At 58.3% G+C, this 114112-nt stretch carries 106 protein-coding genes, 3 tRNA genes and 1 pseudogene (2 of these 110 only partly in view); 59 read left to right on the top strand and 51 right to left on the bottom strand.

Going from position 1 to position 114112, the window contains the following annotated elements; all coding sequences use genetic code 11:
• From AB5Y83_RS19580 to AB5Y83_RS19545, 8 genes are all read left to right on the top strand, one after another.
• Positions 1-420, top strand: the 3' portion of a protein-coding gene (locus AB5Y83_RS19580; protein ID WP_005337386.1) for a TMEM165/GDT1 family protein. The gene continues 138 nt to the left of window position 1, outside the view; the window shows 420 of its 558 coding nt (coding positions 139-558); its start codon lies beyond the left edge, outside the window; the stop codon is at positions 418-420.
• Positions 421-584: 164 nt separating this feature from the next.
• A complete protein-coding gene (locus tag AB5Y83_RS19575; RefSeq protein ID WP_368175805.1) occupies positions 585-1523 on the top strand; it encodes a DUF2157 domain-containing protein in 939 nt (312 codons plus the stop codon).
• Positions 1516-2520, top strand: a complete 1005-nt coding sequence (locus tag AB5Y83_RS19570) for a DUF4401 domain-containing protein (RefSeq protein ID WP_368175804.1) — start codon at positions 1516-1518, stop codon at positions 2518-2520. Before AB5Y83_RS19575 ends, AB5Y83_RS19570 begins: the two co-directional genes overlap by 8 nt.
• Entirely contained in the window at positions 2517-3035 is a 519-nt protein-coding gene (locus AB5Y83_RS19565; RefSeq protein WP_368175803.1) for a GDYXXLXY domain-containing protein, read from the top strand. The genes AB5Y83_RS19570 and AB5Y83_RS19565 overlap by 4 nt, the downstream gene beginning before the upstream one ends.
• Before the next feature lie 71 nt (positions 3036-3106).
• Positions 3107-3853 (top strand): substrate-binding periplasmic protein, encoded by a 747-nt coding sequence (locus AB5Y83_RS19560; RefSeq protein ID WP_368175802.1) that lies wholly within the window; start codon positions 3107-3109, stop codon positions 3851-3853.
• A 130-nt stretch (positions 3854-3983) separates the two neighbouring features.
• Positions 3984-4730: a substrate-binding periplasmic protein gene (locus AB5Y83_RS19555; RefSeq protein ID WP_368175801.1), complete on the top strand. Its 747-nt coding sequence runs from the start codon at positions 3984-3986 to the stop codon at positions 4728-4730.
• Between the two features lie 139 nt (positions 4731-4869).
• Complete coding sequence (locus AB5Y83_RS19550) at positions 4870-5625, top strand: substrate-binding periplasmic protein (RefSeq protein ID WP_368175800.1); 756 nt, start codon at positions 4870-4872, stop codon at positions 5623-5625.
• Between the two features lie 1206 nt (positions 5626-6831).
• The gene (locus AB5Y83_RS19545) at positions 6832-9924 is read left to right on the top strand and encodes an SIR2 family protein (protein WP_236269337.1); all 3093 of its coding nucleotides are present in this window, start codon (positions 6832-6834) and stop codon (positions 9922-9924) included.
• A 723-nt stretch (positions 9925-10647) separates the two neighbouring features.
• Here AB5Y83_RS19545 and cysS read toward each other — a convergent pair.
• A complete protein-coding gene (gene cysS, locus AB5Y83_RS19540; RefSeq protein ID WP_019445081.1) occupies positions 10648-12024 on the bottom strand; it encodes a cysteine--tRNA ligase in 1377 nt (458 codons plus the stop codon).
• Positions 12025-12236: 212 nt separating this feature from the next.
• Between cysS and AB5Y83_RS19535 the strand changes: the two genes are divergently transcribed.
• The 4 genes and pseudogenes from AB5Y83_RS19535 (at position 12237) to AB5Y83_RS19520 (ending at position 14719) form a co-directional block, all read left to right on the top strand.
• Positions 12237-12734, top strand: a complete 498-nt coding sequence (locus AB5Y83_RS19535) for a peptidylprolyl isomerase (RefSeq protein WP_005337417.1) — start codon at positions 12237-12239, stop codon at positions 12732-12734.
• Positions 12724-13516: pseudogene (locus AB5Y83_RS19530) on the top strand (DUF4269 domain-containing protein). The gene AB5Y83_RS19535 and the pseudogene AB5Y83_RS19530 overlap by 11 nt, the downstream one beginning before the upstream one ends.
• Positions 13513-14247: a UDP-2,3-diacylglucosamine diphosphatase gene (gene lpxH, locus AB5Y83_RS19525; protein WP_368175799.1), complete on the top strand. Its 735-nt coding sequence runs from the start codon at positions 13513-13515 to the stop codon at positions 14245-14247. The pseudogene AB5Y83_RS19530 and the gene lpxH overlap by 4 nt, the downstream one beginning before the upstream one ends.
• A gap of 223 nt (positions 14248-14470) precedes the next feature.
• On the top strand, positions 14471-14719 hold the full coding sequence (locus AB5Y83_RS19520; protein ID WP_005350930.1) for a GlsB/YeaQ/YmgE family stress response membrane protein: 249 nt from the start codon (positions 14471-14473) through the stop codon (positions 14717-14719).
• A 66-nt stretch (positions 14720-14785) separates the two neighbouring features.
• Here AB5Y83_RS19520 and AB5Y83_RS19515 read toward each other — a convergent pair whose 3' ends face one another.
• Positions 14786-16141, bottom strand: coding sequence for a sensor histidine kinase (locus tag AB5Y83_RS19515; RefSeq protein ID WP_368175798.1), 1356 nt, complete (start codon positions 16139-16141; stop codon positions 14786-14788).
• A 43-nt stretch (positions 16142-16184) separates the two neighbouring features.
• Positions 16185-16859, bottom strand: a complete 675-nt coding sequence (tctD, locus tag AB5Y83_RS19510) for a transcriptional regulator TctD (RefSeq protein ID WP_005350926.1) — start codon at positions 16857-16859, stop codon at positions 16185-16187.
• 222 nt (positions 16860-17081) lie between these two features.
• Here tctD and AB5Y83_RS19505 point away from each other — a divergent pair, with 222 nt between their 5' ends.
• From AB5Y83_RS19505 to AB5Y83_RS19495, 3 genes are read left to right on the top strand one after another with little or no spacing between them, the layout of a single operon-like run.
• Positions 17082-18068, top strand: coding sequence for a Bug family tripartite tricarboxylate transporter substrate binding protein (locus AB5Y83_RS19505; protein ID WP_368175797.1), 987 nt, complete (start codon positions 17082-17084; stop codon positions 18066-18068).
• Between the two features lie 11 nt (positions 18069-18079).
• Positions 18080-18511 (top strand): tripartite tricarboxylate transporter TctB family protein, encoded by a 432-nt coding sequence (locus tag AB5Y83_RS19500; protein WP_042082375.1) that lies wholly within the window; start codon positions 18080-18082, stop codon positions 18509-18511.
• A gap of 9 nt (positions 18512-18520) precedes the next feature.
• Positions 18521-20053: a tripartite tricarboxylate transporter permease gene (locus AB5Y83_RS19495; protein WP_368175796.1), complete on the top strand. Its 1533-nt coding sequence runs from the start codon at positions 18521-18523 to the stop codon at positions 20051-20053.
• 414 nt (positions 20054-20467) lie between these two features.
• On the opposite strand, the gene AB5Y83_RS19490 is transcribed toward AB5Y83_RS19495, so the two are convergent.
• The 11 genes from AB5Y83_RS19490 to AB5Y83_RS19440 form a co-directional block, all read right to left on the bottom strand.
• Positions 20468-20554: transfer RNA gene (locus tag AB5Y83_RS19490), tRNA-Leu, on the bottom strand.
• Positions 20555-20595: 41 nt separating this feature from the next.
• Positions 20596-20669 (bottom strand) — tRNA-Cys (locus AB5Y83_RS19485).
• A gap of 35 nt (positions 20670-20704) precedes the next feature.
• Positions 20705-20780: transfer RNA gene (locus tag AB5Y83_RS19480), tRNA-Gly, on the bottom strand.
• A 180-nt stretch (positions 20781-20960) separates the two neighbouring features.
• On the bottom strand, positions 20961-21515 hold the full coding sequence (pgsA, locus tag AB5Y83_RS19475) for a CDP-diacylglycerol--glycerol-3-phosphate 3-phosphatidyltransferase (RefSeq protein ID WP_031227442.1): 555 nt from the start codon (positions 21513-21515) through the stop codon (positions 20961-20963).
• Between the two features lie 199 nt (positions 21516-21714).
• On the bottom strand, positions 21715-23568 hold the full coding sequence (gene uvrC, locus AB5Y83_RS19470) for an excinuclease ABC subunit UvrC (RefSeq protein WP_128835466.1): 1854 nt from the start codon (positions 23566-23568) through the stop codon (positions 21715-21717).
• Between the two features lie 127 nt (positions 23569-23695).
• Positions 23696-24340, bottom strand: coding sequence for a UvrY/SirA/GacA family response regulator transcription factor (uvrY, locus tag AB5Y83_RS19465; protein ID WP_005337448.1), 645 nt, complete (start codon positions 24338-24340; stop codon positions 23696-23698).
• 211 nt (positions 24341-24551) lie between these two features.
• Positions 24552-25301 (bottom strand): 3-deoxy-manno-octulosonate cytidylyltransferase, encoded by a 750-nt coding sequence (gene kdsB, locus AB5Y83_RS19460; protein WP_368175795.1) that lies wholly within the window; start codon positions 25299-25301, stop codon positions 24552-24554.
• Positions 25298-25486, bottom strand: coding sequence for a Trm112 family protein (locus tag AB5Y83_RS19455; RefSeq protein WP_005347033.1), 189 nt, complete (start codon positions 25484-25486; stop codon positions 25298-25300). The genes kdsB and AB5Y83_RS19455 overlap by 4 nt, the downstream gene beginning before the upstream one ends.
• A gap of 121 nt (positions 25487-25607) precedes the next feature.
• A complete protein-coding gene (gene lpxK / locus AB5Y83_RS19450) occupies positions 25608-26603 on the bottom strand; it encodes a tetraacyldisaccharide 4'-kinase (protein ID WP_368175794.1) in 996 nt (331 codons plus the stop codon).
• Positions 26603-28366: a lipid A ABC transporter ATP-binding protein/permease MsbA gene (gene msbA / locus AB5Y83_RS19445; protein ID WP_368175793.1), complete on the bottom strand. Its 1764-nt coding sequence runs from the start codon at positions 28364-28366 to the stop codon at positions 26603-26605. Before msbA ends, lpxK begins: the two co-directional genes overlap by 1 nt.
• Positions 28367-28470: 104 nt before the next feature.
• Positions 28471-30672 (bottom strand): DNA internalization-related competence protein ComEC/Rec2, encoded by a 2202-nt coding sequence (locus AB5Y83_RS19440; RefSeq protein WP_368175792.1) that lies wholly within the window; start codon positions 30670-30672, stop codon positions 28471-28473.
• Between the two features lie 27 nt (positions 30673-30699).
• On the opposite strand from AB5Y83_RS19440, the gene AB5Y83_RS19435 reads away from it, so the two are divergent.
• Both AB5Y83_RS19435 and AB5Y83_RS19430 read left to right on the top strand, forming a co-directional pair.
• Positions 30700-31218 carry a DUF2062 domain-containing protein gene (locus AB5Y83_RS19435; protein ID WP_103251047.1) on the top strand — a complete coding sequence of 173 codons (519 nt, stop codon included), beginning with the start codon at positions 30700-30702 and terminating at the stop codon, positions 31216-31218.
• Entirely contained in the window at positions 31212-31715 is a 504-nt protein-coding gene (locus AB5Y83_RS19430; RefSeq protein ID WP_368175842.1) for a DUF2062 domain-containing protein, read from the top strand. The genes AB5Y83_RS19435 and AB5Y83_RS19430 overlap by 7 nt, the downstream gene beginning before the upstream one ends.
• Positions 31716-31831: 116 nt before the next feature.
• On the opposite strand, the gene AB5Y83_RS19425 is transcribed toward AB5Y83_RS19430, so the two are convergent.
• The 9 genes from AB5Y83_RS19425 to glpT form a co-directional block, all read right to left on the bottom strand.
• Positions 31832-33022, bottom strand: a complete 1191-nt coding sequence (locus AB5Y83_RS19425) for an amino acid aminotransferase (protein ID WP_123173299.1) — start codon at positions 33020-33022, stop codon at positions 31832-31834.
• Positions 33023-33167: 145 nt separating this feature from the next.
• Positions 33168-34109 carry a hypothetical protein gene (locus AB5Y83_RS19420; protein ID WP_368175791.1) on the bottom strand — a complete coding sequence of 314 codons (942 nt, stop codon included), beginning with the start codon at positions 34107-34109 and terminating at the stop codon, positions 33168-33170.
• 171 nt (positions 34110-34280) lie between these two features.
• Entirely contained in the window at positions 34281-35153 is an 873-nt protein-coding gene (hdfR, locus tag AB5Y83_RS19415; RefSeq protein ID WP_005337525.1) for an HTH-type transcriptional regulator HdfR, read from the bottom strand.
• Positions 35153-35524 (bottom strand): DUF413 domain-containing protein, encoded by a 372-nt coding sequence (maoP, locus tag AB5Y83_RS19410; protein WP_005337527.1) that lies wholly within the window; start codon positions 35522-35524, stop codon positions 35153-35155. The genes hdfR and maoP overlap by 1 nt, the downstream gene beginning before the upstream one ends.
• Positions 35525-35822: 298 nt before the next feature.
• On the bottom strand, positions 35823-36305 hold the full coding sequence (gene eco, locus AB5Y83_RS19405; protein ID WP_005337529.1) for a serine protease inhibitor ecotin: 483 nt from the start codon (positions 36303-36305) through the stop codon (positions 35823-35825).
• A gap of 218 nt (positions 36306-36523) precedes the next feature.
• Positions 36524-37612, bottom strand: coding sequence for a glycerophosphodiester phosphodiesterase (glpQ, locus tag AB5Y83_RS19400; protein WP_005337531.1), 1089 nt, complete (start codon positions 37610-37612; stop codon positions 36524-36526).
• Positions 37613-37718: 106 nt separating this feature from the next.
• On the bottom strand, positions 37719-39206 hold the full coding sequence (gene glpD, locus AB5Y83_RS19395) for a glycerol-3-phosphate dehydrogenase (protein ID WP_368175790.1): 1488 nt from the start codon (positions 39204-39206) through the stop codon (positions 37719-37721).
• 317 nt (positions 39207-39523) lie between these two features.
• A complete protein-coding gene (locus AB5Y83_RS19390) occupies positions 39524-40282 on the bottom strand; it encodes a DeoR/GlpR family transcriptional regulator (protein ID WP_005347045.1) in 759 nt (252 codons plus the stop codon).
• A 102-nt stretch (positions 40283-40384) separates the two neighbouring features.
• Positions 40385-41743, bottom strand: coding sequence for a glycerol-3-phosphate transporter (gene glpT, locus AB5Y83_RS19385; protein WP_005337540.1), 1359 nt, complete (start codon positions 41741-41743; stop codon positions 40385-40387).
• Positions 41744-42232: 489 nt separating this feature from the next.
• On the opposite strand from glpT, the gene AB5Y83_RS19380 reads away from it, so the two are divergent.
• From AB5Y83_RS19380 to AB5Y83_RS19365, 4 genes are all read left to right on the top strand, one after another.
• Entirely contained in the window at positions 42233-43081 is an 849-nt protein-coding gene (locus tag AB5Y83_RS19380; RefSeq protein ID WP_005350866.1) for an MIP/aquaporin family protein, read from the top strand.
• Positions 43082-43135: 54 nt separating this feature from the next.
• Positions 43136-44638: a glycerol kinase GlpK gene (gene glpK, locus AB5Y83_RS19375; RefSeq protein WP_005337546.1), complete on the top strand. Its 1503-nt coding sequence runs from the start codon at positions 43136-43138 to the stop codon at positions 44636-44638.
• 224 nt (positions 44639-44862) lie between these two features.
• Positions 44863-46839 (top strand): methyl-accepting chemotaxis protein, encoded by a 1977-nt coding sequence (locus tag AB5Y83_RS19370; protein WP_320545143.1) that lies wholly within the window; start codon positions 44863-44865, stop codon positions 46837-46839.
• A 194-nt stretch (positions 46840-47033) separates the two neighbouring features.
• On the top strand, positions 47034-47267 hold the full coding sequence (locus tag AB5Y83_RS19365) for a hypothetical protein (protein ID WP_019446771.1): 234 nt from the start codon (positions 47034-47036) through the stop codon (positions 47265-47267).
• Positions 47268-47438: 171 nt separating this feature from the next.
• Here the strand turns inward: AB5Y83_RS19365 and AB5Y83_RS19360 are convergent, their stop codons facing one another.
• Complete coding sequence (locus AB5Y83_RS19360) at positions 47439-48341, bottom strand: LysR substrate-binding domain-containing protein (protein WP_042081961.1); 903 nt, start codon at positions 48339-48341, stop codon at positions 47439-47441.
• 195 nt (positions 48342-48536) lie between these two features.
• Here AB5Y83_RS19360 and AB5Y83_RS19355 point away from each other — a divergent pair, with 195 nt between their 5' ends.
• The 5 genes from AB5Y83_RS19355 (at position 48537) to dkgB (ending at position 52204) form a co-directional block, all read left to right on the top strand.
• Positions 48537-48935: a DUF6404 family protein gene (locus tag AB5Y83_RS19355; protein ID WP_206901596.1), complete on the top strand. Its 399-nt coding sequence runs from the start codon at positions 48537-48539 to the stop codon at positions 48933-48935.
• A complete protein-coding gene (locus AB5Y83_RS19350; protein ID WP_368175789.1) occupies positions 48922-49284 on the top strand; it encodes a VOC family protein in 363 nt (120 codons plus the stop codon). Before AB5Y83_RS19355 ends, AB5Y83_RS19350 begins: the two co-directional genes overlap by 14 nt.
• A gap of 259 nt (positions 49285-49543) precedes the next feature.
• Positions 49544-50875, top strand: coding sequence for a DUF4062 domain-containing protein (locus tag AB5Y83_RS19345; protein ID WP_368175788.1), 1332 nt, complete (start codon positions 49544-49546; stop codon positions 50873-50875).
• Between the two features lie 163 nt (positions 50876-51038).
• Positions 51039-51335 carry a putative quinol monooxygenase gene (locus AB5Y83_RS19340; RefSeq protein WP_368175787.1) on the top strand — a complete coding sequence of 99 codons (297 nt, stop codon included), beginning with the start codon at positions 51039-51041 and terminating at the stop codon, positions 51333-51335.
• 65 nt (positions 51336-51400) lie between these two features.
• A complete protein-coding gene (gene dkgB / locus AB5Y83_RS19335) occupies positions 51401-52204 on the top strand; it encodes a 2,5-didehydrogluconate reductase DkgB (protein WP_368175786.1) in 804 nt (267 codons plus the stop codon).
• Positions 52205-52366: 162 nt separating this feature from the next.
• Here dkgB and AB5Y83_RS19330 read toward each other — a convergent pair whose 3' ends face one another.
• On the bottom strand, positions 52367-53377 hold the full coding sequence (locus AB5Y83_RS19330) for an HAD family hydrolase (RefSeq protein ID WP_368175785.1): 1011 nt from the start codon (positions 53375-53377) through the stop codon (positions 52367-52369).
• Positions 53378-53728: 351 nt separating this feature from the next.
• On the opposite strand from AB5Y83_RS19330, the gene AB5Y83_RS19325 reads away from it, so the two are divergent.
• Positions 53729-54907, top strand: coding sequence for an MFS transporter (locus AB5Y83_RS19325; RefSeq protein WP_368175784.1), 1179 nt, complete (start codon positions 53729-53731; stop codon positions 54905-54907).
• Positions 54908-55050: 143 nt separating this feature from the next.
• Positions 55051-55722, top strand: a complete 672-nt coding sequence (locus AB5Y83_RS19320) for an NAD(P)H-dependent oxidoreductase (protein ID WP_005359664.1) — start codon at positions 55051-55053, stop codon at positions 55720-55722.
• Between the two features lie 113 nt (positions 55723-55835).
• On the opposite strand, the gene AB5Y83_RS19315 is transcribed toward AB5Y83_RS19320, so the two are convergent.
• From AB5Y83_RS19315 to AB5Y83_RS19280, 8 genes are all read right to left on the bottom strand, one after another.
• Positions 55836-56444 carry a DoxX family protein gene (locus tag AB5Y83_RS19315; protein WP_005337566.1) on the bottom strand — a complete coding sequence of 203 codons (609 nt, stop codon included), beginning with the start codon at positions 56442-56444 and terminating at the stop codon, positions 55836-55838.
• A gap of 38 nt (positions 56445-56482) precedes the next feature.
• Entirely contained in the window at positions 56483-57247 is a 765-nt protein-coding gene (locus AB5Y83_RS19310; RefSeq protein WP_368175783.1) for a putative DNA-binding domain-containing protein, read from the bottom strand.
• Positions 57240-58097 (bottom strand): DUF692 domain-containing protein, encoded by an 858-nt coding sequence (locus AB5Y83_RS19305; RefSeq protein WP_368175782.1) that lies wholly within the window; start codon positions 58095-58097, stop codon positions 57240-57242. The genes AB5Y83_RS19310 and AB5Y83_RS19305 overlap by 8 nt, the downstream gene beginning before the upstream one ends.
• Positions 58085-58411, bottom strand: a complete 327-nt coding sequence (locus AB5Y83_RS19300) for a hypothetical protein (RefSeq protein WP_158113910.1) — start codon at positions 58409-58411, stop codon at positions 58085-58087. Before AB5Y83_RS19300 ends, AB5Y83_RS19305 begins: the two co-directional genes overlap by 13 nt.
• On the bottom strand, positions 58404-59363 hold the full coding sequence (locus AB5Y83_RS19295) for an MBL fold metallo-hydrolase (RefSeq protein ID WP_042081514.1): 960 nt from the start codon (positions 59361-59363) through the stop codon (positions 58404-58406). Before AB5Y83_RS19295 ends, AB5Y83_RS19300 begins: the two co-directional genes overlap by 8 nt.
• A 151-nt stretch (positions 59364-59514) precedes the next feature.
• The gene (cydX, locus tag AB5Y83_RS19290) at positions 59515-59625 is read right to left on the bottom strand and encodes a cytochrome bd-I oxidase subunit CydX (RefSeq protein WP_005337572.1); all 111 of its coding nucleotides are present in this window, start codon (positions 59623-59625) and stop codon (positions 59515-59517) included.
• 16 nt (positions 59626-59641) lie between these two features.
• A complete protein-coding gene (gene cydB / locus AB5Y83_RS19285; RefSeq protein ID WP_106843987.1) occupies positions 59642-60781 on the bottom strand; it encodes a cytochrome d ubiquinol oxidase subunit II in 1140 nt (379 codons plus the stop codon).
• Positions 60781-62352 (bottom strand): cytochrome ubiquinol oxidase subunit I, encoded by a 1572-nt coding sequence (locus AB5Y83_RS19280; RefSeq protein ID WP_368175781.1) that lies wholly within the window; start codon positions 62350-62352, stop codon positions 60781-60783. Before AB5Y83_RS19280 ends, cydB begins: the two co-directional genes overlap by 1 nt.
• A gap of 122 nt (positions 62353-62474) precedes the next feature.
• Between AB5Y83_RS19280 and AB5Y83_RS19275 the strand changes: the two genes are divergently transcribed.
• Entirely contained in the window at positions 62475-63890 is a 1416-nt protein-coding gene (locus AB5Y83_RS19275) for a PLP-dependent aminotransferase family protein (protein ID WP_368175780.1), read from the top strand.
• 93 nt (positions 63891-63983) lie between these two features.
• Here AB5Y83_RS19275 and AB5Y83_RS19270 read toward each other — a convergent pair whose 3' ends face one another.
• Entirely contained in the window at positions 63984-64442 is a 459-nt protein-coding gene (locus AB5Y83_RS19270; RefSeq protein WP_201973071.1) for a GNAT family N-acetyltransferase, read from the bottom strand.
• Between the two features lie 154 nt (positions 64443-64596).
• Positions 64597-65235 carry a tellurite resistance TerB family protein gene (locus AB5Y83_RS19265; RefSeq protein WP_252413371.1) on the bottom strand — a complete coding sequence of 213 codons (639 nt, stop codon included), beginning with the start codon at positions 65233-65235 and terminating at the stop codon, positions 64597-64599.
• A gap of 138 nt (positions 65236-65373) precedes the next feature.
• Here AB5Y83_RS19265 and AB5Y83_RS19260 point away from each other — a divergent pair, with 138 nt between their 5' ends.
• Complete coding sequence (locus tag AB5Y83_RS19260; RefSeq protein WP_368175779.1) at positions 65374-65841, top strand: acyl-CoA thioesterase; 468 nt, start codon at positions 65374-65376, stop codon at positions 65839-65841.
• Between the two features lie 95 nt (positions 65842-65936).
• Positions 65937-66092, top strand: a complete 156-nt coding sequence (gene rsmS / locus AB5Y83_RS19255; protein WP_074042636.1) for a pleiotropic regulatory protein RsmS — start codon at positions 65937-65939, stop codon at positions 66090-66092.
• 45 nt (positions 66093-66137) lie between these two features.
• Here the strand turns inward: rsmS and AB5Y83_RS19250 are convergent, their stop codons facing one another.
• On the bottom strand, positions 66138-66980 hold the full coding sequence (locus tag AB5Y83_RS19250; RefSeq protein WP_368175778.1) for a LysR family transcriptional regulator: 843 nt from the start codon (positions 66978-66980) through the stop codon (positions 66138-66140).
• 176 nt (positions 66981-67156) lie between these two features.
• Here AB5Y83_RS19250 and AB5Y83_RS19245 point away from each other — a divergent pair, with 176 nt between their 5' ends.
• Complete coding sequence (locus AB5Y83_RS19245) at positions 67157-68419, top strand: cyanate transporter (protein ID WP_368175777.1); 1263 nt, start codon at positions 67157-67159, stop codon at positions 68417-68419.
• 68 nt (positions 68420-68487) lie between these two features.
• Here AB5Y83_RS19245 and rluF read toward each other — a convergent pair whose 3' ends face one another.
• Together rluF and AB5Y83_RS19235 are read right to left on the bottom strand one after the other, a co-directional pair.
• Positions 68488-69504, bottom strand: a complete 1017-nt coding sequence (gene rluF / locus AB5Y83_RS19240) for a 23S rRNA pseudouridine(2604) synthase RluF (protein WP_368175776.1) — start codon at positions 69502-69504, stop codon at positions 68488-68490.
• Positions 69494-69616: a hypothetical protein gene (locus AB5Y83_RS19235; protein WP_257700452.1), complete on the bottom strand. Its 123-nt coding sequence runs from the start codon at positions 69614-69616 to the stop codon at positions 69494-69496. Before AB5Y83_RS19235 ends, rluF begins: the two co-directional genes overlap by 11 nt.
• 345 nt (positions 69617-69961) lie before the next feature.
• Here AB5Y83_RS19235 and AB5Y83_RS19230 point away from each other — a divergent pair, with 345 nt between their 5' ends.
• Positions 69962-71542 carry an alpha/beta hydrolase gene (locus tag AB5Y83_RS19230; RefSeq protein ID WP_368175775.1) on the top strand — a complete coding sequence of 527 codons (1581 nt, stop codon included), beginning with the start codon at positions 69962-69964 and terminating at the stop codon, positions 71540-71542.
• A gap of 220 nt (positions 71543-71762) precedes the next feature.
• Here the strand turns inward: AB5Y83_RS19230 and AB5Y83_RS19225 are convergent, their stop codons facing one another.
• The 3 genes from AB5Y83_RS19225 to AB5Y83_RS19215 all read right to left on the bottom strand — a co-directional run bounded on the left by AB5Y83_RS19225 (position 71763) and on the right by AB5Y83_RS19215 (position 73424).
• On the bottom strand, positions 71763-72131 hold the full coding sequence (locus AB5Y83_RS19225; protein ID WP_100653477.1) for a VOC family protein: 369 nt from the start codon (positions 72129-72131) through the stop codon (positions 71763-71765).
• A 163-nt stretch (positions 72132-72294) separates the two neighbouring features.
• Entirely contained in the window at positions 72295-72777 is a 483-nt protein-coding gene (locus AB5Y83_RS19220) for a hypothetical protein (protein ID WP_368175841.1), read from the bottom strand.
• Between the two features lie 152 nt (positions 72778-72929).
• The gene (locus AB5Y83_RS19215; RefSeq protein ID WP_368175774.1) at positions 72930-73424 is read right to left on the bottom strand and encodes a very short patch repair endonuclease; all 495 of its coding nucleotides are present in this window, start codon (positions 73422-73424) and stop codon (positions 72930-72932) included.
• A 271-nt stretch (positions 73425-73695) separates the two neighbouring features.
• On the opposite strand from AB5Y83_RS19215, the gene AB5Y83_RS19210 reads away from it, so the two are divergent.
• From AB5Y83_RS19210 to gloA, 11 genes are all read left to right on the top strand, one after another.
• The gene (locus tag AB5Y83_RS19210) at positions 73696-74949 is read left to right on the top strand and encodes a DNA cytosine methyltransferase (protein ID WP_252413366.1); all 1254 of its coding nucleotides are present in this window, start codon (positions 73696-73698) and stop codon (positions 74947-74949) included.
• 15 nt (positions 74950-74964) lie between these two features.
• Complete coding sequence (locus AB5Y83_RS19205) at positions 74965-76725, top strand: McrB family protein (protein ID WP_368175773.1); 1761 nt, start codon at positions 74965-74967, stop codon at positions 76723-76725.
• Positions 76726-76735: 10 nt separating this feature from the next.
• The gene (locus tag AB5Y83_RS19200) at positions 76736-79150 is read left to right on the top strand and encodes a DUF2357 domain-containing protein (RefSeq protein ID WP_368175772.1); all 2415 of its coding nucleotides are present in this window, start codon (positions 76736-76738) and stop codon (positions 79148-79150) included.
• A gap of 203 nt (positions 79151-79353) precedes the next feature.
• Entirely contained in the window at positions 79354-79935 is a 582-nt protein-coding gene (gene rsxA, locus AB5Y83_RS19195) for an electron transport complex subunit RsxA (RefSeq protein ID WP_005337600.1), read from the top strand.
• A 2-nt stretch (positions 79936-79937) separates the two neighbouring features.
• The gene (rsxB, locus tag AB5Y83_RS19190; RefSeq protein WP_005350799.1) at positions 79938-80516 is read left to right on the top strand and encodes an electron transport complex subunit RsxB; all 579 of its coding nucleotides are present in this window, start codon (positions 79938-79940) and stop codon (positions 80514-80516) included.
• Positions 80517-80530: 14 nt separating this feature from the next.
• Positions 80531-83284: an electron transport complex subunit RsxC gene (gene rsxC, locus AB5Y83_RS19185; protein ID WP_368175771.1), complete on the top strand. Its 2754-nt coding sequence runs from the start codon at positions 80531-80533 to the stop codon at positions 83282-83284.
• An 11-nt stretch (positions 83285-83295) separates the two neighbouring features.
• On the top strand, positions 83296-84348 hold the full coding sequence (gene rsxD, locus AB5Y83_RS19180; RefSeq protein WP_368175770.1) for an electron transport complex subunit RsxD: 1053 nt from the start codon (positions 83296-83298) through the stop codon (positions 84346-84348).
• Positions 84349-84391: 43 nt separating this feature from the next.
• Positions 84392-85024: an electron transport complex subunit RsxG gene (gene rsxG, locus AB5Y83_RS19175; protein ID WP_368175769.1), complete on the top strand. Its 633-nt coding sequence runs from the start codon at positions 84392-84394 to the stop codon at positions 85022-85024.
• A 24-nt stretch (positions 85025-85048) separates the two neighbouring features.
• On the top strand, positions 85049-85801 hold the full coding sequence (locus tag AB5Y83_RS19170) for an electron transport complex subunit E (RefSeq protein ID WP_040067956.1): 753 nt from the start codon (positions 85049-85051) through the stop codon (positions 85799-85801).
• A gap of 13 nt (positions 85802-85814) precedes the next feature.
• Positions 85815-86456 (top strand): endonuclease III, encoded by a 642-nt coding sequence (gene nth, locus AB5Y83_RS19165; protein ID WP_005337609.1) that lies wholly within the window; start codon positions 85815-85817, stop codon positions 86454-86456.
• 171 nt (positions 86457-86627) lie between these two features.
• Positions 86628-87041 (top strand): lactoylglutathione lyase, encoded by a 414-nt coding sequence (gene gloA, locus AB5Y83_RS19160; RefSeq protein ID WP_005347113.1) that lies wholly within the window; start codon positions 86628-86630, stop codon positions 87039-87041.
• Positions 87042-87126: 85 nt separating this feature from the next.
• Here gloA and AB5Y83_RS19155 read toward each other — a convergent pair whose 3' ends face one another.
• On the bottom strand, positions 87127-88002 hold the full coding sequence (locus AB5Y83_RS19155; protein ID WP_005337611.1) for an OmpA family protein: 876 nt from the start codon (positions 88000-88002) through the stop codon (positions 87127-87129).
• A gap of 223 nt (positions 88003-88225) precedes the next feature.
• Here AB5Y83_RS19155 and AB5Y83_RS19150 point away from each other — a divergent pair, with 223 nt between their 5' ends.
• The 5 genes from AB5Y83_RS19150 (at position 88226) to AB5Y83_RS19130 (ending at position 93612) form a co-directional block, all read left to right on the top strand.
• On the top strand, positions 88226-89191 hold the full coding sequence (locus tag AB5Y83_RS19150) for an autotransporter domain-containing protein (protein ID WP_100646196.1): 966 nt from the start codon (positions 88226-88228) through the stop codon (positions 89189-89191).
• 624 nt (positions 89192-89815) lie between these two features.
• Entirely contained in the window at positions 89816-90355 is a 540-nt protein-coding gene (locus tag AB5Y83_RS19145) for a hypothetical protein (protein ID WP_042057730.1), read from the top strand.
• 87 nt (positions 90356-90442) lie between these two features.
• Positions 90443-90826 carry a hypothetical protein gene (locus AB5Y83_RS19140; RefSeq protein ID WP_236297735.1) on the top strand — a complete coding sequence of 128 codons (384 nt, stop codon included), beginning with the start codon at positions 90443-90445 and terminating at the stop codon, positions 90824-90826.
• A gap of 200 nt (positions 90827-91026) precedes the next feature.
• Positions 91027-91890, top strand: coding sequence for a nuclease-related domain-containing protein (locus AB5Y83_RS19135; RefSeq protein WP_042057734.1), 864 nt, complete (start codon positions 91027-91029; stop codon positions 91888-91890).
• A 42-nt stretch (positions 91891-91932) separates the two neighbouring features.
• On the top strand, positions 91933-93612 hold the full coding sequence (locus AB5Y83_RS19130; RefSeq protein ID WP_042057736.1) for a DNA repair protein: 1680 nt from the start codon (positions 91933-91935) through the stop codon (positions 93610-93612).
• A gap of 99 nt (positions 93613-93711) precedes the next feature.
• Here the strand turns inward: AB5Y83_RS19130 and AB5Y83_RS19125 are convergent, their stop codons facing one another.
• The 3 genes from AB5Y83_RS19125 to carA form a co-directional block, all read right to left on the bottom strand.
• A complete protein-coding gene (locus AB5Y83_RS19125) occupies positions 93712-94863 on the bottom strand; it encodes a DUF1615 domain-containing protein (protein WP_368175768.1) in 1152 nt (383 codons plus the stop codon).
• A gap of 301 nt (positions 94864-95164) precedes the next feature.
• Positions 95165-98389: a carbamoyl-phosphate synthase large subunit gene (gene carB, locus AB5Y83_RS19120; RefSeq protein ID WP_368175767.1), complete on the bottom strand. Its 3225-nt coding sequence runs from the start codon at positions 98387-98389 to the stop codon at positions 95165-95167.
• A gap of 20 nt (positions 98390-98409) precedes the next feature.
• Entirely contained in the window at positions 98410-99546 is a 1137-nt protein-coding gene (gene carA / locus AB5Y83_RS19115) for a glutamine-hydrolyzing carbamoyl-phosphate synthase small subunit (RefSeq protein ID WP_005337628.1), read from the bottom strand.
• Here carA and AB5Y83_RS19110 point away from each other — a divergent pair.
• Positions 99538-99891, top strand: a complete 354-nt coding sequence (locus AB5Y83_RS19110; protein WP_368175766.1) for a hypothetical protein — start codon at positions 99538-99540, stop codon at positions 99889-99891. The genes carA and AB5Y83_RS19110 overlap by 9 nt on opposite strands.
• A 325-nt stretch (positions 99892-100216) precedes the next feature.
• Here AB5Y83_RS19110 and dapB read toward each other — a convergent pair whose 3' ends face one another.
• A complete protein-coding gene (gene dapB / locus AB5Y83_RS19105) occupies positions 100217-101029 on the bottom strand; it encodes a 4-hydroxy-tetrahydrodipicolinate reductase (RefSeq protein ID WP_005347132.1) in 813 nt (270 codons plus the stop codon).
• Positions 101030-101302: 273 nt separating this feature from the next.
• On the opposite strand from dapB, the gene AB5Y83_RS19100 reads away from it, so the two are divergent.
• From AB5Y83_RS19100 to serA, 5 genes are all read left to right on the top strand, one after another.
• Entirely contained in the window at positions 101303-102283 is a 981-nt protein-coding gene (locus tag AB5Y83_RS19100; RefSeq protein ID WP_368175765.1) for an alpha/beta hydrolase, read from the top strand.
• 428 nt (positions 102284-102711) lie between these two features.
• Positions 102712-104046: a Na+/H+ antiporter NhaC family protein gene (locus tag AB5Y83_RS19095; protein WP_042083870.1), complete on the top strand. Its 1335-nt coding sequence runs from the start codon at positions 102712-102714 to the stop codon at positions 104044-104046.
• A gap of 211 nt (positions 104047-104257) precedes the next feature.
• Positions 104258-104854, top strand: coding sequence for a 5-formyltetrahydrofolate cyclo-ligase (locus AB5Y83_RS19090; protein ID WP_005337635.1), 597 nt, complete (start codon positions 104258-104260; stop codon positions 104852-104854).
• 161 nt (positions 104855-105015) lie between these two features.
• Entirely contained in the window at positions 105016-105669 is a 654-nt protein-coding gene (rpiA, locus tag AB5Y83_RS19085) for a ribose-5-phosphate isomerase RpiA (RefSeq protein ID WP_005353106.1), read from the top strand.
• 324 nt (positions 105670-105993) lie between these two features.
• On the top strand, positions 105994-107226 hold the full coding sequence (serA, locus tag AB5Y83_RS19080) for a phosphoglycerate dehydrogenase (protein WP_005337639.1): 1233 nt from the start codon (positions 105994-105996) through the stop codon (positions 107224-107226).
• Positions 107227-107307: 81 nt separating this feature from the next.
• Here the strand turns inward: serA and AB5Y83_RS19075 are convergent, their stop codons facing one another.
• On the bottom strand, positions 107308-107688 hold the full coding sequence (locus AB5Y83_RS19075; protein WP_005337641.1) for a diacylglycerol kinase: 381 nt from the start codon (positions 107686-107688) through the stop codon (positions 107308-107310).
• Between the two features lie 144 nt (positions 107689-107832).
• Between AB5Y83_RS19075 and AB5Y83_RS19070 the strand changes: the two genes are divergently transcribed.
• Positions 107833-108894 (top strand): 3-deoxy-7-phosphoheptulonate synthase, encoded by a 1062-nt coding sequence (locus tag AB5Y83_RS19070; RefSeq protein ID WP_064336455.1) that lies wholly within the window; start codon positions 107833-107835, stop codon positions 108892-108894.
• Positions 108895-109010: 116 nt separating this feature from the next.
• On the opposite strand, the gene AB5Y83_RS19065 is transcribed toward AB5Y83_RS19070, so the two are convergent.
• The 3 genes from AB5Y83_RS19065 to AB5Y83_RS19055 form a co-directional block, all read right to left on the bottom strand.
• On the bottom strand, positions 109011-109799 hold the full coding sequence (locus AB5Y83_RS19065) for an ATP-binding cassette domain-containing protein (RefSeq protein ID WP_368175840.1): 789 nt from the start codon (positions 109797-109799) through the stop codon (positions 109011-109013).
• Between the two features lie 65 nt (positions 109800-109864).
• Positions 109865-110872, bottom strand: a complete 1008-nt coding sequence (gene btuC, locus AB5Y83_RS19060) for a vitamin B12 ABC transporter permease BtuC (protein WP_158109343.1) — start codon at positions 110870-110872, stop codon at positions 109865-109867.
• A gap of 97 nt (positions 110873-110969) precedes the next feature.
• Positions 110970-111701: an ABC transporter substrate-binding protein gene (locus AB5Y83_RS19055; protein ID WP_041235089.1), complete on the bottom strand. Its 732-nt coding sequence runs from the start codon at positions 111699-111701 to the stop codon at positions 110970-110972.
• 112 nt (positions 111702-111813) lie between these two features.
• Here AB5Y83_RS19055 and AB5Y83_RS19050 point away from each other — a divergent pair, with 112 nt between their 5' ends.
• Positions 111814-112170, top strand: a complete 357-nt coding sequence (locus AB5Y83_RS19050; protein WP_005337656.1) for a DMT family protein — start codon at positions 111814-111816, stop codon at positions 112168-112170.
• Positions 112171-112228: 58 nt separating this feature from the next.
• Positions 112229-113368, top strand: coding sequence for a type IVa pilus ATPase TapW (gene tapW / locus AB5Y83_RS19045; protein ID WP_005361600.1), 1140 nt, complete (start codon positions 112229-112231; stop codon positions 113366-113368).
• Between the two features lie 94 nt (positions 113369-113462).
• Here the strand turns inward: tapW and AB5Y83_RS19040 are convergent, their stop codons facing one another.
• Complete coding sequence (locus tag AB5Y83_RS19040) at positions 113463-113912, bottom strand: isoprenylcysteine carboxylmethyltransferase family protein (RefSeq protein ID WP_257701299.1); 450 nt, start codon at positions 113910-113912, stop codon at positions 113463-113465.
• A 173-nt stretch (positions 113913-114085) separates the two neighbouring features.
• On the opposite strand from AB5Y83_RS19040, the gene alr reads away from it, so the two are divergent.
• Positions 114086-114112, top strand: partial view of an alanine racemase gene (gene alr / locus AB5Y83_RS19035; RefSeq protein WP_368175764.1) — the 5' end (the start) only. It continues 1200 nt past the right edge of the window; only the first 27 of its 1227 coding nucleotides appear in the window; it begins with the start codon at positions 114086-114088; its stop codon lies beyond the right edge, outside the window.

Below are 114112 nucleotides of genomic sequence, written 5' to 3'. Positions count from 1 at the left end.
CTCAACCATGCGGGCGCTGCCTGGATTGGCGAGTTCATCAGCCGCTGGCTCGATCCCAAGATAATGACCTGGCTGGTCGCCATCGCCTTTATCGCCATGGCTATCTGGATTTTGGTGCCGGACAAGATGGATGACGAGGAGAGCTCGCTGGATAAATACGGCCCCTTTATGGCCACCTTCGTGCTCTTCTTCATCGCCGAGATTGGTGACAAGACCCAGATCGCCACCGTATTGCTGGCCGCCAAGTATGACTCGCTGGTGCAGGTCATTACCGGGACCACCCTCGGCATGATGCTGGCCAACGTGCCTGTGGTGCTGATCGGCAAGCTGGGGGCGGACAAGCTGCCGCTCAAGGGGATCCGCATCGCCTGCGCCATCCTCTTTGTCGGCCTCGGGGTGAGCACCCTGATCTTTGCCTGATCGCCTTTTCCGCTGACCAAGCCCTCCCCTGTGGAGGGCTTTTTTGTTTGCTGCTGTGTCTATTGCGTAATCCGCTGTCGCAACCACCTGCCTTACAGCCAAGGGGCAGTGCACGGTTGCGGGTGCCTCATGCCATAATGGGGCAAACCTCGTGGAGTCCCCCCATGCACAACGTATCAAGAGAGACGCTTCTCGAATGGGTCAAACAGGGACGGCTGGCGCCAGAGAAGCTGGCGGACGCCCTGACCCTCACCGATCTTCCCCCCCATCCGGCGCGCTGGCAGTGGCTGTTTGACCGGCTGCTGCTCTGGCTCGGTGCCCTCTGCATCGGGGCTGGCCTCATCTTCTTCGTCGCCTTCAACTGGCAAGAGCTGGGCCGGGTCTCCCGCCTCGCCCTGCTGGAGGCGCCGCTGCTCGCCATGCTGCTTCTGCTGTGGCGAAAGCCCCTTGGGGATACCCCCCGTCAGGCGCTGCTGCTCGCCATCGCCCTCAATATCGGCGCCCTGCTGGCGCTGGTGGGTCAGACCTACCAGACCGGCGCTGATCCCTGGCAGCTGTTCGCCACCTGGGCGCTGATGCTGGTGCCGCTGGCGGCATTTGGCCAAAGTCCCCTGCTCTGGACCTTAAGCTGGCTGCTCGGCCAGCTGGCGCTGGTGCTCTACTGGCGGCTCGGTTTGTTCACCTTCTTCTTTACCTTCGATGAAGAGGGATTGGGCTGGTGCCTTACCCTGCTCAACGCCGCCCTCTGGGGTCTGCTTCTGCTGGCGCCAAACCGCTGGCGCCTGATGCCAAGCTGGCTGGCGGGCCTTGCTGCCGGTCTGGGGGCCACCCTGCTCACCCTGCTGGCGCTGTTTGATGCCGCCTCCCCGCTGGTGTGGCCGCTCTGGCTTGGCTGGCTCGCCACCGCCTATGCCCTGTGGCACCACAGATTTATCGCCGGACTCGCCATGGGGTGCCTCAGCCTGATTGCCGTCATCCTCGCGGCGCTGGGCAAGTGGATGGAGCCCGACATCAACGGCTTTTTGCTGCTGAGCCTGATCGCCATCGGCCTTTCGGTCACCGCCGCCCGCTGGCTGCAACAACAACGGAGGTCTCATGAGTGATCTGACCCTTTGGCAAACGCTGCAACAGGCCAATCTGGTGGAAGGGGAGATGCCCCGTGATACCCAACCCCACTGGTCGAGCCGCTTTCTGCTGGGATTGGTGGGCTGGATTGCCGCCCTGTTCCTGCTCTTTTTCCTGTTTCTCACCTTCGAGCAGCTGACCCGCGAGGCCAACAGCGCCCTGCTGCTCGGGGCCGTGCTGCTGGCGGGGGCCTACGCCCTCAATCGCAGCCAAAGCGGCGATCTCTGGGATCAGTTCGTGCTGGCCCTCACCCTGGCGGCCGATGCCTGGCTGCTCTATGGCCTGCTCGATCAGCTGGACCTTCATCACGCCCTGCTCTGGTTTGGGTTGTGCCTGCTGTCCCTTGCCATCGCCGTGCTGTTCGAGCACTGGCTGGTGCGGCTGTTTCACAGCGTGGCGGCGGCCTTGCTGCTCACCCTTGGCCTCGCCTGCCTCGGGCTGCAACTGCTGGCCCTGCCGCTGGTGATGGCGGCCATCACCTTCTGCTGGCTGCGGGCAGATAGGGATCCAGAGCGCCACCAGCTCTACCACTCCATCACGTTGGGGCTCGCCCTCTCCCTGCTGGTGCTGGGCCGTCTGCACCACCCGCTCTGGGATGGTGGCAGCAGCATGCTGGACGAGCTGGGGCTGTCCCGCCTGCCGCTCTGGCTCAATCCCCTGCTCTGCGCCGCCCTGCTGCTGGCGGTGATGGTGAAACTGAGGCTCCCTCTGCTGTTTGGCCTGCCACTGGTGCTGATCAGTGCCATCATCCCCGGCATGGGGGCAGGCGCACTGGTGCTGATCCTCGGGTTTTATGCCGGCAGTCTGGGGCTGATGACCCTCTCGGCCCTGCTGCTGCTCGGCTATGGCTCGCTCTATTACTACGATCTGGGGCTCACCCTGATGACCAAATCCTGGCTGCTGCTTGGCTCCGGCATCCTGCTGCTGGTGGCCCGCCAGTTGCTCACCACCTTTGCGGCAAGGAGCGACTCATGAAACCCGTCACCCGACAGCTCGCCCTGCTGCTGAGCGGCCTCGCCATTCTGGCAGGCATCAATGCCACCGTCTGGCGCTATGAGCACGCCATGAGCAGCGGCGAAGTGGTGCTGCTGCGACTCGCCCCGGTCGATCCCCGCTCTCTGATGCAGGGGGATTACATGCGGCTCAACTATGAAATTGCCCGCGAGCTGACCAGCCGCGACGCCCGTGCGACTCAAGACAAGGGCAGCGACACCCTGGTGATCCGCCTCGATGCCCATCAGGTGGCCACTCTGGTGGCCGATGGCAAACCGGATCGGCTCGCCAGCGATGAGCGGCTATTGCAGGTGCACCAGAGCGAACGGCAGTGGCAAATTGGCCCCGATGCCTACTTCTTTGAAGAGGGCTCGGGGGAGCAGTACGAAACGGCCCGCTACGGCGAGTTCCGGCTGCAAGCGGATGGCAAGACCCTGCTGGTAGGGCTGCGGGATGAGGCCTACCAACCCATCGGGCAGACCCGCACCCGCTGGTAACGGCAGTGAGTGGCTATTTACTCTGTTCATGGTCACACTCAAGGGAAGGTTGATCGCTAAGGATGTTCCCTATGAGGATATGGCTGATCTGTCATCTGTTGCTGCTCTGCTGGGCCTCGACGGCCCGGGCTGATCTGGGCAAGCTCGAGTACCTCACCGAAGAGTACCCCCCCTACAACTACAGCGATCCGCATGGCCAGCCCACCGGCCTTGCGGTCGATCTGCTGCAGATGATCTGGCAACACAGCGGCGTGCCCCCCCAGCCGGTGCGCATCCTGCCCTGGGCGCGAGGTTATTACTTGCTAACCCAGAAGCCCAACGTGGTGCTCTTCTCCACCGCCCGCACCCAGGCGCGGGAGGATCTCTTCAAGTGGGTATGCCCCATCGGCTACTCGGAGTACATACTGCTGGGCCGCAAAGCGCAGAACATCACCCTGACCGCCTTCGAACAGATGAGCCAGTACAAGATCAGCGCGGTGCGCTCGGATGCCGCCGAGCAGCTGCTGCTCAACAACGGCATGGATGACAACAACATCATCCCGGCCAACCGCCTGTCGCAGGGGTTGAAGATGCTGCTCTCCGGCCGCGCCGACCTGCTCGCCACCAGCAAGCTGGCGGGATATGACGCCATCCGCGAACTGAAGCTGAGCAGCGACGACTTCAACGTGGCCATGGTGCTGAGCGCCGAGCAGCTCTGCTACGCTTTCAGCCGTCAGGTGCCCGACAGCGAGATCACCCTCTTTCAGCAGGGCCTGACCCGCGCCCTCGCCTCGGAGGAGTTTCGCAAATTGCAGGCCAAATACCTGCCGGTGCGCTGAGCACTCACTCACCCGATGGGCAGCAGTTCGCTGCCCATTTTATTGATGAAAGATGCAATAGAGGTGGCTAGCTATTCCCGCCGCAAGCAGTCAAACTGGGCTACATAGTTGATTGCGAAGGATCTTTCCCGTGCGGACATGGCACCTACCTCATCTGCTACTGCTCTTGTGGGCCACCTTCGCGCAGGCCGATCCGGGCAAACTCGAGTATCTGAGCGAAATCTCTCCCCCGTTTAATTTCAGCGACCAGCAAGGGATGCCGACCGGATTGTCGGTGGAGCTGATGCAGCTTATCTGGAAAGCGCGGGGCTTGTCGCCCCAGCCAATCCGCATTCTGCCCTGGGCCCGGGGCTACAACCTGTTGCAACAAAAACCCAATGTGGTGCTGTTTGCCACCGCACGCACCCCGCAGCGGGAGGCGCTTTTCAAGTGGGCCTGCCCCATCGATCACTCTGAGTTTGTGCTGCTGGGGCGCAAGGCGGACAACATCACCCTCGGCTCGGAGGCCGAGATCAGCCGCTACAAGGTCGGCGTGGTGCGCTCCACCGTCTCCAAACAGCTGCTGCTCGAACGCGGTATCGATGAGCACCAGCTGATGCTGGCCAACCGCCTCACCCAGGCGGCCAAAATGCTCACCTCAGGTCGCGCCGATCTGTTTGCGACCAACAAGCTGGCGGGCTATCAAACCCTGCAGCAACTGGGCTTCAAGCCGGATGACTTTCATGTCGCCTTCGTGCTGGATGCCAGACCGCTCTGCTACGCCTTCAGCCGTCAGGTGCCCGACAGTGAGGTCGCCCTCTTTCAGCAGGCGCTGACCCACGTTGTCGCCTCGGCGGATTTCTCGGCCCTGCAAGCCAAATACCTGCCGCAGCGCTAACGCCCCGATCGCCGACGACATTGGGCGCAAGATGGCGGCATGCGCCCGCGCTTTTTTGCCAAACATGCTCCGTCGCCTTGGCGAAATCGGCCAGCTTGGTCACACTTGAGCAGATATTCCCTTGATCAGGATGGCAAAAATGAAACCATGGATTGGATTGGCCGGGGCGCTGCTGGCCACCCTCGCACAGGCGAGTCCTGAGCTTGGCAAACTGCACTACATCACCGAAGAGTACAAACCCTACAACTACGCCGATGCCAGCGGCGCCCCCACCGGCCTCGCGGTCGAACTGCTGCAACTGGTATGGAAAAAGACCAATACACCGGCGCAGCCCATCACCATCATGCCGTGGGCGCGCGGTTACTACCTGCTGACCCAAAAGCCCAATGCGGTGCTCTTCTCCACCGCCCGCACCCAGGCACGGGATCCTCTGTTCAAGTGGGCCTGCCCCATCGGGTATGCCGAGATCGTGCTGGTGGGGCTGGCCGATCGCAATATCACCATCACCAAGCTCGACGATGCCAAGACGTTCAATATCGGGGCGGTACGAGCCGATGTGGGGGAGCAACTGCTGCTCAACAACGGCTTTGACGAGAGCAAACTGATGGCCGCCAACCGGCTGGCACAGGCGCTGAAGATGCTCACCTCAGGCCGGGTCGATCTGGTCTCCACCAACAAGACCACCATGGAGCAGCTGATCGTCGAACAAAAACTCGATCCCGCCCGCTTCAAGGAGCAGTGGGTACTGAGCTCGGAGCAGTTCTGCTTCGCCTTCAGCCATCCGGTGAGCGACGAACTGGTCAAGGAGTTCCAGACCGGCTTGACCCAGGTACTGGCGAGCAGCGAATACCCGCTGCTGCACAGCAAATACTTCCCTGCCCCCGCCACCAAATAGCGGCGTCGAGCGCCAACAACAAGGGGCCCACTGCGGGCCCCTTCGCTTTTCTCCGTTTGCGCGCCCCTCCTTTACCGTTTGCGTCCCCCTCGCGGCGTCACCCCACCGCCCTGCCAGCTCCAAGCCCCGACAACCAACAACTAATCACCAATTAATAAAAGTTTGTGCCAGCGCAAAAAATCACTCTTTTCTGATAGTTAGCTCATCAAAACCATAGATAAGACCACTCTGGCTCCGTAATATGGCGACGGGCGTCTGTTGACCCCTTTTCCGAGATCAATGGTCAACGGCGCAATCTGGTAGCGACAGTCAGGGGCGGTAGCAACTTTAGCGTAGGGTCGATTAGCGAAGCGTAATCGTCCGCGGTAACCGTCCCCTCTCCCCTTGCGGGAGAGGGCTAGGGTGAGGGGTCGGTAACGTCTTTGCCCTGCAACAGGGTATTGGCACGGCTTCGCCAGTAGGGTCGATTAGCGAAGCGTAATCGTCCACGGTCGCTGTTCCCTCTCCCCGTGCGGGAGAGGGTTAGGGTGAGGGGGTCGGTAACGTCTTTGCCCTGCAACAAGGTATTGGCATGGCTTCGCCATGCAGGACGCGAGGACTCCGTCCTCGATGGGGTTTCGCCGCCGCTACGCGGCTTGGCGAGTGACTTTTCTTTGCGTGGCCAAAGAAAAGTCACCAAAAGAAAGGCCACCCCCACTTGTTCGCCCTCCTGCGTCGGGTTCCCTCGGTTCAGGCAAAAGGTCTGGCGGAACGACGCAGACGGTACATCCCTGTACCGCCTGCGTCTGCGCCGTCGTCCATGACGGCGCTCCTGACCTTGTGCCCTCAACTCGGCGAACAACAGGGGGCAACTCCCAACCCGCAGCATCGAGGTTGGTTAACAGCATCCGGTGTATTCGAGACTGTGATCGGGAGAGACGTTATCTCTGATCCGCCCCTCGCCCACTCTATTACGAGATTAGATTGTCGCACTTATGCAACAGGTGTTATCGACATGGTTGCATAGGTGAAAAAATCATGGTGGGTATAACGGCAAGCGGCAGATATCCCAATTGGGAAACGGCTTTATATTGAAGGCTCGGCAGTGAGTATTTCACCGTAATAACACCATATTTCTCGAACGTCCGATTACGCTTCACTAATTGAACCTACGGGCTAATTAATATTCCACTCATACGCCATCAAAAAATTAATGGACTTCATATAATGAATATATCAAGTTATGAACGTTTAGTTACATCATTAATTAACGATATTAAGAAAAAAAGAAAAATTACATTTCTTTTCGGTTCAGCAATAAGTGTATCAAAAGATGGTAGTGGCGTACCAGGGGTAAACTCGATCATTGAAATTATAAGAGAGTACCTGGAAGAGTCTGAAATGCTGGAGGACTATTGTGCAGTACAAAAACATCTTTCTGGTTCAGAAGGCTATCAAGAAATATTTGATTATTTGCTTTCTGTAGGAGAGCAATCTGATCTACAAACCATCATGAACAGAGTCATGGATAGAGCAAAATGTGGCGATGAATGGCAAATAACAAAAACCATACAAGATCTAACAAAACTTATAAAACTTGGTTTCTTCAATATAAGCCATATATTTACAACCAACTTTGACCCCTTGCTAGAAGAGTCTCTTGACAAAAATGACATTCATGTAAATAAGATTGTACTAGATTGTGATTCAAATATCATTAGTTTTGACTCATATAACAAGAGTGCTATTAACGTTATACATCTCCATGGGTTCTACACTGGAGATACTATGCATACACCGAATCAGTTATTAGCTACCAGGGTGCAGTTAAAGGAATCTTTGAAAGAAATTCTTTCTGAATGCAAGCTATATGTTATTGGATATGGTGGTTGGGATGATATATTTAACGTCACATTGACTGAAATTGTAAACACACCCAAAAGCAAATATGAAGTTAGGTGGGCATTCTTTAATGAAAACGAATCGGAAATTAGAGAACATAATGCAAAATTAATTTCAACACTTCAACCAGCAATACTAAAAGGAAGATTTAATATTTATAAGGGTGTTAATTGCGATATATTATTTGAAGATATATACAATAAAATAAATAGAATTGAAATAACTGACTCGAAAAAATCAGACGACGGAAGAGTTGAGGAAAAAAATAAAATAATCCCACTTTCTGATCTATATTCTCCACCTAGCAAAAAAAGAAATGATTTTTATATAAAACCATTTCCTAACCCTCCTGATCCATCACATGAAACAATCAGATTATCAGAGCAAGGCGATGCTTTTGATATATTACAAAAAGATGGTAGTCTCACTTTAATTTGTGGGTGGGGATATGGAAAACTTGGTTTTATATCATCCCTTTTTTCAGACAACTTATCAGGATATACACAATTAAGAACTGATTTATCTACTGCAGAAAATAAAGAGCAAATTGAAATTAAAATCAGAGAAGATGTTGGCGTTGATTTCACTATGCTGGCAGCAGGTGGAATAGAATCGAGTCGATTAGTTATTATTTTTGACAATATAATACATACAAACAATGATGTTATCAGTTACCTCAATGGCATAATAGATATTATTAGAGATTACGGGAATATAATAAAGGGTATATTTATTGTCAGTAAAGATTGTAATCTTTCAAATGAAAAGATTCGATTAAAGAATCTTGATATCGTTGATGTAAAAGAATACATCCGCATTATTCCAGAATCAAGAAACATGAGTATCTCGTCACTTGAACGTCTGTGTCATAAATCATCAGGTTTACCAGCCAAGCTAGATTTAATAAAGAACTTTCTAGAATTTACCTCACTAGAACATGTATTAGAGGATGCTCATGGAGAACTTGATCTGATACCAAATGACTCATCAGATAGCATCCCTAAATATCTGTTGGATAAGATTTCAACACTTTCAAGAGCAGAGAAGGATGAGAATGCCAGACTATATGAACTATTAAAAATATTGAGTATTATTGAGTATGGCGAACAAGCTAGAAATATAATGCGACATTACTATTCATATAGGTTCACATTATCTGACTTTGCTATTTTGATAGATATGGATCTAATTTACCCAATTGATATAGAGGATTTTCAAGGGGTAAAAATAAATAGAGTTAACTCTCTAGTTAAAGATTATGTCATTTCATTAATGGATCCCGAGGAACTTCATAGTCAACGCCACAATGCTATGTCATTAATTCTAGGGGAATGTTGGAAGCAAGGGCGAACAGATCTTATATCTACATCAAAGATGGTTTTTAACTATATGGATTTTTCCCCTGGGAATGCCCATGTCCTTTTAATCTCAGAACTAAAACATGCTAAAAAACATTCACAAGACACCGACACAATTATTAAAGCAATGGTTGCATACTGCACCCTGTTAAAGGATAAGAGCAGGTTTAAAGAGGTTACTGCCTTTGCACAGGAAATAATTAATTTAAATATAGCAAAAAATACAATTGATGCATTATGGATTAATTATTTCCTTGCAGAAGGAATGCGCATGCTTGGGCAAGAGGATGCTGCCATCTCAATTTTAGAACCTATATTTGAAGATATAGATAGAAACAAAAAATTATATAATAAAGATTTATATGAAAGAATCATGCATACTTTAGCTTTATCATACTCTCATTCAAATAATGAAAAAGCCTATATTTTTGCTAAAAAATTACGCTCTGAATCACCGAAAAAATCTTATGGTAGATTCTTAGGGGAAAAAATATTCACAACTAAACTTCCAAAGGAAGAACGAATTGTCAGACTAAAGAAAATAGAGAAGTTAGCCCGAAGCAGCGGGATTGTTAATATAGCGAACAACATTAGTTTAGAACTTGCCAGATTATTAAAAGACCAAGAAATGGAATATGTAAACAAAGTAATGTCATCGGAGGATAGCATTTATACTAAAATACGTGCAATGCTAATAAAATTTGATGAAATAATTAGATCAAAACCCAGCATTTCACTTAATGCCAAAGATAGAATGAGCTTGTTAAGTGCTTATAGTTACTTGTTTATGCAACGACTAGACAAGCTTTTCAACCGATGTCACGAGATCTTATGGAAAGTACTAGAAAATGATAATGATGTAGAGCAACTCTATAAATTATTTATGACCAGCGCTTTAGTTTGGCGCGTTAATGGTAATCACTTCGATGAGCTGAAATATGCAAAACTAATGCAGTCGATACTTGAATTAGCTAATGGGAACGATGATACAAGGATAAAAAGCATTCAACAACGATGCCTGCTTATCCAAAAATCTAACATACCAGAACTGGAATTCTAAACTATACAAACCTCAGCCTGGAGCTACGTTTTTATTTCGATTCCCTAAGCTGTCTTTCACTACGACTGCAGCCTATTAAGTCAATTCCTCGCACGGTTGATCGCCTGAGATGGAATCTGCGTTCAACATGCACGCTAAAGTCACGGGCGGGCACGGTATTGGTTCCCCCTGTAAACCGCCGAGTCGAGTTCAACGGGTCAGGAGCGCCATCAGGGATGATGGCGCAGCCGCAGCCGGCACAGGGATGTGCCGTCTGCGGCGCTCCGTCCGACCCGTTGGACGAGACGAGGGAACCCGCGAAGCGGGCGGTTTGCCGGGGGAAAAGACTTTTGGTGACTTTTGGTCTTTCAAAAGTCACTCGCCAAGCCGCGCAGCGGCGGCGAAACCCCGTCGAGGGCAGTGCCCTCGCGTCCTGCATGGCGAAGCCATGCCATTCAAGCGCTGGATGGCATTCAGCCGAGGAATGACGTTAGCCCCCCTCTCCCGCAAGGGGAGAGGGGGGGCTGATCCTGCATGGCGAAGCCATGCCATTAAGGCGTTGGACGGCATTCAGCCGAGGAATGACGTTAGTCCCCTCACCCTAACCCTCTCCCCCAAGGGGCGAGGGGATCAGACCGCAGGATGCCGAGACTTCGGCAGACCACAAAAAAACCGCAGCCCAAGGGCTGCGGTTTTTTATTGGCTTAACCTGTTGGCACCAGACGCCAACAAGGCCCACCGCCCTTAGGCACGGCGCCAGCTGGTCTTGCCGGCGCTGTCTTCCAGCACGATGCCCATCTCGGTGAGACGGTTGCGGGCGGCATCGGCAGCAGCCCAGTTCTTGTCGGCACGGGCCTGATTGCGCTCGGCGATCAGGCGCTCGATTTCGGCAACCTCTTCGTCCGCTTCGTCACCTTTGAGGAAAGCCTCGGGGTCTTGCTGCAGGATGCCGAGCACGGCGCCCAGCTCGCGCAGACGGGCGCCCAGCGCGGCGGCTACGGCCATATCTTCACCCTTCTGGCGGTTGATCTCGCGCACCAGATCGAACAGGGCGGAGTAGGCTTCCGGGGTGTTGAAGTCGTCGTCCATCGCTTCCTTGAAGCGCGCTACCTGCTCGTCGCCACCGGCAGCAGCGGCCACCGGCAGATCGCGCAGGGCGGTGTACATGCGCTCCAGCGCGGCGCGGGCTTGCTTCAGGTTATCTTCCGAGTAGTTGAGCTGGCTGCGGTAGTGGCCAGACATCAGGAAGTAACGGACGGTTTCGGCGTCGTAGTGGGCCAAAACGTCGCGGATAGTGAAGAAGTTGCCAAGGGATTTGGACATCTTCTCTTTATCCACCATCACCATGCCGCTGTGCATCCAGGTGTTGACGTAGTCGCCACCGTGGGCGCAGCAGGACTGGGCAATTTCGTTCTCGTGGTGCGGGAACTGCAGATCGGAGCCGCCGCCGTGGATGTCGAAGTGGTTGCCAAGGTGCTTGGAGTTCATGGCGGAGCATTCGATGTGCCAGCCAGGACGGCCTGGGCCCCAGGGGCTTTCCCAGGTCGGCTCGCCGGGCTTGGACATCTTCCACAGCACGAAGTCGAGCGGGTTGCGCTTGGCATCGACCACGTCAACGCGGGCACCGGCTTGCAGTTGCTCCAGATCCTGACCGGAGAGCTTGCCGTAGTCGGCATAGGATTCGACGATAAACATCACATCGCCGTTGTCCGCCACGTAGGCGTGCTCTTTTTCCAGCAGGGATTGCACCAGCTCGATGATCTCTTCGATGTGCTGGGTGGCACGCGGTTCGATATCCGGGCGCACCATGCCGAGGGCGTCGAAGTCGGCGTGCATGTCGCCAATCAGACGCTCGGTCAGCTCGTCGCAGGTGACGCGGGTTTCAGCGGCGCGCTTGATGATCTTGTCATCCACGTCGGTGATGTTGCGCACATAGGTCAAGTCGTAACCGGCGTAACGCAGGTAGCGAGCCACCACATCAAAGGCGACGAAGGTGCGGCCGTGGCCGATATGACAGTGATCGTAGATGGTGACACCACACACATACATGCCCACCTTGCCCGGGTGGATAGGTTTGAATTCTTCTTTTTGACGAGTGAGTGTGTTGTATATCTTCAGCATCTTCTAACCACTGCCTGTGAGTAAAATGGTTGGTCATAATACCCCGTTCGGGGGCAGAAAACGAGGCAGAAAAGCGGGCCAATCCCGCCTGCCAGCACTGTTACGGCGCCTGAGAGACTATGCCGCCAGCCCCTGATGGGCTAGAATTGCCACCACTTTATGCCATACACCTGCGGGCACTTCGTCGCCCGCATCAAATGAAAGGACATATCATGGTCACTCTGCACACCAATCACGGCGACATCACCCTCACCCTGAATGCTGAAAAAGCCCCGGAAACCGTGGCCAACTTCCTGCAATACTGCCGTGACGGTCACTACGACAACACCATTTTCCACCGCGTCATCGACGGCTTCATGATCCAGGGCGGCGGCTATGCCCCGGGCTTTGAAGAGAAAGACACTCGCGCCCCCATCAAGAACGAAGCGGCTAACGGTCTCTCCAACAAGATCGGCACCATCGCCATGGCCCGCACCATGGAGCCGCACTCTGCCAGCGCCCAGTTCTTCATCAACGTGAACAACAACGACTTCCTCGACTTCAAATCCGCTACCACCCAGGGCTTCGGCTACTGCGTATTCGGTGAAGTGACCGCCGGTATGGACGTGGTCAACAAGATCAAGGGCGTCAAGACCGGTAACTACGGCCGCATCCACCAGGACGTGCCGGTAGAAGACGTAGTGATCACCAAGGTGACCCTTGCTGACTGATCTCTGCCGACTCGGCACTGACAAAACTGCGGCCCCGGCCGCAGTTTTTCCATCTGCCTCCCCCACTGCCAGTCCGAACTGGCGCCGCCTCGACTATCTGGCCCACGGCAACCCGCGCCAGCGCTCGGCCCATGCCCTGCTCACCGCCGGTGTGTGGGATGAGCTTGCAGCGCAGTGCGCCGATATGGCACTGGTGAGCACGCTCGCCATCGGCCTCGATCGGCCGGGCAGCGATCTCGATATTCTCTGCCAGCATCCTGATCCGGCGGCATTTGCCGCTACTTTTGCAGCTCAAGGCTGGCAGGCGAGCCCCAAGGGCGACAATGTCTGGCTGCTGGAGCGCACCTTTTCCTGCCTTGACCAGCACAGTGCCGATTGCGATCACAGCGAAGCCAGCTGGCCGCTGGAGCTCTATGTCACCCCCGCCCCCATCGAAACGCTGAATGGCTGGCGCCACCTCACCCTGATGGCCGCGTTGCTCGAGCGGTTTGGTGATGCCTTCTACCGCGAAGTGCTGCGCCTGCGCCTTGAAGAGGGATTGAAAGGGGAAGCGGCCATGTGCCGGTTGCTGGGTCTGGCGGGCGATCCTTACGCCGCGCTGCTGACGCTGGAGGGACGCAATCTGGCCGAGCTGTCATGGCAGCCGCCATCCCGTGACGATATCCATACCTTAACTGGCGCGATGGCGCCCGCAGCGCACTATTCGTCCCCAATTGTTTCTACTATCTCTGCCACCCCCCGTTTGCCCTGTTTCGACCGAGAGCCCGACCCCCACATCATGAGCACCCTCTTTATCAGTGACATTCACCTCTCTGCCCAGCGGCCCGATATGACCGCGGCACTGGTGCGCTTTCTCGAGCACGACGCCCCCGGCGCCGATGCCCTCTATGTGCTAGGGGATCTCTTCGAATTCTGGATTGGCGATGATGACCCCAATCCGCTCCATCAGCAGATGGCCGATGCCTTCTTGGCCCTGAGCCAGCAGAACGTGCCCATCTACTTTATCCACGGCAACCGTGACTTTCTGCTGGGACAGCAGTTCGCCAAGCGCGCGGGGATGACATTGCTGGGTGACCCTTGCGTTATCGACCTCTATGGGGAGCGGGTAGTGCTGAGCCACGGCGATCTGCTCTGCACCCTGGATGAGGGGTATCAGAAGTTTCGCCGCATCACCCAACTCAAGTGGCTGCGCTGGCTCTTTTTGCGACTGCCGCTCGCCCGCCGTCAGGCCATCGCCTGCAAGATGCGCGGCCAAAGCCAGATGGAAAATGCCCACAAGAGCCAGATCATCATGGATGTAACGCCCGCAGCGGTGGACGACACCCTGCGTGCCCACGACTGCCGGATGATGATCCACGGCCACACCCACAGACCCGCCATCCACGACTTCACCCTCGATGGCCAGCCCGCCCGCCGCATCGTGCTGGGAGACTGGTTCGAGCAAGGCTCGGTGCTGATCTGCCGCCCTGGCGAGCAGCGGCTGGAAATGCGGGCGCTGGCAGCCGCACGCTGACAGCAGGTTCACAAGGCATCAATAAAGAGAGGGGCGCGTCAGCAGTGACGCGCCCCTTGTTCATGGGCAAAACAGGCGCGTGGCTCAAAGAGGCGCGGCCGTCACCGCATCCCCTGCGTCATAACAAGTCCGACAGCTTGTGACCGGCCAGCACCATCCGGCCCTTCGCATCCCGGCATCCCTGCCTATAATGCGGGCTCAAACACACAGAGAGGATTAATCCATGGGCTTTATCAGCTGGATCGTATTGGGACTGTTGGTGGGTATTCTGGCGAAGTGGATCATGCCAGGCCGCGACGGTGGTGGTTTCTTCATGACCGCCCTGCTGGGGATTGTCGGCGCCATGGTTGGTGGCTATGTGGGTACCCTGCTGGGGCTGGGCTCAGTGACCGGTTTCAATATCCCGAGCATCGCGCTGGCGACCGTGGGCGCCCTTATCGTCCTGTTTGTCTTCAACAAGATCCGCAGCTGACCCCCACCGCCATCTATGTGTAGATAAACAGGGCACCGCGAGGTGCCCTCTCTTTTTTTATCGCCCTCACGATGTTGCCAGCGGCAAGATCAACCTCACCAGCAAGCCCCCCAGCTGGGTGCTCGGCAGCAACACCACTTCGCCGTGGTGGTAGTGGGCGATATCGCGCACCAGCGCCAGACCCAGCCCCGCTCCCGGCTGTTCACTCCCCTGCTCGAGGCGCTGGAACGGCTGCCAGACCCGTTCCGCCTGTTCGGGGGCGATGCCGGGGCCGCTATCCTCCACCTCCAGCCAGATCTGCCCGTTGCTTCGCACCACCCGCGCCGTCACGGTGCCGTGGGGTGGGGTGTATTTGATGGCGTTGTCGAGCAGGTTGGCGCAAAGCTCCCCGAGCAGCAGCGGCTCCCCCGCCACCATGATGGCGGACTCCTCCCCTTCGTAACCGAGATCGATCCCCTTGCTGCGGGCCTGCGCCAGCCGTGACAAACAGGCCTGCTGCACCAGCGCCGTCAACTCCATGGGCTCACGCTGGCGCAGCCCGGAGCACTCGTCCGATTTGAGCCGGGCCAGCAACAGTAACCGTTCGGTCAGGGCGATGGTGTGATCAAGCCGCACGGCCATGGCATCGAGACTTTCGCTCATCAGGGCCGGATCGCCACTGCCGCGCGCCACCTCAACTTGGGTTTTCAAAATGGTGAGCGGGGTGCGCAGCTGATGGGCGGCATCGGCGCTAAAGCGCTCCTGCCGGGCCACCAGCTGGCGCAATCGGGCCAGCTGGCGGTTGAACGCCTGCACCAGCGGCCGGGTCTCCTGCCAGGGGAGCAGGTCGGGTAATGCGGCAAGATTGGCGGCATCGCGGCGCAGGATCTCCCGCGACAGGCGCCGCATCGGGGTGAGCAGCCGTTTGAGCAACAGATAGGCGAGCAACAGGGTGAGCACCACCAGCGCCCCCTGGGTCAGCAGGGCCGACCAAAGCAACTGCTCCGCCAGCTGCTGGCGACCGAGCAGGGTTTCCGCCACCGTGATGCGGGCCATGCCGTTGACGCCCCCCTCACCCACCGGTTGCAGCAGCATCACGGCACGGATCGGCGCCTCCTGATAGAGCCCGTCGTAGAAGTAGGCGAGCGCCGGATAGCGATCGGTCAGGGGCGTACCGTCCGGCATGGGGGGCAGGTCATCAAAGCCGGAGATGACCCTATCGTCGATGCCGCGCACCTGATAGAAGAGGCGATCGCGCATGTTGCGCTCGAAGCTGTCGAGCACCACGTAAGGCACATCCACCCTGAGGCTGCCTTCGGCTGCCGTCAACCGCTCGGCGACGGTGCGGGCCGAAGCAAGCAGGGTGCGATCATAGGCCGAGGTAGCCGCCGCCAGCGCGCCGTAGTAGCTGTACCAGGCCGAGGCGGCCCAGAGGATCAGCAAGGGGCCCCCCAGAAACAGCAGCAGTTGATGGAGCAGGGAGCGACTAATGGGAAGCCTCCGGCGCCGCTTCCAGCAGATAGCCGAGACCGCGCAGGGTGGTGATCACCACCCCGCTGCCCACCAGCTTTTTGCGCAGCCGGTGGATATAGAGATCGATGCTGTCGAGCCCTACCTCGTCATCGAGGTTGAACACCTGCTCGAACAACTGCCCTTTGGCGACGGGCCGCCCATGGCGGTACATCAGCGCTGTCAGCAGCGCCAGTTCGCGCGGAGTCAGGGCAAGGCGGGCATCGGCCAGCAGAAAATAGCCATCGGGATGCAGGGTCAGACGACCCAGCCGCAACTCGGCACCGCCACTTTCGCTGCGCCGCAGCAGGGCTCGCAGCCGGGCATCCAGCTCCCCCAGATCGAACGGCTTGGCCAGATAGTCATCGGCACCGGCATTGAGGCCGCAGATCCGCTCCTCCACCGCGCCGCGGGCGGTGAGCAGCAGCACCGGCACCCCCTGCCCCCGACTGCGCAACCGGCCGAGTACCGCCAGCCCGTCGAGCTTGGGCATCTCGATATCGAGCACCGCCAGCGCGTACTGTTCGTGGCGCAGCAGGTGGTCAGCCTGAGCCCCGTCAGCCACCCAATCCACCGCGAAACCGGCGCTGGTGAGTGCCCGCGACAGCCAGTGGGCCAGTTCGTGATTATCTTCTGCCAACAGCAAGCGCATCCCTCTCCCCTTGTTCCTAACCACGGCATTCAGCCGCACTGCTTCAACTGCATCCCTTCGTCACTGCCATTGCGGGAGAAGGTGCGATCAGGGTCACACTCCCGGCTCTTGGTCAGCGATTGAAAGGTGAATGAAAGGTTGTTGTTTTAACAATTTCGCATCACTTCGTCTATCGACGGAGTCACACCCAGGAAAAACAACGACAAGATGGAGCACACAACCATGAAGCAACGCACACGTCATGCCCTCGCCCTGCTGACCCTGCTCGGTGCCCTGCCACTGCAGGCGGCCGAAAGTGCCACGACCCCGAGCCGTACCGAATGTATCGCACCGGCCAAACCGGGCGGTGGTTTCGATCTCACCTGCAAGCTGCTGCAGGTGAGCCTGCAGGAGACCGGCACCATCGACAAGCCGATGCGGGTCACCTATATGCCGGGCGGGGTCGGCGCCGTGGCCTACAACGCCATCGTGGCCCAGCGCCCTGCCGAGGCGGGGACCGTGGTCGCCTTCTCCGGTGGCTCCCTGCTCAACCTCTCACAGGGGAAATTTGGCCGTTACGGGGTGGACGATGTGCGCTGGCTGGCGGCGGTGGGCACCGATTACGGCATGATTGCGGTGCGCCACGATGCTCCCTATCAGAACCTCAAGGAGCTGGTGAGCGCCATGGAACGCGATCCCAACAGCGTGGTGATCGGCGCGGGTGCCTCCATCGGCAGTCAGGACTGGATGAAGACGGCGCTGCTGGCCAAACAGGCCGGGGTTGACCCCCACAAGATGCGCTACGTCGCCTTTGAAGGGGGTGGCGAGCCGGCCACCGCGCTGCTGGGCAACCATGTGCAGGCGGTCTCCGGCGATCTGAGCGAGATGGTGCCCTATATCGGCGGCGACAAACTGCGGGTGCTGGCGGTGTTCTCTGCCGAGCGGCTGCCCGGCAAGCTGGCCACCATCCCCACCGCCAAGGAACAGGGTTATGACCTGGTGTGGCCGGTGATCCGCGGCTTCTATGTCGGCCCCAAAGTGAGCGACAGCGAATACCAGTGGTGGAAGCAGACCTTCGATCAGCTGGTGAAGACCGATACCTTCAAGGCGCAGCGGGATCTGCGCGGCCTGTTCGAGTTTGACCTCACCGGCGAGGCGCTCGACAGCTACGTCAAGGAGCAGGTGGCGCAATATCGCGAGCAGGCCAAAGCCTTCGGTCTGGCCAAATAGGAGCCGCAGCCATGAGCGATCGCATCTTCGCCGCCATCTGGCTGTTGCTCTGTCTGGCAGGCGCCGCCATCGCCTGGCAGATCCAGAGCGAATACAGCTATGAGCCGCTGGGGCCGCGCCCCTTCCCGCTCGGCATCATCGGCCTGATGGCGCTCTGCGCCCTGTTGCTGCTGCGCCGCCAGCCGGACACCGTTACCTGGCCGCCGCTGCGTACCCTGCGCCACCTCGCCATCATGGTGGTGGCGCTGGCCGGGTACGGTGCCAGCTTCGAGTGGCTGGGCTTTCCGCTGGCCACCACCCTGCTCACCTTTGTTCTGGGGCGCCTGTTTGGCGCCTCTGCCAAAGCTGCCCTGCTCTCCGGCGTCGTCGGCGGTCTGGTGCTCTATCTCGCCTTCGACCGGCTGCTGGATGTCACCCTGCCCCTCGGCGTCTGGTTCTCTTAAGGAGTCAATATGGATACCTGGATGTACCTCTCCCAGGGCTTTGCGGTGGCACTCACCCCGGAGAATCTGGTGATCGCCCTGATCGGCTGCTTTGTCGGCACCGTGGTCGGCCTGCTGCCGGGCCTTGGTCCCATCAACGGGGTCGCCATCCTGTTGCCGCTGGCTTTTGCCCTGAAACTGCCCCCCGAATCGGCGCTCATTCTGCTCGCCACCGTCTATATCGGTTGCGAGTATGGCGGGCGAATCTCCTCGATCCTGCTCAACGTGCCGGGAGATGCCGCCGCCATCATGACCGCGCTGGATGGCTACCCCATGGCCCAGCAGGGCAAGGCGGGAGTGGCCCTCTCCATCTCGGCGGTCAGCTCCTTTGTCGGCTCCATGCTCGCCATCGGCGGCATCATACTGTTCGCCCCGGCGCTGGCGCGCTGGTCACTGGCCTTCGGCCCGGCGGAGTATTTCGCCCTGATGGTGTTCGCCATCGCCTGCCTTGGCAGCATGATGAGCCAGAACCCGCTCAAGTCCTTTATGGCGGCGCTGATTGGGCTCGGGCTCGCCACCGTCGGGGTTGATGCCAACACCGGCGTCTATCGCTTCACCTTCGACAGCGTTCACCTCTCGGACGGGGTGCAGTTTATCGTGGTGGTGATTGGCCTCTTCTCGGTGAGCGAGATCCTGCTGATGCTGGAACACACCAGTGGCGGCGGCAAGCTGGTGCGCACCACCGGACGGATGCTGTTCAACTTCAAGGAGCTGGTCCATTGCACCGGCACCATGTTGCGATCCTCCACCATCGGCTTCTTCGTCGGCATTCTGCCCGGCGCCGGTGCCACCATCGCCAGTGCCATCACCTACATGACCGAGAAGCGACTGGCAGGGCCCAATGCCAAATTCGGCGAAGGGGACATTCGCGGCGTGGCCGCACCGGAGGCGGCCAACAACGCCTCAGCCTGCGGCTCCTTTATCCCAATGCTGACCCTAGGGGTGCCGGGTTCGGGCACCACAGCGGTGATGATGGGGGCGCTGACCCTCTATAACATCACCCCCGGCCCCACCATGTTCACCGAACAGCCCGATGTGGTGTGGGGACTGATCGCCGCCCTCTTGCTGGCCAACGTCATGCTGCTGGTGATGAACATCCCCATGGTGGGGCTCTTTACCCGCATGCTCTCCATCCCGCTCTGGTTTCTGGTGCCCGCCATCGCCAGCGTCTCGGCAGTGGGAGTCTATGCGGTGCACAGCACCACCTTCGACCTGTTGCTGATGGTGGCCCTCGGGGTCTTTGGCTACCTGCTGCGCAAGATGCACTTCCCCATGTCACCGCTCATTCTGGGCTTCGTGCTGGGTGAAATGCTGGAGCAGAACCTGCGCCGCGCCCTCTCCATCAGCAATGGCGACACCTCCATCCTGTGGAGCAGCGGCATCAGCCAGACCCTGCTGGTACTGGCCATTGCAGTGATCACCCTGCCCCCGCTGGTACGCCTGCTGCGCCGCCGCAAAGCCGATCCGCTGATCCCGGACGCCCGCCCGGAGCAGGGTGCCTGACCCGATAAGAAAGATGACGTGACATATTGATATAAAAGGGCGAGATCTGAACGATCTCGCCCTTTTTAACAGACCGCATCCATCTGTCACTAACGTTATAAAAACACCCAATATATCAACGCTAATCGCCCCGCGTTCTCTGGCACTTCAAGAGCCTCAAATTGACGTCATTCAGCAGGTCTTATGAGCAAGCCGCTACGTGACAAGGAAATATTCAGACTGGCCGCTGTATCCCTTTTTCTCGATCTGTATTCCCCACCAAGTCAGTGGGTGGCAAGCCTTATAGTGAGCTTGAGCTGGCAATTAAACGCCGGAGGCTCTACCGGACAACACCTGTTTGGATCAAATGTGGATTCGGAGGAAAAAGAAAAAGGCCACTATTTCTAGTGGCCTTCTGTAACTCTTTGATTTTAATGGTGCCCGAGGCCGGAATCGAACCGGCACGACGCGAACGTCGAGGGATTTTAAATCCCTTGTGTCTACCGATTTCACCACTCGGGCACCGTAATCGGTATCAAGCTCGCGTGGCGGGCTTGTCAATATGGAGGCACGTTCCGGAGTCGAACCGGACTAAACGGATTTGCAATCCGCTGCATAACCGCTTTGCTAACGCGCCATGCAAAAGAGAGTTGGCTCTCTATTGTCTGAATTTGGAGCGGGAAACGAGACTCGAACTCGCGACCCCGACCTTGGCAAGGTCGTGCTCTACCAACTGAGCTATTCCCGCATTGGTCTGGCTGACTGCCTGACTACGAGGACGCATTCTAGCGATGTTCCTCGCCCAGTCAACCAGAAATATTTAATTACCTGATCGTTCGGGCATTTTTTGCCCTTTTTGAACAGTTTTAGCGCCTTTGGCCGTTTCCTACCTAAAATCAGCGGAAACCTCACCTTGCAGCACGGCTGGTCACAAGTTGGCGTGATGGGTCAGATCGCCCCAAGCGGCCTTCATGTACTGGAACATCGACCAGAAGGTGAGCACGGTGGCGACATAAAGCATCACGTAGGCGAGCCATACCATCCAGACGTTGTATTGCCAAATCAGACCGGTGAGCGACACCATCTGGATCATGGTCTTCCACTTGCCAATCCAGCTGACCGCCACCGAGGAGCGTTTGCCGAGCTCGGCCATCCATTCGCGCAGGGCGGAGATGATGATCTCGCGGCCAATCATGGTCATGGCGGGGATGGTCACCCAGATGGTGTTATAGTGTTCGACGATAACCACCAGTGCGGCGGCAACCATGATCTTGTCGGCAACCGGGTCAAGGAAGGCGCCAAAGGCAGTGGACTGATTGAGCTTGCGGGCCAGATAGCCATCAAACCAGTCGGTGGCAGCGGCCAGAATAAAGATGATGGCGGCAGCCAGATAGGACCATTGATAAGGCAGATAGAACAGGATGACGAAGACGGGAATGAGCAAAATCCGGAAAAACGTCAACAGGTTAGGTATGTTTGTCATTATTTTCAGCCACTTCTTGTACGTCGCTACATAGTGCGCCAAAGCCGATTTGCGATGCAACCGCACTGGCGCCCGTCTTGGTCTTTTTAATCCATCAGTCTTCTCAAAATGCGAGGGCCATTATGGCATTTACGGCCCCCCCGCGTCACGGCTCTTGTGCATCAAGGAGTTAGCGATTTTGCCATGCCGCAAACCCTGCTCAGGCGCTGTGCAAGCCATCGTGGATGGTCTGGGCCAGCTCCTGACTGATGCCGGGTACCTTGGCCAGTTCATCCACGCTCGCCTTTTTGACCTCCTGCAGGCCGCCCAGATATTTGAGCAGCGCCTGCCGCCGCTTTGGCCCCACCCCCGGAATATCCTCCAGACTGCTGCTGGTGCGGGCCTTGGCCCGTCTGGCCCGGTGGCCAGTAATGGCAAAACGGTGAGATTCATCGCGAATATGCTGAATAAGGTGCAAAGCGGGCATATCTGCCGGTAAATGCAGCTCTTCGTGGCTCTCCCCCATGATGAGCGTTTCCAACCCCGCCTTGCGGGTGACCCCCTTGGCAATCCCCACCAGCAGCGGATATTTGCCGCCGAGGAACTCCAGCTGACGGGCCAGGATCTCTTCGGCGCGGCGCAACTGGCCGAGGCCACCGTCGATAAACAGCACGTCCGGCACCTTGTCCGGCTCCTGCTGCTTGCCAAAGCGGCGCTCCAGCGCCTGCTCCATCGCCGCGTAGTCATCACCGCCAGTGATACCGTCGATGTTGAAACGACGATATTCCGATGAGAGCGGCCCCTCCCGGTTGAACACCACGCAAGAGGCCACGGTGCGCTCCCCCATGGTGTGGGAAATATCGAAACACTCCATGCGAGCAATGGGGCGCTCCAGCTCCAGCAGCTCTTCCAGCTGGTCATAGCGGGCGGTGATGGTGCTCTTGTGAGCCAGCCGCGAGCGCAGCGCCGTCTCGGCGTTGATGGAGGCGAGCTTGATAAAGCGGGCCCGTTCGGCGCGGGTACGGCTCACCACCCGCACCTTGTAGCCAGCTGTCTGGCTCAGGGTTTCGGCGATGACGCTTTCATCCTCAAGGGCCACATCAAGCAGCACCTCGCTCGGGATCTGCCGTCCCCCCTGCCCCGACAGATAGAACTGCAGCAGGAAGGATTGCACCACCTCGTCAAGCTGGGTATCGGCCGGCACTTTCGGGAAGTAGCTGCGCGAGCCGAGCACCTTGCCCTGACGAATAAACAGCACGTGGATACAGGCCGCCCCCTGTTCGAAGGCGACCCCCACCACGTCGAGCTCGTCCAGTACGTTGCCACTCACCGACTGCTGTTCGGTGACCCGGCGCAGCGCCAGGATCTGATCCCGGTAGCGGGCCGCCTCTTCAAAGCGCAGATCACCGCTGGCGGACTCCATCTTGCCCACCAGCTCGCCAATCACCTGCTGGTTCTTGCCCGCCAGAAACAGTTTGGCAAGCTCCACCTGCTGGGCATATTCGGCCTCGCTCACCAACCCGGGTACGCAAGGGCCGGCGCAGCGCTTGAGCTGATAGAGCAGGCAGGGACGGGTGCGGTTGGCATAGACCGCATCCTCGCACTGGCGCACCGGGAAAATTTTCTGCATCAGATGCAAACTCTCACGCACCGCGCCGCCCGAAGGGTACGGGCCGAAGTACTCACCCTTCACCTTGCGGGCACCGCGATGCACGCCGATGCGCGGATGCTGGTGCGCGGTGATGATGATCCAGGGGTAGGATTTGTCGTCCCGCAGCAGCACGTTGTAACGGGGCTGGTACTGCTTGATGAGATTGTGCTCGAGGATCAGCGCCTCGGTTTCGGTGTGGGTAACGGTGACCTGGATATCGGCGATCTGGCGCACCAGGGTGCGGGTCTTGATGCTGTCGACGTTGGTGCGAAAGTAGGAAGCGAGCCGCTTTTTCAGATCCTTGGCCTTGCCCACGTAGATCACGGTGCCACCGCTGTCATACATGCGGTAGACGCCACTTTGATGGGTGACGGCGCTCAGAAACGCCTTGCTGTCGAAGAGAGGTTCGGGAGAGAGGGTCATCAGCTACTCGGCTCACACAAAGGCAAAAATTGACGGGCAGAGCATACTGCCCCCGCCGCCTGAAAAGCAAAGGGGCAGAAAAGCAAAAAGGCGGCACACGCCGCCTTTGTGACCACACGCCACCCGATTAGAGGGTATCGGCATCCAGCATGCCATAGCGAATGGCCAGATGGGTCAGTTCCACGTCACCGTTGATCCCCAGCTTGCTGAACAGGCGATAGCGGTAGCTGTTGACCGTCTTCGGGCTCAGGTTGAGCTGCTCGGAGATATCAGTCACCTTTTGCCCCTTGGTGATCATCATCATGATCTGCAGCTCGCGCTCGGAAAGGGACTTGAAGGGATTCTCGTCAGCGGAGGCAAATTGGCTGAGGGCCATCTGCTGGGCAATCTCCGGGGAGATGTAGCGCTGACCGGAGTGCACCAACCGGATCGCCTGGATCATCTCGTCAGGAGCTGCCCCCTTGGTCAGGTAACCGGCGGCGCCTGCCTGCATCACCTTGGTGGGGAACGGATTTTCTGAATGAATGGTCAGCACTATGATGCGCACATCGGGGCGGATCCGCAGAATTTTGCGGGTCGCTTCCAGACCACCAATACCCGGCATGTTCATGTCCATCAGGATCACGTCCGGATGGTGTTGGCGACAGAACGTAACTGCGGTCTCGCCGCTCTGTGCCTCGCCCACCACCTTGATCCCGCGCACATCTTCAAGAATGCGTCTTATCCCTGTACGCACCAGCTCATGATCATCGACCAGGAATACATTTATCACCCAAACACCCCGTTTTATCTCGTTTTAGCCGCCCGGTTAGGGTTAACAGGGCGTCTTGCATCATAACCAAACTCGTCGCTTTGGCAAACCATGCACGCCAAAAGTTTGAGAAAACCCATGTTTAGCGTTTAAAATCAAATAATTATATAAATCTTCAAAACAAAAACGGTGCCTTGCGACACCGTTTTTCATGACGTTAGTGCTGTGGCCATCACTTGGCCAAAAAGGTGCGCACCTTCTCCAGATCGGCCTGGGTATCCACCCCGACCGGCGGCGCTTCAAGGGCCTGGGCGACGTGGATCTTCTCCCCGTACCAGAGCACCCGCAGCTGCTCCAGCGCCTCGACCTGCTCCAGCACGCTCGGTGCCCAGTCTACGTAACGCTGGATAAAGCCGGCGCGATAGGCGTAGATACCGATATGACGCTGGTAGTGGTCACCAATCTGCTCGTGACTGTTGGCAAAGCGATCCCGATCCCAGGGAATGCTGGCGCGACTGAAGTAGAGGGCGTAGCCATCCTTGTCAGTCACCACTTTCACTGCGTTCGGGTTGAACGCCTCTTCGGCATCCTTGATCGGCACCGACAAGGTCGCCATCGGCGCCGTGGCGGCGGCCAGATTATCCGCTACCTGACGAATGATGGCGGGCGGAATGAGCGGCTCATCCCCCTGCACATTGACGATGATGGTATCGGCGGCAAAGCCGTAGTGACGGCACACCTCGGCCAGACGCTCGGTGCCGGACTGGTGATCCGGTGAGGTCATGCACACCTCTACGCCGGTGCTCTGCAGTGCCTGCTGTACTCGGGCATCGTCAGTGGCGACGATCACCCGATCGGCACCGGATTGCAGCGCTTTCTCCACCACGTGCTGCACCATGGGCTTGCCATGGATGTCGGCCAGCGGCTTGCCCGGCAGACGGGTGGAGGCGTAGCGGGCCGGAATGACGACGACGAAACTCATGACGGCAGCTCGTCGCTATTGAGCGGACGGGCACGGTTCTCCAGCAGCACCGGGATCCCCTCCTCCAGCGGATAGGCCAGCTTGTCAAAGCGGCAGACCAGCTCATGAACTGCTTTGTTGTAGTGCAGCTTACCCTTGCAGACCGGGCAGGCGATGATGTCGAGCAACTTGATGTCCAAAGCCAAAACGATACTCCTTCAACGATGTCGCGCTGGCGGATTTATCACGCCAGCGATGGATGTCGAGCAACCAGATATTCCGTACGGGGCATATCAAGCCCCTGCTCCCTCGCCGAGGCAAGAGAGATTAATCTTGCGTCCTGGTCGAGCCCTGTGCCTTCGTCCCCAGCTTGTGCAACAAGGTATCGAGCAAGGAGGCGGGCAACTCGGCGCTGACCGGCAGATACCACCAGTTATCGAGGGCAAACGGGCGGCACTTGACCGCATCCTTCTCGGTCATCAGCAGCGGCTTGCTGGCAAAGCGCCCCACCAGCTCATCCCGATCGAAGGGATGATGATCGCCGTAGGCGGCCTGCTGATCCAGCTGATAGCCGAGCCCTTCGAGGGTGGCAAAGAAGCGGGGCGGATGACCAATCCCCGCCAACGCATCGACCGGCCCCGACAAGGGGGCGGCAAGCGGTGCATCATCGCGCACCCGGCGCGGGGTGTCGGCGACCAGTTGCATGGGGTACTCCCCCTTGCCCGGCTCACCGCCGTTGCAGATGATGGCGTCCACCCGTTTGAGACGAGTGACCGGCTCGCGCAGCGGCCCCATGGGCAGCAGGCAGGCATTGCCGAAACGGCGCGCTCCGTCCACCACCACCAGCTCGATGTCGCGGGCCAGCCCGTAGTGCTGCAGACCATCGTCGGTGATGATGATATCCACCTCACCGCTCTGCTCCAGCAGTCGTACCGCATCGGCCCGTTTCGGGGCAACCACCACGGGGCAGCCGCAGCGCCGGGCAATCAGCACCGGCTCATCTCCGGCCTGCGCCGTGGTGCTGGTCTCATCCAGCCGATAGGGGTAATGGGGCGCCTTGCCACCATAACCACGGCTCACCACCCCTGGTCGATAGCCGCGGGCCTGCAACTGCTCCACCAGCCAGACCACCACCGGGGTCTTGCCGTTGCCCCCCACCGAAATATTGCCCACCACAATGACCGGCAAGGAGGAGCGATACCCCTTGCGCCAGCCGTGACGATAGGCGTAGCGGCGGGTGCCGCTGATGATGGCAAACAGCAGGGCAAAGGGGGCCAGCAACCAGCGCCAGCCACTTTTGCGATACCAGAGCCGTTCCAGCATCAGGCCTTGCTTCCCGCGTTGCCAAACTGAATAGCGCGCAGCTGGGCATAGGTGCCGCGCTGCTCCATCAATGCTTCGTGGTTCCCGCGCTCGACGATATGGCCTTCGTCGATCACCAGGATCTCGTCCGCCTTCTCGATGGTGGAGAGACGGTGAGCGATCACCAGCGAGGTACGCGCTTTGCAAAGCTCGTCGATAGCCGCCTGAATGTGGCGCTCGGATTCGGTATCGAGGGCCGAGGTGGCCTCATCCAGCAGCAGAACCGGCGCATCGCGCAGCAAAGCGCGCGCAATGGCAACACGCTGGCGCTGACCACCGGAGAGGGATGCACCGTTCTCGCCAACCACAGTGTCATACCCGTTGCTCATCTTGCTGACGAACTCGTCGGCATGGGCAATACGAGCAGCCTGCACGATCTGGTCGCGGCTGTATTTGTCTTCCGCCGCGTAAGCGATGTTGTTGGCCACCGAGTCATTGAACAGGTGAACATGCTGGGAGACCAGCGCGTACTGCTTGCGCAACTCGCTCAACTTGTATTCGCGGATGTTGATGCCGTCCAGCAGGATCTCCCCCTGATCGATGTCGTAGAAGCGGGTCAGCAGGCTGGCGATGGTACTCTTGCCAGAGCCGGAACGGCCCACCAGCGCCACCGACTTACCCGCCTCCACCTTGAAGCTGACGTTGTGCAGCGCCGGGGTGTCCTTGGTCGGGTAGGTAAAGGTGACGTTGCGAAACTCGATCTCGCCGCGGGCACGCTCCAGAGTACGGGTGCCGGTATCCTGCTCCGGCTCGGTGTCGAGCAGGCCAAACAGGCTGTGGCAGGCGGTGATGGCCCGCTGGAACTGGTTGTTAACGTCGGTCAGGTTTTTCAGCGGCTTGAGCAGCATCATCATGGAGGTGATCATGACGGTAAACGTACCGGCAGTCAGGGTTGATTTGACGCTGTCAATGGTCGCGACGTAGAGGAAGGCCGCCAGCGCGATGGAGGCCACCATCTGCACCACAGGGCTGCCGATGGCATCGGCAGCGACCATCTTCATGGTCTGCTGGCGCATGTTGTTGCTGACCTGGAAGAAGCGCTTCTCTTCCACCTTCTGGCCACCAAACATCAGCACCTCTTTGTGCCCTTTGAGCATCTGCTCGGTGGAGGTGGTGATATCCCCTACCGCCTGCTGGATGTGACGGCTTATCTGGCGGAAACGGCGGCTGATAAGGCCGATGATGACCCCCACCAGCGGGCCAACCACCAGGAAAATCACCGACAGCTGCCAGGAGTGCCAGAACATCAGGCCGAGCAGACCGACCACGGTCGCCCCTTCCCGCACCAGGGTCACCAGCGTGGTGCTCGCCGCCGAGGAGACCTGACTGGCGTCATAGGTCACCTTGGAGAGCAAATGACCGGTGTTCTGGCGGTCGAAGAAGCTCATCGGCATCGCCACCATGTGATTGAACACCTGCTGTTGCAGACGCATCACAACGTGGTTGCCGACCCAGGCCATGCAGTAGTTGGAGAGAAAGTTGGCGACACCGCGCAGGGCCACGATGCCGAGGACGAAGAAGGGCATCCATTTCAAAACGGTGCTGTCGTTGCCATTGATGCCCTGATCGATCAGCGGCTTGATGGAGTAGACAAAGGTGGTATCCACGGCGGCGTAGCCCAGCATCCCGATGATGCCACCGACCAGGCCCAGCTTGCGATCACGGACATAACCGAGCAGGCGTTTGAATACTGGCCAGCTCTCTTGTGAGGTTTCTTGTTGCATGAATAGCCGTTAGTAATGGAAATGACGGGCTATTCTAGCCAAAGCGCAGGCTTACACCAAGCGCCGCCACCTATATCGCATTCCTACACGGCAGAAATGGCCGATTATTGCTCAAACCAGACTCGCGGTCGCCACCACTCGCCACTGCGTCGGTACCAGGGCCCCACATCTCGCTCGGCAGTGACGCTCAAGCCCGCTGCGGTGGGTTCGACCAGCATCGCCCCTTGCTGACCGGTGATCCACTGGCGGGCATCCCGATAGCGGGCCACCACATCGGGACGGGGAAAGCCCCACTGATTCATAAAACCGGCACTGTGGATCACCTCCTTTGCCGCTACCGCCGCAACAAACGGGGGCGTGGAGGAGGTGCGACTGCCATGATGGGGGCTCACCAGCAAGGTGCTGGCCAACCCCTCCCCCTCCAGCGCCACCAGCCGCTGCTCGGCCTGCCGCTCGATATCGGCACTGAGCAGCACGCTGCGCTGCCCATCGCTGATACGCACCACGCAGCCATCGTTATTGCGCCCGCCACCGGGGCGCTCGGGCCAGAGCACTGCAAACGAGAGCCCCTGCCAGCGCCACTGTTGCCCACGCTGGCAGAGCGTTGTTCCCTCACTGAAGGGGTAAGAGGAAAGCTCGTGACGCACCGGCATGGCGCTGAGCAGTCGCTTGCGATTGCCGGCATGGTCCCGATCCTTATGACTGATGATGAGGCGATCGATGACCCGGATCCCCAGATGGCTCAGCTGGGGCAGGATCACCGCGTCCGCCATGTTGTAGCCTCCGGGATAACGATCGCCGGTGTCATAGAGGATGGCACGCTCCCCCTTGCTGATCAGCACCGCCAGCCCCTGCCCCACATCCAGCACCCGCAGTTGCCAGCGGGCAGGTGTTGGCCAGAGCGCCAACAACAGCGCACACAGACCCGGTAGCAACAGCCAGCGTGCCGGGCGCCACTTTGCGGCGAACCAGATCAGCAACAGCAGGGTGCAAAGCGGCAGCCACCAGCCGGGCAGTGGCCACCACAGTTGCAGTTGATCGGCTAGCCAGTTCAGGATCGTCAGCACCCACCCCAGCCCCAGATCCGCCAGCCAGAACAGACCGTAGGCGAGCGAGGTGAAGAGCGGCGCAAGCAGCACACCGATCAGGGCCAGCGGAATGATAGCGATACAAAAGAGCGGCACCGCCAACAGGTTGATCACCATGGCAAGGGGCGCTATCCCCTCGAACAACGCCAGCTGCAGCGGCAGTAGACCGAGCAGCAGCCAGAGCTGGATCTGCCACAGTCCCGGCTTGTCGTGGAGATATCCCACCAGCAGCAAGATGGCCACCGCCAGAAACGAGAGCCAGAAGCCGGCCGAATAGAGTGCGAAGGGATCCCAGAGGGTCAGCACAACAAAGGCCCACAGCCAGATGCGCCAGGCCGGCCACTCTCGCCGACTCCAGCGCAACACACTCCACACCAGCACCATGATCAGGGCCCGCTCGGTGGCTACCGCAAACCCTGCCAACGCGCTGTAGACGGCGGCAAACAGCAGGGAGGTGATGATGGCGCCGCGCAGGCCAAACAACCTGCCCAACCACCACCCGAGCACTGCCACCAGCGCGATGTGTTGCCCTGAAATGGCGATGATATGGGTCAAACCACTGCCACGAAACAGCTCCCACTGGGCATCCGTGATGCCGCTCTGCTCGCCAAAAGTGAGCGCAGCCAGCAAGGGAGCATGGTCAAGCGGACGCCAACTCTCGGTCGCCGCGCCCAACCAGCGTTCGCGCCACCCCACAGGTGCTTGTTGAATGTCGATCACCCGGCGCAAATTGCCGGTGGCGGTGATCCCTTTGCCCAGCAGCAGACGCCGCCCATCCAGCCCCGCCTCGTTGGCCAGACCGTGAGCCGGTTTCAACGAGGTCACCAGGGTGATTCGGCTGCCCACTGTCATGGCGGGTAATGCCTGATAGGCATTGACCCGGATCAGGGGCTCAGGTGTCACCGGTTGAGCGTCGAGGGTGTTCACCCGCAGCTGCAGCCGGACAAATTTATCCCCCTCGGGCTCTGCACTTTGCAGCTGTGCGGTTATCATGTGGCTCGTCTGATCGCCCAACCGCTCCAGCCAGGCCAGCCGATAGGCAAGATTGGCCTGCATCCAGAGGATGCCGAGCAGGAGAAACAGCCACCGCCAGGCACGGCAATATGCAAGGGGGATCAGCAGGGACAGCAACAGGCCCCCCCATGCGAGTGAAGGTAACCATGGCCAGAGCAGTGAGGAGCTTGCCCCCAGGGCAAACGACAACAGACGCAGATCCATGGAGCAAGTATTTAGCAAGGTTTCAATATGCCCAAACGACTCATTAAACGCTGGATGCCCGATCAGCAAACCCTGAAAGAACACAAGCACCTGCGGCTGTTCGGCAAACTGCTGCTCGATGCCAACCTCTGGCACCTCAACCGCCGCTCGGCTGCCGGGGCATTTGCGGTGGGCCTCTTCATGGCCTGGGTGCCGCTCCCCTGCCAGATGCTGCTGGCTGCCGGTGGCGCCATCCTGTGCCGGGTCAATCTGCCGCTCTCGGTGGCGCTGGTCTGGCTCTCCAACCCCTTTACCATGCCGCCCCTGCTCTATGGTGCCTATCTGGTGGGTTGCCAGTTGCTGGGACATTCGGCGCAGCAGATAGAGATTGAATTCACCTGGGACTGGCTGGTCTCGGTATTGGGCACAGTGGCACCGCCGCTGTTGCTGGGCTCGCTGATCCTGGCCCTGCTCAGTTCCCTTATCGGCTACACCCTGATCCGCACCTTCTGGCGGATCAGCACGGTGCGCCAGTGGCAAAAACGCAAGATGGCCCGCCCATGCTGAGTCGCTGGTTTGCCTGCTTCAAGCTCGATCCCGATACCCTGCGCCAGCAGAAGTGGTTTGCCCTGTTTGGTGAGCGACTGCTTGCCCCAGCCCTCTGGCAAGGGGGCACCCGCGCCCTGAGTGGCGCGGTGGCGGCCGGGATCTTCGCCTGCTGGTTCCCCATCCCGATGCACTCGCTCATTGCAGTCGCTCTGGCGCTGGCCTTTAGCCTCAACCTGCCGCTGGCGCTGCTGGCGGTCTGGTTCAACAATCCGCTGACTTTGCCGTTCATGTACCTCTACGCCTATCGCACCGGTTGTCTGGTACTGCACCAGACACCGGAGCCCTTCCACCTCAGCTGGACCCTGCACTGGCTGGAGCAGGAGGCGGCCACTCTGGTGCCTCCCTTCCTGCTCGGCAGCCTGCTGCTGGCGGTACTCACCGCCATGAGCGGCGGCGCCCTGACCGCGCTGCTGCTGCAACTGCGCAAACTGTGGCAAGGTGCCCGCCACCACTGAGCCGCCCTTACCCTTGTTTGGCGATCAGCCGTTGACGATCAAAAAAGCCCGTCACCAAGGTGACGGGCTTTTTCATGGCATAGTGCTGCATAGTGCCAGAGCATCAGGCGATGCGATTACAGCACCTTGGCAATGGCCTCGCACAGGGGATCGATATTGGCGCGGGTAATACCGGCTACGCTGATCCGGCCTGAGCCGACAATGTAGATGGCAAATTCGCTCTTGAGGCGTTCAACCTGATCCTTGGAGAGACCGGAGAAGGAGAACATGCCGTTCTGCTCGCGGATAAAGCTGAAATCCTGGCTCACGCCGAGGGCAGCCAGCTTCTCAACCAGCAGCTCGCGCATCTCGCGAATACGCACCCGCATGGCGGCCACTTCTTCGACCCACTCGGCATAGAGAGCCGGATCGCTCACCACGGCTGTGACCACAGCGGCGCCGTGTGACGGCGGGTTGGAGTAGTTGGCACGGATCACGGTCTTGACCTGAGTGAAGGCCACATCGGCGATCTCTTTGGTTGCGCTGACCAGCGTGAAGGCACCGACCCGCTCGTTGTAGAGGCCGAAGTTCTTGGAGAAAGAGCTCGCCACCAGCAGCTCGTCATGGCATTCGGCGAAGATACGCAGGCCTTCGGCATCCTCTTCGATACCACGGGCAAAACCCTGATAGGCAAAGTCAAACAGCGGCAACCAGCCGGCGGCAGCACTTTGTTTGGCCAGCGCGCGCCACTGTTCTGCAGTGGGATCGATACCGGTCGGGTTGTGACAGCAACCGTGCAGCAGCACCAGCTCACCCGGCTGCACTTCGGCCAGCGAAGCCTGCATGGCGGCAAAGTCGAGCCCCTTGGTGGCGGCGTCGTAGTACTTGTACCACTTGACGGTCAGGCCCGCGGCCTGGAATACGCTGACGTGGTTGGCCCAGGTGGGATCGGAGATCCAGATGGTCTTGGCCAGACCATTGCGCACCACAAATTCGCCCGCGATACGCAGGGCACCGGTACCGCCCGGCGCTTGGGCGGTCTTGGCGCGGCCGCTGGCAACCAGCGCAGAATGCTGCCCGAACAGCAGTTGCTGCACGATGCGGCCATATTCGATATTGCCTTCAATACCGAGGTAGTTCTTGGTCTTCTCGTCGGTCAGCAGCTTCTGCTCGGCTTTCTTGACGCAGTGAAGAATGGGGGTGGCACCGGACTCGTCCTTGTAGATCCCTACGCCCAGATTGATCTTGTGGCTGCGAGAGTCAGCGCGGAAGGCTTCGGTCAGGCCCAGGATAGGATCCGCTGGGGCGGCAACAACCTTTTCAAACATGGTATTCCCTGTATTCCGTTGAGTTCGTTGGGTGGCAAAGCGGCTTGATAAACAAAAGCGCTCATCTGGCGAGCGCTTCGTCAACTCTTTATATCACCGCGTTCAATGGGGGAAAACCGCTTTTTGGCTCGCTTTCGGGCCAATTTCAACCAACGGCATGCCACGCTGGTGCCAGCGCGCACACCTCGGCAGACAAGCCACCACTGGACTCAACCAAACCGCTACAAGCTGCTAACAATGACTTGGGAATCCGGCTCGGCTCCCAGTGCCGAGCCTCAGTCAAAGGCTGGGCATATGCGCTGAGGATGGGGGCCAGATCTCGAGGCAGCCACCAGCTGGCCGGACGACCCAAGCGCTGGGCCAGCGCCTGCAGCCGATCCACCCCGGCAGGGTCGAGGGCGGTGAGATGACTCCACAGCACATTGGGAGGCAAGGCGGCCACCACCTGCTGCAAGGCAAGAGGAGCCGATGGGGGGGCCCACACCAGCAAGGTGCCGGGTTCAAGAGGCAGCTCGGCAAAGGCGCCGACGCTGTCTGTGGTGATCACCCGCTCGATACTCCCCTCCCCCCACAGGATCTTGCCAAGACCCGCCAGGGTGCGCTCGGGCAGGGCCACCTCCCCCAGCGCCTGCAACCAGGGGGCTGCGTCGATCAAGGTACCGCCGCTAAAAAAGAGGCTGAACGGCTGGGCGGCACGCAAGCGCAACAGCTGATCGGCGCAGAGCCGGATCCCCTTGTCCTCAAAATCGATCTGCTCGTTGGGGGTGAAGTTCACCTCGGACTTGCGATAGAGCGCCGCCAGCACCCGTTCGTTGACCTGCTCCCCCAACTGCCAGCCCTGAGCGTGCAACCACTCCTCGGGCGCAGGTGGCGCGGTAGCGATCTCGGCCAGCATCAGCTCACGGGTGAGATAGCGCCGTCCGGCCGGGGTGAGCTCATAGCTGTGGCTGCCATGGGCGAGCAGCAGCTGGTTATCCTTGAGCAGACCCACCAGCGGTTGCCACTGGCGGCCACGGATCACAACAGGTGAGTGGCTCAGCAACTGCTGCGCCAGTGCCCGCCATTCGGGGTGACTAAAGTCGATCAATTACAATCCATCCCTGTCAGTGCTCAATCGGATAAACAGCCTGAAAAGGTACCGTTACAGGCCGATGACGCCAAGCATCCCGCGCCAATTACGTGACTTCGCTCCCTGCAATTTTCCCCAAACAGAAGAGCCCACCGTGGGGTGGGCTCTTCCTTGGATAACACTCGACGCTTATTCGACGTTGAGGCGCAGTTCGGCGTCGTGCCAACCCAGTGGCAGGGTCAACAGCTGATCGATCAGCTCCCGGCGATCGGATTTCTCCAGATAGGCGAGATAGAGCGGACGGCTCAGCGGTTGGCCCCCCTCCACCAGATGGAGCGCCCCCTTCTCGAGGAAGGGGCTGACCATCCGCCGTGGCAGGTAGGCAGCACCACCGTTGGCCAGCACGAACTGCAACGCCATGCTGGCGGAGCTGGAGTGCAGCACCGGGGTCTTTTGCAGGCTCTGCAACCGGCTGGGTTGCGGCTCGAAGCTGGTGCCCCAGTCGAGGTGGATGTGCGGCATCTGCATCAGGTTGTCGGCATTGGCGGCCGGATCCCGGCTCACCAGCTCGAACACCAGCTCACCGATGGGATGCAGGGCAATCTCGTCGATCTTGGTGGGCTCGGAGAGCAGGGCCAGATCGAGGGAGCGCTCCAGCAACTGGCGGCAAAGATGCTCGCGGGAGGCTGTTTCCAGCCGCACCGCCAAACCGGGCGCCAGCGCATAGATGTGATTGAGCCAGTCGTTGAAATCGAGCTCCCAGAACACCGCGGGCGCGCCGATGGCCAACTGCTGGCTGAATCCTGGCGAGAGCGCAACATCCTGCTTGGCACGACCAAGGGTGTGCAAGATGGCGTCTGCGTAGGGCAGCAGACGCTCACCGGAGGCGGTCAGGCGGATGTTGTTGCGATGACGGGCAAACAGACTGACACCCAGTTGCTGCTCTAGCTGGCGGATCCGGAAACTCACCGCCGACTGGGTCAGGTAGAGATTTTCAGCAGCCCGGCCAAAATGCCGGGTCTTGCTCACCTCGATAAAGGTCCGAAGCAGCTCGGTATCCATTAATCGATGGACTCGTCACTGCCACCACCGCTGCCACCACCGACATCAAAGCTGCCGCCACCGCTGCTCTCTTCGCTGGCGCCGCCAACGACGGTGCAGAGGCGATGAACGCGCTTGGGACCGATCACCTTGAGGTATTTGAACCACACCTTGGCATGGGGGTTGGCACCGGCTGCGCCGGATTTGACCTGCTCGACGAAGGCGGACTCGACATCGTCACGGGGTGCAAGGTTGCCCTGGTAGAGTGCCAGCATGGCGGTACCATACTTTTCCAGACTGTCCGCTTCGGCCACAGTGAATTCGCCACTGCGACGCAGGCCACGGGGAAAATGTTTGAAGTCGTTGAAACGCTTGTCTGATTCGAAGCTCATAGTGCTCTTTTTTCTGGTTAGTTTGACCTTTGCGGGCAAGTATCATCAGGCCATCGCCGAGTGCAAAATCAATTTTCTCACTATGTTAATAAATATCTTTTATCGAAGTCACTTTGCCCCATCGTTGACGCCGATTTTGTGGCATAACACACAAAAAACGTTGATAAATAATAAACTTATGTAAACGTGCAGCCAATTTACACGTCACTTTCTGGACTGTGCAGGCAAAAATAAAGCGCCATACGGCGCTTTATTTGTCACATCGGGTGAACCAGCTGAACCTTTGGTTCAAACATGCTTACTCAATCATGGCCGGTTGGGCCAGGTTGTCGGCACGCCACAGACGGTAGCGCACTTCATACTCCTGCGGCACGTAGATCACGAACGGCAGTTTTGAGTTGTAGTTCACGAAGAAGCCCTGACCATAGATCTGGACGAAGGTCTCTTTCTGCTGGTTATCCGGGCACATCATCAGGGTGCTGATGGGGTCGGAGACTTTGCCCAGTTTCAGGTAGTTGTAGCCCCAGCCTTTGACGCTGTGCTGTTCCAGGTTGCCTGCAAAACGCGGTACGTTGCAATCAACCATCATCTTTTTGCCGACCTGCAGCTCGACCATCATGTCGGCTTCTTTCTCGACTTCAGGCAGGCGGATCACCACACGTTCCTGATTCACGTCAGCGGCTGGGAACATGCTGATATCAAATTTTTTCGGCTCGGCGGCGAAGGCATGGCCACCCAGCAACAAGGCGCCCAGCAGGCTAAAACGCAATACGGTTTTCATCTGTACCTCATGGGGTTGGTTCAACGCCGCTAGACTAACCGCTATGCCGATTTCATGCCAGCGATCTGCTACGTAAAAACTGCGTAAAATGATGCAGATCCGGCACACCATGACGTGAACTGGCTATTTTCTGACAGGGCGCACACTCCCGTTGCAAGAGCCTGAAACAAAAAGCGAGGCCAATTGGCCTCGCTTTGCATTCAAATGGCGCCAGAGTGCTATTTGGCCGCCTCTTGATGGGCCTTGATGACGGCGACCGCCTTGTCGGGGAAGTCACTGAACACCCCATCCACATCGGCCTGATAGAGGAAGATGTTAAGGAGATCGGTGAAGTCCTTGGCATAGGCCGGGATCTGCCCCTCATCCTGACGGAAGGTATAGGGGTGAACTTTCAGGCCCGCCGCGTGGGCTTCTTTTACCATGCCGGTGAAGACCGGCTTGCCCAAAGTGCCCGGCTCGGTGACGATCATCGGCTTCCACGGGCCAATCCCTTCGGCATAGCTGGCGATGGTTTTCATCGCCCCCGGCTTGAACATCCAGTCATAGTTGTAGGGGGTCGCCTTGCCCTTGGCGTCGTAGACCATGGTCTCGTTCCAGTCGGTCTCGGCCATCAGTTGCACCAGTTTCAGATCCATACCCATGGCGGGCATCAGTTCGCTGTTGATGCGCTTGAGTTCATCGGCATCGAAGCACTGCAGATAGACCTTGTCATCCTTCCCGGTGTAGCCGTACTCCTTGAGCACCTTCAGCACCGCCTTGGAGATATCCTTGCCTTCGTGACGGAACAACCAGGGCGCCTTGATCTCCGGGTAGATGCCGATGTTCTTGCCGGTGCTCTTGTTGAGCCCCTGGATCATCTCGATCTCCTCCTGGAAGGTGTGGATCTTGAAGTCTGACTTCCAGAGCGGGAAGCGGGCCGGATAGACCGGTACCTGCTTGCCATCCACCAGCTGGAACGGCTCGGTCATACGCAGGGAGCGCACCTCGTCCAGGGTGAAATCCACTACATAATAACGACCGTCCGGACGGGCACGACCGGGGAAGCGCGCCGCCACATCGGTGATACCATCGAGGAAGTGATCGTGCATCACCACCAGCTGGTCATCCTTGGTCATCACCAGATCCTGCTCCAGATAGTCAGCCCCCATCCCATAGGCCAGCGCCTTGGACTCCAGGGTATGCTCGGGCAGGTAGCCGGAAGCGCCACGGTGGGCGATCACCACCTTGCCTTCATCGGCAGCCAACACGGGTAATGAGAGGGAGGCCCCAAGGCTCAAGGCGATGAGGGAAACGGCGAGTTTTTTCATATGTGATGCTCTTTATTATTGTGTGTAGGTAATTGTTCTATCAGAGGTTTGTTGCATATTTACGGTGGAAAGCGGTGGGCAGCAGCGCACTGCCCACCGTCACTCATCAGCTCGCCTTGCGCAGAGCCTGATGGTATTGGTCGAGCCAGATCTGCAGCATCTGCTGCTCTGAGTCGTTCAGGCGCAGCCCCAGCTTGCTGCGGCGCCAGAGGATATCGTCCAGTGAACAGGCCCACTCCCGTTCGATGAGATAGCGCACTTCCGACTCGTAGAGGCCGCCACCGAAGTGAATGCCGCGCTCCTCTTTCAGCCAGAGACGGGCATGGGCGCCATAAGCTTCGGCAATGCGCAGGGCGCTGCGATCGTCGAGCCAGTCAAACTCCAGCGCAAAGGCGCGGGCCAGCTCGCGCACCGAGCAGTCAAACTCGCCGCCGGGCAGACGGCTGGTCGCCGTCCAGTCATCCCCCATCTGGCTGAACCAGGGCTTGAGCTTGTTGCAGGCGGCCTGCGCCAGCTTGCGATAGGTGGTGAGCTTGCCGCCAAACACCGACAAGAGCGGCGCACCGTCAGACTCGCCAGAGAGTTCGAGGGTGTAGTCGCGGGTCACCGCCTGCGGCGAGTCTGACTCGTCATCACAGAGCGGGCGCACCCCGGCGTAAGTCCAGATCACATCTTTCGGCGCAATTTGGCGAGTGAAGTGGGCGTTGACCACCTTGCACAGGTAGGTAATTTCGGCCTCGCTGATCTTCGCTTCCCGCGGGCTGCCGTGGTGCTCCACATCCGTGGTGCCGATGAGGGAGTAGTCCTGCTGATACGGGATGACGAAGACGATGCGATTGTCTTCGTTTTGCAGGATATAAGCCTCTTCGCGCTCATGGATGCGCGGCACTATCATGTGGCTGCCTTTAATAAGGCGAATGCCGCGGGGAGATTTCTCGTGCAGGCTCTCGTCATAGAAGGTCTTGACCCAGGGGCCCGCCGCATTGACCAGACCACGGCAGGTGACGGTGAACTGCTCGCCCCCTTCCCGCTCCAAAGTGAGCGTCCAGTGTTTGGATCCGCGCACCGCCTTGATGCAACGGGTGCGGGTCTGCACGTCGGCCCCCTTGTCACGGGCCATCATGGCGTTGAGTACCACCAGCCGGGCGTCGTCGACCCAGGCATCCGAGTATTCAAATCCCTTGTTGATCCCCGCGCTCAAGCCATCTTGCGGCAGGAAGCGCACACCACAGCTCCCCTTGAGCTTGTCGCGCTTGGCAAGATTGTCATAGAGGAACAGACCGGCGCGGATCATCCAGGCCGGACGCAGGTGCGGGCGGTGCGGCAGGCGAAAACGCATGGGACGGGCGATGTGAGGCGCCATACCGAGCAGCACCTCACGCTCCGCCAACGCCTCTTTCACCAGCCGGAATTCGTAATGTTCGAGATAGCGCAAACCGCCGTGGATCAGCTTGCTGGAGTTGGACGAGGTGGCAGAGGCGAGATCTTGCGCCTCAAACAGGGCAACCTTCAGACCCCGTCCTGCCGCATCGGCTGCGATGCCGACCCCGTTGATGCCGCCACCGACGACGACCAGATCATAATGTTCGCTCATGTTCACCTACTTTCATTTTTATGATTGCTATAACAGCAATGTTTGATTTCGCTCATTTTAGAACATGAAAATACAACAAACGAACATTTTATAGTGAAAGTGTGATCGCCACAGCCCGCCAGAGGTGGCAAAGAGGACAGGTCAGCTGAGCAAATGGCGTCGGGCCGAAATCAGCGGGTTACTAGCCAAAAAAACCAGATTGAATAGAGGTTTTGGCAATACCTATAAAGGGGTGAGATGGGTGCAGGGATGGGAGACAAAAAAAGAAAGGAGGCCGCCCTGACGGGCGACCGGCACAGCCTTGGCGTGTTTCGCCGTCAGCAGATGTGGCAGGCGATCTGGTGTTGCGCCATCAATCGCGTCAGCTTTTCCGGTGGCTCCTGATCGGTAAAGAGGGCGTGGATCTGGCTGAGATTGCCCAGATTGACCATGGCGTTGCGACCAAACTTGGTGTGGTCGGCGGCCAGGAACACCTGACGGGAGTGGGCGATGATGGCCTGGGCAATCTTCACCTCGTGATAGTCGAAATCGAGCAGGGAGCCGTCGTTGTCGATCCCCGAAATCCCGATGACACCATAGTCCATGCGAAACTGACCGATAAAGTCGCGGGTCGCCTCCCCCACGATGCCGCCATCGCGGTTGCGGATCTCGCCGCCGGCAATGATGACGGTGAAGTCATCCTTGGCCGTCAGAATGCTGGCCACGTTGAGGTTGTTGGTGACGATGCGCAGCTCGCGGTGATCGAGCAGGGCGCGGGCAATGGCTTCGGTGGTGGTGCCTATGTCGATAAAGAGCGATGAGCCGTCGGGAATATTGGCCGCGACCTCGCGGGCGATGCGCTCTTTCTCCTTGAGTTGCATCACTTTACGGGCGCTGTAGGCGGTATTGACGGTACTCGAATGCAGGGAGGCACCGCCATGATGGCGCCGGATCTTGTTCTGTTCGGCGAGATCGTTCAGATCCCGGCGAATGGTCTGGGGGCTGACGTCAAAGTGGGTCACCAGATCGTCGGTCGAGACAAATCCCTGCCGCGTCAGGACGTCCAGGATCTCCAGATGTCGTTGGGTTTGCTTCACGCTTGCACTCCGATGATGAGACAAAAAAAGGCCCCGGCAGATGCGGGGCCTTTTGGCAGTTTACCTGATCCCCTTTGGGATCAATAAGCTGAGGATCACGTTTTATGCCTTATGGGCAGCCGCTTTCTTGGCCGCAACGGCAATGTTCTCATGCTTGAGGGTCATAGCCAGCAGGATGATGGAGAGCACGCAGGAGACGGTCAGCACCATGAAGCCGCCATCCCAACCGAAGTGGTCAACGGTATAACCCAGCATGGCGTTGGCTGCCACGGCGCCGCCCAGATAACCGAACAGACCGGTGAAACCTGCCGCAGTACCGGCTGCTTTCTTCGGTGCCAGCTCAAGAGCATAGAGGCCGATCAGCATGACAGGACCGTAGATCAGGAAGCCGATTGCCACCAGCGCCATCATGTCGATGGTCGGGTTGCCGGCCGGGTTGAACCAGTAAACCAGTACAGCCAGGGTCACCAACACCATGAACAGGATACCGGCCGGTGCACGGCGGCCCTGGAACATCTTGTCAGAGATCCAGCCACACAGCAGGGTGCCCGGAATACCGGCCCACTCGTAGAGGAAGTAAGCCCAGGAGGAGTTGTCAACGGTGAAGTGCTTGGCCTCTTTCAGGTAGGTTGGCGCCCAGTCCAGCACACCGTAACGAATGAGGTAAACGAAAGCGTTGGCGATCGCGATGTACCACAGCAGTTTGTTGTGCAGCACGTACTTGACGAAGATCTCCTTGGCGGAGAACTCCTGCTCGTGGCTCTCGTTGTAATCCTTCGGATAGTCGTTCTTGTACTCCTCGATGGGAGGCAGACCGACCGATTGCGGGGTATCACGCATCACGAAGAAGGCGATCACCGCGATGGCGGCCGCCGCTGCCGCAGGCACATAGAAGGCGCTGCGCCAGTCGTTGAACCAGCCCATCCCGAGGATAAACAGCGGGCCAATCATGCCGCCACCCACGTTGTGCGCCACGTTCCAGACCGCAACCACTTCGCCGCGCTCTTTCTGTGACCACCAGTGCACCATGGTACGACCGCAGGGCGGCCAGCCCATGCCCTGTGCCCAACCGTTCAGGAACAACAGCACAAACATGATGGCAATGCTGGAGGTGGCCCAGTGCATGGTACCCATCATGAACATGATGGCAGCCGAGAGCAGCAGACCGGCGGAGAGGAAGTAACGGGCGTTGGAACGGTCAGAGACGTTCCCCATCAGGAACTTGGACAAACCGTAAGCGATGGAGACCCCGGAGAGCGCGAAACCGAGATCACCACGGGAGAAGCCCTGCTCGATCAGATAGGGCATCGCCAGACTGAAGTTTTTCCGTACCAGGTAGTAGCCGGCGTAACCGAAGAAGATCCCGAAAAACACCTGCCAACGCATGCGTTTGTAGAAGGGGTCGACCTTGTCAGCCGGGAGCCTGTCGATGTGCGCCGCAGGCCTGAAGAGACTAAGCATGTTCTGCTTCCTTATTGTTGTTATGGGCGGTTGAGGATGCCCTGACCATTCCAACGAATCATGTGAGTCCGCTGATTCGTAAGCGAGCCTATTGTGCTCATATGCGCTCATTTAATCTGTGATGCATGCTCAAATATTGCAGTTTTATTACAAATAAAAGCTCCAAATGATAAATCACTCAGCAAGCGCCAGCCCTTGTGTAGCAAGGGTTGCAAGCTACCTCCTAAGTGGTAACCAGCGGTTATCAAGATGCTTTACGTCACATTTTCTTAGCAATGAGTGGGATCTTGTCCACATTTCCTATGGAGGGGGGATGGTGAAATTATTGGGAAGGGTTATTTTCTGTCACGACCGATAACGAGCGCAAACGAGCATAACGTTTGCGCAAGACGCAAAAACAACAAGGAAACGTTTTCGGCGGCAACGGATAGACACAAAAAGATAAAACGGAACATCAAACCTCTACGGGTGGATATAAGGAACAAAAGTATGAGCATACAAAGACCCAATACCCTGCTTGGCGAGTGCATCGCCGAGTTTATCGGAACCGGCCTGCTGATATTTTTCGGCGTCGGATGTGTGGCGGCACTGGTGCTGGCAGGCGCCAACTTCGGGCAGTGGGAAATCTCCATTACCTGGGGTCTGGGTGTGGCCATCGCCATCTATGTGACCGGCGGCATTTCAGGTGCTCACCTGAACCCTGCTGTAACCCTGGCGCTGATGACCTTCTGCGGGTTCGACAAGCGCAAGGTGGTACCCTACATCATCGCCCAGATGGCCGGTGCCTTCTGCTTCGCGGCCCTTGTCTATTTCCTTTATGGTAACCTTTTCACCCAGTGGGAAGTGACCCATAACGTGGTGCGCGGCAGCGTCGAGAGCCTCGGCACCGCCGGGATCTTCTCCACCTACCCCAATGCCCTGCTGACCAACATGCAAGCCTTCGCCGTCGAGCTGGTGATCACCGCCGTCCTGATGCTGGGCATCATGGCGCTGGGTGACAACAACAATGGCGCCCCCAAAGGTTTCGCCGCCGCCCTGCTGATCGGTATCCTGATCGCGGTGATCGGTGCCTCCCTTGGCCCGTTAACCGGTTTTGCCATGAACCCGGCCCGTGACTTTGGTCCGAAACTGTTCGCGTTCTTTGCTGGCTGGGGTGATGTTGCCCTGACCGGTGGTCGTGACAACCCCTACTTCTGGGTTCCGATCCTTGGCCCCATCGTTGGCGCCCAGATTGGTACCGCTCTGTATGTCAAAGTGCTGGCTCCCTGCGTCCCGGGCAACCGTGTCGTCACCACCGAGCAAGCGACCCAAACCGCCAAAGAAGAGGCTGCCGCATAAGAGCGGCCCCCTCCAACGTATAAAAACGTGGAAAATAGAAACGTGGAGAACATCATGTCTGCTGAAAAGAAATATGTCGTCGCTCTGGACCAGGGAACCACCTCTTCCCGCGCCATCGTGTTTGATCAGGATGCCAACATTGTCGGTACCTCCCAGCGCGAATTCACCCAGCACTACCCGAAAGCGGGCTGGGTAGAGCACGACCCGATGGAGATCTGGGCAACCCAATCCTCCGTCTTTACCGAAGTGCTGGCCAAGACCGGCCTGCGCAGCGAAGAGATCGCCGCCATCGGTATCACCAACCAGCGTGAAACCACAGTGGTATGGGAAAAGGCCACCGGCAAGCCCATCTACAACGCCATCGTCTGGCAGTGCCGCCGCACCGCCGCCATCTGCGAAGAGCTCAAAGCTCGCGGTCTGGAAGAGTACGTTCGCGAGAACACCGGTCTGGTGCTGGATGCCTACTTCTCCGGTACCAAGGTGAAGTGGATCCTCGACAACGTGGAAGGTGCCCGCGAGAAGGCGATGAACGGCGAACTGCTGTTCGGCACCATCGATACCTGGCTGGTCTGGAAGATGACCAATGGCGAAGTGCACGTCACCGACCCGACCAACGCCTCCCGTACCATGCTCTACAACATCCGTGAGCTGAAGTGGGACGAGAAGATGCTGGACGAGCTGGGAATCCCCATGTCCATGCTGCCGGAAGTGAAACCCTCTTCCGAAGTGTACGGCTACACCACCCGTGGCGGCGGCTCCCGCATCCCCATCGCCGGTATCGCCGGTGACCAGCAGTCTGCCCTGTTCGGCCAGCTCTGCTTTGAAAAAGGGATGGCCAAGAACACCTACGGCACCGGCTGCTTCATGCTGATGAACACCGGCACCGAGCCGGTTCGCTCCAGCAACGGCCTGCTGACTACCGTCGCCATCGGCCCGAAAGGGGAAGTGAACTACGCGCTGGAAGGTGCGGTATTCATGGGCGGCGCCACCATCCAGTGGCTGCGTGACGAGCTGAAGATCATCCACGATGCCCGCGATACTGACTACTTCGCCTCCAAGGTGGGTGACACCAACGGCGTCTATCTGGTACCGGCCTTCGTCGGTCTGGGCGCGCCCTACTGGGATCCGTATGCTCGCGGCACCATGGTCGGCCTGACCCGTGGCGCCAACCGCAACCACATCATCCGCGCCGCGCTGGAATCCATCGCCTATCAGAGCCGCGACGTGCTGGATGCCATGCAGCAGGACTCCGGCATCAAGCTGGCAGCTCTCAAGGTAGACGGCGGCGCCGTAGCCAACGACTTCCTGATGCAGTTCCAGGCTGACATGATGCACACCCCGGTGGTTCGTCCGACCCGCATCGAGACCACCGCCATGGGCGCCGCCTTCCTGGCAGGTCTGGCAGTCGGCTTCTGGAAGAGCTCGGACGAGCTGGAAGACAAGTTCAGCGTGGACCGCGAGTTCATCCCGCAGATGGACAGAGACGATCGCGCCAAACGTTACAGCGGCTGGCAGAAAGCGGTTGAGCGTTCACGCCGTTGGGCTGAAGAGGATTGATCGGGCATCCGATATTCCTTTGAGATAAACACCAGAGAGGCCGACCGCAATGTCGGCCTCTCTTTTTATGCTTTCCCTTACCGCTTTCTGCCCCCTTCCCCGCTAACTGCTCCCTCCTGTTTTTCTGCCGCCCTCTGTTGTTACCATCCGACAACGCAATTGAGTTCTCTATCTATAATCATCATCTGGGTCGCATATGCGACCTTATTTATGAGGAGAGCGATATGGAGAGGGCGATACACCGTTTTACACTGCACTCACTCTGGTCAGGGCTCGGGATCCGCACCCGGATCCTCGCTGGTGTGGCGATACTGATGGCCATCGCCATCAGCTGCATCACCTTGATCCTCGAGCAGATATCCCACAGTCAGGCCCAGCAGCGGGTCGAACGCTACGAGCTGCCAAGCAGCGTGGATCGCATTGCCAACCAGCTGACAGCGCAGCTTATCCAGCACCTGACCGAAGCGCAGGCGCTGGCCAGCAACCGTTTTGTCATCGACTGGCTGACCGCTGGCATGCCAGAGCAAGAGTGGCCCGCCATGGAGCGCTACTTTCAGGATCTGCAACGGAGGATCGGCGGCAACGTCTTTATCGCCCCCCGCCAGAGCAACACCCTGATCAACTTCAGCGGCGGCCCCACCGCCCAGAAATCGCTGAGCGGATCAGACCCGAAAGATGGGTGGTTTTTCGGCTTTCTCAAACGCAGCAAACCCTATGAGCTGAACCTCGACATCTCCGATTTTGACAAGCGCGCCTCCCTCTATATCAACACCGCCGTCACCCACGAGGGCAAGACCCTGGCGGTGGCAGGCACCTCCATTGACATGAGTGCCCTGAGCAAGCTCATCAGCGGCTATCGGATCGGCAAGAGTGGTCAGGTCTATCTGGCCGACATGGAGGGCAATATCGAGATCCACCCCGAGCAGGAGGTGGAGGGGGCCGCCCACCACCAGCAATCCTTCCTCGATACCGTCAAGCGGCTTATTCCCAATGCCCGGGAACAGGTGGCCGTAGAGGCGCTAACACTGGAGGGGCAAACCTACCTCATCGCGGTACGTTACATCCCCACCCTCAACCGGCTGCTGATTGGCGAGATCAACAGCGCCGAGCTGGAAGAGGGACTGCAGGAATCCCGCCAGCTCATTATCATGGTGTCGCTCGCCATCGGCGGGATCGCCATGCTGGCCTCCGCCTGGCTGGCTCACTCCATCAGTCGCCCCATTCGTCAGGCTGCCGATGGCATGCACCACATCACTGCCGATCGGGATCTGGCAACCCGCCTCGACTTCTCTGACGAGTCGGAGCTGGGGCTGATGGCCCAAAGCTTCAATCGGCTGATCCAGAGCCTGAACCAGAGCTTCTCCCGCTTCCAGCAGTCAGGCAGCGCCCTCTCCGCCCAGTCGTCCCAATCCATGCAGCAGGCCCAGGCACTGGCAGGAGAAGCGTGCCAGCAGGCCCAGAGCATTCAGGAGCTGACCACTGTGGTCACCACCATCGGTGACAACGCCGAGCAGATCGCCAGCCGCTCTGAAGGGGTCAACGACGTGACCCAACGCATCGCCAACCATATGCTCAGCATCGAGCAGGATGTGACCCAGAGCGCCGCGCAACTCGACAGCTTGCGCAGCAGCATCGGCAGTTCCTCGGCCCTGCTCGATGAGGTGGTGAAAGACAGCAACAACATCACCCAGATCATGAACCTCATCCGCGATGTCTCGAACCAGACCAACCTGCTCGCCCTCAATGCGGCTATCGAAGCGGCTCGGGCAGGGGATATGGGACGGGGCTTTGCGGTGGTGGCCGACGAGGTACGCCAGCTGGCGGTGCGTACCCAGACCGCCACCAAGGATGTGCAGGATCTTATCTTGCGCCTGCAGGAGGGAACCCGGCAGGCCAGCAGCTCGATGGCAGACTCCCGCAACCTGAGCGAAGAGGGATACAACCGGATGAATCAGGCCAGAGAGGTGCTGGTTGATGCCACCAGCCAGATCAACCAGACCGCCCTCGAGATCAACGAGATCAGCGCGCTGGCGCAGGCGCAGAATCAACAGATGGGGCAAGCCAGAACGGCGCTTGACGAGCTGGCCATGGTGGCCGAACACCAGCGGGAACACGCGCAGGAGAGCAATGCTGCCAGCCGCGAACTGTTCGAACTGGCCAAAGCCATCGACGAGCAGATCCGCCAATACCGGATTGGCTAGACCCGGCGATTCCCCCTCTCCCTCTCAATAACCAAGACGCTACCTCAGGGTGGCGTTTTCATTTTGCAAATCATTTTGCCTGCGCTCTCGAAACGGGAATGACGAAAAAACAGTACAAGTCACTGATAAATAACATAAAAAAATGTGGAACGGCCATTGCTTAGTGATATCAGACTCAACAGAGGGATATCGCCATGAAACCGACCACCAATCAAGCGCCCGTAGCTCACGTAGCCACTCAAAAAGAGACACTGACCCCCCGCGAAGGCACCTTCCTGATGATGGTGGCCCAACTGGTGGTGCTCACCTGTATCGTACTGGCTGCCACCGTCGGCGGCCTCTCCTGGCAGTGGACCCTGCTGCTGGCCATTCCGCCGGTGATCGGCGGCGCCCTGCTCAGCCGGGTATGGGGCAAACTGCCCCGCTAACTGCGCTTCAGCTCACACACCTTCCCGAACCGGCGGCCGACCCTCAAGTCGGCCGTCTGTTTATCTGCCGCCAGGCTAATGCTGATGGGCCGCAACGAAGGCGCGGCTTGTTTTTCGTTAAGCAAACCGCAGCGACGAACCGTTCAAACAAACCGCACAAACCAACCTGAACTACAGGGTATGGCTGCCCAGCTGCTCTTTGAGAAAATCGAGCCAGACCCGCAGCCGGATATCCCGCTGGGCATCGGAGTAGAAGACGGCATTGATGGGGCGCGAGGCGCCGCTGTTACTGCGCGCCAGCACCTCCACCAGCGCGCCGCTCTCCCGATCCGGCCCGGTCATAAAATCCGACAGACAGACAATCCCCTGCCCCGCCAGCGCCAGCTGACGCAAAGTTTCACCGCTGCTGGCACGCAGACTGGGGGTGATGGCAAAGCGATCCCCCTGCTCGGCACTGAGCAGCGGCCAGTGGTTGAGGTGATCGGGATGCAAAAAGCCGAGCAGCTCGTGACCGCTCAGCAGATCTGCCGGTTGGCGCGGGGTGCCGCGCTCGCTCAAGTAAGCAGGAGAGGCCAGCAGCCGCAACCGCGAACGACCAAGGGGCAGCGCACGCAGGGAGGAGTCGGTCAACTCGCCGATGCGGATGGCCATGTCCACCCGCCGCTCCATCAGATTGATAAAGCCCTCCGAGCTGTGCAGCTGCAACTCGATGGCAGGGTAGCGGCGGCGAAACTCGCCGATGATCGGCACCAGCCGGTGCAGAATAAAGGGGGTAGCGGCATCTACCCGCAAGATCCCCTCTGGTTGCTCCCGGCGCATCAGCAGATGCCCCTCCGCCTCGCTCATCTCGGTCAGGATCTTCACCGCCCGCTGATAGAACCAACTCCCCTCCTCGGTCAGACTGACCCGGCGGGTGGTGCGATTGAGCAAAACGGTTGAGAGCTTCTCCTCCAGCCGCTTGATGCCACGGCTCACCACCGAGTTGTCCATGCCGAGGTTCTCCGCCGCCTGGCGAAAACTGCCCGCCTCCACCACCGCCACAAACAGGGTCAGTTCATCAGAATGGGTCTTCATTGCTGTTATCCGGACAAGAGTAATGAGTCTTTATAGGCGTAGCTGCTGTGGATTGGCAAGCGTGCGGTGAGGCCAGTTCTTTTTTTCTACAGAGAAAGAACGTGACCACGAGCCCACATCATGCTCGCGATTTGTCAGTACAATGCAGCCTAAAAAGCACCGTATGGCACCTTTAATTTCACAAGGATGAATAACATGACATTTGAAGAACGGCTGGCCGCCGCCCATCAGGAGCTGGCTAACAAAGGGGTATGGCACGCTAACTACAATCCCCCGCTGTGCAGGCTGCTGCGCAGGTTCGGTTATCCAGTTAAACCGCCTCACTATGAGGGCTGGCTAACCAACGTTCTGGTATTCGGGGTAGGCATTGGTCTGGTATGGGGCATGGCGATGTGGTTTTTCAGTTGGCACCCCATGGGGATAGATCCGCTGTTTGCCCTGCGCCAAACAGCCCTGTTTGCGGGATTCTGCGGCCTGACCATGGCATCTTGGCTCTGGCTACGGCGCAAGCAGCTTAAACTGACCCCGTGGGAACAACTTGCTGAGCCCAGCGATGCTGATGATGAGGGAGACGAACTGAATGAAAGCCCATGAAAAATTGAACTATGTGGAGTTTGCGGCCAGGGATCTCGCCGCGACCAAGGCATTCTTTCAGGCTGTATTTGGCTGGCAGTTTGTCGATTACGGCCCCGACTACTGCGCCTTTTCCGATGAAGGGCTGGATGGCGGATTCTATCGTGCGGATCAGTGCAACCTGACAGCTCAGGGCGGCGCCCTGCTGGTATTCTACAGCGCCGATATTGAAGCGACTCAAGCCAAGGTGAGCCAACACGGCGGCTCCATCAACCGCCCTCTTTTCGACTTCCCCGGTGGCCGCCGTTTCCACTTCGTTGAGCCAAGCGGCAATGAGTTTGCAGTTTGGGCAGAACCAAAGAAAGTCTGATGATTCGAGGGCGAAGCACCGCAACCTTCACCCTCATCATTCTCCAAACCAACAATTATCTCTCTTAAGCAAAAAAATTAATGATAATAAACATATTTTGCAATCTTAAAGATTCCTGTCAGGTAGCCAGATAGATTACAATTGTCTGCTCTTAAGTATACTGATTCGCTTTGTTATAAATTTTTAAATTTCAACTTATTAACAATTTTTGAGCATCAATGACTAAAGTCATTTAGCTAATGTGATTGGAAGGTACGCCGTGGCAGCAATTAAATATCAAGTGTTCATTAGTTCCACCTATACTGATCTAATTGATGAAAGGGACTCCATAATTAAAGCAATATTGGAAATGTACCATATACCCATAGGCATGGAGATGTTTAGCGCTGAAGACGAAGACCAATGGGAAATAATCAGAAGAACAATTGAAGTAAGTGATTATTACATACTTATATTAGGTCTTAGATATGGTTCAAAAACCACTGAAATGATCAGCTTCACCCAAAAGGAATATGAGTATGCGTTAGAGAAAAACATTCCTATTCTTGCTTTTATTATGGATGAGAATGTATCTTTACCAAAAGAAAAACGAGATGATAATCTAACGGAAATCAATACTTTCCGCGCAACAGTTCTTAGAAACTCTAAAATGGCCCAATATTGGAAAACAAAAGACGAGCTAATCAAAAATGTTTCTATTTCATTGATGAAACAAATAATGCAAAAACCTGGCATCGGGTGGACAAGAGGAAATAATGCCATATTAGAGGAAGCATTATCAAAAGAGGTGGCTAACTTAAGCAAAGAAAATAGAGAGTTAAGATTGGAAATTAAAGAACTTGAGTCAAAAATATCGCCTAAAGCACCAAAAATTGACGTATCAGTAAATGACATCGAATTCAATAGCCCGTTTAAACCATATACTGACACCATTTTACCAACGAAAATATCTCTAGATGATGTCCCACACTACTTACGTGATTATATTTCGAGCGCTGATATCGAAGGTTATAACAATAGTCTACCCAGTCAGGATGAACTCGAACTATATAATATAAAGATGAATTTTTTCTATAATCACAAAAACTTCTCATCTCCATTAACTATTGATGTCATCAATTTAGGAAATGTAAAAGCAACTAACATGTACATTGACATTATTTTCCCAAATGATTTGATTGTCATTGATAGCAACAAAAAGATAGAAGAACCCCAAAACCCTATACATCCAAGCCCAATTGAGCTGGCAGAATCTGACCTAAATTTCGGAGTGTTAATTCCAAAACATGTTAGAGATATACTGGATGCTACCTCTCCATATTCTGGAGTATTAGGGGCTACCTTCCCTAAAATATATGAACCAATAAAAATATCGCCAATAAATCAATCATGGAGCACAAACGTCACAGAAAACAAACTAACAATAAAAATAAAGAATTTACTACATACAAGAAACATGAAGTTTGATGATGAGTATGTTATTGTCCCTATGAAATCAGGTGTTTTTGATATCGAAATAAAAGTCATCTGTGAGGAACTGGAGCAACCAGAGGTTAAAATTATTAAAATCAATGTTCCCAAAGAAGATTAAAGTGCCTTACTCGTTTCCAAGCAAATAATGATGCCGATTTTATCGGTGTCATTTACTTAACATCATTGCTGCTCTCCCCTCAATACTGTTTTGCGACCAGCGCCCTGTTTCCTGCAAGTCACGGCAGGCATACTGACCCTTCGTTTTTGCCAAGGAGGTTCAGATGTCATCACCCGTGATTGTGATTGCCCAGCTTGAAGCCAAACCCGAATTCGCCCCCCAGTTTCGCGCCGCCCTTGAGCCGCTGATTGCGGCCACCTTGCAAGAGGCGGGCTGCCAGCGCTATCAGCTGCATCAGGACTTGGACAATCCCTACAGCTGGATGCTCTACGAAGAGTGGGAGAGCGAAGCGGCCCTCACCGCCCATCAGGGTCAGCCCCACTTTACGGAATTTGTCGCCAAGGCCGAGCCCTGGTTTGCCAGCAGCACCATTCGCCGCTATCAGCCGCTGGGCGCCTGACTGGCCCCTGTGCCGCTTACCATTCAGCCCATCGAGGGCCAACCACCACCCCATTGAGGAACGAGATGATCAATATGCCACCCATGGGTCTGGGCACCTTCCGCCTGAAGGGCGAGCCGCTGCTTGCCACCCTGACCAACGGTCTGGAGCTGGGCTATCGCCATATCGATACCGCCCAGATCTATGACAATGAAGCCGAGGTCGGCGCCGTGCTGACCCGCAGTGCCATTGCCCGTCACGAGATCTACCTGACCACCAAGGTGTGGACCAGCGAGTTTGGCCCGGGCAAGCTGATCCCGAGCCTTGAGGTGAGCCTGGAAAAACTGGGCACCGACTATCTGGATCTGGCGCTGATCCACTGGCCCTCCCCCAAGGATGAGGTGCCGATGGCAGTCTATCTGGAGCAGCTGGCCGAGGCCAAAACACAAGGCCTGACCCGGGAGATCGGGGTCTCCAACTTCACCGTGGCCCAGCTCAAACAAGCTATCGAGATTTTGGGGCCGGGGGCCATCGCCCACCAGCAGATCGAAGTTCATCCCTTGCTGCAAAACCGCAAGGTGGTCGAGTTCTGCAAGGCCCAGGGTATCGCCGTCACCGCCTATATGCCGCTCGCCTATGGCAAGGTGCTGAGCGAGCCGCTGCTGATGGAGATTGGCAAACGCCACGGGGTATCGGCGGCGCAGGTGTCGCTGGCCTGGCTGCTGGCGCAGGACATGACAGTGATCCCGAGCTCCACCAAGCGGGAGAATCAGGCCGCCAATCTGGCCGCTCTCGATATCACATTGAGCTGCGAGGAGATGGCCGCCATCGCCACGCTGGATCGGGGCGAGCGCTGCGCCAATCCCGACTTTGCCCCTGCATGGGACTGACGCGAAAGGCGTGAGACTAACGCGAAAGAAAGGCTGGCTCTGCCAGCAAGCCAGATAAAACAGGGAGAGCATCATGCTCTCCCTGTCTCTTTTCTTGCCTCACGCTTTGCAGCGCTTGCTGAACGTCCAGCCGCCATATTGATGCCAGATGCAGCCCCGCAATCAGGGCGCGTTCTGGCAAAGGGCGGGATCGAAAACCTGATTCCAGTCTGATTTCATATCGACCACCACCCAGCCCCGCGCTTTTGCCTGCACCAGCCCGTCGATCAGCTTGCCGCTGGCTGGCGGATGGCTGTCGTAGGCGTATTCGCGCTTGGCATCGGTGTGGTGCACCAGCAGACCAAAAGTGTGGTAATCCGGGTTGGTCGAGGTGTATTGCAGCATGGGCACGTCGCCATCGCTGTTACCAAAGGCGCCAACCGGACGCTGCCCCATAAAGAGGTGAATGGCGGCCGGTTTCGCCTTGCTGTCATCGAAATAGGCGCCGTTCATGGTCTTGCGGATCTCGCTGCCCTCCCCGGTCAGGGCAAACTCGCCGAGGGTAAAGGAGCCAATCACCTGCTGGGGCGGGATGCCATACATCTGCTCGGACATCACCCGCATAAAATCGACGCCGCCGCCTGAGACAATCCAGGTCTGGAAGCCATTATCCCGCAGATACCCCAGCAGCTGCTTCATCGGCAGATACCCGAGCTGATCGTAGTGGCAGCCAAAACGGGGATCCTTGCTGCTGTTGACCCAGCGAGTGACCCGCTCGGCAAACTCGGTGGTGGTCATGCCGCTGTGGGTCAGTCCCACCAGCTTGGCGAGCCCCTTCTCCCCCGATTTGGCCACGGCCTTGAGGTCGTTGTTCAGCACTGCCGCGACGACGGGGTCGGCCTTCCACTCCGGGTGTTCCGGCGCCAGGCGCTTGATCTCGTCCATCGCAAACTGCAGCTGATAGGTCATGGGCGCTTCCGGCCAGAGGGTGCCGTCATTGTCAAACACCACATGGCGCTTCTCTGGCGGAATATAAGTGGGCTGCTGCTGATCGGTGGCATTGGTTACCCAGCGGGTGATCGCCTGCTTGGCCGCCGTGTCATTCCAGGCAGAGAGGGGATCGCTCTGGCCAGCCTGTACCGCAAAAGCGCCGCACAGCAGCAAAAGAGAGGAGAGTCGGTTCAATGTCATCATGTTACCTGTCAGCTGGATGTTGCCTGTCTATTGCCTGTAGATGAAAGCGCACGGCCATCACAACACCGGCGCGCATGGGTTCAACACACACGGGTTTCACAGGGAAAATCCTATGGCGGCCAGCTTGTACTGGAGCTTAAGCAAGCTCAGAAAAGGAGCAGCGTTCATCCCGTTCTGCGAGGCAGATCACTGCGTTGCGCTCACGCAGCGGGCAACACAACCCCCTCCTCCCCATCGCCATTGCTGCTGATTTGGCAAAAGTAATTTGATGTCACCGTCATTTTTGCCAACAAAACCCATCGGCATACTGGCGCCATTCTCCCGTCGGGAGTCCCTAACCAAGGAGTTGTTATGCCACTGGCGTTATTTGCCCTTACCCTGAGTGCCTTTGCGATCGGCACCACCGAATTTGTGATCGTGGGGCTTATCCCCACCATTGCCGAGCAGCTCAATGTCTCGCTCCCCTCCGCGGGCCTGTTGGTCAGCCTCTATGCCCTTGGCGTAGCCATCGGTGCCCCTGTACTCACGGCGCTCACCGGCAAGGTGCCGCGCAAGTGGCTGCTGGTAGGGCTGATGGCACTCTTTACCGCCGGCAACCTGCTGGCCTGGCAGGCCCCCGGTTACGAGAGCCTGATCGTGGCCCGCATCCTGACTGGATTGGCGCACGGAGTCTTCTTCTCGGTGGGCAGCACCATCGCCACGGGTCTTGTGGCCAAAGAGAAGGCGGCGAGCGCCATCGCCATCATGTTCAGCGGCCTTACCGTGGCGCTGGTAACCGGCGTACCGCTCGGCACCTGGATTGGTCAGGTCTTTGGCTGGCGTGAAACCTTTCTGGTAGTGAGCCTGCTCGGCCTCATCGCCATGGTGGGTAGCCTGCTACTGATCCCGAATAACCTGCCCAAGGGGGCTGCCTCCACCATCCGCGAACAGCTCTCGGTGCTCACCAAAAAACCGCTGCTGCTGGTCTACGCCAAGACCGCCCTCGGTTATGGCGGCGCCTTCACCGCCTTTACCTTCCTCGCCCCCATCCTGCAGCAGGTGAGCGGCTTTAGCGCCGGTGCGGTGAGCCTGATCCTGCTGGTTTACGGGGTATCGGTCGCCGTCGGCAATATCTGGGGTGGCAAGCTGGCCGACAAGATGGGCCCCCTGCCTGCACTGAAGCTGCTGTTTGCCGGTCTGGCGCTGGTGCTGCTGGCTCTCACCTTCACCGCCCCCCATCCGGTGCTGGCGGTACTGACCGTGCTGGTGTGGGGCGCCTTTGCCTTCGGCAACGTGCCGGGTCTGCAGGTGCTGGTGGTGAAACAAGCCGAACTGCACACCCCCAAGGCGGTGGATGTGGCATCGGGCCTCAATATTGCAGCCTTCAACGTCGGCATTGCGCTGGGATCTGTGGTCGGTGGTTTTGTGGTGGAACACCTCGGCCTGATGCACACCCCCTGGATCGGCGCCCTTATCGTGCTGCTGGCCTACGGGCTGACCCATGTCAGCGAGCGCCGCGAAGCCCTCCGGCTCGCAGCCTGTCAGGCATAAGCTGCGCCAGCAGGCGTCACGCAAGGGCGTGGCGCCTGCTGCAATCGGCGCGGCAGGCTTCTATGCTGTGACACAGCATCAACCCAGCAACTGTTTCAGTAACCAAGCCGGTCACCCTCGCATCATTTGCCACGGAGTCTGTTATGAAGGTGCTTATCGTCTATGCCCATCCCGAACCGAAAAGCTTCAACGGTGCCCTCTTCTGCCACGCCATCAGGGCGCTGGAGCAGGCGGGCCACACAGTGATGACCAGCGATCTCTATGCCATGGGCTTTGATCCCGTCTCGGATCGGCGCAACTTCACTGCCGCCAGCGATCCCGATTTTCTCAAGCTGCAGCTTGAAGAGCTGGCTGCCACCGAGCAGGGCAGCTTTGCCCCGCAGCTGGAGCAGGAGATGCAAAAGCTGGAGGCGGCCGATCTGCTGATCTTCCAGTTCCCGCTCTGGTGGTTTGGCCTGCCCGCCATTCTCAAGGGGTGGGTGGATCGGGTCTTTGCCATGGGACGGGTCTACGGTCAGGGCCATATCTACGAGAGCGGCAAGTTTCGCGGCAAGCGAGCGCTACTGAGCCTGACTACCGGTGGCCCCGCCGAGACCTATCTGCCCGACGGCTTCAACGGCGATATCGACGGGGTGCTGCGCCCCATCCAGCGCGGGATCCTGCAATTTGTCGGCTTCGATGTGCTGCGCCCCCATATCTGCTATGCCCCGGTGCGGGTCTCGCAAGAAGAGCGGGAAGCCTGGCTCGCCCAGTGGGCCGAGCGCCTTGGCCAGATTGAGCAGGAGTCCCCCATCGCGGTCGGCCGCTACCAGTAGCGGCTGACGCGGCTGACACTCCCCCCACACAGCACAAAAACAGCGAGCGGCCCCCGGCCGCTCGCTGTTTTTCACGCTCTGTCGTTATGGTTTTTGTTATCCGTTGGCGGGTCTTATGCCGCCTGTTGCACGCCTGCTTTGCCGGTCACGGCACGTTTGAGCCAGTAGTCGAGGCTGACGTAGCGGCCCCCGCCGTAAACCAGCAGCACCAGCAGCATCACGAAGTAGGTGGCGGCAAACTCCATCCCGTTGTTGAGCATCACGGGATCCCCGAGCTCGGTGATGTAGTTGTAGCGACCGGGGAAGTTGGCGGCCAGCCACTCGATAAAGCCGTTGAGGCGCACAGTGGCCTCCATGCTGCCGGTGGCGATGGCATCCCAGCCGTGCTTCCAGTGCACCATGGCGCTTGCCACGCTCATCAGGAAGATGGTGGGAATGGCCATGATGCGGGTAAAGAGGCCAAGGGCGATGCAGATGCAGCCCAGCACCTCGGTGCCCGCCGCCAGAAAGGCGAGCAGGGTCGGGAACGGCAGGTTGAGCCCCCCTTCCGAGACCGGGGCCCCAAACCAGGCGACCGTGCCGGCAAAGCCCATCACCTTGGAGTGGGCCCCCACATAGATGACCGGAATGAGATAGAGGCGAATGGCCAGCAGGGCCAGAAAATCGAGCCGCTTGCACTGGGCCACCGCCCGCTCGTACCACTGGATCAGGGTGTTGTTCATGGGAATTCTCCTTGGTGTTTGTTAAATGAGGGCCTACGTCAGGGCATAGGGGCGCCAGACTGGCGCTCGCCAACGGGCAAGGTCAGCAGACCCAGCCGGTGAAAATGGCGTGCCCACTCGCTCAGATCAAAGTCGCTGCGAACCTGTTGTACCTGTTGCAGGAACGCGGCTTGGGTGATCCCCGGTTGCTGTTGCAGCAACTGGATCAGCGCCACATCCCATTCGCGCAACCGCTGGGTCACCACCTGATGCTCCGGGCTGCGAAACAGGCCATAGAAGTGGTTGCCCTGCCGGGTCGGCACCACGCCGCTGCGACGAATGGCAAAGGGGAGCTCCAGCAGTTGCAGGGTGGGATTGAGCACAAACGAACTCTCCGCCGTCACCTCAACCCCCGATATAACTTGCGGCACTACCCCTTCATCAATCTCGACACAGAGGCAGGCCCACTCGTACTCCAGCAGCGCCAGCCGCTGCCTGGGCCAGTTGAGAGAGCCCTCGCCGTGGCGATGCTGCACATAGCGGACAAACTCGGTGGCGATATGGTGAAACTCGGGAGCCTCGGCGCCGTGCGCGATGACAAAGCCCTCCACCAGTTGCCACCTGTCCACCGGTGCCCAGTGAGCGTGGGTGAGCGGAAAAGCGCTCTCCAGCACCGACTCCACATTGGCGCGCACGCTGCGGGCATAGTGGCTGGCGATGCCATCCTGCGGCAGCCGCACCCGGCTCGCCAGCCAGGCGGTCTGCTGCTGCATCCGCTGCGGTGCCGTTTTGGGCGCAGTGATCAGTGATAACCGTCTATCCATAGCGCACCTCCCACACCTGACGGTCGATCGCCTCGCAACAGGCGCCGTGCACCCGCGCCAGCTCGGCCTCCAGCTCTGCCAGCGGTGGCAGATGGTGATCCCGCTCCAGCAGCAGGGGGCGCAGGCCATGGGTCTGCACCGTATAACGGGCCAGCGCCACCACCTCCTCACAGACCGGACGACCATGGGTATCCAGCAAGGTACCATCCGCCTCTTCCAGATGACCGGCGATATGGAAGTAACGGATCGCACTACCCGGCAGCCCAGCGATCATCCGCTTGGGGCAGTAACCGTGGTTGCGGCTGTTGACGAAGACGTTGTTGATATCGAGCAGCAGCTCACAGCCGCTGCGCGCCACCAGCTCGGCGAGAAAATCCTCCTCCGGCATCTCGTGGTCATAGCCGTGGTAGTAGGAGATATTTTCCAGCACCAGCGGGCGGGCCAGCGCCTCCTGCACCTGCGCGATCCGCTCGGCCAGATAGGGGATATTCTCCCACTGACGCGGCACCGGTAGCAGTTCGTAGAGATAACCCTGCTGGTCGCGGGAAAAGCTCAGGTGCTCGCTATAGATCTCTATGCCGAACTCGTCCAGAAAGGTGCGGATCTGGCTGAGCAGGGTGCGATTGAGCGGCTGGCAATCGCCGAGGGAGAGGCTGAGGCCGTGGGCCACCAGCGGGTAACGCTCGGCCAGCTGATGCAGCTGCGCCCGCTTGGCGCCGCCGATGGCCATCCAGTTCTCCGGCGCCAGCTCGAGAAAGTCGATGCCGGGGCGGACGGGGCCGGAGCAGAGCGCATCCAGATGCTCCTGACGCAGCCCGATCCCCCGACTGCGGGAGCTTATTGGCCGCATACCCCCTCCGTCATCTTGCTGCCCTTGCTGGATGTATTGCCATCAATCCCCTCGCCCGCCACGCCACACTTGCCATCGCGGGCGCGTACCAGCCGCCCCTGTGGGTCACTGTCGAGGGCTTGCTTTTCAAAGCGCTTCTCGGTGCCGCACTTGCCCGCCGCACACTTGCCGCCGTGCTGTTCGCTGGGGGCGGCCTTGACCGGCGCATCGCTCGGGGTGGCCGCCAGCGCCAGCCCCGGAGTCAGGGCAATCAGACTGGTCATGGCGATGGAGAGGGTCAGTTTGTTGGTTTTGTTGCAGCTTGAGTTACTCATGAGCGGACTCCTTGACGGATGAAACGGGGTAGCTGGAGAGATCGCGGGCGGCCACGATCTGGCCGTGGAACTGCTGTTTGACGATGGCCATCGCCTCTTTCTTGTGATTGAGGCCAACCCCCATCCAGTGGTTGAGCACCAGCAGCTTGGGGTTCACCTCGGCGGCAATCTTGGCCACCACCGAGGGCTTGGCGTGAAGCGAGGCGGAGACAGGGTCGGCCCCTTCGTGGATGGCGAGCGGCATCACCAGAATGTCGGCCCCCTTGGCAAACGGCACAAAGGCCGGGTTGCTGCCGTTCTGATCCGCCGAGATAACAATGGTCCCCTCGGCGCTCTCGATGCGATAGGCCAGACAGGGCACGTCACCGTGAGGAATGCCGAGCGCGGTGATGGTCAGCCCATCCTGCTGATAAACGGTGTGAGGCTGCGGGCTCTGGTAGGGCACATCATGGAGGGTGATGGGGAAGAGGCCATCGGTGCCATCCTTGAAGCCGCTCAGGTAGGCATAAGCGCCCTTATCCTTGTTGAAGAGGGCATCGAAGTAGCCGCTCATGCTGGGGAAGGCCGAGCCGGCCTCTGGCCCCGCCAGATCCAGCGGATCGCTACGCTCGAAGAAATAGGCCCCCTTGAGCAGGGCGGGCAGGTCGGTCACATGGTCGGTGTGAAAGTGGGTGATGCCGATAAAATCGACCTCTTCGAGCTTGGCCCCCGCCTGGCCGAAGCGCAGGTAGACGCCGCCACCGGCATCGATCAAGATGCGGGATTTCCCCTTCCACCAGATCACCTCGCTGGAGGAGGCACGCAGGTCGTCGGAGATGGGGCCACCACTGCCGAGCACCTGCAGGGTGAAGGTTTTATCCAGTGGCGTCAGTTGTACCGGTTCGGCACAGGCCGGGGCGACGGTGAGCGCGCACCCGATGGCCAGCGCCACCGCTTTCAATCTCTGTTTCATCACAATTACCTGTCGGTTGGTTGTCGGTTGGTTGTCGGTTGGTTGTCGGTTGAAAGTGTGTCGTTTGTGTCGTTTAAAGAGGGGGAGAGAGGGGCCGATGGCGACGAGTGAACGCCAGCCACCGGCCATGGCGGGGCGCGAGCCCCCGCCGTCAGTTACCGTCCCGTTCGTCCGCCTGCCAGCGCGCTTCCAGCCAGAGCAGGTTGCACAGGCCCAGCAGCAGGGCGAATCCGAGACCCAAAATCCAGGTGAAGTACCACATAGCAGATCCCTTGAGGTCAGTAGAGTTGATGGCTGTCGCGCTTGATGCGGGCACGGTCGAGCTTGCCGCGCACCACCCGATAGACCCAGCCGGTGTAGCCCAGGTTGACCGGCATCAGCACCAGCACAAGGCCGAACATGATGGCCAGGGTCTTGTAGCTGGAGGTGCTGTCCCACAGGGTCAGGCTGCTGACCGCATCGAGGGATGAGGGCAGCACGAAGGGGAACAGGGCGATGGCCACCGAGCAGAGCATGGCGGCGCAGGCAATGGCGCTGGCCAGCAGCGCAATCCGGCCCCGCTCCAGCCAGGAGGCAATCCCGCTCACCAGCGGCGCCAGCGTCCCGATGATCGGCACCAGCCACAGCAGCGGATAGTCAAAGTAGTTGCGCAGCCAGCCACCGGCGTGGGGGATCACCCCCTTCATCAGCGGGCTGATGGCGGCATTCGGGTCAAAGGGTTGTGTGCCGACACCGGTCAGCTGAAACCCTTGCAGATCCACCAGATGCCAGCCGGCCAGCAGGTAGCAGAGGCTCACCAACGGGGCCAGCAGGATGGCGATCCCCCGTGCGCGCAGTGCAGGAGTGCCAGTCACCTTGGCTTGCAGAAAACCGGCGCCGTGCAGCAGCAACAGGCTGATGGCAGTGGCCAGCACCGAGAGCAGCCAGCCCCAGTGGAAGTCGAACGCGCCATAGTGCAGACGCAGCGCCGTGTCGAAGCGAAACGGCAGCCCCTCCATCACCAGACCGATAGCCGCACCGAGGATGAGCGCCGGTATCAGGCCACCGGCCACCAGCGCCCGATCCCACCAGCGGCGCCACACCGGATCGGCCAGCTTGCTGCGATAGTCAAAGCCGACCGGACGCAAAAATAGCCCGAGCAGCAGCACCACCATGGGGATGTAAAGCCCCGAGAAGGCGGCGGCATAAACCAGCGGCCAGGCGGCGAACAGGGCACCGGCACCGGCAATCAGCCACACCTGATTGCCCTCCCACACCGGCCCCACGCTGTTGATCACCAGACGGCGGTCGTCGTCATCTTTCGACACCACCGGCAGCAGCATGGCGATGCCGAGATCGAAGCCATCCATCACGATAAAACCGACCATCATGAAGAGCACCAGCGCCCACCAGATGAGTTTCAGGGTTGCGTAATCCATCAGGCGATCCTCGCAAGTTCGGGTTGTTCACCGCTGTAGCGGCCGGTATGGAGAATGGCGGGCCCCTTGCGGATCACCCGGCGCAACAGGAACAGCTCCACCACCAGCAACAGGGTGTAGATGGAACAGATGGCAATGAGGCTGAACCAGAGTTGGCCCGGCTGAAGCAAAGAGACCGAGGCCGACACCGGCAGCACATCGCTGATGGTCCAGGGTTGACGGCCGAGCTCGGCCACCAGCCAGCCCGCCTCGATGGCAATCCAGGGCAGCGGAATGCTCCAGAGCAGGGTCTTGAGCAGCAGTGGCGAGTCTTGCAGCCGGTTGCGGCAGAGCTGAACAAAGCTCACTACCATCAGCCCCAGCATGGTGACGCCAAGCCCCACCATCACCCGAAAGCCCCAGAACAGCGGCGCCACTGGCGGGATGGAGTCATCGACCGCTTTGGCAATCTCCGCCTCACCGGCCTTGGCAATATTGCTGGCATAGGGGGTGAGCAGCATGCCGTAGCCAAGATCCTTGCCGTGCTGCTCGAAGCGGGCGCGGTTGTCCGGGCTGTCATCACCCTGCCGGATCTGCTCGAGGGCCTCGGCTGCCACCATGCCGCTGCGAATGCGCGCCTCGTTCTGCACCTTGATATCCTTGAGGCCGGTCACAGCCTCGTCGATGGAGCGGGTAGCGATGATCCCCATCAGATACGGGATCTTGATGGCGGCATGGGTGGTCTCTCCCTGCTGATCCGGGAAGCCGAACAGGGTAAAGGAAGCTGGCGCTGGCTCGGTCTCCCACTCCGCCTCGATGGCGGCGAGCTTGACCTTCTGCACCTCGCCGGTGCGATAGCCAGACTCATCCCCGAGCACAATGACCGAGAGGATGGCCGCCAGCCCGAAACCGGAGGCGATGGCGAAGGAGCGCAGGGCGAACTGCACCTCGGTCTTGCGCAGCAGATACCAGCTGCTCACCCCCATCACGAACATGGAGGCGGCCACATAGCCCGCCGCGACGGTGTGAACGAACTTCACCTGCGCCACCGGGTTGAACAGCACGGCGGCGATATCCACCAGCTCCATGCGCTGGGTCAGCAGGTTGAACTCGGCCCCCACCGGGTTTTGCATCCAACCATTGCCGATCAGGATCCAGAGCGCGGAGAGATTGGAGCCGAGCGCCACCAGCATGGTCACCAGCAGGTGCTTGCCGCGGGAGAGCTTGTCCCAGCCGAAGAAGAAGAGCCCCACCAGGGTCGATTCGAGGAAGAAGGCCATCAGCCCCTCGATGGCCAGCGGAGTACCGAAGATGTCCCCCACATAGTGGGAGTAGTAAGCCCAGTTGGTGCCGAACTGGAACTCCATGGTGATCCCCGTGGTGACCCCCATGACGAAGTTGATGCCAAACAGTTTGCCCCAGAAGCGGGTGATGTCCTGATAGATCACCTTGCCAGTCATCACATAGGCCGACTCGGCGATCACCAGGATCCAGGACAGCCCCAGCGTGAGGGGCACAAACAGGAAGTGGAACAGGGCCGTGGCGCCAAATTGCAGGCGCGACAGGCTGACCACGTCATCCGGATTGATCATGCGTCACTCTCTTTTGTTGTATTTGCCTTGCACGTTTCGTGCGTGACAAGTACATCACGGAGCATGACACCTATAACAGATGCAGTTATATTGAATTACACCTATAACAGTTGATCCAGATCATGTCCCTTTACCAGCAGTTGGCCGACCGCCTGCAAAGCCAGATCGACGATGGCATCTGGCAACCGGGGGAGCGCATCCCCTCCATTCGCCAGAGCTGCAAGACCCACGGGCTCAGCCCCATGACGGTATTGCAGGCCTATCAACTGCTCGAAAGTCAGGGGCGGATCCTCGCCCGCCCCCAGTCCGGCTACTACGTCAAAGCCGCCTCACCACAGGTCGTGCAGCACACGCCGAGCCAGACCCACTACAGCGGCTCGGTGGATATCAACGATCTGGTGTTCGAGGTGTTGCAGGCGAGCAAATCGCGGGATCTGGTGCCCCTTGGCATGTCGGTGGCCGATCCGACCCTGTTCCCCCATCCCCAGCTCGGGCGGGCCCTGGCCAGCTGCATGCGCAAGCTCGATCCCTTCAGCACAGTGGCCGACCTGCCCCCCGGCAACGAAGCGCTGCGCCGCGCCATCGCCCAGCGTTACGCCAGCGACGGGGTGACGGTCAATCCGCAGGAGATCATCATCACCACAGGTGCCATGGAGGCGCTCTCCCTCAGCCTGCAGGTGCTGACCGAGCCCGGTGACTGGGTGGTGGTGGAGTCCCCCACCTTCTATGGCGCCCTGCAGGCCATCGAGCGGCTGAAACTCAAGGCGGTGGAGATCCCGGTCATTCCGGGGGTGGGCATCGATCTCGACCTGCTGGCTGACGCCCTCACCCGCATTCCGGTCAAGGCGTGCTGGCTGATGGGCAATGTGCAGCACCCGCTCGGCCACACCATGCCCGATGCACACAAACAGGGGCTGATGGCACTGCTCAACAGCCACGGGGTGCCGCTGGTGGAGGATGACGTCTATGCGGAGGTCTACTTCGGCCGCGAACGTCCCAAGCCGATCCGCCACTGGGATCAGCGTGGCGACAGCCTGCTCTGCAGCTCCTTTTCCAAGTGTCTGGCACCGGGCTTTCGGGTCGGCTGGGTAGTGGCGGGGCCCCATGCCGAGCGGGTGCAGCGGCTGCAACTGATGTCCACCCTCTCCACCAATGTACCGAGCCAGCTGGCGCTGGCCGAGATGCTGCGCCAGGGCGGGGTCGATGCCCACTTTCGCCGCCTGCGCCACACCCTGGCCCAGCGCCAGCAGCAGATGCGGGCGGCCCTGCAACGGCTGTTGCCGGACGAGGTACGGATCTCCTCCCCCGATGGCGGCTACTTTCTCTGGCTGGCGCTGCCTGCCCATTTCGACAGCCGCGCCTTGCACGCCAAGGCTCTGGGCAGTGGTTTTTCAGTAGCCCCCGGCGCCCTCTTTTCCAGTCAGGGGCAACACAACCACTGCTTGCGCCTCAATAGCTCCCATCCCTGGAGCGAACAGCTGGAGCAGGCCCTCACCCGGCTGGCCGCACTGATTGCCGCACAACTCGGTGAAAAGTAACGTGGCAAAGAGCCGCTGACGAAACGAACAAAGGCCCGTAGCGGGCCTGTGTAGTTGGGGAGTGACGCGCCTTGGCTCGCCATCAGAAACTGGTTATCTGGCCATGATCTGCGACTGCACCTTGAAGCCCAGCGCCTCGTAGAGCGCTTGGGCGCGCTCGTTGAAGGCCATCACCTCCAGCCGGATTTGCTGAGCATCACGGGCCTTGGCCCACTCATCGCAATGGGCGATCAGCGCCTTGCCAATCCCGCGAGAGCGGCGCTGCTCATCCACCACCACGGAGCCGATACGGCAAATCGGCGCACGGGTGAGAAATGGCACGCTCTCATTGATATCGATCCGCGCCGTCAAAAAGCCCACCACCATGCCATCCTGCTCGGCAACGCAGAACAGACGCCCTTCCACGCCGATGGCGCTCAGCAAAAACTCCCGCTCCTCTGGCGAAGGGGGGCAGAACACTTCGGGATAGTGCTGATGGTGGATCTCTCCAATCTGCCGGTTCAGCTCGACAATGGCGTCGATATCCAGTTCGCTTGCCTTGCGTATCTCCAACGGTTGCTCCTTGCAAAAATGGTGATGGTCCTGCGCCATCTTAGGGGCTGTGTCCCGCAATCCAAATAGGCTCATCCGTATCTTTTGACGAGCAACCTAAACAACAACGCCCCTTGAGCGGGGCGTTATCGGCAATCCATGGCGATGAGGGATATCAGGCGGGGGCGTTAAGTTGGGCCACCTGCCGCTCGATGCTTCCTTTCAGGTTGTCATCGAGTTTGAGGGCCCGTGCCAGCTCGTCGAGATAGCCTCGCTCCATAAAGTGATCCACCTCGATGGCAAGCAGGGAGGCGAGATAGACCTCGGTGGCCAGCTCCATGTCGGTCACTTCCCGCGCCAGCGCGTGGGGATCGAGGGGACGGGCCAGCTCGGCGTCAATCCAGCGGGCGACATCGCTCTGGCCCTGTTCGGTCAGGTACTCCTGAATTTTCTGGCGCTCGGCACCGTCGATATGGCCATCGGCCCGGGCCGCAGCCACCATGGCGCGCACCAAAAGCGCCGCGCGGGCATCCAGCGCATTGCCTTCCAACCCACTGATGGGATGGGTGGGCTGGACGGGCGCCGCCTGCTGGGCCTGCCAATCCTGATAGAGCTTGTAGGCCAGCCCGCCAAGGGCCGCAGCGCCGCCCACGGCAGCGGCCTTACCGCCATATTTGCGCACTTTTTTATTGCCCAGCAACAGACCGAGCGCACCACCGGCCAGCGCCCCCTGCATCTGCCCCTTGCGCTTGTCTCCGCCTTCGTTGAGCCAGCCTTTGCCAGCCCCCAGCAACTGTTCCAGCATCTGTTTCATGGTGTCACTCCTGCGGCTATGTTCCCGTCGATAGAGCAAGATAGTGACCCCGCCCCCCTGAATCGGGGATGAACCCTTGACCGGGCAGGCCGATGGGGCAAAGCTCAGGGAAACCCTTCAGGCAATAAGGATGTAACTGTGCCCAATCGCGAACTGACCCTGCAATTTCTGGCCGAACCCTCCGACGTCAATTTCGGCGGCAAGGTCCACGGCGGCATGGTGATGAAGTGGATCGATCAGGCGGGCTATGCCTGCGCCGCCGGCTGGTGTGGCGGCTATGCGGTGACCGTCTATGTGGGGGGGATCCGCTTTTTGCGCCCCATCCAGATTGGCCAGCTGGTAGAGGTGCACGCCCAGGTGATCCACACCGGCACCACCAGCATGCATCTGGCGGTGGATGTCTACAGCCGCCACCCCACCGACACCGAGCACCACAAGACCACCCACTGCATCATCATCTTTGTGGCGATGGATGAGCAGGGCAAACCAACCCCGGTGCCCCAGTGGCAGCCGGTGAGCGACAGCGATCTGCAGTTGCAGCAGTACGCCAAAAAGCTCATCGCCCTGCGCGAGGAGATCGACAAGGAGATGCGCCAGCACCTCTGACCTTGGTGATTCCCCTGCCTGATATAGCGGGCGCTTTCGGCCAACGGCGGCGCCCCTGTATAATCCCTCCTCTTCCCGCAACCGGAACCCTGCCCATGTCACTGGAAACTGCCCCGCCCGAGGTGAAACTCGCGGTGGATCTGATTGAACTGCTGGAGACCAACCAGCTGGCCCCAGAACTGGTGCTGGCGGCGCTGGCCATCGTGAAACAGGATTACGAGCGCAAGCTGGCGGAGGGGAAGGATCACTGATCCCCCCGTTTATCTTTCCGACTTCAGTTTTCCCCATACCACAAGTTACTGCGGCCCCATCACCTCGTCACAGAGGGCGATCAGGGCCGCGCTCAAGCGGCTAAGCGGCTCGCTCCCGCCTACCCTGGCATGGAGCGCCAGCTCCACCGACGCCACCTTGGGCCACTGGGTCAGGGCCAGCTGATCGGCGGGCATCAGCCGTTTGGGTAGCAAGCTCACCCCTATCCCCGCGCTCACCGCCCCCTGCAAACTGGCGAGGCTGGCGCTGACATAGGCGACGCGCCAGCGCCGACCCAGACCATCAAGCGCCTCGGTCATCTGCCGCCGATAGAGCCCTTCGCTCGGGAACACCACCAGCGGCAGCGGATCCCGTTCCCGTGCCGGCCAGTCGTGACTATCGACCCACACCAGCGGCTCGCGCCAGCTGGCAAGGGGCGAACCCTGACCGCGAGTCTGCTTGACCAGCGCCAGATCCAGCTCCCCCGCCTCGAAGCGCTGCCAGATCTCGTGGCTCAGGCCGCTTTGCACCTCCAGCCGCACCTCGGGGTAGTCACGGGCAAAGGCGGCCAGCACAGGAGTGATGGCGCCGGCGGCGAAATCCTCCGGCACCCCGAGGCTGAGCGCCACGCTCCCTTCCGTCACTTGTTCTTCGGCCTGCGCCAGCAGCGCCAGAATGCGGCGGGCCAGCCCCAGCAATTTTTCCCCCTCCGCCGTCGCCACCACCTGCCGACCAGCACGATCGAGCAGCGGGCAGCCAAGCTGCTGCTCAAGGCGGCGGATCTGCTGGCTGATGGTGGATTGGGTCAGATGGACCCGTTCACCGGCCCGGGTAAAGCTGCCGGTGTCGATAATGGCGACAAAACTGCGCAGTAACAGGGGATCCAGCATGGGGCACTCCATTTACAAAACCACTGAAGCCCATTCTATCATTTAATTTCCAAATGACTTTAGACCCCGCTAGGCTGGCGTTTTTGCCTCCTTTGACGGTGATCTGCCATGTTCAGCCCCGATGACTCCGTGTCCCCAATGCCCCATGTCTCTCTCAGAACCGGAAACTACACCCGATGAATCAACGAAATACGGATCAACCCGCAGGCCAGACTGCCCTGCTGGTGCTGGTGATCCTGATTGGCCTGAATCTGCGCCCCTTTCTTACCGCCATCGGCCCGCTGAGCGGCGAGATTGGCCGCACCCTGTCGCTGGGGATGGACACCCTCGCCTGGCTCACCCTGCTGCCGCTCTGGCTGATCGGGATTGGTGTGCTGCTCACCCCCCGCCTGCGCAGCCTTGCCAGTGCCACCACCCTGCTGGGGCTGGCCTTGCTGCTGCTCGGCATTGGCAGCGCCATGCGCTTCGATGCACAAAGCGGTGCCTTGCTGATCGCCAGCGCGGCGCTCTGCGGCCTTGGTTCGGCACTGGTGCAGGGAGTGCTGCCCGCCCTTATCAAGCAGGCCTTCGCCCACAAGGTGCCGCTGGTGATGGGGATCTTCTCTGCCTGCATGATGGGAGGTGGCGCGCTCGGAGCCAGCCTTACCCCAAGGCTGGCGGCCAGCCTCGACTGGTCGCGCGCGCTGGCACTCTGGAGCGTACCGGTGCTGCTGGCCCTCGTCTGGCTAGGGTGGAAAGTGCGTCTGCCACGGGCCGCCGCGGTCGCCATTCTCCACGGCGAACAGCGGCTGATCACCCTGCCCCGCAGCTGGTTGCTGATCGTCTGCTTTGGCATCATCAACAGCGGCTACGGCATCGTCGTGGCCTGGCTGGCCCCCGCCTATATGGCGCAGGGCTGGAGCGCCGCACAGGCGGGCGAGCTGGTCGCCTGGCTGGCGCTGGCCCAGACTGCCAGCGGCCTCGGCCTGCCGCTGCTGGCCGCCCGCAATCTGGATCGGCGACCGTGGATGGGGCTTGCCATTGCCATACAGCTGGCGGGATTTGCCGGTCTCTGGCTGGCGCCACAGGCGGCCCCCGTTATCTGGTGCATGCTGTGCGGCGCCGGTCTGGGCGGCAGTTTTTCGCTGATCATGGTGATTGCGCTCGATCACCTGCCTGACCCGCGCCGCGCGGGCACCCTGAGCGCCCTGATGCAGGGCTTCGGCTTTATGCTGGCGGCCACCGGCCCTTGGGTGGCGGCACGGCTCTATCACTATGTGGGCGACTTCGCGGCCGCCTGGCAGTGGCAGCTGGGGGGCCTTCTGCTGATGAGCCTGCTGGTGCTGCGCCTCGACCCGCACCACTACCCCCGCGTCATGCGGTTACCGACCGCCAGCGAGCCGCCCCTTTCGGCACCTCTCCCAACCAGCGCTGCGGCCCAAAGCAACACACCGGCCTGAGGCCGGTGTGTTGGGGATAACAGTGCTGGGGGTGACAAGACGAGGCTGACACCGCTCAGGGGAGCAACTCAGCGCCCCTTCTTCTGCCGTCCGGCGTTAGCGGCGCGCGGCTTGCCTGCGGCCGGTTTGCCACCCTTGGGTGCCCCTTTGCCAGCACCGCCTTTATTGGCAGCACCTTTGCCCGCGCCACCCTTACCCACCGGCAGCTTCTTCTCGAAGGCTTCCGGGCCCGGCACATTGGGACGCCCGCCAATCTCGTGATCGTCATCGCGCCGCGGCTTCTTGCCCTGCCCCGGTTTGGCGGTTTGCGCCGCAGGAGCCTTGGCCGCCTTGGGCTTGTCACCTTTGGCCGGTTTCACCTCAGAGGAGGAGTCCTCAATCAGCTTGAACAGATCGATCAGCTCGTCGTCGGTCAGATCGCGCCACTCGCCCACCGGCAGACCCTTGAGGCTGACGTTCATGATGCGGATGCGCTCGAGCTTGGTCACTTCAAAACCGAAGTACTCGCACATACGGCGGATCTGGCGATTCAGCCCCTGCACTAGCGTGATGCGAAAGACGAACGGCGCCTCTTTCTTCACCTTGCACTTCTTGGTCACAGTACCCAGGATCGGCACCCCGGCCGCCATGCCGCGCACAAACTCGTCGGTCACCGGCTTGTCGACGGTCACCAGATACTCTTTCTCGTGATCGTTGCCCGCCCGCAAGATCTTGTTGACCAGATCGCCGTGGTTGGTCAGGAAAATCAGCCCCTGCGAATCCTTGTCGAGACGCCCGATGGGGAAGACCCGGGTGCTGTGGTTGACGAAATCGACTATGTTGTCCTTCTCGCCCGCCTCTGTGGTACTGACGATGCCCACAGGCTTGTTGAGGGCGATCAGCACCAGACTGTCCGCCTCGCGCGGCTCGATCACCTGACCGTTCACCTTGACCAGATCGCCAACCTGCACCTGATCGCCAATCCCGGCGCGCTTGCCGTTGATAAAGACATGGCCCTGCTCGATAAAGCGGTCGGCCTCGCGGCGCGAACAGATGCCGCTCTCGCTGATGTATTTGTTCAGGCGCATGGATTCGTTAGCCAGCATGAGTCACCTGCCACAGGGTCTGGGCCGAGCCCGGTTGTGCCATCGCCTGTTCCGGCTGCGCCGGGGAGGCTGTTTGCTGCATCAGCCAATTCACTACGTCAAAGTTCTGCATACCATTCCATCTTCAAAAAAGGCCAATGCCAGCTTATCCATCAAAAAACGCCGCTACAGTAGCATAATTGCCCCCTTTCAGGGGCAGATAGTTGCAAGGTCGCAGCGCCCAAACGGGCATCTGCGGATAAGTTCACGCCGCCAGATGGGCCGCGATGCAACCTTTGAACGGCCAGCCTGATGTAAGCGGCGGGATCCGGCGCCCACAGCCAGCGCGGCCGAACGCCATCAACTATACATATCACCTTGTTTCCATTAGGCTTTAAGCCGGTTGGCTTCGCCCAATGTGCTGCGCCAAACTCGCCCGCCCAGAGGCGGCCCCATCTCTATCGCCAAGGATTGCACCATGCTGGCTCACACTCGCCGCCTTGTTCGCCGTGCTCTGCTGACCCTGTTGCTGCTGTTGCTGACCGCATGGGCGGTGATCGCCTACTTCGCCTGGCAGGCAGCGCCGCTGCAGCTGTGGCACACAGTGGTGCCCCCCGAACTCAGTGCCGATGAGCTCGACAGCAGCGACTGGCAAGCCTATCTGGCCCGCGAAGCAGAGCTGTTCGAACTGGTGGCCACCGAGGTAGTCGCCAAAACACCGCCGGAGCAGCAACTGGCCAGCAATCGCTACTATCAGGACGCGCCCATCAATCCCGCCCGCTTTCAGCAGAACTGGAACCGCTCCTACCTGCTGCGCCCCGAGGGGGAAGTCAAAGGGGTAGCGGTGCTGCTGCACGGCCTGACCGACTCCCCCTACAGCCTGCGCCATCTGGCCAGACGCTATCAGCAGCAGGGCTTTATCGCGCTGGGGCTGAGGATCCCCGGCCACGGCACCGTACCCGCTGGCCTCGTGGATGTGGATTGGGAGACCTGGCTGGCCGCCACCCGACTCGCGGTGCGGGAGGCCAGATTGCTGGCACCGGGCAAGCGGCCGCTGCATCTGGTGGGCTTTTCCAACGGCGGCGCGCTGGCGGTGAAATATGCGCTCGATGCGCTGGCCGACCCGAGCGGCACGCTGGCAAAACCGGATCGGCTGGTGCTGATCTCCCCGATGATCGGGGTGACCCGCTTTGCCCGCTTCGCCGGACTCAAGGCCGTACCTGCCCTGCTGCCCGCCTTTGCCAACGCCGCCTGGCTCGACACCATGCCGGAGTTCAACCCGTTCAAATACAACTCGTTCCCGGTCAACGGCGCGCGCCAGTCCTATCGCCTGACCCACGCCATCCAGCAGCAGGTGCGCCAGCTGGCCGCCAGTGGCGAGCTGGCGGCATTTCCCCCCGCCCTCACCTTCCAGTCGGTGATGGACTACACCGTCAGCACTCGCTCCATCATTGCCGATCTCTACCACTACCTGCCGGCCAACGGCAGCGAACTGGTGCTGTTTGATATCAACCGCAGTACCCTGTTTGGCCCGCTGATGAGCTCGGCCTCCGAGCTGGCGCTGCACCGCTTGCTGCCAAACGCCCCCGGGCACTATCGCCTCACCGTGGTGGGCAATGTGGACCCCGCCTCCCCCGCGACGCAGGCCAGAACGCTGGCCAGCGCAGATCAGCCTGAGCAGCTCCGCCCGCTGGGTATCGATTATCCCAAAGAGATCTACTCCCTCTCCCATGTGGCGCTCCCCTTCCCGATGGACGACCCCCTCTATGGCATGGCGGCGCGCCCGCAGCAGCGGGAGCAATACGGCATCAATCTCGGCGGTCTGGCCCTGCGCGGCGAGCGCGGTGTGCTGATCGTCAACCCCGGCGCCCTCACCCGCACCTCTTCCAACCCTTTCTACCCCTATCTGCAGCAGCGGGTGATGGAGACCCTCACCGCCCCTCCCGTCGCCCGGCCTGCCACCGTAACCCCTGCCAGTAGCGGTCAACCTGATGCGGTCTATCAGGCAGAAGTGGAGCAGTTTTTACAGGAGAGCGATGAGAGCAGCGCGCCTTTCTAGGGTGTTTCTGGAGTATCGGCAAAGAGCCACTGGCGCTGGGTCGATGGCGATACAAGAAAGGGGCCGTCAATTGACGGCCCCTTTCTATTGATGATGGCTATGGGAGTGATGGCTTGGTGGGCTCAGGTATAGATGCTGACTTCTATCAGGTTCTGATCCGGATCGAGGAAATAGAGTGACTCTGATAGGTGTTACACCGTCAGGCGCCGCGCCAGCCCTGTCAGGGATAACGGCTCACTTCTATCAGATTCTGGTCAGGGTCGAGGAAGTAGATGGATTCTATCGGCCCGCAGGCGCCGCTTTTGGTCACCGGCCCCTCGACAATCTCCACCCCGTGGCAGGCAAGCTGGGCCATCACCTGCTCCAGCGGCCAGCGGGTGATAAGGCAGACATCCCCCGACCCCACCTGCGCCCGATTGCGCGGCTCCTGCCCAAGCAGTTGCAGATTGATCTTCTGGTTGCCAAACCCTACCGCCCGGCGCCCCGCACCGAAGGTGATGGCCTCCATATTGAGCACCGAACTGTAAAACGCCACGGCCCGTTCGATATCACTGACCGTCAATACCAGATGGTCGATATGGCTGATCATGGTTACCTCCTGGTGGTGATCTGGCTGATGTGACCGGCATATACCCGCAAACATCCGACTGTTGCCGCCACGGCGGGCTACCCCATCATACCCGGCAAGGGGAAGCCCATGTGTGCCGTGGCGCGCAAAGCGAGCGCAAATGTTCTGGTCAGATAAATTCGCGTTACTGCACCGCTGCGCACGCTCTGTCACGCTGGGCCAGCAGGGCTTCATCGTCACTGTCCATTGCCGCCAGAATCGCCTGATTACAGGCGCGCTCCGCCAGCTTGGCCGGACTCTGTTTGGCATCCCCGATTTCGGCACTCCTGATTTCGGCGATAAGGGGCCGATAACTGACGGCTGCCGAGCAGTACATGGTGCGAAATTTGGGCAGTTGCCAGCTGCTGTCATCCTGCCGGGTCAAGTCATCGCACAGCTTGTGAAACAGGGCGGACGCCTTGACCGTGCACTGGCTAAAACGCCGAACATCCTGCTGGTAGGGACGACAAACGCTCGGCTGCTGGATCTGCCACAGCTGAAAAGAGAACGGGACCGACTCCCCCTCATACTGCACCACCAGCGTCTTGGCCTCGGTGCCATAGATATCCGCAACCTGCTGCTGTACCAGATTGAGATAAGCCGAAAAAAGATAGGAAACCGGATCCATCATCACCTCCCTGTGGTTGTCACTGTCGGGCTGTATCACGAAAACCGGAGCGATTTTCAAACGAGTAACAGACGACAACAGCTTACTGATTTGGCAACAAAAAATAATCACTTTTCACAAGCGGTGGAAGCTGGGCCGAGAGTACTATCCGGTCAGCTATATGGACGGGAATGATCCATGGCGATCTGCAGTTCACGGCCACCGGCAATCTCGCCATGACTGATGCCGCTGGTCAGCCACCAGCTGATAACTAGGAGCAGTCGCTCCGGATCATGGCGCAGACGCCCTTTCAGGGCACACTCCCAGATGATCAGACGGCGGATACCCAAATTGTCCAGCTCGGCCAGATGGCGGGCATCACGCGCACGATTGCTGGCGATCTTGGCTTGCCAGAAGTCGGTTCTGCTCGATGGCAGCCTGAAGAGATGACAATCATGACCATGCCAGAAACAACCATTCACCTCGATCACCGCACGGTAGCGCGCCAGCCAGAGATCCGGCGTGCCCGGCAAGGCGGTATTATGCAAGCGATAGCGAAACCCGGCATGATGCAACATGGCGCGCACCCGCTTCTCGGGACGGGTATCCCGGTTACGAATACCGGCCATCATCTCGCTGCGCTTTTGGGGCTTCACGATATCTGTCACAATGTCGCCTCGCTTGTTTGCATACAAAAAATGCTGTATAAAAACACAGTAAACAGACAAGTTCCCCCAAAGTGTTGGTCCCTATCTACTGAAATGCTAAAGTGACGACCATTTTGAGCAAAAACAGACCTTACGAGAAACTTTAATGTCCAAATCTGTCAGCATTGGGTTAGATATCATGCATTCAGTCACATCCATTTGGAACATTAATCTTCTGAATGGTCATTTCTGTCCCCAACAATACACTAATCAGAATCTGGTAATTGCATAAATGAAAACAGAACACAGCAACTTCATTCAGTCAGCTTATGATTTGCTGGAGCCTTTGGCTACCGAACATACTCCGGAAGGTACATCCAACTCTGCGGTAGTCGACCAGTGGTTGCATGCAATTGCACTTGATGGTGATTTTTTCGCAAAAAAAGATTTAACTTCATCCAGCGAACTCAAGAAAAATGTCATTTCTTTGCTTTCGGAAAATGGTCTTTTTTCAAACAGGGAACATTTCCACAACAAAATTTATGCTGAATATGCCCTGAAACCTGACATCGATAACCAATTCAAGTTTATCGATCTTTTCGCCGGTATAGGCGGTATGAGGCTTGGCTTCCAGCAAAATGGTGGGGCGTGTGTATTCTCCTCCGAGTTTGATGCCAAAGCACAAGAAACATACAAAATGAACCACGGGGAGATGCCTTTTGGTGATATAACCAAAATCAACCCAGCCGATATTCCGGCTCACGATATACTGCTCGCAGGCTTTCCGTGTCAGCCTTTCTCGCATGCTGGGCTGAAGCTCGGTATCGACGATACCAGAGGGACACTTTTCCATAACATTGCAAATATTCTTGAGGCAAAAAAACCTCGGTTTGCACTACTGGAGAACGTCAAAGGACTGATTAGCCATGACAAGGGCTACACACTGCAGGTGGTACTCAGAACGCTCACAAAAATCGGATATTCCTGCAATATCAGCAAGGACACCATCTTTAACGGTTCTGCAAAAGAAATTCAGAATCAAGCCAAGAAAATGGTTCTTCGTTCAATAGATTTTGGCATCCCCCAGAACAGACAGCGTATCTATATCGTTCTCTGGCGAGATGGTGAGCAAGAGAGTTTTGAATATCCACTTCCGACTGCAGAGAGCACTGCTGTTGGTAGCATTCTGGATAAAAATCCGGATCCAAAACTAACTATTTCCGATCGACTCTGGGAAGGGCATCAGCGACGTAAAATAGAGAATAAAGAAAATGGAAAGGGTTTTGGCTTTGGACTTGTAAATGACTCTTCTCCATATACCAATACAATCTCTGCTCGCTACTACAAGGATGGTAGTGAAATATTAATCGAGCAGACCGGTAAAAACCCGCGTAAGCTCAGCCCCATGGAAGCCGCTCGGTTGCAAGGGTTTCCCGAAGATTTTCAACCAAATAAGTCTAATACCCAAGCATATAAACAATTTGGTAATAGTGTTTCAGTTCCTGTCATCAGAGCAATCGCAGGGAAAATAGTATCAAAACTGTAAAGGAATCCAATAGAGATGCTATATCAACAACTTGGTGAATATCTAGATTCTTTGAATATATCCTCAACTTCGTTTATGGCCAGCACTGGAGACAGTGCTGGATATCTTAGGTTGAAAAATAGTGGCAAACGGGGTGAAATTAAAGAGTTTGCACTATCTTTTGATTCTATAATCTCTGGTTTAGAAGATATTAAGGATAATCTACCGCATTTTCAGACTCTACAGAGATATAATGAAACAGAGTGGCGAGATGCAAGCCTGTACTTCAAGGATGTTTCACTAAAATCTTTAATAACAGTACAAACAAAGCCTGTTTTTTGTACTTTATCAAAAGTCATATGCTGGGCGAATAACATTAATTACAATAACGACAACTATATATCTATAACAAATGAGTCGTTAGTCACAACTATAGAAAAACTAACCAAATTAACTCACAAAAAAAACATAAACAAGAAATCAACGACAGCTAGAAAAACAATATCACATAATCCAGACCTCTCACCACTATATAAACCTTTTTTACTCTTCGCCGGTATTTCTGGTACAGGAAAAACTCGTTTTATACGAGAGCAAATTGAACATTACTCTAGTTTAAAAAACTATTGCCTAGTCCCCGTACGACCAGACTGGCACGAACCATCCGATTTGCTTGGCTATACTTCAAGGCTTGGAGGTAAAGCGGAGTATATTCCAACTCCAGTATTGATATTTATCGTTAAAGCTTGGTGCCATATTATCGAGACTATTCACCAGAACGAAATAGATGGTGAAGTAAATCTTGACTGGGAAGGGAAAAATCTTGAGCAAATAGCTCCATTTTGGCTCTGCCTAGATGAGATGAACCTAGCTCCAGTTGAGCAATATTTCGCCGACTATCTTTCGGTGCTGGAGACTCGCCACTGGTATACCCCATCAGAACTGGCTGAATATAACAAACATGAAGGCGCTGACTACGAATACGTGTACGAATGCGATCCCCTGCTTAAGCCTGATGTACTAGCACTGCTAGACGATACTGCACGTAACAAACTGGCAAAACAGCTGGGTCTGGATTTGAGTGATGGCTTGCAAAAAGAAATCTGGAACTACTTCTGCCAGCACGGTATCGCTATCCCCTTCAACCTGATGGTGGCCGGTACCGTCAATATGGACGAGACCACCCACGGCTTTTCCCGCAAGGTGATCGACAGAGCCCTCACCTTCGACTTTAACGAGTTCTTCCCCAACGATTTCGATGCCTACTTTGCACCGGCATTGCAGCCAAAACTGCTGGGTTATCCGACCTGGTCAGACGGACGCGCCATTACTGAAGTCTCCACTCTGGAACAATACAGTAAAGAGAGCGTCGCCTTCCTGAAGGCAGTCAACGAGGTGCTGCAACAGAGCCCGTTCGAACTGGCCTATCGCGCCCTGAACGAGCTGATGCTAGCCCTGCTGGCCCATCACCCTGCCAATACCGCAGAACTGGTCGCCATCTGGGATGACTTTATGATGTGCAAGGTATTGCCGCGCATTGAGGGGGATAGCGACAAGTTGCGCAGCCATCTGACGGCTGATGGCGACCTGCTGACAGACCTGGAAAAGGTGCTGGCAGAACAATTTGGTAGTCACTGGGATAACACACGCCCTGACCTGTTTAACCGCAAGGTGGCTGCCGCCGGTGAAGATTCCGCCCCCGCAGAACCGCCGTACGTCCCCTGCCGCAGCAAGAAGAAACTGGCCTGGATGAAAGAGCGGCTGACACGGCAGTGCTTTACCAGCTTCTGGCCGTAAGGGGGTTTTGATGGAGTGCCTGTTTACCCTGCAGAGCCGTGACTGGATTTTGCGGATCTATGCCAATGAGAAGACGGTCGGGGATCGTTATCGGCAGTTACAAGCTACCCGCGTCCATCATCAACAGGTGATCGGCAACGCGGGCCTGCCAGCGAGCCCGGGCAGATACGAACCGCCAGTTGTGCGCTTCTCGCAGCCCCTTTCCATCACTCTGGCTGAAGCTGATGGTTGCCCGCTGGAGCTGCCTGATGATCAGGCGCTCTCCACTCTGGTACTGCCAACCCCCCTGTTGTTTGAGAACTGCTTTTACGAATTCGAATGGGAGTTTCTTCACGGCGTTAGCGAGGGAAGTGATGCGCCGCGGCTGGAGCATCATCTGCAGCGGATCTGCGAGTCGTTTCGCTTCAAAAGCAGGCATGGATCGCAGGAGATGCTGGGGGGATTCAATACCGGCAACGATGTAGGCACACTTGCACTCCCCTTCTCTTATCAGCCGAAATCGGCTGCAGGAAAAGCTGCTCGCATTCAGCTGACGCTCTGGTTCGAGGTCTATCCGGTCAAGCTGGATATCCGCCGGGATGTGCCGCTGATCCATCGGGTGCTGGATGAGCAGTACCCCTACTGGCGTTTTACCCTGAACAGCGCAACCAGTCAGCAAGGGGGCCGCAGCCAGCGCAAGGCCGAACCGTTCCCCCTGCTCTGGCTTGCCCATTTCGAAGCCCTGCACAAGGACCTTGAGCGGGGGATCCGCCAGATCATCAATGCGCCCCACAGCAGGCTGCAAAGCAAGACCGAATATCTGCTGGCCGCCAGAATGAAGCGCCCTCCACGCCCGAAGCAGGCCGAACAGATCCGCCAGGATCTGGATAACGGTATCGAGCGCAGATACCGGGTGGAACGTAAACAACTGACCACGGATACCCCAGAAAACCGCTTTATCAAGTTTGTGCTGGAGCGCACCGGAAGGATGCTGCAACAGCTGACCCAACAGGGTGATCGCACCCTGCTGTCAAGGGCCTTTTTTGACCGTCTGAAGGCGTGGAGCAAACCGCTGGATCAGGCGCTGGCTCACCCCCTGATGCAGGAGATAGGTCCGGCGGCGGTGTTACAACGCGAGTCTCTGGTACTACAGCAAAAGAGCGGCTATAGCACGGTTTACCGGGTCTGGCAGCAACTGCGCCTCTATCTCGATGCGTTGGGAAATGATGCCGTGGCCGGCGTGCGCAGCATGGATCAGCTCTACGAGCTCTGGTGCGTGATCGAGGTGCGCCGGATTATCCTGACGCTGGGATTTACCGAGGTGAAAACACCTGCATTTAACTTCACCCGCGATGGCTGGGATACCCGGCTGGCCGAGGGGATGAAGTACTGCTGGGAGTACCTTCGTACAGCAGACGGTGTAAGGCTCAAGCTGGCCCATGAACCGAGATTTCACAAGACCAACAGGCCGGTTCACTCCCTGCTGGTTCCCCAGAAGCCGGACATTCTGATCGAAGCCAGCACTGGCAGTGGCGACACTTTTATCTGGCTGTTTGATGCCAAGTACCGGGTCGATAATGGAACTCTCGATGACCCGAGAGACAGGGTGCCCGATGATGCTATCAACCAGATGCACCGTTATCGGGATGCCCTGCTCTATCAGCAACAGGATGACCCGATACCAAGCCGCCCCACCTTTGGCGCTTTTGCGCTCTATCCGGGCTTTATGAACCAGCAACCCGGAACGAAAAATCCCTATCAGGAGGAGATCGACCGGATTGGTATCGGTGCCTTTGCCCTGTTGCCAGCAGAGGATCACAGCGGCTCTTGCTGGCTGCAAACCTTCCTTGAGCAAAAGCTGGGTAAATCGGGGGAAGAGTTTCGCTATCCAGCCATCCGCTCGGGCCACTTCTATCTGGAAGAGCCCAGCCGGATTGCCACCCTGGGGATGCAGCAGGTCCGCCACCATGATCTCACCCTGATCATTCCGACCGCACTGGAAAACAGCCGCCCGGCGAGCTACTTCGATGCATTTCGTGATGGTTCTGCCCGCTGGTATCACACCCCTGCCGAAACCATTGCCACTCGTTATGATGATCAGCTGATGAACGAGATCAGCTATCTGGCCATAGCGACCCTTGCGGCCGATGGCCTGATGCGTGAGGTAACCCGTGTCTGGCCTGTGCTGACATGCCGGAAGCTGCGAAGGGAACAACTGAACGAAGAGCAGACAGGTACACCGCTGGCCGAGGGGAATGTGAATCCTTACTGGTTGCTGGAGCTGGGGCCCTCTATTTCATTGCGCCACCCTCTGACACAGCTGGATGCGTCAAGTTTCAGAGCAGCCATGAGACTGACCAGACTGGCAGAATTGCAAGGCGAATTGACCGGATTTTCGGCACTGCCGGATTATTACGGGGAATTATTGCGCACGCATCCAGCCTGAACACCTGACTGCTATCCTGGCTTTGCCAGCCAAGATGCTGGCAAAGCCGCCAAACAACCATCCGCAATCTCGCCCAAAACCCCGGCTAAATTATCCAGTTGCATAATAACCATGCGGCCTTGCGGTTGTTTAACTGGCCCTAACGTCAGATAATACCGCCCGCCTTCAACCCCCGATAACCCGACTTTCAGTGACGGTAATTGATGACTGAGTACCTGCTTTTATTGATCGGCACCGTGCTGGTTAACAACTTCGTGCTGGTGAAATTCCTCGGCCTCTGCCCCTTTATGGGAGTCTCCGGCAAGCTGGAAACCGCCATCGGCATGGGGCTGGCGACCACCTTCGTGATGACCCTCGCCAGTGCCAGCTCCTATCTGGTGGAGCACTATATCCTGCTGCCGCTGGATATCGCCTATCTGCGCACCCTCGCCTTTATTCTGGTGATCGCCGTGGTGGTGCAGTTTACCGAGATGGTGGTGCGCAAGAGCAGCCCGACCCTCTATCGCCTGCTGGGGATCTTCCTGCCGCTCATCACCACCAACTGTGCGGTGCTCGGGGTGGCGCTGCTCAGCATCAATGAGCGACACGACTTTATCCAGAGCGTGATCTACGGCTTTGGCGCCGCCACCGGCTTCTCGCTGGTGTTGATCCTGTTCGCCGCCATGCGCGAGCGTCTGGTCGCCGCCGATGTGCCCGCCCCATTTCGCGGGGTGTCGATTGCCATGATCACCGCCGGTCTGATGTCGCTGGCCTTTATGGGCTTTACCGGCCTTATCAAGATATAACCATGATCCATATTCTCTTTGCCATTCTGGTGCTCACCCTGCTGGCGCTGGCGTTCGGGATTATCCTGGGCTTTGCCGCCGTCAAGTTTCATGTGGAAGCAGACCCCATCGTCGATCAGCTCGATGCCCTGCTGCCCCAGACCCAGTGTGGCCAGTGCGGCTATCCCGGCTGCAAACCCTACGCCGAGGCGCTCGCCAACGGCGATCAGATCAACAAGTGCGTACCCGGTGGCGAGGCCACCATGCGCAAGATTGCCGATCTGATGGGGGTCGAGCCCCAGCCGCTGGGGGGCAGTGACGAGGCCGCCGTGCCGGTCAAGAAGGTCGCCTTTATCCACGAAGATCAGTGCATCGGCTGCACCAAGTGCATTCAGGCCTGCCCGGTGGATGCCATTGTCGGCGCCACCAAGGCGATGCATACCGTGATTGCCAACGAGTGCACCGGTTGCGATCTCTGTGTTGATCCCTGCCCGACCGACTGCATCGAGATGATCCCGGTGCCCACCACGGTCGATAACTGGAAGTGGGATCTCAATAACGTGCATGTTCCGGGCAAGATTCCGGTCAAGATAGTGGAATAAACAGCGGAGCAACCATGCATTCCTTACTCGAACGTATCAAAGCCGGCACGCTCTGGGACTTTCACGGTGGCATTCACCCCGCCGACAACAAGCTGCAATCAAGCCAGAGCCCGGTGGTGGACGCCGGTCTGCCGCCGCGCCTCATCATTCCGCTGCGCCAGCACGCAGGCCCCGCCGGCGATCTGCTGGTGCAGGTGGGCGACAAGGTCAAAAAAGGGCAGCCGCTGACCCGTTATGCCAAGGGGCGGGTCGTCCCTGTCCATGCCTCCACCTCCGGCACCATCACCGAGATTGGCAACCACACGGTTGCCCACCCCTCCGGGCTCGGCGATCTCTGTGTCATTCTCACCCCGGATGGGGAGGATGAGTGGGGCGAGCGTAACGGCAAAGCCGATTACTGGAATCTGGAGCGGGGCGAGCTGCTCGAGCGCATTCAGCAGGCGGGGGTAGCGGGCCTTGGCGGCGCCGTGTTCCCGACCCACAGCAAGCTCGACGGCCGCGGCCAGCTCACCGAGATCCTGATCGTCAACGGGCTGGAGTGCGAACCCTATATCACCACCGACGATCGGTTGATGCAGCAGTATGCCGACGAGATCATGGATGGCATCCGGGTGCTCAAGCACCTGCTCAAACCGAAACTAACCCTGATCGGGGTGGAAGACAACAAGCCCGAGGCGATCGAGCAACTGACCCGTCACGCCACCGACGAAGATGTGCTGGTCAAGACGGTGCCGACCAAGTACCCCTCGGGCGGTGCCAAGCAAACCATCGAGCTGCTGACCGGCCGTCAGGTACCCAAGGGGGGCCGCGCGGTCGATATCGGCATCATGGTGCTCAACGTCGCCACCGTGTTTGCCATCAAGCGCGCCATTATCGACGGCGAGCCGCTGATCGAGCGGATCGTCACCCTCACCGGCGACAGCTTCAAGAAACCCGGCAACGCTTGGGTGCGCCTCGGTACGCCGGTGCGCTGGCTGCTGCAGCGTTTCGAGCTGCAACCGGAAGCGGAGCAGCGGGTGATCATGGGTGGCCCCATGATGGGCTTTACCCTGCCCCACGCCATGGTGCCAGTGGTCAAGGCCACCAACTGCCTGCTGGCGCCGACGCAGGCCGAACTGCCCGCCCCCGGCCCGGAGCAGCCCTGCATCCGTTGCAGCGCCTGTGCCGATGCCTGCCCGGCCACTCTGCTGCCGCAAGAGCTCTACTGGTACAGTCGGGCCAAGGAGTATGACAAGGCCGAGAAGCTCAACCTGATGGACTGCATCGAGTGCGGCGCCTGCGCCTGGGTCTGCCCGAGCGAGATCCCGCTGGTGCAGTACTACAAGATCGCCAAAGACGACATTCGCGAAGCCCGTGCCGAGGCCGAAAAAGCCGAACGAGCCAAGCAGCGTTTCGAGGCCAAGCAGGCCCGTTTCGAGCGGGAAAAAGCAGCCCGCGAAGCGCGCCACGCCGAAGCCGCCGCCCAGCGCCGCCAGACCATGACGGCCGCAGGCGGGGAAGATCCGGTGGCGGCCGCCCTGGCCCGTATCAAGGCCAAGCAGGATGCGCCCATCACAGCCATTGCCGCCACCGCCGAGGGCTTGCCCGACAACAGCGCGGTGATTGCCGCCCGCGAAGCCCGCAAACGGCAAGCGGAAGCGCGCCGTGCCGCCAAGCTGGCAGAGAGCGCAAACAGCGAAACAGCCGCTGCGGCGCAACCCGCCGAGGCGGTGGACCCCGCCAGCGATCCAAAGAAAGCAGCCATCGCCGCCGCACTGGCGCGCGCCAAGGCCAAGAAAGCCGCTCAGGCTGGCGATAGCGCCGAGCCTGTGGCTGCCGAAGCCGTTGCTGCGCCTGCGGTAGATGCTGATCAGCAAAAAGCAGAGGTTGATCCGAAAAAGGCAGCAATTGCCGCCGCCATTGCCCGTGCCAAAGCCAAAAAGGCCGAGGCCAGTGGCGAGCCGGTAAGCGCAGCCAACAGCGCAACAACCGACGCTGACACCCAAAGCGATGCACCCGCAGATCCCAAGAAAGCTGCAATTGCTGCTGCCATCGCTCGTGCCAAGGCCAAAAAGCTGGCGCAGCAGGGCGACAGCGCTGAGGGCAACCTGACCGCAAATGCTGGCACCAGCGAATCCGCTGCAACCCAAAGCACTGTGCCATCTGCGGCCAGCGAAGCGGTCGATCCCAAGAAAGCCGCTATCGCTGCTGCCATTGCCCGCGCCAAGGCCAAAAAGCTGGCCCAGCAGGGCGCAAGTACCAGTGCTGAGGTAGAAAATGCCGGTGCTGAAGGTGCGCAGAGTGCGCCAGCTGCCAGCGCGGAGACCCGCGACGTGGCGGTAGCCAAGAGCGAAGTGACCACCAGCCAGAACGATACAGCTGCAAGCGAAGCGGTCGATCCCAAGAAGGCGGCAATTGCTGCTGCCATCGCCCGTGCCAAGGCCAAAAAGCTGGCCCAGCAGGGCGCAAGTACCAGTGCTGAGGTAGAAAATGCCGGTGCTGGGGTAGAAAGTGCCGGTACTCAGTTAGAGAGTGCCGGAGCTGAGGGTGAGCGCGCACCGGCTGAGCCGATGCAAAACGACGCAGCCAGCAGTGAGCAACCACTTGCCGTCGCTGCCGCGCCTGAAGCGAACGCCCCTGCGGCTGATGCCCCGGTTGATCCGAAAAAAGCGGCCATTGCAGCCGCCGTGGCACGCGCCAAGGCGAAGAAGCTGGCGGCCGAGGCAGCCAGAGCCGCCGAAACCGCCGCTGAAGATGCACCGTCAGCCGACCGAACAACCACAAGGTAATCGACAGACTCATGTTCAATATTGCGACTGCGCCGTTTGCCCATAACCGCAAACAGACCCGAACCCTGATGCTGCTGGTGATCCTGGCCTGCGTGCCGGGCTTGCTGGCCCAGACCTGGTTCTTCGGCTGGGGCTCCTTTATCCAGATCCTGCTGGCGCTGGTCACTGCGCTGCTGTGCGAGGCGCGGGTGCTCAAGCTCCGTGGCCGCGCCATCAAGCCTGCCCTGATGGATGGCAGTGCGGCGCTCACCGCCGTGCTGATCGGTCTCTCCCTGCCGCCGCTGCTGCCGTGGTGGATGCTGGTGGTGGGCACGGCCTTTGCCATCATTGTCGCCAAACACCTTTACGGCGGATTGGGCCAGAACCTGTTCAACCCGGCCATGGTCGCCTATGTGCTGCTGCTGGTCTCCTTCCCGGTGCAGATGACCAGCTGGCTGCCGCCGGAGAGCGTGCGCGCCTACAGCCTCGGCTTTGGTGATGCGGCGTCGGTGATCTTCACCGGCTTTAGTCTCGACGGCTACAGCATGGCCCAGCTCAAGCAGGGGGTGGATGGTCTCACCATGGCAACTCCCCTCGATACCCTGAAAACCGGCCTGACTCAGGGGCTCACCACCGGCGAGATCCTGAGCGGCCCGCTGTTCGAGGGTTGGGGCGGCATCGGCTGGAGCTGGGTCAACCTCGGCTACCTGCTGGGCGGCCTGTTCCTGCTGCAACAGAAAGTGATCAACTGGCGCATTCCCACCGCGATTCTCGGTGCCCTGCTGGCGGCCTCCACCATCGGCTATCTGGTAAGCCCGGATGCGACTGCCACGCCCATGTTCCATCTCTTTAGCGGCGCGACTATGCTGGGGGCCTTCTTTATCGCCACCGATCCGGTCAGTGCCTGCACCACGCCGCGCGGCCGACTGGTCTATGGCGTGCTGATCGGGGTGCTGGTCTACATCATTCGCCGCTTTGGCGGCTATCCGGATGCGTTCGCCTTCGCCGTGCTGCTGGCCAACCTTTGCGTACCCTTTATTGACAGCCTGACTCGCCCGAAAGTGTATGGAGCCCGTCGCCAATGATGTTTCTGCCCTTTTCCCCCATCACAGCTGACGGAGCCCGGACATGTTAAAGAGCATGCGCAAGAACGGCCTTATTCTGGCGATGTTTGCGCTGGGCTGTACCGCGCTGGTGGTACTGACCAACGAGTTGACCAAGGATAAAATCGCCCACCAGCAGCAGCTGGAGAAGCAGCAGACCCTCTCGGTATTGCTGCCGGAGGGGAGCTATGACAACGATCTGGTGGCCAGCTGCAAGCAGGTGACCAGCAGAAAGTATCTCGGCAGTGATCAGCCGCAGGCACTCTATACCGCCAGCAAGAATGGCGTGGTGACCGGCTATGCGCTGGAGGCGATCGCGCCGGATGGTTACAGCGGGGCGATCCGCATCGTGGCGGGCTTTGATGCCAAGGGCACCATCACCGCCGTACGCGTGCTCGCTCACAACGAGACCCCGGGCCTTGGTGACAAGATCGATCTGAAGAAATCAGACTGGATCAACAGCTTTGCCGGAAAATTCCTGACCCATGACAACGAGCCCCAGTGGGCGGTGAAGAAGGATGGCGGCGAGTTCGATGCCTTTACCGGCGCCACCATCACCCCGCGAGCCGTGGTCAAGGCGGTGAAAAATCTGCTTAAACTGCAGCAGGAGCAACCCGAACTGCTCAGCAACGCCCCGGCTTGTCCGGCGGCGAACTAACGGAGTCGAGCCATCATGAACCAGATGGAACAGATTGAAACGGGCGCAACCCCGATCGCCGAGCTGGAAAGCCGCAAGGGCGAGCTCAAGGAGCTGATGAGTCAGGGGCTGTGGAAGAACAACCCCTCGCTGGTGCAGGTGCTGGGGCTCTGCCCGACCCTCGCCGTCTCCTCAACCTTTACCAATGCGCTGGGGCTCGGCCTTGCCACCATGGCGGTGCTGGTCTGCTCCAACCTCGCCGTCTCGCTGGTGCGCAACTGGGTGCCGAAGGATATTCGCATCCCGGTTTATGTGATGATCATCGCCTCGCTGGTGACCAGCGTGCAGTTGCTGATGAACGCCTACACCTATGGCCTCTATCAGGCGCTCGGCATCTTTATCGCCCTCATCGTCACCAACTGCGTCATCATCGGCCGCGCCGAGGCCTATGCCTCCAAGAATCCGCCCCTGCTGGCGGCCCTCGATGGCCTGATGATGGGCCTTGGCTTTACCCTGGTGCTGCTGGTACTGGGCGGCATGCGCGAGATCATCGGCATGGGCACCCTGTTTGATGGTGCCGAGCTGCTGCTGGGCGAGTGGGCCAAATCCCTGCGCATCGAGCTGTTCCACGCCGATGCCAGCCTACTGCTGGCGATTTTGCCGCCGGGCGGTTTTATCGGGCTGGGGCTGTTGATCGCCGCCAAGAACGCCATCAACGACTGGCGGGACCGCAAACAGGCCGCTACCGTAGCCCACTGCAACGTTGCCCCGGCCCGCGTCCGGGCGACCGAGCTATGATCGGACGCAAGGCATGAACAACCAGAAACGCAGAGAGATCCTCGAGCGGCTGCGGGAAAACAACCCCCACCCCACCACAGAGCTCAACTTCAACTCGCCGTTCGAGCTACTGATCGCCGTGCTGCTCTCGGCGCAGGCGACCGATGTCAGCGTCAACAAGGCGACCGACAAGCTCTATCCGGTGGCCAACACCCCGCAGGCGATGCTGGATCTCGGGGTGGACGGGCTCAAGGAGTACATCAAGACCATTGGCCTGTTCAACACCAAGGCCGAGAACGTCATCAAGACCTGCGCCATCTTGCTGGAGCGCCACGGCGGCGAGGTGCCGGAAAACCGAGAAGCGCTGGAAGCCCTGCCCGGCGTCGGCCGCAAGACCGCCAACGTGGTGCTCAACACCGCCTTTGGCTGGCCCACCATCGCCGTCGATACCCATATCTTTCGGGTCTCCAACCGCACCGGCTTTGCGGTAGGCAAGAATGTGGATCAGGTGGAGGAGAAGCTGCTTAAAGTGGTGCCCGCCGAGTTCAAGCTGGATGTCCACCACTGGCTGATCCTGCACGGGCGTTACACCTGTCTGGCTCGCAAGCCCCGTTGTGGTTCCTGTATCATCGAGGACTTGTGCGAATACAAAGAGAAGGTCTATCCAGAGAGCTGAATGACTGGGCGCCACAACCGTCCTACCTGTCTCGCTCGCAAACATCCGCTGCAGTGGTTCCTGTATCATCGAGGACCTCTGCGAGTACAAAGAGAAGGTCTATCCAGAAAGCTGATAGCCTCGCAACCGAGATTGAAAGCAGTACACATCACCAACCCGGAGAACTGAGCAATGAGAATTCTGCATACCATGCTGCGTGTCGGCGATCTGCAACGCTCCATCGACTTCTACACCCGCGTTCTCGGCATGAAGCTGCTGCGCAAGAGCGAGAACAGCGAGTACAAGTACACCCTGGCTTTCGTCGGTTACGGTGACGAGAAGGATGAAGCGGTGATCGAGCTGACCTACAACTGGGGGGTGAGCGAGTACGAACTGGGCTCAGCCTACGGCCATATCGCGCTGGAAGCGGACGACATCTATGCCACTTGCGATGCACTGCGCGCCGCCGGTGCCAAGATCACCCGCGAACCGGGTCCGGTCAAGGGGGGTACCACCGTCATCGCCTTCGTCGAAGATCCGGACGGTTACAAGATTGAACTGATTGCCAAGAAAGATGCCGGTACTGGCCTGGGTGACAGCTTCTAAGCTGCCCTAATCCCACTGCCGGATGGCAGGATCAAAAAAGAGCGCAGATGCGCTCTTTTTTATGCTTCTCTGACTGGGGACGGCGCTAGATCTCGCCATTGCGCCCCATGCTGATCACCACCCGCCGGTTCTTGGCACGACCCTGTTCGGTTTCGTTGGAGGCGACGTGCTGCTTCTCGCCATGCCCCTCCACCGAGATCTTGCCGGGATCGATCCCCAGATCGACAAACACCTTCTTGATGGCATCGGCCCGCTTCTCGGAGAGTTTCAGGTTCGGCCAGCGGCCGCCATAGCTGTCGCTGTAAGCATCGATCACCACCACGTCGATGCTCTTGTCCGCCTTGATAAACTCGCTAATCATCGCCAGCCGCCGCTTGGAGGGGATGGAGAGCTGATCGCTGTTTTTATCATAGGTGAGCACGCTAAAGGCGATGTCATTGAAGCTGTAGGGCAACAGCCCGCTCAGACAGTCGATAAAAGCTTGATATTTGACCCGAAAGTTGACAGACGACAGCGACACTCGCACCGCGCGGTTCTGGCGATACCAGTCCCGATACTGGAAGGTCGGCATCCGCCCCCCCTCCAGCTCGTCGAGCATGGTCCAGGCAGTCTGCCCCTCCACCAGTCCATCAAACTGCTGATAGAAGCGCAGTTGACTCACTTCTCGCCCGGCTATTCCCGGGCGCCATACCGGTGGCATGATGCCAAGGCTCACCGTCTGGGTCTGGGCCTGCGGCCGCTTGCCCTTGAGCTCGAAGTCGAGGTTGATCTTGCGCCCGGCGCGGCTGACAAAGGCCCCCGTTCCCCAGTTGGGAATAGGATGCTCGAGGCGACACTCAATCTGGGTATCGGAGGTCAAACGCCAGACGGATTGATCCAGACCGGCACCAAATTCGGTGACTCCAGCCTGTAACTGCATACTCACGGATATGCTGACCAACCCCAACACCCAAGCGTTCAATTGCTTGTCCTCCACACGATCTCACAAGAGATATCGGCGGCAAGAGGCCAAGCTTTAGCGACAAACTGCAAAGGTGTGCCGTTGGTGTGGCAAAGGCTTGCCCCCAAGCGGCAACCGACCGCAAGCGGCGCTTATTCCCCCCTCTTAGCTCCGTGCCAACCGGCAGGAAGCTCGCTACAGTAAAGCCAGGGCAATCAGACGCCGCTTATCGGGAACCACACTCATGCACCGCTCTTGCTCCTCTTTATTGCAGATGTTGTTGCCAATGCTGCTGGCGCTATCCGGCAGCACCGTCAAGGCCGCAACACAGGATCAGGAGTGGGCACAGGAGCGCGCCAATGCGGTGCTCTCGCTGATGACCTTCACCGTGGTGCCCGACATCACCGCCAGCAACCTCGATATCGGCAGCGGCACCAATCAGTCTGCCGCCCTCAACATGACCCAGATCGGTGGCGGCGCCACCATGAGCGAAGCCGTGCCCATCTATCTGGAAGGGGCGATCGGCTTTAGCCGCTACGATCCCCAGTTTGTGGTGAGCAACGGCACCGAGAGCCGCACCCTCCCGACCAAGTGGAACAGCCTGACCGCTTCGGGCGGGATCGGCTGGGATATCGCCCTCCATGAAGACCCGCGCGGTGGCCACTGGGTGCTGCGCCCCATCGCCAACGTCTCGCTCGGTACCATGGCCAGCGATCTGCGGATCGGCAACTGGCTGCTGGAGCGCACCAAGGGCTACTCGCTGGATTTTCTCGATGGTGGGCAGCTCAATATGTACGGACTGGGAGGCTCGCTGATGCTCGACTACGAGCTCTTTTCAAAGGCGCAGGATATCGATATCGAAGTGCGCTACTCCTACCAACACCTGCAAAGCTTTGGCGGTACCTCGACCAGCGTCCGTGGTCACGCCGAGGCGGAGAACCTCGGTCTCTATCTGCGTCGCCGGGCCCCGCTGTTCCACTGGACACTGCTCGACAGACCGGTGCGCTATGTACTGGAGGGGGCCCATACCGCATATCTGGGGGAACAGCGGGGGTTGCTTGGTTTTGACTCCCTCAACTCTATCGGCGCCGGTCTGGAGCTGGATAGCAGCAAGTACGACATCATAGTCACCCGTACCCGGTTAGTTGCCCGCTATATGTTCAGCCACAACACCAGCGGTTATTCCATCGGGTTGGCCATGAGTTTCTAAGTCATTATATTTTCCTGCCACGAGTGGGCAATCCTCAGGGAAAGCACAGTAACACTCCAGATAATCACGCCCTATTGACGGAGGGTTTATTTATCCTGACCCTTTCATAGGCCTCACAACCCAGTCATATCAGGTAAAAATATCTACCTGCTGGTAGGCTAGTTTCCCCCCTCGCACACCAAATATTGGAGTTTTTTGTCTGTGTATTTACGGCGCGCAATGGCTGATTTGCCCTGTGATGTCGCCAGCCTGTACCCGCTTGCAACAGAGCAAATACTCGACTCCAGATATTGCAGCACAATGGCCAACTTTACCGATACCCATAAGGAACCAACCCGGAGGTCCCCCATCTTTTACCCAGTGACCTGAGATGCACCTAACCAATTGTTTTAAATGATTTATAGTTTTTCATATTTTATGAACTCAATTAATCCTGTTTTATTTTACTTACATCACCCGACTGCTAAATTTGGCGTCATCCCGGCAGGACGAGGTGCACTGAAACGACTGACTGCGGGCTACCGATAACAGGTGTGCAATGAGCACAGAAATAACGTTCAGGTATAGCAACCGTTATTTTGACGACATCACACTTGCTGATCCTTGTTGATTTGAGGTTATCTGATGAAAAAAACGCTGCTTGCTCTCTCTGTATTGGTCATGACCGGAACCGCATATGCAGGGGTGCCTGATTTATCCGCCAGCTGTCCTGGACATATTAATCTTCGCGTCGAAGATGGCACGGCTTATATCAATAACCAGCAAGTTCCGCTTAAAAAAGTGAATTCAAATTTCTACGAGGCGAGCAAGGGGCGCACCACCCTCTCCATGGTGAAAAATGGCGACTGGGGCATTACCTATTTTGTCAAAAATGGCGACAGCGGCGCCTGCCAGCTCAATGACGATGAGAACGATGACGACGGCGATGATGAGAACGCCAGCAGCAGTGCCTACAACGGCAGCACTGCGCAAACCAAGGTTGCCGAGAACGCCTGCATGAACGCCGTCGCCAGAAAAGCGGGCGTCAGCCGCAGCAAACTGACCCTCGACTATGTGGCCGACTCCCAAGCGGGGATGATGATTGATATCAAAGGGCCCCATGACCGGCTCTGGCACTGCCTCACCGACGCCCGCGGCCATATTTCTGGCATCAATCAGGACTGATTTCGAGCCACGGCTCAGCGGGGCCCACACCGACCGTGGGGGCTCCACCCCTTATCCATTGCAATTATTTGATACAGGTAAATGAAGATGAAATCCAAACAGACTCTGCTCAATATCGCCCTCGGTTGCCTGCTGGCGGTCGGTATCTCCGGTTGCGCCGTGGCCAAAAGCCATCATGGCCACAAGACCCATGCCCAAGCGCACGCTCAGGAAGGGGCCGTGCAGTATGGCGACGAGAGCCCGTGGGCTGGCAACTATAAAGCGGTCACTGACGATGGCCGCACCGTGGCCGAAATTCATGTCGATACCACAGGGGAAACCTATATCGATGGCAATCAGGTCAAACCAAGTCACAGCGGCAGCGACTACCTGAAATTCAAGCAGGAGACCATCACTTACACCCTGCGCAAAAGCGGCGCCAGTTGGAAAGACAGCGATGCCGGCACCAGCGGCCGCATCCTGTTCGATTGATAATCCCGACACCGCCCTTGCCAGACACCAAGCCCCGCCAAGGGGCTTTTTTGTACCTGCGATTTACCATCAACCACAGCCCGCCCCGAAAAATCCAGCCTTGTCACAGAGTTAGTGCAATCTGTCACATATTCCTTTTGATGAAATTGTTAGGATGGTTCAGTTCGGCACCTCATCGCCCCGTTCCAAAGCGAGTTGAAATGGACTTCACACCCGTTATTACGGTTCTGCTGGGCCAGCTCTGGTATCTGCTGCCCCTGCTGTTGATTGCCACCCTGATCAAAACGCCCAGGTTCAAGGGGATGGTCGGGGAGGCATTTATCAATCTGGGTATCCGGCTCTTTCTCGACAAGCGGGAGTACCATCTGCTCAAGAACGTGACCCTACCGACCCCGCAGGGTACTACCCAGATCGATCATGTGATCGTCTCGCGCTTCGGGCTGTTTGTGATCGAGACCAAGAACATCAAGGGGTGGATATTTGGCAATCCGGCCCATAAGAGCTGGACCCAGCAGCTCTATCGCCGCAGACATACCTTTCAAAATCCCCTGCGCCAAAACTATCTGCACCTGATGACGCTCAAATCCTTGCTGGGTCTTGCTGATCATCAGCTCCATTCGATTATCTACTTTATTGGCGACTGCACCTTTAAAACCCCCATGCCGGATAACGTGATGAACCGCGGGCTTATTCGCTATATCAAGAGTAAAACCACTCAGGTGCTGACCCCTGCCGAAGTCACCAGAGTGATCGACACCATCCAGCGGGGACGACTGGCCGCCAATTGGCAGACCCATAAACAGCATGTCGCGCAGTTGAAAGCACGTCACAGCGAGGTTCCCCGCCCGCCTTTATCCGTAGCTGCAATGCCTGTGGTCAATCAGGTGGTGAACGCCGCGCCAACCATCACCGAATCGCTCACCCAAGCAAATCCACTATGCCCCAGATGCGGCAACCCGATGGTATTGCGTACCGCCAAACGGGGGGATAACCGAGGCAATCGGTTTTGGGGATGCAGTGGATACCCTAAATGCAGAAAAATCTTACCAAAAACATCCAGTTAACATATTACATGCAATATTGTTTATTAATACAAGGTATAAAAGATGAACACAGTGAAAATAAACAATAAAATAATCATCAGACAAAATCTACAGATCGGTGATTTAGATGCAGAAACAGATACAGACCTTCTCGATTCTTGCTTTATAGATAAAGGATATATTGAACAATTATGCGATGTGCACAGCCCTAAATCCATAATCTTAGGTAGAACTGGGGCGGGTAAAAGCGCGATTCTTTATAAAATATCCCAAACCACAGAAAAACATGTAAAAATAGACCCAAATGACATCTCAGTGAGATTTTTAGAATACTCTGACATTATTCAGTTTATGAATGCAATTGGTGTAAACCTAGATCTCTTTTATAGATTACTATGGCGACACATTCTTATTGTTGAGGTCTTAAAAATTCGATATGACATAAAGAATGACTTGGATAATCGAAATTTCCTTGACAATATAACAAATTTTTTCAGAAAAGATGAAATTAAAAACAAAGCGATTGCATATTTTAGAGAATGGGGGGACAAATTTTGGTTAGATACTGATGAGCATTTAAAAGTCATCACAAAGAAACTTGAGAATGATACAAAGGCAACTCTAGGCGCAAAGTACAACAATGTAAATTTAAGTCTACAAGGAGCCAAGAAATTAAGTGATGAAGAAAAAATTGAAGTAAAACAAAGAGCAAGTCAGATAGTTAGCGGGCTACAGATAAAAAAACTTAATGAAATGTTAGAGCTCTTATCTGTTCATTCATTCAATGACCCCCAAAAACGCTTCTATATCCTTATAGATCAGCTGGATGAGCACTGGGCCAACACTGAGACTCGATGCAGATTCATAAGAGCACTTATTGAGGAAATTAAAACCTTTAGAAAATTAGAGAATGTAAAAATTATCGCAGCTATGCGTAAAGATCTTCTTGATTTAGTCTTTGATATGACGAGAAGCCCTGGATTCCAAGAAGAGAAATATGAATCTTATATACTACAAATTCACTGGGATAAGGGTGAGCTACGAGAGCTAATTGAAAGAAGAATTAATGAGGTTTTCCGTAAGCAATATACCAAAGAACAAATATCATTTGATGATATATTTCCAACAGCAAAGAAGGGTAAAGATCAAACATCTGCAGACTTCATTCTAGAAAGGACTCTCTATAGACCAAGGGATGTTTTACAATTTATAAATGAATGTTTTAAATCAGCATACGGTAGAGATTGCGTTTCTTGGCGAGCAATCTATGCCGCAGAGGCTCAATACTCAGAAAAACGCCTCAAATCACTTAAAGAGGAATGGGGAGAAATATACCCATCATTCGATGACACTGTAGAAATATTGAGAGGCCTGCCACATACATTTACTCGGTCTGTACTGAGCGGCCCTCGTTTGGATAATGTAATTTCTGATTTATGCGCACAAAACAATAATGACCCATGTGTTATCTCTTCTAAGGAATACTTAGAAACTACTGGTGAAACGAAACTAACTGAGGTACTAAATAGAATGTTAATTTGCCTTTATCATGTTGGGGCAATTGGTATAAAAATGAGTTCACTTAGTACATTTATATGGTCTTTCCTAGATCAAACTTCAGTATCAAGAGGTGAGGTTAAAAGAGCACAACAACTAAAAATACATAAGATGCTATACCGAGCTCTAGATGTTGATGTTGATGGGCACACAAGATTTGACCCTATTGATGATGACGTAAACTAACGTGTAATTCATTTTGGAGTAAGTATCCCATACACCATACGAGCTTAATTTCCTCACTATTTATAGACTCGGCGGCCAATTGGCCGCCCTTGATGCTTCTTACCGAATCGTCGCCATCTGCCGCACACATCGCTGCTCTCTGTCATCCACCCGCTTGGCAAACCAGGCGGTGGTGAGGTTGCGGGTAATTTTCGGGCTCTTTAGCTGAATGCCGGGCAGGATGGCGCGGGGCAATCTCTTGCCCGCTTGCTTGTCGGCCAGGGTAAAGATGCGATGGTAGAGATCGGTCTCGGCAAATGCGGCGGTATCCCCTTTGCGCAGGCTCTGGTGGATCGCCTGTTTGCTCATATTGACCCGGTTGGCGAGGGTGTAGACGGCAAGCTCGGTGTTACCCGGCAGATCCGAGTCATAGCGGATCAGATCCCCGTCCAGCGCCAGAGTTTTGCCACTCAAACGGCTGACAGCGGCCTGAAAGGCGGCATTGCGACTGGCGTACCAGCCGGCGTTGAAATCGGCAAAGCGGTAGAGGGTATCCGGGTAGTCGGCGGGATAACCGAAGATATGCTTGGTGCCAAACCAGATGCCGCCGCGACGGGTAAAGACTTCGTGGCGGATGGAATCCTCGATTGGATAGGGGTAGCCACGGGCGTTGGCCTCGGCAAAGGCGATGCTCACCTGCATCGGGCCACCAGTATGCACCGGGTTGAGGTTGCCAAACAGCGTCTTGCCCATCGGCAGCATGCTGATCATATCTTCGAAGATTTCACTCATCTCCCGCTCGGTACGCAACTTGTCGATCCGCTCGGCGTAGCTCTTGCCGGTAGGCGAGTTGATGGAGAGCGCGGCCCGCACCATAAATTCGGGGATCAGCAGCTTGGCTGCCCGTGAGTTGATCTCTTTCCAGGCGATCTTGCCAAGGCCCGGCACTACAGGATCGGCCTGATAAGTGGCTTCCTGCTCCGCCACCGCCAGCACGCTACAGACGTTGTGATCATTGACCGTCACCCCCTGGGTGGTGAGCGCCGTCACCACGTCGCTGGCCCACCCCTGTTTGTCAGGCACCTGACGGGGCAAGAAGCGCACGATGCGGCTCTTCATATCCGCCGGTTTGCGCGGCTGCATGGCAGGCTGCGTTTTGGGGTTGCTCACGCTCGCCTCTTTGGCAGGCGCGGAGGCGGGATCACTGGCACAACCGGCCAGCAACAAGGCAGAGCAGAAGGCAAGAAGACGACAGGAAGGCAAAGCGGTCATAAGCATGTCCATTTTTTGTTGGCCCGACAGGCAGCGCCGCTGGCACTGCACTGACAAGCAAAGTGGGGCCATTGTAGAGGATTGCCTGCCGCAGTTGAAACCCGCGCTCGCAGCATCCCCTCCCCTTGCCAGCTTTTGCCACCCCACGCGCCATCCGTTGTCTGCGATGCGGAACTCATGACCTTCCTCAATGGCTCACCCGGCCCAAGCCGGACGGTGAGCGACAGATAAAAAGAAACCCCCGCCATCGCTGGCGGGGGTTGGTCGTCTGGCAAGTCGGGCTGATGCCCGCTGCAAACTCTTAGCGGTTTTTCACCTTCTGGTGCAGCTCCTGCACCGAGTTGACGTTGGCGGTGGCATCCACGCTGATGGCCATGCAGGTGGCAAACGCCTCATTCATGGTGGTGGTATACGCCACTTTGTTCTGCAAGGCGGCGCGACGCAGCTGCTTGGAGTCCTGGATCGCCACACGCCCTTCGGCGGTGTTGACGATGTAGGTGTACTCGCCATTCTTGATGCGGTCGAGAATGTGCGGGCGACCTTCGTGCACCTTGTTGACCAGGCGCGGGTTGATGCTCGCCTCACCCAGCGCGACCGCGGTGCCGTGAGTGGCATCCAGCTCGTAGCCCAGCTCCAGCAGCTTGGCAGCCAAGTCAACCACCTGCGCCTTGTCGCTGTGACGCACTGACAAGAGGGCACGACCCTCTTTCGGTACGGCGTGGTTGGCACCCAGCTGCGCCTTGGCATAGGCCTCGGCAAAGCTGCTGCCCACACCCATTACCTCACCGGTAGAGCGCATCTCCGGCCCCAGCAGCGGGTCAACCCCTGGGAACTTGGCGAACGGCAGCACCACCTCTTTCACCGAGTAGTAGGGCGGGATGATCTCTTTGGTAAAGCCCTGCTCTTTCAGGCTCTGACCGGCCATCACACGGGCGGCAATCTTGGCCAGCGGAGCACCGGTCGCCTTGGAGACAAACGGCACGGTACGGGCGGCACGCGGGTTCACTTCGATGAGGTAGATGTCATCGCCCTTGACCGCGAACTGCACGTTCATCAGGCCGATAACACCGAGCTCCAGCGCCAGCTTGCGCACCTGCTCGCGGATCTCGTCCTGAATCTTTTTGGACAAGGTATAAGGAGGCAGGGAGCAACCGGAGTCACCGGAGTGGATACCGGCCTGCTCGATGTGCTCCATGATGCCGCCGATGACTACATCGGTGCCGTCGCAGATGGCATCCACGTCCAGCTCGGTGGCATCGTCCAGGAAGCGGTCCAGCAGTACCGGCGATTCGTTGGAGACGCTCACCGCCTCGGCGAAGTAGCGACGCAGATCCTGCTCGTCATAGACAATTTCCATGGCGCGGCCACCCAGCACGTAGGAGGGGCGAACCACCAGCGGGTAGGTGATACGCTCGGCCAGCAGCACGGCCTGCTCCAGTGCGGTGACGGTGCCGTTTTCCGGCTGCTTGAGGCCGAGGCGCTCGACAGCAGACTGGAAGCGCTCGCGGTCTTCGGCGCGGTCGATGGCATCCGGGCTGGTACCGATAATCGGTACGCCGTTGGCTTCCAGTGCACGGGCCAGTTTCAGCGGGGTCTGGCCACCGTACTGAACGATGACGCCCTTGGGTTTTTCGATGCGCACGATTTCCAGCACATCTTCCAGAGTCACCGGCTCGAAGTAGAGACGATCCGAGGTGTCGTAATCGGTGGAGACGGTCTCCGGGTTGCAGTTGACCATGATGGTCTCGTAACCATCTTCGCGCAGGGCCAGCGCCGCATGCACGCAGCAGTAGTCGAACTCGATACCCTGACCGATACGGTTCGGGCCGCCGCCGATGATCATGATCTTGTCGCGGTTGCTCGGGGCCGCTTCGCACTCCTCGTCATAGCTGGAGTACATGTAGGCGGTGTTGGTGGCGAACTCGGCGGCGCAGGTATCAACCCGCTTGTAGACCGGGAAGATGTTGTGGCGGGCGCGCAGTTTCCGCACTTCCCCTTCGGCCACACCGAGGAGCTTGGCCAGACGGGCATCGGCAAAGCCTTTGCGCTTGAGGGCACGCAGGAAGTCGGCATCGAGACCGGCCATGCCGCGCTCTTTCACCTCTTCTTCCAGCTTCACCAGATCTTCAATCTGTACCAGGAACCAGGGGTCAATCTTGGTCAGCTTGAAGATGCCGTCCATGGAGAGACCGGCGCGGAACGCATCGGCGATATAGAAGATACGGTCGCTACCGGCGTCCTGCAGCTCGTGACGGATGCGGGTCAGGGAGTCCGGAGCATTGAGGTCAACCATGGGGTCGAAGCCGGTTTTGCCGGTTTCGAGGCTGCGCAGCGCCTTGTGCAGGGACTCCTGGAAGTTGCGGCCGATGGCCATCACTTCACCAACCGACTTCATCTGGGTCGTCAGACGATCGTTGGCACCGGCGAATTTTTCGAAGTTGAAGCGCGGCACCTTGGTGACCACGTAGTCGATGGCCGGCTCGAAGGAGGCCGGAGTACGGCCGCCGGTGATGTCGTTCATCAGCTCGTCGAGGGTGTAACCGATGGCGAGCTTGGCAGCGATCTTGGCGATGGGGAAACCGGTCGCCTTGGAAGCCAGCGCAGAGGAGCGCGACACCCGCGGGTTCATCTCGATGATGACCATGCGGCCATCTTTCGGGTTGATACCGAACTGGACGTTGGAGCCGCCGGTTTCGACACCGATCTCGCGCAGCACCGCCATGGAGGCGTTGCGCATCAGCTGGTACTCCTTGTCGGTCAGCGTCTGGGCTGGCGCGACCGTGATGGAGTCACCGGTGTGGATACCCATGGGGTCGAAGTTTTCGATGGCGCAGACGATGATGCAGTTGTCGTTGCGATCCCGCACCACTTCCATCTCGTACTCTTTCCAGCCGATCAGCGACTCGTCGATGAGCAGCTCTTTGGTCGGCGACAAGTCCAGACCGCGCTCGCAGATCTCGACGAACTCTTCGGTGTTGTAGGCGATGCCGCCACCCGAGCCGCCCATGGTAAAGGAGGGACGGATGATACAGGGGAAGCCGACCATCTGCTGCACGCCCCACGCCTCTTCCATGTTGTGGGCGATGCCGGCACGCGGGCACTCGAGGCCAATGCTGCGCATCGCCTTGTCAAAGCGGGAGCGATCTTCGGCCTTGTCGATGGCGTCGGCGGTGGCACCGATCATCTCGACACCGAACTCGGCCAGCACGCCATGCTTCTCCAGCGCCAGTGCGCAGTTAAGCGCAGTCTGGCCGCCCATGGTGGGCAGGATGGCGTCCGGGCGCTCTTTCTTGATGATTTCGCGCACCACTTCCCAGGTGATGGGCTCGATGTAGGTGGCGTCAGCCATCTCCGGGTCGGTCATGATGGTGGCCGGGTTGGAGTTGACCAGAATGACGCGGTAGCCCTCCTCGCGCAGGGCTTTGCACGCCTGGGCGCCGGAGTAGTCAAATTCGCAGGCTTGGCCGATGACGATGGGGCCGGCGCCGAGGATCAGGATGCTCTGAAGGTCATTACGTTTTGGCATGAAACTCTTTCCTCTATTTCTTAGGCGCGATACTGCTTAATCAATTCAATAAAGTGGTCAAAAAGACCGGCACAGTCGTGCGGGCCCGGGCTCGCTTCGGGGTGTCCCTGGAAGCTGAAGGCCGGACGGTCGGTGCGATGGATACCTTGCAGGGAACCATCGAACAGGGAGACGTGGGTGGCGCGCAGGCAATCCGGCAGGCTGTTCTCGTCTACCGCAAAGCCGTGGTTCTGAGCGGTGATCATGACGGTGTTGTCATCGAGGCTCTTCACCGGATGGTTGGCGCCGTGGTGGCCAAACTTCATCTTGACGGTCTTGGCACCGGAGGCCAGACCCAGCAGCTGGTGACCCAGACAGATGCCGAACACCGGCGTGTTGGTATTAAGGAAAGCCTTGATGGCCTCGATGGCGTAGTCGCACGGCTCGGGGTCGCCGGGGCCGTTGGAGAGGAAGATGCCATCCGGGTTCATCGCCAGTACCTCGGCGGCCGGGGTCTTGGCCGGCACCACGGTCAGGCGGCAGCCACGGTCAACCAGCATCCGCAGGATGTTGCGCTTGACGCCAAAGTCATAGGCTACCACGTGGTATTTCAGCTGGTCGGCATCCGGGGTGACGTGCCCCTTGCCAAGCTGCCAGCTCCCTTCGGTCCAGTTGTACGCCTCACCAACCGTCACCTCTTTGGCCAGATCCATCCCCTTCAGACCGGGGAAGGCGCGGGCCTGTTCGAGGGCATAGGCTTCATCGACCTGTTTCCCGGCCAGAATGCAGCCAGCCTGAGCGCCTTTCTCGCGCAGGATGCGGGTCAGTTTACGGGTGTCGATGTCGGCGATGCCAACGATGTTGTGAGACTTGAGGTATTCGGAGAGGGATTGCTGATTGCGGAAATTGGAGGCAAGTATCGGAAGGTCCCGGATGATCAATCCCTGAGCATGGATTTGACTGGACTCTTCATCTTCGCTGTTGGTGCCGGTGTTGCCTATATGGGGATAAGTGAGGGTGACTATCTGACGGGAATAAGAGGGATCGGTGAGGATTTCCTGATAGCCCGTCATCGACGTATTGAAAACCACTTCACCAACGGAACATCCCTCGGCGCCTATCGACACGCCTTTGAACACAGTTCCATCTTCCAGCACTAGCAATGCAGTGTGATTCAAGACAACCTCCAGTTATTTAGCTTTAAATTCAGCAATTTACCTGGGTGTTGCGGGCTCGGTTCCGGTCTTGGACAGGACTCGAACCCGGCAGATTTCTGGCAAATTGGGCGCATTCTACTTAAAAAAAGTAGCATTTCAACGTCTTTTCTCAGAAGAAATGCATCTAAATTCAATAAAAAAGCAACATTGCCCATTATCTATGCACTCAATCGCTTTGCAACCCCCTCCCATGAAAGAAAAGGAAAAACCACCACCAAAAGATGCCACCAAGCCAGCAATAGCGACAAAAACAAACAAAAAAACCAATTAAAACAATGGCATTTATTTTTACACAAAAAACATTAATGACAAATTTAACGCTTTTATGATGACAAGAGTGAACATGAAAAATGGAAAACGTTTTTCTGCGTTTGAATTTTTAGTCTTTTCCTGTCCGTGTAAAAAAATGGCTTCATCAGCCATAAAGATGCTCAAATTTGTTACCTGATGATGACATTCAGGAAGGGGAAATCTGGCGGATAACGCAATAGTGTGATTTATAAGGCATTCAGTTAAAAATTGCAGGCAGCGTGTCTTTTTACACAAATTCTGGCTGACTGACAGCAAAAACCCCGGCAAGCCGGGGTTTTTCACTGGGGTAGCAGTAGTACGAAAGTGCCGCTCAGAGGCATCACTTGAGATTGAGCACATCCTGCATGTCATAAAGACCGGCACCCTGCTGACCAAGCCACTTGCCTGCCCGCACAGCACCGTTGGCGAAGGTCAGGCGGCTGGAGGCCTTGTGGCTGATCTCCACCCGCTCGCCGATATCGGCAAACATGACGGTATGCTCCCCCACCAGATCACCAGCACGAATGGTGGCAAAGCCGATAGTGTTGCGATCCCGCTCGCCAGTGATCCCCTCGCGGCCATAGACGGCGCACTCCTTGAGATCCCGGCCCAGCGTTTTGGCGACCACTTCCCCCATGGAGAGCGCGGTACCGGATGGCGCATCCACCTTGTGGCGATGGTGGCCTTCGATGATCTCGATGTCGGTGTAATCCCCCATCACCTTGGCGGCCTGCTCCAGCAGTTTGAACACCAGGTTGACCCCGACCGAGTAGTTGGAGGCGAACACGATACCGATCTGCTTGCCCGCCTCTTTCAGGGCGGCCTTGCCTGCATCGTCAAAACCGGTGGTGCCGATCACCATCTGCTTGTGGTGGGCCAGCGCAAAGGCCAGATTGGCAAGGGTCACCTCGGGGCGGGTGAAGTCGATGATGAGATCAAACTCATCGCGCACCTTATCCAGACTGTCGCTGATGGCCACACCCAGATGGCCCAGCCCATTGAGCTCACCGGCATCAAGGCCGATCACCGCCGAACCCGGCCGCTCCAGCGCAGCACCAACCACCACGCCATCGGTGTTGGTGATGGCCTCCAGCAGCACCTTGCCCATACGACCATTACAGCCCATCACGGCCACACGGATCGGATTGTCCATCTCCACCCTCTCATCTCTTTTAATTATGGAAAGAGACCGTTTTACCAGCCCGCACCGGGTTTGAAAAGCCATGATGCCACCACACCTTGCTGCGCTCGCCAACGGCAGCGCTCACTGGCTGGCCAAGAACTTCCTTTTGGTCACAGGCCGCTTTTCATCGTTTCACACCATCATTTGGCAGACCGGGTGCCATCTGATAGGTTCGAACGAGTGAAATGCCAGCATAAGCAAAATCAGGGCAACGCCCGTGTCGATATCAAACGAGGTGCAAGGATGAGCGCAGGATTGCTGTTTGCAGTGGGGTTGCTATCACTGACCCTGGTCATGCTGGCCGCGGCTCTGCTGTTTGGCGGGCCGAGTCCGGCACCGGCGATGGTCAGCATCAACGACCCTTTCAAGGGAAGTGACTGGAGCAACATGCCACCTCTCTCAAGATACCCGGCGCGTGACGGCACGCAGCTGGCCTATCGGCACTATGGCGCAGAGGGCAATACGAAGAACAACAAGGTCAAGGGCAGCGTGGTACTGGTTCACGGCTCTTCTGCCAGCAGTCAAAGCATGCACAAGATGGCGAACGCCTTTTCGCAAGCGGGATATGACGCCTACGCCCTCGATATTCGGGGCCATGGCGCATCGGGCGACAAAGGCACCATTGCCTACATCGGCCAGCTTGAAGACGATCTGGAAGATTTCATCAAGTCGGTGGCCCCCGCCAAGCCTGCAACACTCGTCGGCTTCTCGTCAGGGGGTGGCTTTGTGCTGCGCGTTGCTGGCAGCACGCGACAAACCCTGTTCGAGAGCTATCTGCTGCTCTCCCCCTATCTTGGCCCCACCGCCGCCAACTACCGGCCCAACAGCGGTGGCTGGGTGCGTGTCGGCTTGCCTCGCCTCATCGCCCTGAGCATCCTCAACGGTTTCCATATTTCCGCACTCAACCATCTGACCGTGCTGAACTTTGCCCTCAATGATGAGGCGAAATCCCTGCTGACCCCCTCTTACTCCTTCAACCTTGCCTCGAACTTTCAGCCAGAGCGCGACTATCAGCAGAATTTACGCAATGTGCAACGCCCCTGCGCCGTGATCGCGGGTGCAAATGACGAAGCCTTCCAAACAGATCAACTTGAACCTGAGTTAAGACGTCTCGGCATCTCCTGGCCTGTCACCCTGCTGCCCGGAATTGGCCACATTCCGCTGACGCTGGAACAGGATGCCATTGCGACAGCCGTTCAGGCGGTAGAGAAACTGACACAGTAACCACACAGACAAGATCTTGTGTCCACGCGTTCTGGAAATATCCGTACCATGCTCACGTAGAGATAGAGAGAGGTGCGGCTGACGTTTGGCTGCGGGAGAAATCCCCAAGATGGCATGCAGAGATCTTATCGTTTACCTCTTTCCTTATTAAAGACACGCGATACCCGCGGACTGCGCCAGAACAGCAATGAACAATAAACAGCGCTAACTTATTTTTCCGAATATTCTTTGGATATCTCAATAACACCAGAATCATCAAACAAAAACACCTATCCATCTGGACGTCTATCTTGACCAAGCGAGGTTGACTCACTACTGTGGGCACCCCAATGCGGCAGGATGCCCGCCCTGTTTTCCCCCTATCCCTATCCGATACAGGTACAAAGCAGTTTATGACAGGAGGTCATTGTTCAATTTCAGAGGAACACATGATCCAGACTCAACCCAGTGCCAGGGCCTTGTTGCCACTTCTGGTTTTTCTCGCACTCTTTATCGGTACCGGTACCTGGCTGACCCTGCAGGGGGTCGAATTCGCCTTCTATCAGCTGCCCGCTCCGGTTGCAGCCCTGCCTGCGGTGATGCTGGCCCTGCTGCTTGGCAAAGAGAGCTTCAACAGCAATCTGGAGACCTTCTTCAAAGGGGTCGGCCACAGCAATATCATGGCGATGTGCCTTATCTATCTGCTGGCGGGCGCCTTTGCCAGCGTGGCCAAGGCCACCGGCGGCGTTGATGCCACCGTGGCGCTGGGTCTCTCCCTCATTCCCGGCTGGGCGCTGTTGCCCGGGCTGTTCCTCATCTCTGCCTTTATTGCTACCGCTATGGGCACCTCCATGGGCACCATAGGTGCCGTGGCGCCGGTCGCGCTGGGCGTGGCGCAGGCGGCCGGTATCGATCCGGTACTGATGGCAGGCACCATTCTCTCCGGCGCCATGTTTGGCGATAACCTCTCCATCATCTCCGACACCACCATTGCGGCCACCCGCAGCCAGGGGTGCGAGATGAAGGACAAGTTCCGCGAAAACTTCAAGATTGCGGCCCCTGCTGCCATCGCGGTGATCCTGCTCTATCTGACCCTGGGCTCAGTGGGTGAATCCCCTGCCAGCGGCAGCGCCATCGAGCTGTTCAAGGTGATGCCCTACCTGCTCATTCTTGGGCTGGCGCTCGCCGGAGTGAATGTGTTTGTGGTGCTGGGGATCGGTATTCTGGCCGCCGGAGCGGTGGGCATGATCAACGGCTACGCCATCGGTCAGTTCAGCAAGGATATCTATCAGGGCTTTACCGGCATGCAGGAGATCTTCCTGCTCTCCATGCTGATCGGCGGCCTCGGCGCCCTGATGGAACGTCAGGGTGGACTGGCCTGGATCAGCGAGCGCATCAGCGCCCTGATTGCCCGTTTCACTCGCGAGCACAATGGTGAACAGAACGAGAAAGCCGCCGAGCTCGGCATCGCCGGGGTGGTGAGCCTCACCAACCTCTGCACCGCCAACAACACGGTGGCTATTATCGTCGCCAGCAAGGTAGCCCGGGATCTGGCCGAACACCACGGTGTCACCCCGCGACGCGCCGCCTCCATGCTCGATATCTTCTCCTGCGTGGTACAGGGTCTGATCCCCTGGGGCGCACAGGCGCTGCTGCTGGGCTCCATCTTCGCCCTGTCGCCGTTGGCGGTAGTAAGCATGAGTTTCTACCCGATGGCACTCGCGGTAGCGGCACTCATTGCTGTGTTTGTGAAGCACCAGATGCGCGGCAAGGCTGACAAGTAACAAACCTGAGGCTGGCGCGCCGACATGCCGTCAACAGGGGCAACACCCTGGCCCTTGTTGACTCACTAACGGATCAGCCAGCATTTATCCCACCGTTCCGGGCATCAGACGTCCGGGACGGGGTTTCCCTGCCCCCCTTAACGTCAAGAGTGAATGTGCTAAGGTAGAGCGCGTTCAAGCCATCGATGCGCAGCTATACCAGAGGTACCCCATGCATGAGTCCCAACCCGAACGTCAATCCCTGCGCCAACTGGTTCGTCAACGCCGCAAAAATCTGAGTCCGGCCGAGCAGCAAGCGGCGGCCCAACAGCTGCTGGCCCAGTTCAAGCAACACCCCGAGATCCTCGCCGCCAAACGCATTGCCCTCTATCTGGCCAATGATGGGGAGATCAACCCCTTGCCCACCATCCATTGGCTGTGGGCCCAGCACAAAGAGGTCTACCTGCCGGTGCTCCACCCCTTTACCCCGGGTCACCTGCTCTTTTTGCGCTATACCGCCACCAGCCCCATGGTACGCAACCGCTACGGCATCGAAGAGCCGGAGCTGGATATCCTGCAGGTGGTGCCCCACAGCACGCTCGATCTTATCTGCACCCCGCTGGTCGCCTTCGATGCCCAGGGCAATCGTCTTGGCATGGGGGGCGGCTACTACGATCGCACTCTCGCCATCTGGCATGAGCACAAGCTGGGCCCCAAGCCACTCGGCATTGCCCACGACTGCCAGCAGGTAGATGCCGTCCCGCAAGAGGAGTGGGATGTGCCGCTGCCCCAGATCATCACCCCAAGCCACTGCTGGCGCTTTGAATAGGCTGTTTTTGGCCGGCAGCCCCAGCTTTGTGCGCGCAAACGCAGAATAAACAGGCAAACGATTTACAAAGTCCCTCTTTTTGCCCCGGAACGTGAGCAACAAGGTCGCGACGGGGTACCGGGTTGGATATAATGCGCCCGCTTTTTTCTTAAGGAACGATCATGACTCAAGATGAAATGAAGAAGGCGGCCGGTTGGGCTGCGCTCAAGTATGTGGTTCCCGGCACCATCGTCGGGGTGGGCACCGGCTCTACCGTCAACCACTTTATCGACGCGCTGGCGACCATGAAGGACGAGATCAAGGGGGCGGTATCCAGCTCCGTGGCCTCTACCGAGCGCCTCAAGGGCTTCGGCATCACCGTATATGATCTCAACGAGATCGACGCCCTCTCCGTCTATGTGGATGGCGCCGACGAGATCAACGCAACCCGCGATATGATCAAGGGCGGTGGCGCAGCCCTGACCCGCGAGAAGATCGTTGCCGCCGTCGCTGACAAGTTCATCTGCATCATCGACAACACCAAGACCGTCGACGTGCTGGGCCAGTTCCCGCTGCCGGTGGAAGTGATCCCGATGGCCCGCGAATACGTGGCCCGCGAAATTCGCAAACTGGGTGGCAACCCGGTGTGGCGTGAAGGCGTGGTCACCGACAACGGCAACCACATTCTGGATGTGAAAGGCATGGCCATTACCGACGCCAAGGCGCTGGAAGTGCGACTGAACGCCATCGTTGGCGTGGTCACCAACGGCCTGTTCGCCGCCCGCGGCGCCGATGTTGTCCTGATCGGTACGCCGGACGGCGTGATTACCCAGTAATCCCGACACCGGCAGCACAGTGCAGCGGCATCCTCCCTCGCACGCCAGCGCCACTCAGCCACCCCTGACGCAGCAGCGGCGTTGATTGAGCCCCGGGATGGGATATGACCCAAACATTGCACTGTGAATAAATGACGGCGCCTGATGGCGCCGTTTTTATTTATCCCTCAACAAGTTGCATACGGATGTTTACAACATTCGTTGATAACTTCAAAGAATTTGACTTTCGTCACAAATATTCCCTCTCCCAAACGTTTTTGCTACTTTACGGTTTTCTTCGCACACCAAATCTGCACTTACGTTTGCACATACAGAGGGATCGTCATGACTGCCAAGTTTTCGTTGGACAAGGATAAAATCAAGGTTCTGCTGCTGGAGGGGGTTCACCCCAACACCGTAGAGACCTTTCGTGCCGCAGGTTATACCAGTGTGGAGTATCTCAAGACATCGCTTTCCGAAGAGGAGCTGATCGAGCAGATCCGCGACGTCCATTTCATCGGGCTGCGCTCCCGCACCCAGATCACCGAGAAAGTCCTCGACGCCGCCAACAAGCTGGTCGCTATCGGCTGCTTCTGCATCGGTACCAACCAGGTCGAGCTGGAAGCGGCCCAGATCCGCGGTATTCCGGTCTTCAACGCCCCCTTCTCCAACACCCGCTCGGTCGCCGAGCTGGTACTGGGCGAGATCCTGCTGCTACTGCGCGGCATCCCCGAGAAGAACGCCAAGTGCCATCGCGGCGTGTGGGAAAAACTGGCCAACCGCTCGGTGGAAGCGCGCGGCAAGAAGCTCGGCATCATCGGCTACGGCCACATCGGTACCCAGCTTGGCATCATCGCCGAGAGCATCGGCATGAAGGTTTATTACTACGATATCGAGAACAAGCTCTCGCTGGGCAACGCCATCCAGGTGCCAAGCATGGTCGAGCTGCTCAATATGTCTGACGTCATCAGCCTGCACGTACCGGAGACCGCCTCAACCAAGAACATGATCGGTGCCGAGCAGCTGCGGATGATGAAACCGGGCGCCATCTTCATCAACGCCGCCCGCGGTACCGTGGTGGATATCGATGCGCTGGCTGACGTCATCAAGAGCGGTCATATTGCCGGTGCCGCCATCGACGTCTTCCCGGTCGAGCCCAAGTCCAATGACGAGGAGTTCCAAAGCCCGCTGCGTGGGCTGGAGAACGTGATCCTGACCCCGCACATCGGTGGCACCACCCATGAAGCGCAGGAGAACATCGGGCTGGAAGTGGCCAACAAGCTGGTCAAATACTCCGACAACGGCTCCACCCTCTCCGCCGTCAATTTCCCGGAAGTGTCGCTGCCGGGCCACAAGGGCTCCAGCCGCCTGCTGCACATTCACCGCAACCAGCCGGGCGTGATGAACCAGATCAACCAGATCTTCGCCGAAGAGGGGATCAACATCGCCGGTCAATACCTGCAGACCAGCAGCCATATCGGTTACGTGGTGATCGACGTGGAGACCGAGCACAGCGAGAAGGCGCTCGCCAAGCTCAAGGAGATCAACGGCACCATCCGCGCCCGCATCCTCCACTGATAGACCCGTATCTGCGCAGCAAAAAGCCCGTCGTGATGACGGGCTTTTTTATGAAGCAGAACCTAAAGGCAGCGTAGTGGCTTACCACCACCCCAACAGGTTGCGGCCCACCAGCGCCCCCCATACCAGAGCGTTCAGGGCCAGCGCGATAAAGACGGCGGCAGAGCCCAAATCCTTGGCTCGACCGGAGAGCTCATGATGCTCGGAGCCAACCCTGTCTACCACAGCTTCAATGGCAGAGTTGAGGATCTCGACAATCACCACCAGCCAGCTGATGACGATAAGCAGCAGGATCTGGTTGAGAGAATCCCCCAGCCAGAAGGCCAGCGGCATCAGCAACAGGATCAGCATCAGCTCCTGCCGAAAAGCTGCCTCGTTAATCCAGGCTGACTTGAGCCCCTTCATGCTGTAACCGGTTGCGTTGATGATGCGGGTGACCCCGGTTGCCCCTGGCTTTGCCACGCTAACTACCTCATTTGGAATCGATTTTGGCCTCACATCCTATCAGAGCCCCCCAAGGTTTCAATCAGGGGACTTTTGCTTTATTTTATCTCTTTGCTTTTTCGCCCCTTGCGGCTGACACCACCCACTCGAGACTTGAGTTGTATGTCCATTCACACAGATGAATTGCGCACCCGTCGCCTGGAGTCACTGATCACTCCGAGCGAGCTTGCACACGCGTTTCCGATCACCGATACCATTGCCCAGAATCTGCTGGATGCCCGTCGCGAAGTGGAAGCCATTCTGGCCGGAGACGATCAGCGCCTGCTGGTCATTGTCGGCCCCTGCTCTATCCATGATCCCGCTGCTGCTCGCGAGTATGCCCAGCGCCTCAACGCCCTGCGCGAGCAGTATAAAGAGAGTCTCTGCATCGTGATGCGCACCTATTTCGAGAAGCCGCGCACCATCGTCGGCTGGAAAGGGCTGATCAACGATCCGCGCCTCGATGGCAGCTTCGACGTCAACGAAGGGCTGAAACTGGCGCGCAAACTGCTGGTCGACATCAACGAGATCGGCATGCCCACCGCCACCGAATTCCTCGATATGGTGACCGGCCAGTATATTGCCGACCTCATCACCTGGGGCGCCATCGGCGCACGCACCACCGAATCCCAGGTACACCGCGAGATGGCTTCGGCCCTCTCCTGCCCGGTCGGCTTCAAAAACGGCACCGATGGCAATACCCGCATCGCCATCGATGCGGTGCGCGCCGCCCGTCACAGCCACATCTTCTATTCGCCGGACAAAGACGGCAAGATGACCATCTACCGCACCGCCGGTAACCCCTTTGGTCATGTGATCCTGCGTGGTGGCCACCGACCCAACTACGACACTGCCAGTGTCGATGAAGCATGTGAAGCGCTGGCCGATGTGGGCCTGCCAGAGCGTCTGGTGGTCGATTTCAGCCACGGCAACAGCATGAAGGATCACCGTCGTCAGCTGCTGGTGGCGCAAGATATCTGCGATCAGCTGCGCCGCGGCCGTACCGGCATCGCCGGCATCATGGCAGAAAGCTTCCTGGTGGAAGGGCGTCAGGATGTGGAGAACGGCTGCGCCGCCACCTTTGGCCAGAGCATCACCGATGCCTGCCTGTCATGGAGCGACACCGAAACCCTGCTGGCGATGCTGGCAGAGGCGGCACAGGTGCGCCTGAGCAAACAGGCTTGAACTGCGAATAAAACCAAAGGGGCCGGTATTTTTGATACCGGCCCCTTCTTCTTGCTGTCGGCCGATGACGCTTCGCTAATCGGCCCTACATGCGCCCTCTTTCCTGTACACCCTACTTACAAACTGGGCATAAACCACACGCGCCCTGCCGCTTCGATGCGGTCGGTGCGGATCTGGAATACCTGCGCCAGCAGCGTCTCATCCACCAGCTCGACACCCCCTTCGCGCACCACCGCGCCCCTTTGCAGGCAGAGAATGCGGTCGGCCCAGTCGATGGCCAGATTGATATCGTGGATGGCGAGCACCACCAGCAAGCCCTGCCCGGCCAAGGTTTTCAGCAACCGCAATAGCGCCAGCTGGTGATGCAGATCGAGCCCCGCCAGCGGTTCGTCCAGCAGCAGCACCTTGCCGGTCGGATTGAGGCTCGGCCACACCTGCAGCAGGGTGCGGGCAATCAGCACCCGCTGCTGCTCGCCCCCCGACAACCGGCTGAAGTCACGAGCCAGCAACGCCTCCAGCTCCAATGCCTCGCACAGTGCATTTATCGCTTCGTTCTGTCTGGCGGGCGCAGCCGCCTCATAGAGCCCCAGACTCAACACCTGAAACACCGCAATATGAAACAGCTGGGGCTGACGCTGGGGCAGCATGGCGCGCTGCTTGGCAAGCTCGGGCCAACTCAGGTCAGTAAGCACCTCCCCCCCCAGCAGCACTGTGCCATCGGCGGGTAAAATCCCCGCCAGCGCCCCGAGCAGGGTCGACTTGCCACTGCCATTGGGGCCGAGCAGCGCCACCAGCTGGCCACCATGCCAGCGGATATCAAGAGGGGAGAGCCGCCCGGCAATAGCGAGAGAGTGCGCCTCCAGCAGCGACGCAGCAGCAACAGAGATAGGATCAGCGGGTGACATCGGCATCTTGCCTCAACAACGGGTAAATAAGGAGACTGCGCGCCCCGACCAAATCATGCAGATATTCATGCAGCACCATCGGCAGTTTGCCTCAATAGCAGGTAGATAAAGAGCGGCGCCCCCACCGAGGCGGTGATGACGCCGATAGGCAACTCCCCCGCGCTCAGGGTGGATCGAGCAACCAGATCGGCCGCCAGCAGCAGGGCCCCGCCGCCAAGCGCCGAGGCAGGCAGCAGAAAGCGCTGATCGCTGCCACCGCAGAGCCGCAGCAGATGGGGCACCACCAACCCGACAAAACCGATAACACCACACAACGACACCGCCACACCGGTCAGCAGACAGACCGCCAGCACCAGCCGCACCCGCATCTTGTCGACATCCATCCCCATCAGGCGGGCCTGGGTCTCCCCCAACAACAACTGTTGCAGCGCCTTGCCCTGCCAGCAGAGCCAGCCCAGGGTGAGCGGCAGCACCAGCCACCACCAGCCGAACTGCTGGCTGCCGTAAGAGAGGCTGCCCATCATCCAGAACATGAATTCACGCAAGGAGCCATCGTCGGCAAAGTACATCAACCAGGTCATGGCGGCATTGGTAAGAATACCGATGGCGACGCCAAACAACAGCAAGCGAGCATGACCGAGACGAGCCCGGCGAGCCAGCCGAATGAGCAGCATGGTCACCAGCAGGGCGCCACCGAAGGCCGCCAGCGACAGCCCCCAGCCGGGCAGATAGAGGCCGAGGGACTTGGCCACCGCCATCGCCACCATGGCGGCAAGGCCTGCCCCGCTTGAAACGCCAAGCAACCCGGGCTCCGCCACCGGGTTGTGCAGCATCACCTGCAATACGGCGCCGCCACAGGCAAGGGCTGCGCCAGCCAAGAGGGCCAGCAAGGCACGCGGCAGACGCAGCTCCAGCAGGATGCGCTGTTCGAGATCGCCAAGGGACTGCCAGGGCAGCAGCACAAACTCGCCCCAGACGAGGGAGAAGAGAAACAGCAACAGGGTCAGCAGCGTCAGGCCACAGAGCCAGCGCCGCTGCCAGCGCTGTTGGCGGGCGATAAGGGAGAGGTACAAGGAGGATCCCCGAATAACAAGGCTTCCCCCCGGCCCTGTCGCAGCGCCGGGGGAGAAGCAGGAAAAGGGCATGATAACAGTGGCTTGCCACCCAAGGTCAAGGCTGGTAACGCTTGGCCATCACCCTTATCTCGCCGCTGGCCACCAGATTTTGCAGCGCCACCAGCAAGGGCTGGCGCAGCGACTGGTGAGGTGAGTGCTTGCTCATCCCCAGATAGAGGGTCACCGGCGTGGCGGGGCGATAGTCCGCCTTGCCTATCCGGCTGGCATTTCCCTGACTCAGGGCATAGTCCACCTGACAGTCGGTGCCAATCATCAGCGGCAGGTGGCCGCGCTGCACCATGCGCAGCAGCTGATCTTCGGTGGGTACTCCGTGCTTGTCGAGGCGGCTGTCAGAGTTGAAGGGCTCAAAGTAGGCGGAGTTGAGCACATAGCCGACCTTCACCCCCTGCAGATCGCGGTATTGGTGGATCCGGGCCACATTGACCGGCTGACCATAAAACGCGGGCCAGCATTGGTAATAGGCAGGCTGCAGATAGTCGATAAACTGCGCCCGCTCGGCGGTATAGGCGAGGCCAATCATCAGATCGACCTGACCGGTCTGCATCTGCTTGAGCGCCCTGCCCCACGGCATCCGCCGAACCTGCAACTCAATGCCGCTCGCCTGTTGCAACCGGCGCAGGATGTCCATGTCGAGCCCCTGCAACCGGCCATCCGCTTGCAGGATGCGAAATGGCGGCCACAGATCGGTGGCCACCGTCAGAGTCGGGGCCGCACGCACCGGCATGGCAAATAACAGTAACAACACTATCCCGCATAACTTGCCCATCCCGTCGCATACCTCGCACGGCTTATCCTGTTGGTTAAAAATACCCTCCCGCACCACGTATGAAAACCCATGGTTCAGGGATAAAATGCGCCGGATTTTCAAGGAGAACCCTATGAACCCGATTTTCACCAGTATCGGTCTGCTGCTCTGCAGCAACGTCTTTATGACCTTCGCCTGGTACGCTCACCTCAAGAGCATGAACCATAAACCCTGGATCATTGCCGCCCTGGTGAGCTGGGGTATCGCCCTGTTCGAATACCTGCTGCAAGTGCCCGCCAACCGCATCGGCCATACGGTGATGAGCGTGGGCCAACTTAAAATCCTGCAAGAAGTGATCACACTCACCGTATTCGTCCCCTTCTCTATCTTCTATCTCAAGGAAGATCTGAAATGGGACTATCTCTGGGCAGGGCTCTGCATTCTCGGTGCGGTCTTTTTTGTCTTTCGCGAGAAACTGACCGGCGCCTGAGGCTGTACACTCAATATCATCCCGCTCATGGCATCTCATTGATCGACGAGGCAAAAAAATGGAATTGCGAGACATGTTACAGATCCTGGCCAAGCAGGATGGCTCAGACCTCTATCTGTCGACCGGCGCGCCCCCCTGCGCCAAATTTAACGGCGGCCTGCGCCCCCTCAACGAAACGCCGCTGGAGCCGGGTGAAGTGGCGCGGATCGCCGCCGAGATCATGGATGGCGAGCAGAAGCAGCAGTTCGAGAAGGATCTTGAGATGAACCTCGCCATCTCCCTGCCCCAGATCGGCCGCTTTCGGGTCAACATCTTCAAGCAGCGCAACGAAGTCTCTCTGGTGGCCCGCAACATCAAGACCGACATCCCCCGCTTTGAAGATCTCAAACTCCCGCCTGTGCTGCTCGACACCATCATGGAGAAACGCGGTCTGGTGCTGTTTGTCGGCGGTACCGGCTCGGGTAAATCCACTTCGCTGGCGGCGCTTATCGACCATCGCAACCGCAACAGCGGCGGCCACATCATCACCATCGAGGATCCGGTAGAGTTCGTTCATCGTCACCGCAAGAGCATCATCAACCAGCGGGAGGTTGGCGTGGATACCCGCAGCTTCCACGCCGCCCTGAAAAACACCCTGCGTCAGGCGCCGGACGTCATTCTTATCGGCGAGATCCGCGATCGCGAGACCATGGAGCATGCACTGGCCTTCTCCGAAACCGGCCACCTTGCCATCTCCACCCTGCACGCCAACAACGCCAACCAGGCGCTGGATCGCATCATCAACTTCTTCCCCGAGGAGCGCCGTCCGCAACTGCTCAACGATCTGGGCAACAACCTCAAGGCCTTTGTCTCCCAGCGATTGGTGAAAACCACCGATGGCGGCCGCCGGGCCGCAGTGGAGATCATGCTTGGCACCCACACCATCCGCGACATGATCAAGCGCGGCGAATTTGGCGGCCTCAAGGAGGTGATGGAAAAATCCAAGGCCCTTGGCATGGTCACCTTCGACAGTGCCCTGTTCGATCTGGTGGTGGAAGGGGTGATTGAGGAAGAAGAGGCGGTGAAAAACGCCGACTCGGCCAACAACCTGCGCCTCAAGATCAAGCTGTGGAAGGAGAAGGGGCAGATCGCCAGCAGCAGCGATGCCACCGGCTGGAGCCTCGAACCCACCAAGGACGAGAAGGGCGATTTTTTCTAACTAGCCCCTCGAGAACCCCGGGCACGCCCGGGGGTTCTCTTTATCCAGCACGGCTGACCCGACTTATCCCTCAGCTCACGCAGATCACAGCAAGTCAGCACCAACGGCGAACGCGCTGGCAATACGCCACATACTCGTCGCCGAAACGGGCGCGCAGCAGCCGCTCCTCCGGCATGATCTGAAAGCGGGTCAGCCAGGCCACCAGCACGATTGGCCCAACCCAGACCCAACTTCCACCGAGATAACAGCCCCAGGCGGCCAGCCAGCAGAGCAGCCCCAGATACATGGGATTGCGACTGACACGATAGACGCCACAGGTCACCAGACGACTGGTGTGCTGAGGTTTGGTGGGGCTGACCGTGGTCTGGTGGTGGCGAAACCGTTGCAGGGCGCCAAAGCCCATGATGGCCCCTACCACGATCAGCGCAGCCATCAGTACCATTGCCCAGATACCGGGCTGGCTCTCCCCTCTTAGCCACCACATGGTTCCCGCACAGAGCAGGAAGATCAGCGGTGGTGGCAAACGTAACTCAAGATTGACCATTTTCTTCCCCTGACGAGTGTCGGCCGAACCCGTGTTGCGGTAGACTCCCAACCAGTCAGCGCCTGTTGAGAGTGACAAAGATCATAATAATAACAACAAGTTGTGGTTAAACCACCACCAATGTGGCCGACCCCGTCCAAACTATCCAACGCGAACAACAAAAAGGAATCACCATGCACAAGAAAACTCTGCTGGCTACC

This window comes from Aeromonas sp. R5-4 (genome assembly GCF_040908215.1).
Classification (GTDB): Bacteria; Pseudomonadota; Gammaproteobacteria; order Enterobacterales; family Aeromonadaceae; genus Aeromonas; species Aeromonas veronii.
Note: the sequence above shows the minus strand (reverse complement) of the source record. Positions and strands in the feature narration are given on the sequence as shown.

Excerpts from the sequence above, each read along its gene's own strand:
- AB5Y83_RS19200 (WP_368175772.1), top strand. The coding sequence starts at position 76,736 with ATGGAGTGCCTGTTTACCCTGCAGAGCCGTGACTGGATTTTGCGGATC.
- AB5Y83_RS19500 (WP_042082375.1), top strand. The coding sequence starts at position 18,080 with ATGAGCGATCGCATCTTCGCCGCCATCTGGCTGTTGCTCTGTCTGGCA.
- AB5Y83_RS19070 (WP_064336455.1), top strand. The coding sequence starts at position 107,833 with ATGTCCATTCACACAGATGAATTGCGCACCCGTCGCCTGGAGTCACTG.
- AB5Y83_RS19100 (WP_368175765.1), top strand. The coding sequence starts at position 101,303 with ATGAGCGCAGGATTGCTGTTTGCAGTGGGGTTGCTATCACTGACCCTG.
- uvrC (WP_128835466.1), bottom strand. The coding sequence starts at position 23,568 with ATGACCCTCTCTCCCGAACCTCTCTTCGACAGCAAGGCGTTTCTGAGC.
- AB5Y83_RS19365 (WP_019446771.1), top strand. The coding sequence starts at position 47,034 with ATGAAACCGACCACCAATCAAGCGCCCGTAGCTCACGTAGCCACTCAA.
- carB (WP_368175767.1), bottom strand. The coding sequence starts at position 98,389 with ATGCCAAAACGTAATGACCTTCAGAGCATCCTGATCCTCGGCGCCGGC.
- AB5Y83_RS19295 (WP_042081514.1), bottom strand. The coding sequence starts at position 59,363 with ATGAAACAGAGATTGAAAGCGGTGGCGCTGGCCATCGGGTGCGCGCTC.
- AB5Y83_RS19135 (WP_042057734.1), top strand. The coding sequence starts at position 91,027 with ATGGACTTCACACCCGTTATTACGGTTCTGCTGGGCCAGCTCTGGTAT.
- AB5Y83_RS19440 (WP_368175792.1), bottom strand. The coding sequence starts at position 30,672 with ATGGATCTGCGTCTGTTGTCGTTTGCCCTGGGGGCAAGCTCCTCACTG.
- AB5Y83_RS19245 (WP_368175777.1), top strand. The coding sequence starts at position 67,157 with ATGAATCAACGAAATACGGATCAACCCGCAGGCCAGACTGCCCTGCTG.
- AB5Y83_RS19340 (WP_368175787.1), top strand. The coding sequence starts at position 51,039 with ATGTCATCACCCGTGATTGTGATTGCCCAGCTTGAAGCCAAACCCGAA.
- lpxH (WP_368175799.1), top strand. The coding sequence starts at position 13,513 with ATGAGCACCCTCTTTATCAGTGACATTCACCTCTCTGCCCAGCGGCCC.
- AB5Y83_RS19570 (WP_368175804.1), top strand. The coding sequence starts at position 1,516 with ATGAGTGATCTGACCCTTTGGCAAACGCTGCAACAGGCCAATCTGGTG.
- AB5Y83_RS19565 (WP_368175803.1), top strand. The coding sequence starts at position 2,517 with ATGAAACCCGTCACCCGACAGCTCGCCCTGCTGCTGAGCGGCCTCGCC.
- AB5Y83_RS19055 (WP_041235089.1), bottom strand. The coding sequence starts at position 111,701 with ATGGGCAAGTTATGCGGGATAGTGTTGTTACTGTTATTTGCCATGCCG.
- AB5Y83_RS19560 (WP_368175802.1), top strand. The coding sequence starts at position 3,107 with ATGAGGATATGGCTGATCTGTCATCTGTTGCTGCTCTGCTGGGCCTCG.
- glpT (WP_005337540.1), bottom strand. The coding sequence starts at position 41,743 with ATGCTTAGTCTCTTCAGGCCTGCGGCGCACATCGACAGGCTCCCGGCT.
- AB5Y83_RS19495 (WP_368175796.1), top strand. The coding sequence starts at position 18,521 with ATGGATACCTGGATGTACCTCTCCCAGGGCTTTGCGGTGGCACTCACC.
- tapW (WP_005361600.1), top strand. The coding sequence starts at position 112,229 with ATGGAATTGCGAGACATGTTACAGATCCTGGCCAAGCAGGATGGCTCA.
- cydB (WP_106843987.1), bottom strand. The coding sequence starts at position 60,781 with ATGGATTACGCAACCCTGAAACTCATCTGGTGGGCGCTGGTGCTCTTC.
- AB5Y83_RS19430 (WP_368175842.1), top strand. The coding sequence starts at position 31,212 with ATGCTGAGTCGCTGGTTTGCCTGCTTCAAGCTCGATCCCGATACCCTG.
- AB5Y83_RS19040 (WP_257701299.1), bottom strand. The coding sequence starts at position 113,912 with ATGGTCAATCTTGAGTTACGTTTGCCACCACCGCTGATCTTCCTGCTC.
- AB5Y83_RS19235 (WP_257700452.1), bottom strand. The coding sequence starts at position 69,616 with ATGCAGAACTTTGACGTAGTGAATTGGCTGATGCAGCAAACAGCCTCC.
- AB5Y83_RS19125 (WP_368175768.1), bottom strand. The coding sequence starts at position 94,863 with ATGACCGCTTTGCCTTCCTGTCGTCTTCTTGCCTTCTGCTCTGCCTTG.
- kdsB (WP_368175795.1), bottom strand. The coding sequence starts at position 25,301 with ATGAGTTTCGTCGTCGTCATTCCGGCCCGCTACGCCTCCACCCGTCTG.
- AB5Y83_RS19130 (WP_042057736.1), top strand. The coding sequence starts at position 91,933 with ATGAACACAGTGAAAATAAACAATAAAATAATCATCAGACAAAATCTA.
- AB5Y83_RS19505 (WP_368175797.1), top strand. The coding sequence starts at position 17,082 with ATGAAGCAACGCACACGTCATGCCCTCGCCCTGCTGACCCTGCTCGGT.
- AB5Y83_RS19320 (WP_005359664.1), top strand. The coding sequence starts at position 55,051 with ATGAAGGTGCTTATCGTCTATGCCCATCCCGAACCGAAAAGCTTCAAC.
- AB5Y83_RS19520 (WP_005350930.1), top strand. The coding sequence starts at position 14,471 with ATGGGCTTTATCAGCTGGATCGTATTGGGACTGTTGGTGGGTATTCTG.
- AB5Y83_RS19380 (WP_005350866.1), top strand. The coding sequence starts at position 42,233 with ATGAGCATACAAAGACCCAATACCCTGCTTGGCGAGTGCATCGCCGAG.
- AB5Y83_RS19225 (WP_100653477.1), bottom strand. The coding sequence starts at position 72,131 with ATGATCAGCCATATCGACCATCTGGTATTGACGGTCAGTGATATCGAA.
- rsxB (WP_005350799.1), top strand. The coding sequence starts at position 79,938 with ATGATCCATATTCTCTTTGCCATTCTGGTGCTCACCCTGCTGGCGCTG.
- AB5Y83_RS19300 (WP_158113910.1), bottom strand. The coding sequence starts at position 58,411 with ATGAGTAACTCAAGCTGCAACAAAACCAACAAACTGACCCTCTCCATC.
- AB5Y83_RS19330 (WP_368175785.1), bottom strand. The coding sequence starts at position 53,377 with ATGATGACATTGAACCGACTCTCCTCTCTTTTGCTGCTGTGCGGCGCT.
- AB5Y83_RS19095 (WP_042083870.1), top strand. The coding sequence starts at position 102,712 with ATGATCCAGACTCAACCCAGTGCCAGGGCCTTGTTGCCACTTCTGGTT.
- gloA (WP_005347113.1), top strand. The coding sequence starts at position 86,628 with ATGAGAATTCTGCATACCATGCTGCGTGTCGGCGATCTGCAACGCTCC.
- lpxK (WP_368175794.1), bottom strand. The coding sequence starts at position 26,603 with ATGCTGGAACGGCTCTGGTATCGCAAAAGTGGCTGGCGCTGGTTGCTG.
- hdfR (WP_005337525.1), bottom strand. The coding sequence starts at position 35,153 with ATGGATACCGAGCTGCTTCGGACCTTTATCGAGGTGAGCAAGACCCGG.
- AB5Y83_RS19250 (WP_368175778.1), bottom strand. The coding sequence starts at position 66,980 with ATGCTGGATCCCCTGTTACTGCGCAGTTTTGTCGCCATTATCGACACC.
- pgsA (WP_031227442.1), bottom strand. The coding sequence starts at position 21,515 with ATGACAAACATACCTAACCTGTTGACGTTTTTCCGGATTTTGCTCATT.
- AB5Y83_RS19220 (WP_368175841.1), bottom strand. The coding sequence starts at position 72,777 with ATGGATCCGGTTTCCTATCTTTTTTCGGCTTATCTCAATCTGGTACAG.
- serA (WP_005337639.1), top strand. The coding sequence starts at position 105,994 with ATGACTGCCAAGTTTTCGTTGGACAAGGATAAAATCAAGGTTCTGCTG.
- AB5Y83_RS19370 (WP_320545143.1), top strand. The coding sequence starts at position 44,863 with ATGGAGAGGGCGATACACCGTTTTACACTGCACTCACTCTGGTCAGGG.
- AB5Y83_RS19315 (WP_005337566.1), bottom strand. The coding sequence starts at position 56,444 with ATGAACAACACCCTGATCCAGTGGTACGAGCGGGCGGTGGCCCAGTGC.
- AB5Y83_RS19065 (WP_368175840.1), bottom strand. The coding sequence starts at position 109,799 with ATGTCACCCGCTGATCCTATCTCTGTTGCTGCTGCGTCGCTGCTGGAG.
- AB5Y83_RS19090 (WP_005337635.1), top strand. The coding sequence starts at position 104,258 with ATGCATGAGTCCCAACCCGAACGTCAATCCCTGCGCCAACTGGTTCGT.
- cysS (WP_019445081.1), bottom strand. The coding sequence starts at position 12,024 with ATGCTGAAGATATACAACACACTCACTCGTCAAAAAGAAGAATTCAAA.
- AB5Y83_RS19265 (WP_252413371.1), bottom strand. The coding sequence starts at position 65,235 with ATGAAACAGATGCTGGAACAGTTGCTGGGGGCTGGCAAAGGCTGGCTC.
- AB5Y83_RS19170 (WP_040067956.1), top strand. The coding sequence starts at position 85,049 with ATGGAACAGATTGAAACGGGCGCAACCCCGATCGCCGAGCTGGAAAGC.
- AB5Y83_RS19435 (WP_103251047.1), top strand. The coding sequence starts at position 30,700 with ATGCCCAAACGACTCATTAAACGCTGGATGCCCGATCAGCAAACCCTG.
- AB5Y83_RS19575 (WP_368175805.1), top strand. The coding sequence starts at position 585 with ATGCACAACGTATCAAGAGAGACGCTTCTCGAATGGGTCAAACAGGGA.
- rsxC (WP_368175771.1), top strand. The coding sequence starts at position 80,531 with ATGCATTCCTTACTCGAACGTATCAAAGCCGGCACGCTCTGGGACTTT.
- rsxG (WP_368175769.1), top strand. The coding sequence starts at position 84,392 with ATGTTAAAGAGCATGCGCAAGAACGGCCTTATTCTGGCGATGTTTGCG.
- rpiA (WP_005353106.1), top strand. The coding sequence starts at position 105,016 with ATGACTCAAGATGAAATGAAGAAGGCGGCCGGTTGGGCTGCGCTCAAG.
- AB5Y83_RS19355 (WP_206901596.1), top strand. The coding sequence starts at position 48,537 with ATGACATTTGAAGAACGGCTGGCCGCCGCCCATCAGGAGCTGGCTAAC.
- AB5Y83_RS19325 (WP_368175784.1), top strand. The coding sequence starts at position 53,729 with ATGCCACTGGCGTTATTTGCCCTTACCCTGAGTGCCTTTGCGATCGGC.
- AB5Y83_RS19150 (WP_100646196.1), top strand. The coding sequence starts at position 88,226 with ATGCACCGCTCTTGCTCCTCTTTATTGCAGATGTTGTTGCCAATGCTG.
- AB5Y83_RS19140 (WP_236297735.1), top strand. The coding sequence starts at position 90,443 with ATGAAATCCAAACAGACTCTGCTCAATATCGCCCTCGGTTGCCTGCTG.
- dkgB (WP_368175786.1), top strand. The coding sequence starts at position 51,401 with ATGATCAATATGCCACCCATGGGTCTGGGCACCTTCCGCCTGAAGGGC.
- rsmS (WP_074042636.1), top strand. The coding sequence starts at position 65,937 with ATGTCACTGGAAACTGCCCCGCCCGAGGTGAAACTCGCGGTGGATCTG.
- dapB (WP_005347132.1), bottom strand. The coding sequence starts at position 101,029 with ATGGACAATCCGATCCGTGTGGCCGTGATGGGCTGTAATGGTCGTATG.
- AB5Y83_RS19050 (WP_005337656.1), top strand. The coding sequence starts at position 111,814 with ATGAACCCGATTTTCACCAGTATCGGTCTGCTGCTCTGCAGCAACGTC.
- AB5Y83_RS19280 (WP_368175781.1), bottom strand. The coding sequence starts at position 62,352 with ATGATCAATCCGGATGACGTGGTCAGCCTGTCGCGCCTGCAATTTGGC.
- glpQ (WP_005337531.1), bottom strand. The coding sequence starts at position 37,612 with ATGAAAAAACTCGCCGTTTCCCTCATCGCCTTGAGCCTTGGGGCCTCC.
- rsxA (WP_005337600.1), top strand. The coding sequence starts at position 79,354 with ATGACTGAGTACCTGCTTTTATTGATCGGCACCGTGCTGGTTAACAAC.
- AB5Y83_RS19535 (WP_005337417.1), top strand. The coding sequence starts at position 12,237 with ATGGTCACTCTGCACACCAATCACGGCGACATCACCCTCACCCTGAAT.
- AB5Y83_RS19305 (WP_368175782.1), bottom strand. The coding sequence starts at position 58,097 with ATGCGGCCAATAAGCTCCCGCAGTCGGGGGATCGGGCTGCGTCAGGAG.
- AB5Y83_RS19425 (WP_123173299.1), bottom strand. The coding sequence starts at position 33,022 with ATGTTTGAAAAGGTTGTTGCCGCCCCAGCGGATCCTATCCTGGGCCTG.
- AB5Y83_RS19550 (WP_368175800.1), top strand. The coding sequence starts at position 4,870 with ATGAAACCATGGATTGGATTGGCCGGGGCGCTGCTGGCCACCCTCGCA.
- cydX (WP_005337572.1), bottom strand. The coding sequence starts at position 59,625 with ATGTGGTACTTCACCTGGATTTTGGGTCTCGGATTCGCCCTGCTGCTG.
- AB5Y83_RS19275 (WP_368175780.1), top strand. The coding sequence starts at position 62,475 with ATGTCCCTTTACCAGCAGTTGGCCGACCGCCTGCAAAGCCAGATCGAC.
- tctD (WP_005350926.1), bottom strand. The coding sequence starts at position 16,859 with ATGCGCTTGCTGTTGGCAGAAGATAATCACGAACTGGCCCACTGGCTG.
- AB5Y83_RS19210 (WP_252413366.1), top strand. The coding sequence starts at position 73,696 with ATGAAAACAGAACACAGCAACTTCATTCAGTCAGCTTATGATTTGCTG.
- eco (WP_005337529.1), bottom strand. The coding sequence starts at position 36,305 with ATGAAAACCGTATTGCGTTTTAGCCTGCTGGGCGCCTTGTTGCTGGGT.
- AB5Y83_RS19230 (WP_368175775.1), top strand. The coding sequence starts at position 69,962 with ATGCTGGCTCACACTCGCCGCCTTGTTCGCCGTGCTCTGCTGACCCTG.
- AB5Y83_RS19310 (WP_368175783.1), bottom strand. The coding sequence starts at position 57,247 with ATGGATAGACGGTTATCACTGATCACTGCGCCCAAAACGGCACCGCAG.
- rsxD (WP_368175770.1), top strand. The coding sequence starts at position 83,296 with ATGTTCAATATTGCGACTGCGCCGTTTGCCCATAACCGCAAACAGACC.
- rluF (WP_368175776.1), bottom strand. The coding sequence starts at position 69,504 with ATGCTGGCTAACGAATCCATGCGCCTGAACAAATACATCAGCGAGAGC.
- AB5Y83_RS19350 (WP_368175789.1), top strand. The coding sequence starts at position 48,922 with ATGAAAGCCCATGAAAAATTGAACTATGTGGAGTTTGCGGCCAGGGAT.
- glpD (WP_368175790.1), bottom strand. The coding sequence starts at position 39,206 with ATGAGCGAACATTATGATCTGGTCGTCGTCGGTGGCGGCATCAACGGG.
- maoP (WP_005337527.1), bottom strand. The coding sequence starts at position 35,524 with ATGAGCTTCGAATCAGACAAGCGTTTCAACGACTTCAAACATTTTCCC.
- AB5Y83_RS19205 (WP_368175773.1), top strand. The coding sequence starts at position 74,965 with ATGCTATATCAACAACTTGGTGAATATCTAGATTCTTTGAATATATCC.
- glpK (WP_005337546.1), top strand. The coding sequence starts at position 43,136 with ATGTCTGCTGAAAAGAAATATGTCGTCGCTCTGGACCAGGGAACCACC.
- AB5Y83_RS19545 (WP_236269337.1), top strand. The coding sequence starts at position 6,832 with ATGAATATATCAAGTTATGAACGTTTAGTTACATCATTAATTAACGAT.
- nth (WP_005337609.1), top strand. The coding sequence starts at position 85,815 with ATGAACAACCAGAAACGCAGAGAGATCCTCGAGCGGCTGCGGGAAAAC.
- AB5Y83_RS19145 (WP_042057730.1), top strand. The coding sequence starts at position 89,816 with ATGAAAAAAACGCTGCTTGCTCTCTCTGTATTGGTCATGACCGGAACC.
- msbA (WP_368175793.1), bottom strand. The coding sequence starts at position 28,366 with ATGCAACAAGAAACCTCACAAGAGAGCTGGCCAGTATTCAAACGCCTG.
- AB5Y83_RS19360 (WP_042081961.1), bottom strand. The coding sequence starts at position 48,341 with ATGAAGACCCATTCTGATGAACTGACCCTGTTTGTGGCGGTGGTGGAG.